The organism is Winslowiella toletana (genome assembly GCF_032164335.1).
GTDB lineage: Bacteria > Pseudomonadota > Gammaproteobacteria > Enterobacterales > Enterobacteriaceae > Erwinia > Erwinia toletana_A.
On sequence record NZ_CP134152.1, the window covers coordinates 1,095,761 to 1,209,133 of the forward strand.

Genomic DNA, 113,373 nt, shown 5'->3' on the forward strand with positions numbered 1-113,373 from the left:
ATTGCCGTCAGTGATGTGGAGCATACCAACGAGAGGCATCTCGATACGGTGATTGGTTATCGCGGCGGCAACTGGATTTACGAGTGGTCAAAGCAGGCGGCGATGTGGCAGCAAAAAGCGATTGAGGCCGAAGATGACGCCGAAGCAGGTGAGTGCTGGTTGCATGCTGCCAACCTGTACAGCATTGCCGCCTATCCACATATTAAAGGCGATGAGCTGGCCGAACAGGCGCAAATCATGGCTAACCGCGCTTATGAAGAGGCGACGCCGCGGCTGGCGGGCGAGCTGAAAGAGCTGGAATTTGCTATTCCTGGCGCCAGTGCGGTTACCGGATTTTTGCATATGCCGAAGCAGATCCCTGCCCCGTATCCGACGGTGATTATGTGTGGCGGCCTCGATACCTTACAAACTGATTATTATCGGTTTTTCCATGACTATCTTGCCCCGCGCGGCATCGCGATGCTGACGCTGGATATGCCGTCGGTTGGCTTTTCGGCAAAATGTAAGCTGACGCATGACACCAGTTTCCTGCATCAGCACGTGCTGCGTGGCCTGGAAAATGTTCCCTGGGTCGATCATACCCGGGTGGCGGTTTTTGGTTATCGCTTTGGTGCCAATGTGGCGGTACGGTTAGCCTATCTTGAATCGTCGCGACTGCGCGCGGTGGCTTGTCTTGGTCCGGTGGTGCACAGTCTGCTGACCGATGCGCAGCGTCAGGATGCGGTGCCGGATATGTACATGGATATGCTCGCCAGTCGTCTTGGTATGGGTAACGCCGGTGACTCTTCGTTGCGCACTGAACTGAGCCGCTACTCGTTAAAAACTCAGGGGCTGCTGGGGCATCGCACGCCGACGCCGATGCTGTCCGGCTATTGGGAAAACGATCCGTTTAGCCCGGTCGAGGACTCACGCTTGATTGTCAGTTCTTCCGCTGATGGAAAACTGCTGCCGATCACTTTCTCTCCGGTTATGAAGAACTTCGACGCGGCGCTGCAACAAATTTGTGACTGGCTGGCCAGGCATTTAGAGAAGTGAGTTGCTATTATTCAACAGTTTGCTAAAACTGTCGCTTCACCAATGGAGGTTTAAACCATGACGTTACCGAGTGGACACCCGAAAAGCCGACTAATGAAACGTTTTGCTGCTCTGGGTCCGTATATCCGCGAGAATAAATGCGATAACGATCGCTTTTTCTTCGACTGTCTGGCAGTTTGCGTCAATGTTAAACCCGCACCTGAAGAGCGTGAGTTCTGGGGCTGGTGGATGGAGTTAGAAGCGCAATCCGATCGCTTTACCTATGAATACCATTTTGGCCTGTTCGATAAAGAAGGTAACTGGAAGCCGACGGCAATCAAAGGTAAAGAGAACAATCAGAAACTGGAAGAGACGCTGCGCAACTTCCATGAACGTCTGAAAGAGCTCTTGGCGGGCATGGAGCTGGGATTAGTTCCGGCGGAGCATTTCAACGATCAGCCGGTAAAACTGACCGCCTGATTTCGCCATTTGACTGACGATTAAAGCTGAATAAATAAGAAAGGCCGTTCACAGCGTGAGCGGCCTTTTTTTTGCTGCGGATTAATCAGAACTGATAAGTCATACCGACAGCAACAATGTCGTCGGTGTTTTGCGCCAGCTTATTGTCTTTATCCATCAGGTTGATTTTGTAATCAACAAACAGCGACATATTTTTGTTGAGGTAGTAGGTCGCGCCAACGTCAGCAAACTTATAAATATCTGCATCACCGATACCATTTTCGATATCTTTCGCCTTGGTCTGCACATAAGCCAGCGACGGACGTAAACCAAAATCAAACTGATATTGCGCGACTAACTCGATATTCTGCAGTTTATTGGCATAGCCGCTGACGCGCACATCGCTGCCGGCAATCTGTGCAGTACCGCTAATCGGTGACATATTACGCGTTTCCGCCCAGGTCGCCGCAAGATAGACACCGTTATTGTCATACTTCAGGCCGGTGGCCCATGCTTCAGCTTTATCACCGGTGCCATAGGCCGCTGCTTTCTGCGCCTGGGTGCGGTTGGAGGAGGAGAGCGCGCCGTTCAGCGTCAGGCCATCCAGCAACTGATAGCCGAGTGATGCTGACATACCGTCGCCGTTAGAACTGGAGGCTGCGCGGCTGCTGCTCTCATTTTTGCCCTGATACTGTAGGGCGAATTTCAGCCCGTCGACCAGCCCAAAGAAGTTGTTATTGCGGTAAGTTGCCACGCCGTTAGTTCGGCTGAGCATATAGTTGTCGGCGCGGGTGTAACCGGTGGCGCCGAATTCTGGCATCATATCGGTAAAGGCTTCGACGTCGTAAATCAGGCCGTAGTTGCGACCGTAGTCAAAAGAGCCGTAGTCACCAAACTTCAGGCCGGCGAAACCAAGACGGGTTTTGGTTCCGGCAGTGCCCTCGCTTTCGGCATTGCTGGCCGGCATATGGTATTCCCACTGGCCGTAACCCGTCATCAGGTCGTTAATCTGCGTCTGGCCTTTAAAGCCGATACGCACGTATGACTTATCTCCGTCATTGCTCGCGGTATCGCTCATATAATGCATGGCTTTCACTTTGCCGTAGAAGTCGAGTTTATTGCCGTCTTTATTATAAACTTCCGCCGCCTGTGCTGTGGTCGTCAGGGCCAGTGCTGCTGTGAGAATTGCCAAAGCGCTGTTCTTCATTTAATCAACATCCCGAATAGGTAAAATAAATTTTTTGCCGCGTAGGCTCTTGTAAACGCAGGAACGTTTTACCTGTAAGCGGTGAAAGTTTTATGACGTTTTTGCTGGTTTCTTGTTAATGGCGAATTTATGGTCCAGGGCTTCAGCGCGCTAAATTGTGCTTTTCCACCGCTGGCTGTTGGCATCACGCGTTACACCTGTTAAAACGTTTCTTTGCACTCTTTTTATAGCAATGGCAGGAAATGATGAGCGGCAGCCAGACCCTGGTGGTAAAACTGGGTACCAGCGTCCTGACCGGCGGTTCACGCCGACTGAATCGGGCACATATTGTTGAGTTGGTTCGCCAATGCGCACAGCAGCATGCAGCGGGCCATCGTATTGTAATCGTTACGTCTGGCGCGATGGCCGCCGGGCGTGAACACCTCGGCTATCCTGAACTGCCGCCGACGATTGCCTCCAAGCAGTTACTGGCGGCGGTAGGGCAGAGCCGGTTGATTCAGCTGTGGGAACAGCTGTTCTCGATTTATGGCATTCATATCGGGCAGATGCTGCTGACGCGTGCCGACCTTGAAGATCGCGAGCGCTTTCTCAATGCGCGCGATACCCTGCGTGCGCTGCTGGATAACCATATCGTTCCGGTTATCAATGAAAACGATGCGGTCGCTACCGCTGAAATTAAAGTTGGCGATAACGACAATTTGTCGGCGCTGGCGGCAATGCTGGGCGGAGCCGATAAACTGCTGCTGTTAACTGACCAGCCAGGACTGTTCACCGCCGATCCGCGCAATAATCCACAGGCTGAACTGATTAGCGATGTGCACGGCATTGATGATGCGCTGCGCACCATCGCCGGTGACAGCGTATCCGGGCTGGGTACCGGAGGCATGGCGACAAAATTACAGGCCGCCGATGTGGCTTGTCGCGCCGGTATTGATGTGATTATTGCCGCTGGCAGCCGTCCGGGAGTGATTGGCGATGTGATTGCCGGCAAGCCGGTCGGTACCCGGTTCCACGCGCTGGAAACTCCGCTGGAAAACCGTAAACGCTGGATCTTTGGTGCGCCACCGGCCGGTGAAATCGTGATTGATGACGGTGCGCTGTCGGCGATGCTGGAGCGCGGCAGTTCGCTGCTGCCGAAAGGCATTCGCCAGGTCGACGGCAACTTTTCACGTGGTGAAGTGATCCGCATCCGTAACTTGCAGGGTCGCGATGTGGCCCACGGCGTCTCGCGCTATAACAGCGACGCGATGCGCATGATTGCCGGACATCACAGCCAGCAGATCAGTGAAATTCTCGGTTACGAATACGGTCCGGTTGCTGTGCACCGTGACGATATGATTGTCAGTTAAGGAGTTTTCGATGCTTGAAGCAATGGGTAAAGCCGCGAAAGCCGCCTCTTACCAACTTTCGGTATTATCCACCGTGCAGAAAAATCAGGTACTGCTGACTATCGCCGATAGCCTTGAGGCGCAGAGTGCTGAAATTCTGGCGGCGAATGAACTGGACCTCGCCGATGCGCGGCAGAATGGCATGAGCGAGGCGCTGCTGGATCGCCTGATGCTCAATGCGCCACGATTGAAAGGAATTGCTGATGATGTGCGTCAGGTATGCAATCTGGCCGATCCGGTCGGCGAACTGATCGATGGCGGCCAGCTGGACAGCGGCCTGCGCATTGAACGCCGTCGCGTGTCGCTGGGTGTGGTTGGGGTGATCTATGAAGCGCGTCCTAACGTTACTGTCGATGTGGCGTCACTGTGCCTGAAAACCGGTAACGCGGTGATTTTGCGCGGCGGTAAAGAGACTTATCGAACCAACGCCGCCACGGTGCGGGTAATCCAGCGCGCGCTGCAACAGCATGGCTTACCGGCGGGTGCGGTACAGGCAATTGAAAGCCCGGATCGCGAACTGGTTAATCAACTGCTGAAACTCGATCGCTATGTCGACATGTTAATCCCACGCGGCGGAGCCGGGCTGCATAAACTGTGTCGCGAACAGTCGACTATTCCGGTGATTACCGGCGGCATCGGCGTCTGCCATATCTTTGTCGATCAATCGATTGAGCGGGATGCGGCGATGAAAGTGATCGTTAACGCCAAGAAACAGCGCCCGAGCGCCTGTAACTCGGTGGAAACGCTGCTTATTGACCAGACGATTGCGGCTGATTTTCTGCCAGCACTCAGCCGCCGGATGGCGGAAGAGGGCATCAAACTGCACGCCGACGAAAAATCCATTGCCACTTTGCAGGCTGGCCCGGCAGAGGTGGTGGCGGTAAAAGATGCCGACTACAACGACGAGTGGCTGTCGCTGGATCTTAACGTCAAAGTTGTCGCAGATATGGATGAGGCTATTGCGCATATCCGTGAACATGGCACCCAGCACTCTGACGCGATTCTGACTCGCAGCATCCAGAACGCCGATCGCTTCGTAAAACAGGTCGATTCATCGGCGGTGTATGTGAATGCCAGCACCCGGTTCACCGACGGCGGCCAGTTTGGTTTAGGCGCGGAAGTGGCGGTCAGCACGCAGAAACTGCATGCGCGTGGCCCGATGGGGCTGGAAGCACTGACTACCTACAAATGGATTGCTTACGGCGACGATACGATTCGCGGATAATTTTCAGCGCTGGCAGGGAAAAACGAATGACGCTAAGCCAATGGTTACCTTTTGCTGCTATCGCCCTTGGCCTGGTGCTGACGCCCGGGCCAAATATGATTTATCTGCTGTCGCGCTCTATTTGTCAGGGGCGTAAGGCTGGGCTGGCGGTAAGAATGGTGATGGATGTAAGGAGATAGTGGATTAATACGGGTTTTAATCAATCATCCTGAGTCGCCTACGACTCACTAAAACCCGCTTTGTTTTACTTATCGACTACCAGGCAAGCTGCTTACCGGCATAATCGATAAAATGATGGCCGCCTTTACCGCGCCAGCTATCCAGCTGATCGGCTATGCCATTGACACTTTCACTGATGGTCAGAGTGGCTTCGGCTCCGCCCATATCCGTCTGTACCCATCCCGGATGCACGCACAGCAGCGTCTGACCTTGCTGTTCGGTACTCTTACTCAGCTCGCGTGACAGCATATTCAGCGCGCCTTTACTGGCGGAGTAGAGCGGATAAGTGGCGGACGGATTTTCATTCAGGCTGGCAAGCTGCGAAGACATCAGAGCCAGAATCCCGCTATCCGGCGCTAACAGCGGCAGCAGTTCTGCAGCGCAGCGCAGTGGAGAAAAGGTATTGGTGACAAACAGGGAAAAAAGCGCTTCATCACTGGTCTGGAGTAAGTTCTGATGATCCGGACCGAATACGCCAGCATTAATAAAAATGACCTCAAACTGGCTATCGCCCAGCGTCTGCTTAACGCTACTGAGCTGAGCTGCATCGTTGATATCCAGCGTCAGCCAGTTGATGGCGGCGTGACATTCAGGAATGCTGTTACGGGTTGTAGCGCTGACCTGCCAGCCGCGTTCAGCCAGCGTGTTCGCCAGGCCTAACCCGATACCACGTGAAGCGCCGATAATCAGAGCATGTTTTGTGTGTGCCATGCAGACTCCAGTTGATTAATGGGATGGGTAATCAGTAAGCATAGAGCTTATTTTACTCATGTGATAAACCGATTGAGCTGTAGGGCTGGCTGGTGGCATCAGGATTTTGCGGTGAGGTTAGTAAAAGTCAGCAGAGCAGGGCGAGAATCTTAATGGCATGAAGATATAAATTGAATCAGGCATTCACAATGCGAGTATCGTAGGTTATATCGTGATTAACGGACCCAACTAAGGGCCCGTTTTTTTTACAGTAAATTAATCACCCGAACAATTTACTCCACCGGATGATTTTTCCCTTCTTCAATAAACTCATCACCTATCTCTTCCGCGTTCTCGGCATTATCGCGGCCTGACAGTAGGTTCCAGCAGGCAATAAACAGCGCTGCAATGAGTGGGCCGATAACAAAGCCGTTAATGCCATATACTTCCATACCGCCAAGGGTGGCAATCAGAATCATATAGTCCGGCATTTTGGTATCTTTGCCGACCAGCAGCGGACGCAAGATATTATCCACCAGGCCGATAACCACCACGAAGAACAGTACGATAAATATACCCTGCCACAGCATATCGGTGGCGAAGAAGTAGATGGCTGCCGGTACCCAAATAATCGCTGAACCCACTGCCGGGATCAGTGACAGGAATGCCATCAGCGCGCCCCACAATACGCTGCCGTCAATGCCGGTAATCCAGAAGGCAATCCCGCCGAGCGCACCCTGTACCACCGCGACTATCACCGTTCCTTTAACCGTTGCCCGCGAGACGGCGGCAAACTTCATAAACAGATGATGCTTCACGTGGGTAGAAAGCGGCAGCGCCTCAAGAATCAGGCGTACCAGGTACGAACCGTCCTTCAGCAGGAAGAACAGCAGGTACAGCATAATGCCGAAGCCAATAGTAAAACTGAAAGTACTCTTACCAATCAGGAACACACTGCCGGCAAGATATTGTCCGCCTTTCAGCGCCACGTCGGAAAGTTTCTGCTGAATGTCAGCGGCATTATCAAGGTTATTCTCGGCAAGGAAGTTCCTGGCCCAGCCTGGCAGATGCTGCAACAGCTCGGCGAGCACCGCCGGAAATTGCGTATTATTACCCTGTAGTTTGTTGTAAACCGTATTAATTTCAAACGCCAGTGAAGAGGCAATGATTGCCAATGGCGTGAAAACAATCAGGCAAATTACCAGTAAGGTGACAAATGCCGCCAGTCCGTTTTTATCCCCCAGTTTCTGGCGGATTTTTGATTTTAATGGATGGAAAATCACTGCCAGGATGGCTGCCCATAAAATAGCGGAGTAATAAGGTGCAAGCACATCGAAGAAGGCGATGGTGACAATAAACAATATAAGGATAAAGAAACCTTTAGTTAATCCTTTGAATCTCATGGGTGTTCCTCGTAAAAAATCACCAACGAACTATAGAGCCTCTTTGTCACTTTGCAATGTGACAGTGAAAAAAGCGCTAATGAAGCTGAAGAGAGAATAAACCAATGTGAGGTGCAGATCGCCAGCCAACAGAAAGTTGTTGTTAGCCTCGATACCTCTGTTTCGGGTTATAGTTAGCCAATCTATTAGTTAAGGCTTTGAACTTATGACACAAGTCACCAGCGGTAACCTGGTTTTTCATCGACTTTTGGCACTGGTGCTGACCGGTATCATCGCCGGACTGGGCGCGATGCTGCTGGCATTATTACTTCATGCTATCCAGCATCTGGCTTTTGGCTACAGCATGGATGAGGTGGTGGGCACCGAGTCCTTTTTGCAAGGGGTAACGGATGCCAGTGCGCAACGGCGTTTTGCGGTAATTGTCGGGGCCGGATTGGTTGCCGGATGTGGCTGGTGGCTGCTGGCGCGCTTCGGAAAGCCGCGGGTTTCAATCAGCGCGGTGGTGAAGGATCCGGGTAAGACGATGCCTTTTTTCACCACGTTAATTCATGCGCTGCTGCAAATTATTACCGTAGCGCTCGGTTCTCCTTTAGGGCGGGAGGTTGCGCCGCGTGAAGTCGGTGCGCTGACCGCCGGAGTGGTAGCACGCCGTCTGGGATTATCGCTGGAAGATTCCCGCATTCTGCTGGCCTGTGGTGCCGGAGCCGGACTGGCGGCGGTCTATAATGTGCCGCTGGCCGGAGCGGTATTTACTCTCGAAGTATTACTGGTCTCGTTCCGCTGGGAAAGCGCGCTGGCCGCAATGCTTACCTCGGCGATTGCGGCCTGGGTAGCGACTTTTGGTCTGGGTAATGAATCGCAATATCACTTTGCTGCCGGTGAGGTTACTCACTCTCTGGTGTGGTGGGCGCTGATTGCCGGGCCAATTCTTGGCGCTGCGGCGTGGGTTTTTCGTAAGCTGACTACCGGTGTGCGGCGTCAGGTGAAAACCAACTGGCAAATGCCGGTTTACAGCCTGCTGGCCTTTACGCTGTTGGCTGGGCTAAGTTTGTTCTTTCCGCAACTGCCGGGTAATGGCAAAGGGCCGATGCAGTTGGCGCTAAATGGTAGCCTTGATCTCTGGCTGGCGGCGATTCTGCTGGTGCTGAAGCTGGTGGTTATTTTGGCGGTACTGCGCGCCGGGGCTGAGGGCGGATTACTGACGCCCGGGCTGACCGTTGGCGCCTTGCTCAGTATTTTGCTGTTTACCGCGTGGCAAACCGTGATGCCGGGCGGAGACGGCAGCAGCTACGCTCTGGTGGGCGGCGCTTCATTTCTTGCCGCATCAATGCAAATGCCGTTTACCGCAGTGGTGCTGATCATGGAGTTTACCCATATGGACCACGATTATTTTGTTCCGGTGATGTTATGCGTGTGCGGATCTTACTTTACCTGTAAGGCGCTGGAGATTAATGGAACCAACGGCTAAGAAAGATTTTTACCGATAACCAACCGATTTATCTTTTATCCCAACAATGCGTGCCGCTGTTTGGTTTTATATTTGAGCCGCGGCGCGCCTGGGGCGTTTCAGTGCAGGCCGTTACGCCAGAAAATCAGCTGAATAATGTTGCTGGTCATATCTGTACGGTTTCCAGCCGTTATCCGCTAATATCTTTCGATTACAGGAGCGGAAAACGTCCCGCTCCTGAAAGCTGGATACTCAGGAAATATCTTTTAGCCGTTGGGTAGAGCTGGCGATCATCGCCAGCGCCGCCTGCTCGGCAGCCTGAGGATTCTGATGGCGAATCGCGTCATACAGGATTTTATGTTCCTGAAGCGTTTTCGGCATATTTGCGGCATCACCCATCCAGGTTCGCTCAAACACCACGCGCTGTAGCGAGCGAATCGCCACATTTAGCTGCTGTAAAACCGGGTTGTGAGCAGCGTGCAGCACGGCATCGTGATAACGGATATCGGCCTCGTTAAACGCCTGACGATCCTGATTATTCGCCACCATATCATTCAGCGCAGTTTCAATCAGCGTCAGGTCACTGGAGGTTGCGCGTTCGGCGGCCCAGCGAGCAATCGCTGGCTCAACCAGGTTACGGACCTCGCTCATGGCGGCAATCAGCTGCGGATCGTATTGATTATCCAGCACCCATTGCAGCACTTCAGTATCAAGGAAATTCCACTGGCTACGCGGCGCAACAAAAGCACCACGATAGCGCTTAATCTCCACCAGCCGCTTTTCCGTCAGTGAGCGAAACACTTCACGAATGATATTGCGCGAGGTGGCAAACTCTTCACAGAGTTCAGCTTCGGTTGGCAGCGAGGTGCCCGGCACATATTTGCCGCTGACAATCTGGCTGCCGAGAGTGGTAATAATTCGGTCGGTTTTAGCGATGGCCATACGCTCTCCCTGGCAAAATATCTGACAGCGTACTTTACCGTGATTGCCAGATTTTTCCTCAACTTTGTACTACAAACTTAGTGGAGTTGGCGCTATAGCGAGGGATAAGCTGATTAATTTCGCCCCGGATGAGGCGAAATTAATCGGATTTAACGATTATTGATGACGACGACGCCAGAGTAACCACATCAGCAGAATTACTACCACTACTGCACCAGCAATCATGCCGCCTCGTGCCATTAACAGCAGCGGTGAGGTCGCACCGCCCTGGCGGAGTTCTGCAACCCGCTCAGCGCTTATCTGCACGTTGCGGTGAGCAATATCGCTCATCAGATAGTTGGTGACGTCAGCAATCTGGCTATCGTTAAGCTCATGCCGGAAGCCGATCATGCCCTGTCGGTGCTCAGGCCAGACGCCATCCAGTATCGCCATTGCCACGTTATCCGCGTTGGGTTTATCCAGCACCGGATTGCCTGCCAGCGCCGGTAAACCGTTCAGTCCGGTACCCGATAAGTTATGGCAGGAGGCGCAGTTGTTACGGTAAATACTTTCACCGCGACTCAGCTTCGACAATGCTTGTGGTGTGTCATCGCCGCGAACCGGTGTTAATCCCTCCGGTGAGGGCGCAGTGCCGTGCTGCTTATCATCAGGTAAAAGATAAGCGGCCATCGCATTAATATCTTCTGGCGTCATCCGCGAGAAGCTCTTGTCGATAGCCTCCAGCATCGGGCCGCCCGCCGTAGCACCATTGCTGGTGTGGCCGGTCATCAGGTATTCCGCCAGCATCTGACGGCTCCAGTTACCTATGCCATGTTGGCTGTCTGGCGTGATATTTGGCGCATACCAGGTACCGAGTGATGCGCCGGATAACGCCTGATCCTGCTTCTCCGCCATCAAAAAGTTACGCGGTGTGTGGCAGGTGCTGCAGTGCGCCAGACCGTTTACCAGATAAGCACCGCGGTTCCACTCTGCGGAATGTGCGCTGTCTGGCGTAAACGGTTTCTCATTCAGGAACAGCAAATTCCACGCCGCCATCGAGAAGCGCAGGTTAAACGGGAAGGGCAGCGCCGTGGCTTGCGGATGCGTATCGACTGCCTTTACGCCATGCATAAAATAGGCATAAAGCGCGGAGACATCTTCATCGGTCAGCGTGGCGTAAGCGGTGTAAGGCATTGCCGGGTACAGCTGACTGCCATCGCCGCGTACCCCTTTACGCAGCGCGTCGGCGAATTGCTGCTCGGTATAGTTGCCGATCCCGGCGCTAAGCGATGGCGTGATATTGGTGCTGTAAATGGTGCCCAGCGGGCTGACAATCGGATGCCCGCCGCTGAACGCCGCTTTGCCTTCGTCGCTGTGGCATGCGCCACAGTCACCGGCAATTGCCAGGTATTCCCCACGTTTAATTAATTCACTCTGATCTGCGCTGGCAACCGCGATACTGCTGTTCATCGCCAGCAACACGGCTGCCAACGGCAGCACTTTTCTCCACCGCTTACCCATGTTGAGTCTCCTCAAGCACTTTATCGGCGGTTCTTAACGCCAGTGCCATCGCCGTCAGTGTTACGTTACAGGTTCCCACCGTTGGCATTACGCCGGTGCCGACCATAAACAGGTTCTGATGATCGTGGGCGCGGCCCCACTGGTCGGTGACGCTGTTGGCTGGATCGAGGCCCATCGACAGCGTGCCGGTGATATGCTGACGGTTTGAGAACGCACCGCTTTTGCTGTGTTTGATATTGGTCGCGCCCAGTTTTGCCGCAATCTGGTCGTAACACTGGCGCGTGACTTCGGTGCCTTTCAACACGTAGTCATCCATACTCCAGTAAAGCGCGGGCGTTGGCAGACCAAGCGCATCTTTTTTGTCGCTAAGCGTGACGCGGTTATTGCGGTCCGGCAGCTGCTCAAGGGCATTCTTGATGCTCAGGCGGCGAGCGGCACGAAAGCGAATCTGCTCTTCAAGATTCTTACCGTAGTAGCCTTCGGCCAGCAGCTCTTTGGTGACGGCAGCCACCTGCGAGGCGTTAGAGATATCAATACGGAACGGTGCATGTTCTGAGCGGAAATCACCGTCGCGGAACTGCCCGATGGAACTTGGGCTGACCGGGCCACGGCCAGGCCAGATCGGTTCATCTACGTCGAAGGTAATGCCAATCGCCGGATGATCGCACAGGTTGCGGCCAACATTATCTCTGGCGTTGGCAATGCCGGTCGGGAATTTCTCGCTGGTGGATATCAGCAGTAATTTCGGCGTCTCAATGGCGTTTGCCGACAGAACAAATGTCTGGCCGGTGACGCGATGACTGACTTTTTCCCAGTCATAGTAATGGACGGCAGTAATCTTGCCCTGACTGTCATGTTCCAGTTTATACACCACCGCTTCGGTCACTATCTTCACTCCGGACGCTTCTGCCTGACTGGCGGCGATACCGCCATGGTATTGCGCGTCAATCGGACACAGCGGCATGCAGTTGTTATTGCCGCAGCAGGCCGGACGACCATCGTAGCTGTGGCTGTTGCGTCCGGTGCAGTCATCCAGCACTTTAAAATCCGGTGCCAGACGTTCGGTAACGCGCTGTTGCAGCCAGGAAGCAGGAACGCGCTCCATCGGAAACGGTTTGGCGCGTGGCGAACCGGTATCCATTGAGCCGCCAACACCGGCAATCACTTCGGCCTGATAGTAATAGTCTTCCAGGTCGTCATAGCTGATTGGCCAGTCTTTACCAATGCCGTAGACGCTGTGTTGACGAAAGTCGTTGGGCAGATAGCGCCAGAGCTGCGCCGCCCAGTGCCAGCTGGTACCGCCAAACATACGAATATACTGCGCCTGGAAAGCGTGTGGTCCGGTCTGTTCCAGATAATGGTTGGGTTCTGGCGTAAAGCGCGGTTGCGGTGCCAGTTCCGAGTACGGATAGGGTGACATAAAGTCGGACTTAAACGCCGACTCACGAAAGCGCTCAACCAGTTCAGCACGCCCGACTTTCGGGCCGGATTCCAGCAGCAATACCGATTTACCAGCTTTGGCCAGGCGGGTGGCTAGCAGGGAGCCACAAACACCGGCACCAATCACCACGACGTCGGCAGAATTATTTTTATCCATCAATGACATTACTCTAAATAATTGATTTTAAGGTTTTTGCTGCCAGCTACCGCAAGGCCCGTAAGAGAAGCTCGGCGGCACCAGTTTGTCGGCGACCAGCTGGTTAGCCAGGGTGTTGACGTAAGTGATATAAATTGCCTGCTTACCTTTACCCACCACACCGCTGTACCAGCCTGCGAGGATGGTCTTTGCCAGTTTCTCCTCGCTGGTATTGCTTTCCGGGAAGCTCAGCAGCGGCTGTTCCAGCAGCTCGGGTTGCTGCGCCAGCAGCTGTTTTAACTGCCCCAGTTCCTGAGAAATATTCGGCTGTATCAGTTGCAGCGCATTAAACAGTGCCAGGCCGACGGCTTCATTCAGTGAGGTCTGCATTGTCAGCTGACGGGATATTTGCAACAGATCGGCCAGCCCTTGCGTGTGACGTGTTGGCATTGCGGCATTCAGCTTCGGCAGCGGCAGGATTTGCCCCGCCACGCCGGTCAGTGCTACAACTCCGGCCAGCTTAAGAACGCGTCTGCGTGTGTATTGTTTCATCGTATTATTTTTCTCATAAAATCGCCGCCCGAAGGCGACGTCTCTGGTGGCGAACAGGATAATCCAGCAATCGCGTATCAGGCGGTTTTACGCTTGCGGCGATACCACAGCACAATCATCACGGCGACTATCACCAGCGCACCTGCGCCGACGCCAATCTGCGCCAGCATCACCAGCGGTGACGTCGGGCCTCCCTGACGAATGACCGCCACCTGTTGAGTCGTTACCGTCTGTGCAGCATCGCCATACATTCGAAGTATAAAGTTGGACAGCGCTGCTACCTGATTGTCGTTCAGATGATTAAGAGCATTCGGCTGATCGCCAAACGGTGGCATAAACACATCGCCTTCTGCTGTGTTGCGCTCGACCCCAAATAAAATAGTGGCGATCAGATTCGACGGGTTAGATTCGGCGGTTGCCGAGTTATGGAACAGGCTGGGATAAAAACCGTCGGCAGTCCCCTGGCCGTTGATGCCGTGGCAGGAGGCACAGTTACCCGAATAGAGTCGGGCGCCTTCGTCATCGACTGGCGCGCTAAACGGCTTGCCACGGAAAGTCGCCAGCGCGTTCCCCGGATGACCCTGTTCAAAGCGCGACTGACCGGTTGTTGCGGTCGGATTGCCCGGCACGCTCTGAATGTATTCAGCGATATCATTCAGATCCTGACGGGTAAGATGCTGGAAGCTGTGGGTGATAGCTTCTGCCATACTGCCCGCCGCCTGCGCTTTGCCTACCAGCCGGCCGGTGCGCAGGTAGGTGACCAGCTCTTCCCGCGACCACTGACCAATTCCACTTAGCGGATTGGCGGTGATATCGGGCGCATACCAGGGGCCGACCTGGGCACCGGTTAGCGCCTGATCCTGCTTCTCCTGCATTAAGAAGCCGCGTGGGGTATGGCAGGTACTACAGTGGGCTGCCCCTTCTGCCAGATAGCGACCGCGATTCCAGCTGGCCGACTGCGAAGTATCGGCAGTGTAACCGGCAGGTTTCAGAAACAGCGCGTTCCAGAACTTCATCGAAAAGCGGATATTCAGCGGGAACGGCAACTGAGTGGTCGCGGTAGCTTTATCCACCGCCTGCACGCCTGACATAAAGTAAGCGTACAGCGCGTGGATATCGTCATCGGTCAGCGTGGCATAAGCGGTGTAAGGCATTGCCGGATAGAGATTGGCACCGTCTGCACGGATCCCTTTACGCAGCGCAGCGGAGAATTGCTGCTCGCTGTAGTGACCAATACCGTCTGTGGCTGACGGCGTAATATTGGTAGCAATAATCTCGCCCACTGGCGAAGCAATCACTTTGCCACCGGCAAATGGCTGTGCGGATGAGGCGGTATGGCAGGCGGTGCAGTCGGCGGCCACCGCCAGATATTCGCCTTTTTTAATCAGCGTCAGATCGCTTTCAGCCGATGCAGCGCTGCTGAACAGCGTTATGCCCAGTAACATCAGCAGGGAATATTTCATGATGCTTTCTCCTGGAGCTGCTGGAGAATGGCATCGGATGCTTTAAAGGCGAGGGCAACCATCGTCAGGGTGCTGTTGCCACAAGCGGTACTTGGCATCGCGCCGCCGCCGGGCAGGAACAGGTTGGCATGGTCGTGGGCGCGACAGTCGGCGTCAACCACCGAATGAGCCGCATCGTTACCCATAATGGTGCCGCCCATAATGTGTTTACTCTGATTAAACTGGGTGGAGAACTTCACCTCTGTGGCCCCCATCGCCTCAGCAATTTTGCGTGCGATAGGCAGCGAATACTGCTCTGCGGAGCGGCGCACGTAATCGCCGACATCATAGTGAATCGCGGGCTTAGGCAGTCCCAACCAGTCCTTCTCGTCTGAGAGCGTCAGGCGGTTATTAGGATCCGGCAGAATTTCATGCGCCATAACAATATCGGCGGTGCAGGCGGTCATCCGGCGGATCTCTTCATCCAGTGCCTGACCGACCAGCCCTTTTTTCAGCGCGCCAAAGGTGACAAAACGGTTACGTGCGAAGTTGTTAAAACGGAAATAGGCACCGGCGTGCTGTGCACGGAAATCTCCCTGCGAGGTTTCCATAATTCCGCTATTAACCACCGGGCCAACACCGGCCCAGAACGGCTCCTGCAGCGTCACCGTCATGGTAATCTGCGGGTGATCCATCATATTACGGCCAACCTGATCGGAACTGTTTGCCAGGCCATTTGGATTGCGCTCATCGGCTGACATCAGCAGCAGTTTTGGCGTTTCCAGGCCGTTACAGGCGAGGATAAACAGCTTGCCGCCCACGCGATACGTCTGCTTGTGCTGGTCATAATAATGTACCGCGGCAACCTGATTACGGCTGTCAGTTTCGACGCGCCATACCACGGCGTTATCGATAATCACTGCCCCTTTAGACTCAAGGCGCGACAGTGCCGTGGCGGCATCATACTTGGCCCCGACCGGACATACCGGCACACAGTTATTATTGGCGCAGCAGGCCGGGCGCTCATCATAAGAAATGCCGCTGTTGCGCGCCTGAGCGCAGGGAATATTGTGATAACCGAGGGTTTTTACCACCTCGGTAAAACGGCTTTCGCCTGGACCAAACGGCAACGCTTTCATTGGATAGGGTTTGGAACGCAGTGGCGGCCACTGCAACGCGGGTTCATCCGGGCCGCAAATACCCAGCTTATATTCGGCGCGCACGTAGTAGGGTTCCAGCGTCTGATAATCAAACGGCCAGTCGCGGCCAACGCCATAGCGGGTGTGTAACTGCATATCATCTGGCGTCAGTCGCCAGCAGGTTCCGGCCCAGTGCCAGGTCGAGCCGCCCGCGTAGCGAACATAGCTTTGTGCATAGGAGTCGCTGCCGCTTAACTGCAGATAGCCTTTACCGGCACCTGCGGGTTCCGGGTGTGGTGCCCACTTGCGCGACGGGTAACATTCAATGGGGTTACCTTTTGCCGCCATGGGAAGATTACGATAGTTTTCAACGATCTCTGCGCGAGAAACCCGTGGACCGGCTTCCAGCATTAGTACGGAAATACCGGCATCAAGAAGCTGTTCGGCGATCACCACGCCAACGACGCCGGTTCCAACGATTACCACGGTGGATTCAGAAGGAGTTGCCATAAAAATCTGCTTTTATCAGGGGATCAGAAACGGGGCATATTTGCGACCGGTGTATTGGGACGACTCCAGTTATTCGGGCCACTCAGCCCATAAGATGGAATCGTGATCACATCCAGCGTGGTGTGATAACTCAGCGCCTGTTCAAAGGCGAAAGTTTTCGCGGAGCGCGTCGGCTCAAGACTCCCGGTATACCAGCCAAAGATAATCTTATGGGCCAGCTCGTTGAGCGGGCCTTGCGGTATCGCCGCAAAGAAATCTTCAACCCGTGTCGCCTGATGCTGATGAGCAATCGCCAGAATCTGCCGGATGGAATCAGCCAGAGTAGAATTCTCTTCGATCAGCAGGGCCAGCATCCGCTGACCCACGCCGTCATCCAGCTGGTGATTGACCAACAGGCGTGACAACTGCATAAAGGAGGTGAGTTGTTCTGATTGTGAGGGTAAAGCAAATGCAGGGAGTGCGGATGTTGTAATGCCGCTGGCGAGGATTATTGCACCTGCCATCAATACCTTACGACGCGAAAGTGATACTTCCGCGCCTGGAAAGGGATGTTTATTTTTCATTTCCTGGCCCTGATAGCCGACAATGCCCGGGCGAGACGCCCGAATTTTTTCCGCATGACGGAAAAATTAATTATTTTTTATGGTGGTTATTCTATCCCGAAAACTCCCCTCAAAAAATAGGGGTAACCGTTTGCTAACCTCTGTTTAGCAACTTTTGCACAATTACGCTTTAAATTGATCCTGCGCAATATTCGCCATCAGGCGTCCTGTCACTCTTATGACAAACAACAATTTCTCAATAAATTGATGAAACAGGGGACAGGAACATGACAGGTAAATTCGCTCTAGGTCTGATGATGCTGGTATGGATTGGTTACGTCGGCTGGATGGTAAATTACTATGCGGGTACTTTTACGCTGTTTACTCACTGACAGCGCAATAGTCGGTATGCCATCAGAGTGGGAGCCGAAAACGGCTCCCGCTGGATGTCTTGTTTCGCTGCCCGAGCGGATGTTAACGCAGCAGCGTGGCTTGCTTTGGATTAAACTGCCAGCCATCGATCAGATACTGCATCGGCAGCGTATCATCACGATCTTTAACCGGCAGGCTGTTATATAAACGGTTGGCCGCTTCCACTTTTTCCCAGTCAAGTTCAATACCGAAACCGGGTTTATCAGGCAGGCTGATTTTACCGTTACGGATTTGCAGCGGTTCTTTGGTTAAGTATTGCCCGTCCTGCCAAATCCAGTGGGTATCGAACGAAGTGATCTCGCCCGGTGCAGACGCGCCAAGGTGTGCCAGCATCGCCAGTGAAATATCGAAGTGGTTATTGGAGTGGCAGCCCATTGTCAGTCGCCATTCATGGCACAGCTGTCCGACAGTGGCCGCGCTGCGCATCGTCCAGAAATGCGGATCGGCTAACGGAATATCAATGGCGTTCAGCTGTAGCGCATGATTAAGCTGTCGCCAGTCATTGGCAATCATATTGGTCGCGACCGGTAATCCCGTGGCGCGTTTAAACTCGGCGAGAGTTTCACGCCCGGAATAGCCCTGCTCTGCGCCGCAGGGATCTTCGACATACGACAGTACATCGCCCATACCGCGACACAGCGTAATCGCCTGTTCAAGCGACCAGCTGGCGTTTGGATCGACGGTAACCCGCGCCTCAGGAAAGCGTTTTTTCAGCGCTACCGCGGTTTCGATTTCGGTTTCGCCGCGCTGTACGCCGCCTTTCAGCTTAAAGTCCTTAAAGCCATAAAGATCCTGCGCCGCTTCGGCCAGCCGCACCACATCATCGATGCCCATCGCCTGCTGGTGGCGCAGGTGATACCAGGGGTGTTGATCCTGTCGGCCGGGCTGATAGGGCATATCCGCCCGCTGGCGATCGGCGATATAAAACAGATAGCCCAGCACCGGAATCTCATCGCGCTGTTTGCCAGCACCCAGTAGCTCTGCCACCGGCTCATTAAGAAACTGGCCCATTAAATCCAGCAGCGCGGCTTCAACCGCTGCCACCGCATTGTAATGCCGCTCCAGATCCCAGGCGCGCGCCTGCGGAAACCGCAGCATATCCGGATGCTCACCGTTAAGATCGCGCTGGTGCATTTCGGCGACCAGCGCATTCAGCCGGGTAATTTTCTGTCCGATCAGGAAAGGCGCGGCATTTTGCAGAATTTTTTGTACCACCTGAGTGGCGGGAATTTCACCGACGCCGCTATGGCCGGCGCTGTCGGTGATCACCAGCAATACGCGTGAGAAAAAGCAGCTGTGCGCACCAGCGATGTTTAACAGCATGCTGTCGTAACCGGTGACCGGAATAACTTTGACGTCGGTGATGACGGGCGAATCAGACATTTGGTGACTTCTCCATCGCAACAGGTTTAGGGCGCGTTTTAACAAACAACAGCGTAATGGCGGCAAAGACCGAGAAGGCGCTCAGCCCCATCAGTCCACCCATGGTGCTGCCGGTTTTCAGTTCGAGATAACCAAATACCGTCGGGGCAAAAAAGCCGCCTAAATTTCCCAGCGAATTGATCAGGGCGATACCCGGAGCCACAATGCTGGACGGCAGGTTAGCCTGTGGAATAGGCCAGAACAGCACCGCGCTGGACTTGCTGCCGACGCAGACGATGCACAGTGCCAGCAGGCCGAAAATCGGGCTGCCCGTCGCGCAAAGAAAGGTGCCGATGGCCGTCACCACCAGCGCAATCGACAGCATCAGTTCGCGTCGATGATGAAAGCGGTCAGCCAGTCGGCCAAGAATATTGATGGCGATGATCGCACACAGCCAGGGTACCGAGGTCAGCAGCCCAACTTCAAACGGTGACAGCCCTCCGATACGCGCGATGATCTGTGGTTGCCAGAAAACCAGGGTATAGCCGGTCATACACATGGTAAAAAACAGGAAACAGAGATAGGCCATCTGCCCTTCGAACAGCAGCTTCCACTTTGAAACTTCGCGTGAGGTGCGATCGCGTGAGGTTGACTCTTCGGCCAGCGTGCTGTTCAGGGCAGTTTTTTCCTGCGGCGTCAGCCACTTTGCACTTTCCGGAGCGGAAACCAGCCAGCCAATCGCAAAAATACCCACTAATACCGAGATGGCACCTTCGATAAACAACACCCATTTCCAGCCGGCAATGCCGAGAAAATCATGCATCTCCAGCAGTCCACCGGTAATCGGCCCGGACAACAGGTAAGCGGCGGCTGAACTGCTCAGTATCAGGGCGGTGGCACGCCCGCGATACACATTAGGTACCCATTTACGGAAGTAAAACAGCAGGCCGGGAAAGAAACCGGCTTCGGCGATGCCGAGCAGAAAACGGGCGATATAGAATTGGGTTGGGGTCTGAATAAATCCGGTGGCAAACACCACCACGCCCCAGGTGATCATAATACGCGTCAGCCAGGTGCGTGCGCCCAGTTTATCCAGCAGGATATTACTGGGCACTTCAAACAGCGCGTAGCCAATAAAAAACAGCCCCGCGCCGAAACCGAATGCCGCGGTGCTGATCCCGACATCCAGTTCCAGCTGATGTTTGATAAAACCGATATTCGAACGATCGATCTGGTTAATTATCAGCATCAGCATTAACAGCGGAATAATGCGGGCAAAGAACTTGCGGTTCGCACTCCGTACCGCTGCATTGTCATGTCCTGTCATAACGGCCCCTTCAATTTCATCCAAATCAGATGATTTACCGGGATAATCATTAATGCTGGCGGCGGGAAAAGCCTGAGGCAGTTGCACAAAGACGCCGCTGGTTAATGGTCGCAATTAGCGTCCACTATCCCATTTGGTGAGTCAGAGGTCAGGTTGACAATGATGTGAATTTGCACAAAGCGGCACGAACGATTCTGTAAACTTTTGTCTGGAAGAGTGAAGTAGTTCACTAAATGTTCGACTTATCGTTTCCAGAAATCCGAATATCGCTTGTCGATTTGCTGGTTATGCTGAATTGATACTACGATAGCGGGAAGGTTTATCATCTCACCGGACTTAAGGCTACAGGGAGACGTAATGAAGAAAGTCCTCAGAACATTTTTACCGCTCTACACCACCACGTTATTAATGCTGTTAGGTTCCGGTTTACTGACAACCTACGTCTCTTTACGTCTGGCTCACGAGCAGGTGAGCGGGGCGTTGATCGGGGGAATTACGGCGGCCAACTATATTGGCCTGGTGATTGGCGGCAAGGTCGGGCATAACCTGATTGCCCGCGTCGGTCATATTCGTGCTTATGTATCCTGCGCCGGGGTGATTACCGCCTCGGTGCTCGGGCATGGCCTGACCGACTATCTGCCGCTGTGGATTTTCCTGCGAATGGTTATCGGCCTGTGCATGATGTGCCAGTACATGGTGCTGGAAAGCTGGCTGAACGATCAGGCAGAAGTGGGTCAGCGCGGGGTGATCTTTGGCCTGTATATGGTAGCGACCTATCTTGGTCTGTCCGCCGGTCAGTTTATTCTGGTGGTACAAAGCGGCTTTGGCCTGACCAGCCTGATGATCGTCGCGCTCTGTTTTGCGCTTTGCCTGGTGCCGATTGCGCTGACAACCCGTACCAATGCCCAGCCGATGTCACCCGCGCCAATGGAGCTGGGGTACTTTTTCAAAACTATTCCGCGAATTCTGGTCATGACGCTGGTTATCGGCATGGTAGTTGGTGGCTTTTACGGCATGGCGCCGGTGTATGTCAGCCAACTGGGATTCGGCACCCATCTCACCGGGATATTTATGGGCATCACCATTTTTGCCGGTTTAATTTCGCAATTCCCGCTGAGCTGGCTGTCAGATCGGGTCGATCGTAATCGCCTGCTGTTTATTACCGCGCTGCTGTTTGCGCTGGCAGCCAGCCCGCTGGCATTGCCGGTCTCTTTCCCGTTCGCGCTGACCGTCGGGCTGGCTTTTGCCGCCAGTATGATGCAGTTTTCGCTCTATCCGCTGGCGGTGGCGATAGCCAATGACCAGGTGGTTCCCGAGCGGCGCGTGTCGCTGACCGCCTGTCTGCTGATGGCATTTGGCGTCGGTGCCTGTATCGGGCCGCTGCTGACCGGTGCGCTGATGCAGCCGCTCGGCGGCAATATGCTCTATTCATTCTTCTGTCTTTGCGGCGTGGTGATCGCAGCCCTCAGCTGGCAGAAAGTCTCTTCGGTCACGCCTGCCGACGAAACGCAGTTTCCTCACGTGCTGGTGCCGGACAGTCTGGCCAGTTCGCCTCTGGCTGCCGCGCTGAACCCGACGATTGATGAAGAAGAGATTCAGTCAGCCATGGTGAATAGCGAAGAAGAGGATGAACGGGTGGACGATGCGGAAATCGAGCCGGAGAAGGAAGAGGAGCGCGTCTGAAGGTGATCGGCGCTTCAGACGCTGGGCGGCTGGAGGGTCAGAATGACACCAGCCGTTTGGTTACCTTAAACTGCAGCATGAGCAGCGTCAGCATTACCGACAGCAAAAAAGTCAGCAGGATAGTAAACAGTTTGGATGCCAGTGAGGTAATGCTGATCCACTGGATCAGCAGATTAAAAAACGAGTAGTGCAGAATATAGACGCCGGTCATCGTCTTGCTGAGGGTGGCAGAGATTCGATTCAGACTTTCCGAGATATTCAGCCCGTTAATAGCAATAATGATCAGCACCACCAGAATATAAACTTGTGAACCGGTGAGGATATAACCGTCACGTTCTACCCGGAACAGGGCAAAGAAAAAGTGTTTTTCGTAGAGCCAGGTAAAAACATAGACAAAGGGCACGGCGATCAGCGCGGCTTTCGCCACGCGTGGGCGGGTGTAAAAAGCGGCGATGGCCGGGTCAAACAGCAGTTGCCCGGTCAGGTAATACAGTAGCCATGTCCAGAGGCGAAACTCGGCGGGAATCGACAACCAGCGGTGTTCCGATGGAGACACCGCTTGCAGATCGTAACCGAGTGCGAACAGCAGCAGCAGACCGAGCAGCGACAAACACAGCACCCGCCGCTTTATCAGCCAGTCAATCAGCGGATGGAAGCAGTAGATGATCACCAGCGCCAGCGCAAACCACGGCTGAATCAGATAGCCCTTATAGAAGGGTTCAATAAAATAATAAATTGAGTACCAGAACAGAAAAATCACCACAATCCGGCGGATTTTTTTCAGCTGCCACTCTGGAGAATGCTGGCTACCGGCATCCAGGTAGCCCGCCACCACAAAAAACAGTGGCGTTGCAATGGTCGATATAAACGTCAGAAAGGCTAATGCCTGGTTGTAGTTATACGAATAGTTGTCATAAGTGTTGTAAAGGGTGAAAAAGGTCACCGCCGTCAGGCAACCTAAGGTTTTAATCAGGTTCAGTCCGCTGCTGTTCATTATTGCGTTTTTCCGGCCCGCAAATGAAAACACTGATAAATCACTGGCAGTGCCAGCAGCGTCAGCACGGTGGCGAACCCGAGACCAAACATAATCACCACCGCCATGCTCTGGAAGAACACATCGCGCAGCAGCGGTGCCAGCCCCAGTACGGTGGTGAAGGCGGTCAGCAGAATTGGGCGCAAACGAGAAGTCGCAGCATCAATTATGGCGTCGTGCTGACTTTTGCTCGCCAACTGCTGGTTAATTTCATCCACCAGTACGATACCGTTTCTGATCAGCATACCACTCAGACTGAGCAGTCCAATCAGCGCCATAAAGCCGAAGGGAATACCGGTCAGCAGGAAGCCGAATGTGACGCCAATCAGTGCCAGCGGCACGGTCAGCCAGATGGCTACCGCATTTTTCAGTGAGCTGAACATCAGTACGGTAATAATAAACATTAACAGGAAACCGATCGGCAGGGTGCTGAACAGCCCGGCCTGTGCTTCACGGGAGTTCTCCTCATCGCCGCCCCAGTCAATGCTGTAACCTGGCGGCAGCGGTAACGCTTCGATATGCGGGCGGATACGCGCCAGCACGTCACCGGAAGTTTCGTCGCTTAACGGATCGGGATCGGTCTGCACCGTCAGAATACGCATCCTGTCGCGCCGCATGATTAACGGATCTTCCCATTCGGTAGTGAATTCACTGACCACATTACTCAGCGGAATAAATTGATTCTGCGTCTGGCTCCACACCTGAATATTAGCGATATGGCTGGCATCCAGGCGCTCGGCATCAGGAGTGCGCAACAGCATTGGCATCAGGCGTGAGCCTTCACGATAAATACCCACCGGCGACCCGCTGAAATTCATGCGTAAGGCATTGTCGACTTCGCGTTTATCAACGCCCAGTTCACGTCCCAGGTAGGGTGAGAACTGCGGACGGATGATTTTACTGCGCTCCTGCCAGTCATTGCGTACGGTAAATACCCGGCCTTCACGCTGAATAATCTCGCCAACCTGGCTGGCGATACGGCGCAGTTCATCCGGCTCGCTGCCGCGAATACGAACTTCAATGGCGCTGTCGCCGGAAGGGCCGAACATAATGCGTTTAATCCGCTCGTTGACCTCCGGATAGTTGGCCTGGATATCCTGTTCGATTTCGCGTGACAGGCTGGCAATACGCTGCTCGTTATCAGTCCGCACCATAATCTGCGCATAGTTGGTGTACTGTCGTTGTCCGTTATAGGTCAGGGTAAAGCGCATCCCGCCCTGGCCAACGGTTGTGACGGTCGCGGCCACCCCTTGCTGTTTATTGATCCGCTGTTCAATTTCACTGGCGATTTTGCTGGTGTAGTGGATATCGGTGCCGTAGGGCATCCAGAGATCGACAAAGAAAATCGGCGTGTTTGACGACGGGAAGAAGTTCTGCCGCACCTGACCAAAACCGTACAGCGACAGCGCCAGTAGCGCCACCAGCGTGGTCAGGGTCAGCGTTTTGTGGCGTAACAGCGCGCTCAGCAGGCGGCGATAGCCGCGGAACAGTTTGCCGTCATAAGGTGAGCCAGACTGCGGCGCACTCTGTGGCGTCTGCTCTGCTTTGCGGAATGCCCATTTGATAAATACCGGGGTCAGCGTCAGAGCCGTCAGCCAGCTGAGCATCAGTGAAATCAGCAGCACCTGGAACAGTGATTTGCAGTATTCGCCGGTGGAGTCCTGCGACAGACCAATGGGCGCAAAGGCAAGGATGGCGATCACCGTGGCACCGAGCAATGGCAGCGCGGAACGTTTAATCACGTGGGTAATCGACTTCAGTAGCTTATTGCCGCGTTGCCGATCGACCAGCACCCCTTCGACCACCACAATGGCGTTATCTACCAGCATACTTAACGCAATAATTAACGCGCCTAACGACACCCGCTGTAGCTCGATTCCCGCCAGATACATAATCAGCAGCGTACCGAGCACGTTAATTGCCAGCGAGGCGGCGATAATTACACCGCTTTTTAACCCCATGAATATCAGCAGTGTGCCGATAACAATCGCCAGTGCCATCAGGAAGTTAAGAATAAAGCCGTCGACCGACTGCTTCACTTCCTGTGCCTGATCGTAGAATACTTTAAGTTCAATACCGGCTGGTTTTCCGCTCTCCATCCGGCTCAGTTGCTGATTAAGCGCTTCGCCGACATTGATCACATTGACGCCAGGCACATAGGAGATGCCGACCGCCAGTGCCGGGCGGCCGTTAGCGTGATAAATATTATCCGGGCTGTCGCTGATGCCGGAGCTGAGGGTGGCAATATCACGCAGATAGACGCTGCCGGTGCTGCCAGGCGTGCTAATCAGCAGATTACCGAGGTCGTCAAGGTTCTGGAATTCGCCGGTAGGATGCAGGCGAATCGATTCGCTGCCAACGGTAATGCTGCCCGCGTCGGAAACGATATTCTGGCGGCTTAAAATATCTGCCAGCCGCGCCGGAGTAATGCCAAACGCTGCCATTTTGGCATGCGAAATATCAACATGGATCTGCTGAGGGATTACTCCGCCAATCGCCACTTTGCCGACGCCAGGCACGAGGATTAGCTCACGGCGAAGCTGTTCGGCGTAATCGCGCAGTTCCTGATTGTTGTAATTGTCGCCATACAGCACAAAGAAATAGCCGTAGACGTCACCGAAGTCGTCATTAACAAAGGGTTGAGAGACGCCCGGCGGGAACTGCCGGGCGGCATCGCCGACCCGGCGGCGCAGCTCATCCCAGATTTGCGGCAGTTCTGATGCCTGGTAACGGGCGTCAATATTAACGGTAATCTGCGATAAGCCGACGCTGGAAATAGAGGTGATATTATCCAGATACGGCAGCCGTTGCAGCGCGTTCTCCAGCGGTAGCGTTACTTCCTCTTCTACCTGCTGTGCCGACGCGCCTGGATATTGAGTGACCACGACCGCCGTTTTAATGGTAAAGGCAGGGTCTTCCAGCCGGCTGATATTCAACAGGGCAATAATGCCGCCGACGCCGAGTAATAAAATGGCCAACCAGATGCGGATATTGTTCTGAATAAAGCGCTCAATTATTCCCATTACAGACCTCGTTCCCGCGTCCAGATACGCACGGGTTGCTGAGCGCTTAACTCAGCGACGCCTGCCACGACAATCTGTTCACCATCCTGTAAGCCTTCAGTGATTTCAATACCCTGCGAGGTCATCTGGCCCACGCTTACTTTGCGATCTTCCAGGTAAAGACCCTGTTCATTTTTCGCGATTACCCAGACGTGCGCCTGATTCAGCTGGCTGCTGTCCGGATTAAATACCGCCGCCGATGGCACGATAATGGTGGTGTCACGCGAAGCATTCGGTAAGTTACCTAGGCTGACGGTGACCGTACCGCTTAAGCCGCCAACCGTAGGCAGATCGTCCGGACGTGGCATCACCAGGGTGACCTGATAGGTTAAGCTGCCGGCATCGGTATTGGTGGTGTGTTCTTTATAACGTGCGGTAAATTCGCGACCCGGCAGGGAGTTAATGCGTACCCGCGGCTGATAATCGACGTTACTGGCGTCCAGCGCGGTAAACAGGCGTTCGGGGATAGTGAACACCACATCGAGCATCTCGGTACGGCTGATAGTGGCAATGGTCTGCCCGGCAGCCACCACCTGGTGATTACGCACATTAACCCGTGCAATAACGCCATCAAACGGTGCGGTCAGCGTCAGATAATTCAGCTCCTCTTTGGCACTGTCTAAGGCTGCACGGGCCGAGTCGCGATTTGCGCGTTGAACATCCATCTCTGAGCGCGAAACGGCACCGTTACCGGAAAGTGACTGAAAGCGCTGGAACTGGCGCTGGGCAAGATTAAACGCGCTCTGCCGATCGTTAACCCGCAGCGTGGCATCGACATTATTCAGCCGGGCAAGTACCTGACCGGCTTTAATCGACATTCCTTCACGGATCGGCAGCGCTTCCAGCTGACCGGCACGTTTAAAGGCGATGTCGGTATTGTCACCGGCTAAAATTCTGGCCGGAAATACTCTGTCATTCAGTAGGTTATCGGATTTTACTACGATGCTTTTTACCGGGCGCGGGGAGTGGTCACTTTCAGGCTCCTTACGATCGCATGCCGTCAACGCTAGCGACAGGGCAATAATAAAAAGTATTCTTTTCAAGAGGTATCCCCTTACTATTTCTAAGGCCTTAATTCACGCCAGAGAAAGTAATCAATAATGGCAGCAGCACGCCAGAGGTATCTGCTTTACCGGCAGTTATGCTGCTGAAAGTAGTACGGCATCTAAAATTCAGTGAGTTAAATAGTCATGCCCGGGTTTATGCCGTTTTTTCTCCACGATGCTGCCTGTCCGCTGTTGCGGCGGAGTATCATTAGCCTTGCATGCTGGAAACAATCAGATAAGTCATTAATCCTGTAATGGTGCAGCTGGCGACAGCCAGCAAAACATAGCTGCCAATTCTGAATGCGCTATAGGTTTTCATAGGCTTTCCATAATTAAGGTAATGAGGAAAACTACAGATTCCCTAGTTATAGCTGAACCGGTATTTTTCGAAAGAAAACTTATAAATAGATTTTAGAATAATATCGATTATGCTTAATTAGATATCATCTTAACAGCAGGCTATTTAACTTTTTTGACCTGGAACATACCTGATGGAGTTTTCTATTCCTCATCTTTTTTAAGGCTTTTTTGTCGTGATTTTCTGAACCACAGCGTCTGACTGGCTGACGTTATGGCAATTTGTTTATCCCATGCAGTGGAGCTGCTGGCTCATACCTGGCATGGGAGTATTGTGGGAAAACAGGAGTCAATAAGTTATGAGTGAGTTCAAACCGGTCAGCGGGGAGTCTTCTCCGTCGACACAACAGTGGTATCAGCGCAGTGTTGAAGAGAGTCTTGCCGCACTTAACAGCTCCCCCTCGGGATTAAAAGAAGCCGATGCGCAGACCCTGTTACTGGAACATGGTCCTAATGCCCTGCCGCAAAAGAAACCTAAATCCCTGTTTGTTAAGTTTATTTCTCATTTTAAAGATGTATTGATCTATGTGTTATTAGCCGCCGCCATTGTCACTGCGATCATGGGGCACTGGGTCGATACGCTGGTGATTCTGGGCGTTGCGGTGATCAATGCGCTGATCGGCTTTATTCAGGAAAATAATGCCGAGAAGTCATTAAAAAGTATCCAGAATATGCTCTCCAGCGAAGCGCTGGTGGTGCGCGGTGGTCAGCATATTACCATCAGTACCGAACATATTGTGCCCGGCGATATTGTAATGCTGCGGCCTGGCGATCGTATTCCGGCAGATCTGCGCTTGATCGACATCCACAATCTGCGGGTGGAAGAGGCGATCCTGACCGGCGAATCGACGGTGGTATCGAAAAAGCTCGCGGCGCTTGAGGGCGAGAAATCGATCGGCGATCGTAAAAACCTGGCATTTTCCGGCACCACCGTCAGCTCCGGTACCGCATCCGGAGTGGTTATTGCCACCGGCGGCGATACCGAGCTGGGGCATATCAACGAAATGCTCTCGTCGATTAACGAGAATAAAACTCCGCTGCTGGTTCAGATGGACAAGCTCGGCAAAGCCATTTTTGCCATCATTTTGCTGATGATGGTGGCGCTGCTGATTTTCGGCTGGATGCTGCGTGATATTCCGTTTGCTGAACTCTTACTTTCGGTGATCAGCCTGGCGGTGGCAGCGGTGCCTGAAGGTCTGCCCGCGATTATCTCGATTATTCTCTCGCTCGGCGTGCAGGCGATGGCGCGCAACCAGGCGATTATTCGTAAGCTGCCGACGGTAGAAACGCTGGGCGCAATGTCAGTGATCTGTTCGGATAAAACCGGCACGCTGACGATGAACGAAATGACGGTTAAAGCGGTGATCCTCGCGGACAAGGTGTGGCGAGTGGAGGGCAGCAGCTACGAGCCGCGCGGCGATTTTTACCCGGCCGGTGCCAGCGAAGCGGCCACGCCAAACACGTCTCCGGTGTTTACCCAGTTTCTGCGCACCGTGGATATCTGTAATGAAAGCCAGCTGCGTCAGGACGATCACGGGCATTGGGTGATTACCGGTGGACCAACCGAAGGAGCACTGAAAGTGCTGGCGGCGAAAGCCCAGCTTGATGACGCATCCTGCACCATCGGCAGTAAAATTCCGTTTGATTCGCTGTATAAATATATGGCGGTTGCCTGTCAGATTGATGGCGAAGCGCAAGTATTGCTGACCGGCGCGCCGGATGTGTTACTGCGCTTGTGCCAGTCGCAGCAGCAGGAAGATGGCGTGGTGCCGTTGGATCTGGCTTACTGGGAAAATGCTATCTCAACCTATGCCAGTGAAGGATTACGCATGGTGGCTGCCGCGCGTAAGCCTGTAGAGCAAAATCTGACATCGCTGGATCATCCGGACCTCCAGCAAGGTCTGGTGCTGCTGGGGATTGCCGGCATGATGGATCCACCGCGTCCTGAAGCGATTGCGGCGATTGAGCAGTGCCAGCAGGCGGGGATCCGGGTGAAAATGATCACCGGCGATCATCAGGAAACCGCAATGGCCATCGGCCAGATGCTGGGAATCGGCAACAGCGCCTCGTCAATTACCGGCTATCAGCTGGAGCATATGGACGATCGGGAGCTGCAAACGGTGGCGCAGGAGTATGATATTTTTGCCCGCACCAGTCCGGAACATAAGCTGCGGTTGGTCAAAGCGTTACAGGAGACCGGCGCGATTGTCGGTATGACCGGTGACGGCGTCAATGATGCGCCAGCGTTGAAACAGGCTAACGTCGGTATCGCGATGGGGATTAAGGGAACCGAAGTGACGAAAGAGTCCGCGGATATGATTCTCGCCGACGATAACTTCGCCACTATTGCCAGCGCGGTGAAAGAGGGGCGTCGGGTTTACGATAACCTGAAAAAAACCATCCTGTTTATTATGCCGACCAACCTCGCGCAGGGGTTGTTAATTATTATTGCCATTCTGATGGGGAATCTGCTGCCGCTGACGCCAGTACAGATTTTGTGGATGAACATGGCGACCTCGGCCACGCTGTCATTTGGTCTGGCGTTTGAACCGGCTGAAAGAAATGCCATGCGGCGACCACCGCGCAATGTGAAAAGCCATGTAATGGATGGTTATGCCATCTGGCGCGTGGTGTTTGTAGGCCTGTTGATCTCCATTAGCGCCTTTATCCTTGAGGCGTGGTTAGAGCCACGTGGCTACAGCACGGAGTTTATTCGTACCGTGCTGTTACAAATGCTGGTGACGGCGCAATGGGTATATATGATCAACTGCCGTGATTCAGAACACTTCTCGTTAAATGCTGGCCTGTTGAAAAACAAAGGTATTTGGCTGGTGACGCTGGTGCTTATCGCGCTGCAGGCGCTGATTATCTATGTGCCGCTGATGAACACGCTGTTTGGTACGCGTCCATTACCGTTCAGCTACTGGATTATCTCGCTGATGATTGGTGCCATGCTGTTTGTGGTCGTGGAGATTGAGAAAAAGCTGACGCGTAACTGGCGTAAGTAGTTCGCAATGATGATTTCCTCGCCAGTGGGCGTGCGGTTTGCGCGCCGCTGGCGAGGAGATACCGTTTTATCCCCTCAGACTAAAATCTCTTTGTCATCATCAGCTTCACGGCGGCAGCAAAAAAGCCACTTGCTTGATCATCATAATTAATAATACTGTTATTATATACAGTGTTAATTGAGATCAGCCGTTATGCAATTTTTAAACCCCGTAGATGTCCGCGCAATCATGCAGTTACCTCTGTTTATCGATCGGGTTCCCTGTGGCTTTCCCTCTCCGGCAGCAGATTATGTTGAGCAGCGCATCGATCTAAACGACCTGCTGGTGCAGCATCCGGCCGCCACCTATTTTATTAAAGTCAGTGGCGACTCGATGATTGAGGGCGGCATCAGCGACGGCGATATGCTGGTGGTAGACAGTTCGATGCGTGCTGAACATGGCAGCATTGTGGTCGCCGCGCTGGAAGGAGAGTTCACGGTTAAACAGTTGCAGTTGCGCCCCAGAGTTCAGCTGATGCCGATGAACGCCAGCTACTCGCCGATCGTTATTGGCAGTGAAGAGGCGCTGGAGATCTTCGGCGTGGTGACCTTTGTGATTAAAGCAACCAGCTAGCATCTTCGGACATCGGGCTATCTTTGATGCCAGCGCAGGGCATCAATCACGATGGCAAAAGCAGCAGGCAGGTGTTGCCTGCTGGGATAATAAAGATAATATCCCGGAAAGCATGGGCTCCAGTCTGCCAGTAGCTGGATTAACTCGCCTGACTCAATATATTTTACCACTACATCATAGGGCACATAGGCCAGGCCGCCGCCATCAATGGCCGCCTGAATCATCAGAAAGGTATTGTTAAATACGCTTTGCCCGCTGACCCTGACGTCGATTTTTTGGCCGTTTTGCTCAAACTCCCACGCGTATAACCCCCCATGCGTAGGTAGCCGCAGATTAATACAGTTATGCGACAGAAGATCTTCAGGTTTTACAATCGGCTGCTTGCCGGACAGGTAAGCGGGTGAGGCAATCACCGCCATCTGTACATCCGGTGTCAGGCACACCGCAATCATATCCTTGTCTACCTGATCGCCCATTCGCACACCAGCATCAAAACGCCCGGCCGCAATATCCGTCAGTTCATAGCCCATATTGAATTCAATGTTGATGTCAGGATATTCCCTCAGCACCGGTAACAGCCGCGGCCAGAGAATGGAGGTGATGGCGTGGTCATGGGCGGTAATACGTATCGTTCCAGCAGGTTTATCACGAAATGCACTCAGTGAAGCGAGCTCCGCTTCGATTTCACCAAGTCGCGGTGCCAGCACGTTTAACAGACGTTCGCCCGCTTCAGTCGGGGAAACACTCCGCGTGGTCCGGGTTAACAGCCTCACCCCCAGCCGCTCTTCAAGCCCCTGTAGCGTATGGCTCAGCGCTGAACGGGAGACTCCCAGCACTGCGGCCGCGCGGGTAAAACTGCGCTCATTGGCTACCATTACAAATGCCTGGAGGTCGTTCAGCTTTTCTCTTGTCATGATTGGTGAATTTTTTGCACAAGTGTATGTTGATTTGGCTATCTTATCATTTAATCGCGCTTCCCATACACTCTCTCCACTGGGCTGCACCAGATAACAGCCATCCGTTATGAGCACTTTACTGAGGCTTTGCTATGCAAAATTTATTGAACGATAAACAGCAGGCTGCCATCCCGATTGCGGTATTTACCGCCAGTGGAGAGACAGAAAAGCTGAAAACAGCGCTGAGTACTGGTCTGAATAGCGGAATGACCATCAGCGAGATAAAAGAAATCCTGGTTCAGCTGTATGCCTATGCGGGATTTCCACGCAGCCTGAATGCGCTGGGCACGCTGATGAGCGTTCTGGCGTTACGCCGCAAGGAAGGCCTTGAGGATGAGCCGGGCAGAGAGGCGACACCTGTTACCGATCGGCGCAGCAGCCTCGAGCGGGGAACTGAAAACCAGACAAAACTGGTCGGCCAGCCGGTGAAAGGGCCGCTGTTTGAATTTGCTCCGGTGATTGATGAATATCTTAAATCGCACCTGTTTGGCGATATTTTCCAGCGAGACGTGCTGGACTGGCAGACCCGAGAGCTGGCGACCATTTCAGCATTGGCGGCGATGACTGGCGTCAACAGCCAGCTTCAGAGCCACTATGGCATTAGCCTCAATACGGGATTAACCGCAGCGCAGTTACGGGCTTTTGTCGACGTGCTGCAACAAAAATGCGGAAACGCCATCGCAGCCAATGCCAGTGCAGTGCTGGATTCAGTGCTGGCTAATAACGAATAACACCAATACGCCGGAATAATCCGGCAGTGGAGACAAAATGAGCGAGAAATTTGACGGTAACGGTATTTTCCCTAAAGGGCCGAAAAATGAGGCTTACGCCGACTATTTCCAGGGGACCAGCTACCTCAGCATGTTGTCCACTGTGGGCGTAACCATCGGTAATGTGGTGTTTGAACCAGGCTGCCGGAATAACTGGCATATTCACCATAAGGGCGGCCAGATTCTGCTGGTTACGGGTGGACGCGGCTGGTATCAGGAATGGAATAAACCTGCTCAGCAGCTTGTTGCCGGAGATGTGGTCAATATTCCACCCGGTACAAAACACTGGCATGGTGCCGCTTCAGACAGTTGGTTTGCACATGTCGCGGTTGAAGTTCCGGCTGAGAATGCTTCCAATGAGTGGCTGGAGCCGGTTTCTGATGAGGAATATCGTCAGTTACCATAACCAGGCCGGTGAGCGTCGTCGCTCCTGTCACGCGCTGCGCTCTTTATCCTTTTTTATCAATAGATCGATAAATGAGCGCACCTTTATCGGGCGAAAGCGTGACGCGGGAAAAACCGCATAGATCTCGCCGACGGGCAGTGTCCACTGTGGCAGCACCGGAATTAAACGACCTGAATGCAGATCCTCTGAAATGGCAAAATCGGGTAACACTGAGATACCCGCACCTTCTCTCACGGCTTCACGCACCGCCAGTGTGGCATCAAGAGATATGCAGGGCTGCACTTCAACACGCTGTTGTTTCTCATTCAGCGTAAATTGCCATTCAGTGGGATCGCGCAGCGCGGTATTGGCGATAAACGGCAGCGCGGTGATCTCTTCCGGTTTCTTTAGCCGATCGACGTGTGATTGCATGCTGCTGGAAGCCACCAGCCGCTGTCGAAAAGTGCCAATTTTTCTTGCCTGCAATCGGGTATCCGCCAGCCAGCCCACGCGGATCGCCACTTCAATATTGTTGGCGACAATATCAAGCGTATTATCACTGAGCACCGCATCGACTTTGCAGTCAGGATAAAGCTGAGTAAAAGCTGCAATGGCAGGAACGACGACGCTGATACCGTAGTCAAAAGGGGCGGTCAGCTTTAGCGTGCCTGAAGGCTTTGCCACCGCAGCGGCGAGTTGTGCAAAGGCCTCTTCTGTTTCACGCAGAATAGACGCGCAGTGCTCATAGAAAATCTTCCCGGCATCGGTTATCTGAACTTTACGCGTCGTGCGGATCAGCAGTGTGGTACTGAGCTCCTGCTCCAGACGTGCAACCTGCTGGCTGACCACCGCTTTGGTGATCCCCAGACGTTCCGCCGCGGCGGTAAACGATCCGGTCTCAACCACCGAGACGAAGTAGGTAAGTCGTCTGATGCTGCCTGGTTCCATCACTGACGGCCCTCTATTGTATGCTTTTAAATGACAGTGTGTTTATCATAGCTCTGTTTAACATCCAATTGATATTTCCTATGATGAGTAACTTCACATGAGGAACAGTCAATGAACATTACCCTTCACTATTTATTCGATCCGCTATGTGGCTGGTGCTACGGGGCATCACCTGCGCTGAGCAAGCTGGCTGAGGCTCAGAATATTACGCTTGAGCTACTGCCAACCGGCCTGTTTTCAGGTGCCGGCGCCCGCCCAATGGGCGATGATTTCGCCGCCTACGCGTGGGAAAACGACCAGCGAATTGCTCACATGACCGGGCAACCTTTCTCCGCACTTTATCGTAAGAATGTTCTTCAGGATCGGCAGCAACAATTTGACAGTGGCCCGGCCACCGTTGCGTTAACCGCCGTCTCGCAGACACAAACGATAAGGCAGCTTGATGCACTGAAAGCCATACAGCACGCCCGTTACGTCGAAGGTCTTGACGTCACCTCATTGCCGGTGCTTGCAGATATATTACGTGCGCTGGGATTAGAGAGTGCGGCAGAAAACGTTCTGCATCCTGCGGAAAATTTACTGAAAGCAACCCACAATCGTACCGTGCGGGCCCAGCAGATGATGCAGGAATACGGTGCGCGTGGCGTTCCGACGTTTATTGCTGAATCGGGTTCAACGCGCCAGATAATTAACTCAGGTTTAGTGTATTCAAATCCACAGGAGTGGGTTCGCCAGTTACAGAATGCATAACCTGCTGTGAATAATATTCGCCGGTGCTGATGCGGGTTGCACTCTCTTTCGTTACCGTTCAACATCTTATCTTACGGGCTTAAAACCGCACTTCCCACGCCCGGCGAAATCCGATTATACTGTAATTATAACCAGTATAATCACAGGGGGAAGCGATGACCTTCTCACATCCAGTCAAGTCACTAATCGAACCCGGCACGGCTATTTTTCAGGGCAATATGGCTGCTGCATTAGTCGTATGTTGCGGGATGCAATAATGTTCGCGCTGGTAGACGTTAATAGCTTTTACGCCTCCTGTGAAACGGTGTTCCGGCCTGATTTGCGTGGCGTTCCGGTAGTGGTGCTGTCGAATAACGACGGCTGTGTGATTGCCCGCAGCGCTGAGGCGAAAGCGATCGGCATCAAAATGGGCGCGCCGTACTTCAAAATGAAGGAGGATATTCAGCGCCATAAAGTAAAAGTATTCAGTTCGAACTATGCACTGTATGCCGATATGAGTAATCGGGTGATGACCACGCTGGAAGAGATGGCACCCTCGGTGGAAATTTACTCGATTGATGAAGCATTTATGAACCTGAGCGGCGTCAGTAACTGCATGTCGCTGGAGCAGTTTGGTCGCGATGTACGCGCCCGGGTGATGAAAGAAACCCATCTGACCGTCGGGGTGGGGATCGCTCCAACAAAAACGCTGGCCAAGCTGGCGAATCATGCCGCCAAAAAATGGAAAAAGACCGGTGGGGTACTTGATCTGTCAGACCAGCAGCGACAGCGAAAACTGATGAGTATGGTGCCGGTTGAGGATGTCTGGGGAGTCGGGCGGCGCATCAGCAAAACGTTAAACCTGATGGGCATTGAAACCGCGCTGCATTTAGCAGAGTGCACACCCTCGTTTATTCGTAAAAATTTTAACGTGGTGCTGGAGCGTACCGTGCGCGAGCTGAATGGCGAGCCTTGTCTGGCGATCGAAGAGGTTATGCCGACCAAACAACAGATTGTCTGTTCCCGATCGTTTGGCAGCCGCATTACGGATTACCAGGAGATGCGTCAGGCGGTGTGTGCTTACGCGGAACGTGCGGCGGAGAAATTACGTGGCGAGAAGCAGTATTGCCGACAGATTGCGGTATTCCTGCGCACCAGTCCGCACGCGGCTAACGAGCAGTTTTACGGTAACCAGGCGGGCGGAACGCTGTTGACGCCGTCAAACGATACGCGCGATATCGTGCGGATTGCAATGGAGTCGCTGGATCGGATCTGGATTGATGGTCATCGCTATATGAAAGCGGGCGTGATGCTGGGGGACTTTTTCAGTCAGGGCATTGCCCAGCTGAATCTGTTTGATGAGTATCGGCCGCGGATGGGCAGTGAGGCGCTGATGGGCGTGATTGACGAGCTGAATCAGTCGGGCAAAGGCAAAGTCTGGTTTGCCGGCCAGGGGATTAATAAGTCGTGGGCGATGAAGCGCGAAATGCTCTCTCCGGCGTACACCACGCGCTTTGCAGATTTGCCGGTAGCGAAGTGATTTTCCGCGCAACAGTCGCGCCTCAGCTACCCGGCATTGCCGCACCGCTGGCAATAAACCAGACAAAAAACACCATAGCCGCAATAAAGATAATAGCCGGGGCAATCGCTCTTTTGTCCATAAATACTCTCTCCGATGATGGTTACGCGATTAAACAGCCACTTATGATAACGCCATCCGGAGAGAGATGATACGGGAAAGCCTGGCCTGACCATCACCCGATTAATTACCCCTGTTTTTTATCCTTAGCGGCTTCGCCAGCTCGCGCACTGCGATCGTCGGATGGCCTGCACAACAGCGATAGGGGCGCTCTGAACTCGGTGAGCTGGGCGGCAAGACAGACGGTTCTTAAATGGCGGTTGCAGATAAACCATATCTCATCACGGTCATTGGACAAGATATAGTACGCGTCGGAGCTTTCTGAAGGGTTAAAGCAACCTATCGCGCGATAGGCAAAGTCGCTACTGAAACCACTAAGCAAAGGGAGCGGGCGCGGGCCGTTTTCCAGCTGTTGAACTCTCAGATAAAGTCCCTGTTCAAGCCATAACATAAATCACTCCAATTCCATTGTGAACAAGCTGAGTATAGGCGCTACCCGATTTGTGCCGGAGGAGTCAGTGGAATATGCAGGCACAGTCACAGAGATAAATTAAAGCGCGGAGAGGATTGCCTGACGGTGGCAGAAGCAGAAATTTAAGCTAGCAAAATAGCTGTATATTTCTAAATCAGTTTTTTTGACAAAGATAAGCAAATAGCTCCGCTATCAACTCAAACTCTGTGTGGCTATTATAGCTCCATCGAAGGCGATAAGCCTTCTCCCGGTAAAAAAACTAAAGGAGCTACACCATGAAATCTATCAAAACTTTTGTTGCAGTAATTGCCCTCTCTACCATTTCTTTTGGCAGCTTTGCGCAAAGCGTCAGCGCCTACGGTAGCCACCTTGACAGTGCTGAAGCGCGCATTGCGGCAAAAGCAGAGCAAGCCGGTGCATCATCTTATAAAATCACCAGCGCACGCGTTGGCAACCAGGTCTATATGACTGCTGACCTGATTAAATAATCTCTTCCAGCCCGCCCAATCAGTTTTAAATGCCAGTCGCCTCAGGTGACTGGCATTTTGCGTTTTGAATGCATTGATCGACACCCATAGTCGCGGTGGTCAGAATAATGTTATGGTCATAATGACTTAAATAACAACAGGATGAATATTATGATCGTCAGAACATGGCACGGCTGCGTGCCGGTAAAATTTGCCGAAGGTTTTGCCGCACATTTACAGCTTACTGGTGTTCAGCATTCACAAAGCGTGGCGGGTAATCTTGGAGCATTTGTCCGTCGTGAAACGCAGGGGGCTTGGGAGCACTTCTTTCTCGCCACCTACTGGCTGGATATTGATGCAGTAAAAGCGTTTGCCGGTGAGGATTATCATATTGCGGTGACTTACGCCGACGATGAGCAATTTGAACTGTTGTCCGACCCCTATGTTTTTCAGCATCAGGTCAGTGAAATTACCGCCTTATAAAGCGGCTGGCAGAGTGGGTAAAGCACTCTGCCAGTGATTCAGGTCAGTGATTTCTGTTGCAGCTTTTCGAGAATTGCCAGCGGGGCATTCTGCGGATCTTTCATTCCGGCGATCGGCAGCAGGAATGTTTGTTCCAGCATAAACTGACCGCTCATTGCGGCATGAGGGGTCTGATCGGAAAAACAGATCCAGCTGCTGCCCGCAGGCAGTTCCAGCGCCACCTGTGGCCCTTGCTGCTGGTAAGATTGATCGGCTTTCATTGCATCATGCAGTTGCAGCATCAGATGATCATAATGACTGCGATAGCGTTTAGTGATGCCGAGCCGGTGTTGCAACCAGCTGCTGAGCGGTGAGTAGCGCTTCAGGCGTGGCATAAAACGCTTTGCCAGCTGCGGGAAAGGTTCACCGACGCGCCACTGGCGGCTTTCACCATTGGGATTGATATTGGTGAAGATGCGCAGGATACGTTCGCCATGGTTCGGGCGTGATGGAAAGGCATCAACGTGCAAACGGCTGTCATCTTTGCGCCACGAACTGGATTCACGCCACGCCGCAACCGGATGCAGGCGTAGGGTATTATTCGGGGTGTGCAGCGCGGTACGATATTCAGGCAGCAGCGCCCTGACCAGTTGCAGACTGTGCTGATGATGACGCTCCAGCAACGCTTTCACCTGCGGCATTTTATCTTCAGTCGCAAGCCCATTCACTTTACCGGTTTGAGGATTAAAGCTGATATTTTTACGTTTGATATCGACTAAATCTGGCGTCAGCAGCAATTGCTCTTCATCAGTAAGAGTAAATGCCAGACGAGGCAGAAACAGCACTTTTCCTTGCTCAAGAGTTTCTACCGCAGAGACATTATTTACCGGCTCATCCCACTGGGTATTAGGCAGTGAGTGAATCACGGACTGCGGAGATAAGAGGCTTCCGGACATGATAACGCCTTATTATTTTATAAAATTCACTAAATATTATATTGCGCTGAAGAATATTAAGTTAAACCTAAGTTAAACGAGCGTCCGGAGTCGGAAAATAGTTAGCCTGCTAATCCGACGTCCGGGATTAAGCGTGTTCCATTATTGCCGCATCAAACTGAGTTGGCGCGGGCGCGCCTCGCGGTTATTTCGCTGAGCATTTAAAAATGATAGTTAATACCGAGATCGATAACATAACTGGTCGATTTCTCTACCATCGGGCTGTCACGCACATTGCTGTCGAGGAAGTTTACCCGCGTAGAGATAAAGCCTTCCCACTGGGGGGTGAAACGGTAATCCAGCGCCAGCTGTAGCCATGGCGTCAGGCTGGCTGACGGGCGATAGCGGGCTAATCCGCTGCGTTGCGATTCATCCGCAGTTACACCATAGTAATAGCGGGTTTGACGTGCGTCCTCCCAGTCAATTCCTGCTGCAGGAATAAACGCCAGTTTTCCACTTTGCAGATAACCGGTCCATGAAGCAGTGGCAACGACGCCATTGCTCAGCCCCAGCGTATCCGCTGCCAGCTGCCCGGATAATGCGCCATACGGCGTGATGCGCTGATAACTGAGACCGGCCATCATGGTGGTACGACGGTTATTCAGCTGCTGCATTTGCCACCCTTTACCGTCGCTGCGGTCATAGCTCCGATCAAACCATAATGCTTTTATCTTTAGCTCATTAACGTCATCTTTCCACGCCAGAATTCCCGCTTCATCTCCGTCGATATAAAAATGATTACCGGTCCAGCTCAATAACGGAAAGGGAGTGTATTCAACGCGTTTGGCGCGATAAGGATTAATTTGCCATTGATTATCCAGCGCCAGTGCCAGATCGTCTGCGGATACTGGCGCAGTAAACAGCAGGATCAGGCAACACCATCCGGGTTTTTTATTCATCATAATCACCTGTCTCAGACCAGCATAAAAGAGGAGCAGATTACCGATGCTATTTCAGTGTAAATATCTTTTATCAGGAAAGGACGGGGAATAATGTGGTGGGGGTCGAGGATATCAGAGCAGGCCGCGTAACGGCCCGCAAAATTTTTATCACAGCTCGAGGCCAGGCGCTGACCATTTTTTCTTACAGCCCTCGGCGTGGGGGGTTTTACTGCAATCTGGTGCAAAAGGATTAAGCGTATCGCGGTTGCACCAGCCAAGCATCAGCACGATGACGATCACCACAATCCAGCGTTTTTTCATTATGATTTCCTTCGGGTCTGGCTAAACAGCATCTGACTCATGAATTCTTGCGCATAAGCGCGGAATTTGGTGTTCGGAGAATACCTCAATACCGTGGCGGGTTAACAGCTCGGTGGTCACTCCGCTACCGGCTATTTTGCGCTGAGTAAAATCACCGCTATAGATAAGGTCAGTGCCGCACGACGGGCTACCCTCGGTTAAGATGGCATACTGACAGCCATGCTGCTGCGCCATTTCCAGCGTCAGCCATGCCGCCAGAATGTAGCGTTCGGTGACATCATCCCCGCTTGCTTCTCTCACTCTGGCACCATGCGCAATAACGCCGTTTCCGCTGCGGGTCGGCTGAATCTCGGCCGCAGGGCGCGGCGTCTGAAATCCGGCAGCCAGCTCCGGGCAGAAAACCACCAGGCGATTCTGCTGACGCCAGCGCGCAAGATGTTCAGAAACCACGGTTTTTGCTGAGCCGTTGTAGCGTACCGGAAAGCCCGCTAAACATGCACTGAGGAGGATTTTTTTCATCGATGCCTTACCTGAACGCTAAGGTTTTGCATCATCGCATTCATTGTGCAGCAAGGCGAGAGAAGCGGAACTCAGTTAAGAACTATTCAATAAACTGAATCAGAGGCTGGCTTTACGGCAACATTTTCACCTGATATCAGTTCACCTGATACCAGTTGAAGCGCCGATTAGCCGGGGCGGTGTGTGGCAATCCTGGCTATCAGGATTGATTTATCCGCGAGGTATCACGTGTTTTGACCGCGCTTTTAGTTATCCGATAGGCCTTAGCCGGATCGCCAGCGACAAACTCAAAGGTCGGGGAGTAATAAAAGGGCAGCCAGCCGCCGTAGCCATGTTCCCATTCCCAGCGAACCGGGCAGGGCCACAAGATGCCTTCATAGAGTATGTAATAAATCCATCGACCATTAGGGCGACGTGGCTTCAACGTTTTCATCAGAGCAACTATTGCAGAAGATATAATAATAAAATAGGCTATATTTTGACCTGTACCGCAGGGGGTTTCAACCTGCAATGGCGTGTAGTGCGCTCAGCTTCAAGTTTATCGCTTTCAGTACCGGCATCGCCAGATAACAAATCGGTTGCCGGTCAGCAGTAAAAAAATAACTGTGAAGTTTTGCTAATGAGTTTTTATGCTAAACTACCGATGTTTTCCCCCAAGGAAGAGAATGAAAATGATCACTAAATATGGACTTGTGGCGCTCTCACTCACCCTGTTGATGCCCGTGGCGCAGGCGGACGATAAGACCCAACTTTTCGTGCAAATCAATCAACGCCTCGCCTATATGAAGGATGTGGCCGGATACAAAGCCGCTAACCATCAGCCGATAGAAGATTTACAGCAGGAAGCGCGCGTATCAGTGCTGACCCTCAGCAGTGCTGAAAAATTTGGCCTGCAGGCGGCGTCGGTAAAGCCGTTTGTTAAGGCACAGATGGATGCTGCCAAAGCGATCCAGTATCGCTATCGCGCTGACTGGTTGTCGAAGCCTGAAGTGAAATGGACGCCACTGTCATTGCCGGTAGTACGCGAAAAGATAGGTCAGCTCAGCACTGATTCTTTACAGCAGCTGGCTAAGGTGCTGAAAGCCGGTAACCCTATCAATGAAAACGATCGTGTAACTTTCAATATGCTGATTTCACAGCATAATATCACCGATAATGACAAAACGCTGATTTTTGATGCGTTAAAAAACGTGGCGCTGAAGTAACACAGAGTGAATGGCTGATGGGGGAAAGAGGTTAACGATGTACTTCTCCGCACAGTAGCACGGCAAAAGGACGACGCTGGTGAATACGATCCGCCATCTGTTGACACGCTTCCAGCGTCGGGTAGATGTGTTCTGAGACCGGTAGTGCGTCACAGGCATCATGGCCGCAGGCGCTGACTAACAGTACAAATCCAATTAACATCTTTCCTCCTTATCCGCTATCGTTGATGGCGAAGAACAGCCCGGCTTGACATCAGTATAGTAGAACGAAGCGGCAAGTGCGCAGAAGGCAGAATAAAGCTATTGAATTCAGTAGTCTGGAGTTTTTTTCGCCGGAGTGCCGGTTGAGTAACCGAAAGATTATGCCAGTAACAGCTACCGGCATAATCCCGGAAAGATAAAGAGAGTTAGCTTTGCGTAGTTAGCCGCAGTGAATCGCACTGACGACAAGCGGTAAATTAAAAATATTCACCGAATAATGCGCTGATAGCACATCAGTTATAACTTAATTAGTTTTAATAACCTGAGCTTCAGGTTTTTACCTTTTCGAGCGTGATTTGCGGCTCGCATTGTTGGTCTTGTTTTACAATGCGAAACTCCGCCTTACCTTGATGAACATAAATACAGGCACGACCCATGTCGCCGCCGTCCTGTTCCTGTGAAAGTGATACCGTTACCGTCTCTGCCTGAGTTAATGGTGATAGCAATAGCGCTAACGCCGGTAGAGCAAGCAGGTTGGTGGTATGCCGCACCTGTTGGCGTTTCATGTCAGACATCCTTTTAAGTACTTTTCAGGTCTCACCGGACGGTGAGAGACCTCTTAGGGGTTGATCATAATGAGTATGCTAATAATTGGTTTTATAATAACAAAATATTGCGAAAGGCTGCGCTTCGTCAACTGCATAAATGGCTGGTCGATCACGATTTTAATCCTGAAGCCTGCCCAGCAGTATCAATCCAGAAAAAATCAGAATAACCGCAGGTATTTTTGCCCAATGTTAAGTTGAGTTTAGGTGTTAAGACGAAATGCTGCCGCAGGAAATTTCGGTTTTTAAGAACATTTATCCCGTCTGCAACGAAATAATCGAGCGGTTTATGCGGAACAAAAGTGCTATGGTGAATCTCCACTAAACAGAAAGAGGGTGGATATCTCCAGTATTAGCCTGAGTTGCACCGACTGCGGAAGCTCGACGTTTTTGTTCACCGTCGCTGACAGCAGTAAAAATCATCCCCACGGGGCGGTATGTAGCCATTGCAGTAAACCCCTGACGTTCGCGTCGATATTGCAGAGAAGTCTGGAAAATCAAGATGTTTAACCCTTAAAGCCCGCCTTGCGCGGGCTTTGTCGTTCTGGTGCTTCAGCGAAATCCTCGTCATAACTTGACCTTACCGTTAGGGGAGGGTTTACCCTTATGGGGTCTGAGGTTATCTGGCTGATAAGGGAATCCAATGAACAACATAAAATCGTTATTGTTTATCGCACTGCTGGCACCGCTCAGCGCCAGTGCTGTCGAAACGGCGCATCAGGATCACGCAAAGGAGAGCGGCGCGCAGCAGAGTTATCAAAGCGGTATGACGAAGATGCACGACGAGATGATGCAGGGGATGAAATCTGACGATCCTGACATTGCTTTTGCTCAGGGTATGACCGCGCATCATCAGGGAGCGATTGAGATGGCAAAAACCGAGCTTAAATACGGTAAAGATCCGGCGATGCGCAAACTGGCGCAGGAAATTATCGATGCCCAGCAGCCAGAAATCGACCGCATGCAACAGTGGCTGAAACAGCAGAAAAAATAGCGTTGCTTCCATGCAGGTATTTCGTCAGTAATAAACCCATCGTCGAGCCGTTTAGCTAAACTACAACAGGTTAACCTGTTGAGGGAATCACTGATGAGCCAACTGGAAAGAAAAAACTATCCGCAATTAGGCCATGTCGTTGGACCTTACGTCCATGCCGTTAAATATCAGTCTGTACTGTACGTGTCAGGCCTGACGGCTTACGGCAGCGAGGCGCAGCATCACGGAATTGCGGCACAGGCGCAGGAGATATTTGATCAACTGAATATTATTGCCGCAGAGGAGAAAACCTCGATGGCGGGGCTGATCAAAGTCACTATTTTTGTGACTGAGTTAACTCACCTGACCGCGCTGCGCGAGGTGCTGTTTGCCCGCTATGGCGATCATCTGCCGGCCAGTTCGCTGGTTCAGGTCAGCCAGCTGTTTTCACCCGATTTAAAAATCGAAATTGAAGCCAGCATTGCGCTTAATGGATGATTTGCCTGGTTTTGCTGCGGACGCCAGCTTTCGTAAGTGAAAAGGGTAACGGGGCATGGCTAAACTTGCTAAAGTTGATGTTTTACACTTTGCCGGGAGTCGTATGTCGAACGAAATTGCACATCCATCCAGCAGCCCTAAACAGGCTGCGTTGCAGCTGGTTATTGAGCTGGTGCGCGCAGGAAAACTCAGCCCATTGCAGGGCGACGCCTCAAATATGATCTCAATCTACGAGCAGTTTAAAGATCACTTCGAAGCGGATAAGCATAAACATAACGCCGATTCAGCGATCTCCTGACAGTATGCGGTGCGGGGACGCCCGCCCGCAAACTGTCTGAAATACCCTAAACACACTATTCATGATGGCGTTTAGCGGGATTTATCGGGACTATTTACTGACCTGATCGTACCAGAGCATGCTGGTACCAATTCCTTGCTTCGCGCCCTGCACATTATCACGCAGCCCGACCAGCTTCTGTCCCTGTAACGTCACGACATACGGTGAATTCTGCTGGATCTCTTTCTGCAGTTCGCCATACAGCGCCTGGCGTTTCTGGACATCACTCTCTGCCGCGGCTGCACGGGTTTGCGCACTCAGTTTCGGAATCTCCCAGCCTGTACGCCATGCGAGCGTTTTCGGCCCGCCCGGCACGTTATAGGCAAAGGTACTGGCATTGGTATTTGGATCCACATAGTCGGCGCCCCAGTAGATAAAGATCGACTGGAAATTGCGGCTGCGCATCTTGCCCCACAGCTCGGATTCCGCGACCGGCTGAATCTGAATATCGATATCGGCTTTAGCAAAGCTGGCCTGCAGCGCCTGTGCCACATCGGTATACGGCGGCTGATTAACGATGGTCAGTGAAAAGCGCGTGCCGGGCTTAATGCCGCCTTGTTGCAAAATCTGTTTGGCTTTGGCGACATCCAGCTTAAACGGTTTATCGGTCAGTGCGCCGTCAAAGCCCTGCGGCAGAAACGCCTGATGCACCTGATATTGGCCTTTCAGCAGCTGATTCGACAGACTGTCGTAATCCACCAGCCAGCGTGCCGCCTGCCATAAGGCCGGATTGCCGAGGGCCGGCTGCTGCTTGTCCTGAGTATTGAAACCGAGATAGTAAATCAGACTGGAAGGAAAGTTCGCCACTTTGATGCCGGGCTTATTTTTGATTGCATCAAACTGATCGGCACCCAGTTCGTACGCCACATCAACATCACCCTGTTCCAGCAGCAAGCGGCGCGAGCCGGCATCAGCAACGCCTTTCAGGATAACGCGTTTTAGTTTCGCCGCTGGCTGAGCCTGCGGATTTTGTTCCAGCACCAGCGCCTGCTGTGGAACATAATTTTTAATGCTAAAGGCGGCGCTGCCGGCAGAATGGGTGCGCAGCCAGCCATTGCCATAATCGTTATTGCTGGCGTGCTGCTGTGCCAGTTTGCTGTCGACGATCGAGGCGACCGGCGCAGAAAGCAAGCGTAAAGCCAGATCGCTGCCGATAGGTGATACCCAGCGCAGCTCCAGTTTGTCATCACTGATGCGGGTAAACTGGGCATCAATATTCTCTGCCGTCCAGCCTAGTTCGCCGAGAATAAACGCCGGTGTCTTATTCAGCTTTACGGCGCGGGTAAATGAATAAATGACGTCATCGGCGGTAAATGCATTGCCGCTGGCGAATTTTACGCCGGGTTTCAGGGTAAACACCAGGCTGTGCTCACTGCTGCCGGGCTGCCAGGCGGTAGCCAGTTCCGGCACCAGCTTGCGTGGATCATCACGATCGGAAGCGACCAAACCCTGATAGACATCGATCAGGCTGCTGGTACTGACGGTTTCGAAACTTTCAGCCGGATCGAAGCTAATAATGCCATCAAGCGGAATCGCTACCACTAAGGTATCGGCCGGCGTTGCGGCATGGACGGCGGTAGAAAACGCTAAGGCACTGGCAATAGCAACAGATAACAGTTTACGCATTGGGCGATCCTGACAAGGAGAGATATCAGGACTATAAGCTGCAATAAAGCGGCGGGAAATACGGCTTTATACTATGGTTTTCTGAAATAATGATATAGAGAGATCAATGGCTTAGAACAGAAGGCGATAACGCCGCCCCTCAACAAATCAGATACAGGGGCGGCGGTAGGGTACTGCTAGCCGACGATGCGGCCGTTGGCCATATGGGCGGCACGATCGCACATATGATCAATCACATCAGGATCGTGGCTGACCAGTACCATAGTCAGATTATCCTGGCGTTTCAGGTCGTTAAGCAAATTAAGGATCTCTGCCTGTACCGACATATCCAGTGCTGAGGTTGGCTCGTCCAGCAGTAATACTTTCGGCTCCAGCAGCAGTGCGCGCACAATGGCAACGCGCTGACGCTGCCCACCAGAGAGCTGATGTGGATAGCGTTCGGCCATCGCCGGATCGAGGCCGACATGGCGAAAGCCCTGGCTGATACGGTCATCAATATCTTTTATCTTCAGCAGCTTGAGCGGCTCGGCCAGCGTACGGCGCAGGCGATGGCGCGGATGCAGAGAAGCATAGGGATCCTGAAATACCATCTGCACTTCGCGACGTAAATCACCAGTGAAGGCTTTACCCGCTTCGGCCTGATGCCCCGCCAGCCGCATGCTGCCGCTCCAGTGCGGATTCAGCCCGGCCATTACCCACAGCAGCGATGACTTACCGCAGCCGGAAGGACCCACCAGTCCAAAACATTCTCCGGTGTTAATCGACAGTGAAACATCATGCACCACGGTGCGCAGATCGTAGCCCTGACGGTGTGCCACGCTAAGCTGTTGCAAATCAATTATGCTCACGATGTGCCTCCAGTGCCGCGCGATCCAGTACCGGCAACGGTTGGCCGTGAGTCGCCTTGCCTGGACGGCATGACCACAGCGTACGAGTGTAAGGATGCGTGGCGTGCGGCAACTCTGCTGCTGGCAGGCTATCCAGCACTTCGCCCTTATACATCACCATCACCCGGTCACAGTGTTCGGCCACCTGTTGCAGATCGTGACTGATGAGCAGTAAACCCATATTACGTTGTTCAATCAGCCGACGAATCAGTGCCAGCACTTGATCGCGCATGGCGTGATCGAGCGCTGAAGTCGGTTCATCGGCAATCAGAAATTGTGGATCGGCAATCAGCGCGATGGCCAGCATGACGCGCTGTCCCATTCCACCTGAGAGCTGATGCGGATAGCGATCCATCAGCTGTTTCGGCTGCGGCAGGCCGACGGCATCAAGCATTTCACACACCTTTTCACGCCGTTCGGCGCGGCTGAAGTCGCGATGCAGTTTAAGCGGTTCCTCAACCTGCCAGCCAATCGTGCGGGAGGGATTCAGGGCATATTTAGGATCCTGCATCACCATCGCCAGTTTATTACCCCGCAGCTGGCTCCAGCGTCGCTCACTCAGCGTCAGCGCATTTTCACCGGCGACAGTTAAGGTTCGCGCCCCGATATGCAGTGAAGGGGAGAGCAAGCCCATCAGCGAGCGGGCGGTCAGGGATTTACCCGAACCGGATTCGCCGACCAGCGCTACGCGCTCGCGGCCAAGGGAAAATGACAGGTTGTTAACCAGCGTTGTGCCATTATCCAGTGAAATGTTGAGCCGGTCGGCCACAATCAGCGGAGAATTATCAGTTGGCATTGCGGGTATCCAGTCGGTCACGCAGGCCGTCGCCTGTCAGGTTAAAAGCCAGGCTGGCAAACAGAATCGCGCCACCCGGTGCGGCAGCGACCCACCACTGATCAAAAATGACTTTACTGCCTTCGGCCACCATCGAACCCCATTCCGCGGTCGGCGGCTGGACGCCCATGCCGAGAAAGCCAAGGCCAGCCGCTGCCAGAATGATTCCACCCAGGCTGAGGGCGGCACGTACCACCGCGCTTGGCATACACAGCGGCAGAATATGGCCAAACATCAGGCGTAAACCGGTAATTCCCTGCATGCGTGCCGCCGCCAGATAATCGCTGCGGCGCAGCGCCAGCGTTTCCGCCCGCGCCTGACGGGCAAACGGCGGCCAGCTGGTCAGTGCCAGTGCCAGCGCACCGTTCATCAGGCCAGGACCGAGCATCGCCACTAACGCCAGCGCAATCACCAGGTTAGGCAGTGATAAAAAGATGTCAGTAATGCGCATCAGCACGCGTTCAGTCCAGCCACCAAGATAGCCTGCGGCAATGCCCGTCAGCATGCCAACCGGAATCGTCAGCACCAGAATCAGTGACACCAGCAATAGCGTGGGACGGGTTCCGTAAATCACGCGCGATAACAAGTCGCGGCCAAAACCATCGGTTCCCAGCCAGTGGGTTGCCGACGGTGGCATCAGGCGCGCGGCCATCTGCTGAGCGTTAGGATCAAAAGGAGCCAGTAGCGGCGCAAACAGCGCGGCCAACAGCAGGATGGCAACCAGCGTGCCGCCGATCGCCAGCGTGGTAATCCGGCGGCGGCGATGGCGGCGCGGTGCCACTGTTTCAGCATCAGTTAAATTTTGCGTCATCGGGTTCTCGGATCGGTTAGCCAGGTCAACACATCAGCCAGGGTGTTCAGCACAATAAAGCAGCTGCCAATCAGCAGCGTTGAGCCAAGGATCGCCGGAGCATCGGAGGCGAACAGCGCGGTGGTCATATAGCGGCCAACGCCTGGCCAGGCAAAGACGGTTTCGGTCAGCACCGAGCCTTCCAGCAGTGAGGCATAAGAGAGTGCCAGCACGGTAATCAGCGTGCCGGAGACGTTAGGGAAGATATGCAACAGCAGAATGCGACCGCGCCCGGCACCTTTAGCCCGTGCCAGCGTCACATACTCTTTGCTGCTCTCTTCCAGCAGAGCCGCGCGCAGCAGGCGGGTAATGCCCGCCATCGCCAGCATGCCAAGTACCACCACCGGCAGCCAGAGATGAGCAATCGCATTGCGGAACATTTCCGGATCGCCAGAGAGCCAGCTGTCAATCAGCACAAAACCGGTGGTCGGCTCCAGCGTGTACACATAGATATCATCCAGCCGACCCGGACCCGCCGACCAGTGTAAAACCGCATAGAACAGCAGCAGGCCAAGTAAGCCAAGCCAGAAAATTGGTACCGAATAGCCGAGCAGCGAAATCATTCGGGCGAGGTTATCGATAATGCTGCCCGGCTTCCATGCCGCCAGCAGCGCCAGCGAGATGCCAAAAAAGGCGCCAAAAATCATCGCACAGGTCGCCAGCTCGACGGTGGCAGGGAAGGTGCGCAGCAGATCGCTGACAACCGGCTGATTGGTAATACGGGATATTCCCATATCACCGCGCGCCAGATGCTCAATATAGTGCCAGAATTGCATCAGTACCGGCTGGTCGAGACCCAAATCGTGGCGTACCTGGGCGTAAGTCGACTCGCTGGCGTGATCGCCGGCGATCTGTAACACCGGATCGACCGGCGACAGATGAGACAACATGAAAGTAAACGCCAGCAGGCCAAGCAGCGTGACCAGTAGCGAAATCAGGCCGGTAGCGAAACGACCGCCACCGCGCCAGAAACGCCGGGCGGACCCGGCTTCTGTGGAAGTGACTGACATTACTTGCTGACCTGGTTGTAGTAAACCATATCCGGGTTAATTCCCTGCACATAGCCTTTCAGGTTATCGCGTACTGCAATCAGATTACGCGCCTGTAGTCCTATTACATACGGTGAACTTTTCTGCACTTCGCGCTGCATATTCTGGTACAGCTCAATGCGTTTGGCGGGATCGCTTTCGGCAGTGGCGGCCAGCGTCTGCTTGCTTAGCTCAGGAATGTGCCAGTTTGAGCGCCACGCCAGCGTGGTGCTGCCATTTTCCGGATTATAAGCAAAGGCTGAAGCGTTAGTGTTGGGATCGAAATAGTCCGCGCCCCATGCATTGAGTGTGGCTTCATATTTATGGGCTTTAACGCTGGTGGAGACTTCAGTGCTCAGGCCAGGGATCAGCTCAATGTTAACGCCACCTTTGGCAAAGCTGGCCTGCAACGCCTGGGCAATATCCAGATACGGTGGCTGGTTACTGACGGCGAGCTTAAAGCGCACGTTAGTCAGGCCAGCTTTCTGCAGAATCGCCTTGGCTTTTTCCGGATCGTAGCTGTATGGGTTGTCGTTCAGCGCGCCGAGATAGCCTTCCGGCAGAAATGACTGATGCACTTTGAACTGGCCTTTCAGCAACTCGTCGGCAATGCCCTTATAGTCAAACAGATAGCGGGATGCTTCCCATAGCGCCGGGTTTTTCAGCGCCGGAGAGGCATCGATATTGAATTGCATGTAATAGAGTGAAGCGAACGGAATGGCCAGCGGCTTGACGCCCGCTTTACCTTTCAGCGCGGCAATCTGATCGGCACCCAGATTACGCGCGATATCCACATCACCCTGTTCCAGCAGCAGACGACGCGTAGCCGGTTCCGGAACGTTTTTAATCAGGATATTTTTCAGCTTCGGAGCACCCGCCGGCGAGGCTGGATTTGCCGTCAGCAGTACCACTTCATGTGGGATATATTTGCGAATCTGGTACGGGCCGCTACCGGCAGAATGGCCACCCAACCACTGGTTACCGAGATCGTTTTTCTGCTGATTGGCCATGACGGTTTTTTCATCAACCACCGATGCGACCGGCGCTGAGAGCAGGCTTAGTACAAAAGTCGGGCTGACATCCGCCGTCCAGCTAATTTGCACGTGCTGGTCATCAATTTTCTTCAGCTGTGCATCAACATTATCTTTAGTCCAGCCAAGCTGGGTCAGGATAAATGAAGGATCGAGATTCAGCTTCACTACGCGCGACAGCGAGAAGATCACATCTTCCGGACGTAGCGGGTTGCCAGTGGAAAATTTTGCGCCATCGCGCAGCGCAAAGGTCAGGCTGCGGTTGTCGCTGCCGGCCTGCCAGGAGGTAGCCAGCGTCGGTTTCAGGTCGACCGGATTCTGTGGATCTGACTGTACCAGGCGCTGATAAATATTAGTAAAGGCCTGCATTGAGGTCAGTTCAAAGCCCTGCGCCGGATCAAAACTGCTGGCGTCATCGATAGACTGGGCAATCACCAGCGTATCTGGCGGGGTCGCTGCATGAGCGGCAAATGAGGTGGCCAGCGCCACGGCGATCATTGACGGAACGATACTTTTCATGACGTTTCCTTACCTAAAATTTGTCGCGAGTGTAAATGACCGGAAGGCTGATCAAATAGTAGATTAAAGGCTATCGATATGTGTTTTTGTTCTAAGTAAATGAAATCGGTTATAGGCGTTAATCATTTCGCGCCACAACGGCGCGTTAAATCGCCAGTTGCTGCTATCAGCATAGGTGGTATTAATCAATTTTCTACCGCGAAAACAAAGGGATTACTTATGCCATCTATCGTTACGACTTATCACGCCTGCATTGCCGCGTACAGCGCGGGCAACAGCGCCACCAGATTATTCAGCATATGCAGAAATATCGGCAGGATCAGACTGCCGGATTTGAGCCGTGCATAGCACAGCAGCAGTGAGAACAGCATCAGCATGATCATGGTTTGCAGATGGACGTACTGCGTATGCAGCACGGCAAACAGAATCGAGGTCAGGATCATGCAGGCCAGCGGAGTTTTCGGTAACCAGAGTAATAATCCCTGTAACAGAAAGCCACGGAACAAAATTTCTTCAAATATTGGCGCGAGGATCACGGCGGAAAACAGCAAAATCAGCAGCATCGGGCGGCTTTGCTGCGACTGCTGTTCCAGCCAGGCTTCTGGCTGAAGTACCCAGCTCTGAATAAGCATCAGCGTAATCAACGCCGCGATAAACAGCAGCACAGAATTGCGGCGCAGTTTGCCAAACGGAATATCGTCGCGGCGGCTGCAATAAAAACGATAGAGTGGCCACAGTACGGCGGTTTCGAACAGGCAAATAACCGGTACCAGCAGCCCGTTGCTGCGCAGCTGACTGAAATTGGGAAGCAGGGTGATCAGCAGAGTAATCAAATACCAGACTACAAACATGCCGCCGTAAAACAGCGTCAGCGTAATTCGGTTACTGGTGGCGTTCATATTTTGCTCGGAAAGATGGGGTGCGTAATACTATCAATCAGTTAAAACGCTGTCGAGCGAGGGCAGGGAACAGAGCAGAGTGGGATAACTGATGGGCCAGGTGAATACCCGGCCCGAAGCGATTGATCGCCTAACGTACCCGGATGGCGATAACCGTCATCAACGCGGCAGCACAGATAAAAATAGCCAATTCCATCATTACCTCCTCAGATTTATCTTAGGTAATTATATCGCTCGCGAGGCTTAAATTTGCGCGATTAGTGCCGCTTTAAGCTGATGAAACGTGCAAGGCACGAAAGGTCAAAAATTGGTCTCATTCGGCAACGCGATCTGCTAATCTTGGTGGCGAACTGAGGTAAAAACACGTCGAAGAGGAGTGAATACGTGAAGTTTTATGCTAAATCACTGATGCTGGCAGCTATGTTTGCACTGACCGCTTGTAATACTACACCTAAAAATGACGCTGGCGTGCAGCCTGTCGATCCTGAAAACGATCGCTGCGGTGCTTCGCAGTATCAGAGCTATGTGGGTAAACCTCTTTCTTCTTTGGATCAGGTGAAATTCTCCGTGCCGGTGCGCGCGATCCCGTACAATTCTGCGGTCACCATGGACTTCAATCTGAATCGTCTGAACTTTATGGCTGACAGCAGCGGTAAAATCAGCAGCGTTTACTGCGGCTAATCCGTTGAAAAGGGGCGAAGATTTTTCGCCCCTTTCTCTACGGCGAGTTACGGTTTTTTCTCCGCCCACCATAAGCGCAGCTTCATTCCCCAACTGCTGGTCCAGCCGGTAGTACTGCTGACCACCTCACCTTTATTAATGATCACCAGCGTTGGCGTGACGCCCACCTGCCAGCGGGATGACAGCATTCCCTTTTCATCATTGACCACCGGCAAGCGGTAACCTTTCGCCTGCAAATAATCCGTGACGTTCTGTGCTTCACCGGATCGCAGCGCGACTGAGATCACATTGGCTCCCCCGTCGGACATTGCTGCCACCGCCGGAGTCGTGTAACGACAGATGCCGCACCAGCTGGCCCAGAAATAGACCAACAGCGGCCGTTGATCGCTGAGGGCCGCCAGAGTGACGGTTTCACCATCAATGGTTTGCAGCTGCTGATCGGCAAAGGTTAACGGTGCCTGAGGCGCGCGAAAGCTGTCGAGGGCGTAAACCACTCCGGCAATCAACAGCAGCATCAGCAGCGCTTCGCGCAGCAGGCGTTTCAGCTTTTTCATTATTGGCGAGCCAGCTGCTGCTTCACCCTATTTTCCAGCTGTTCCCAACTGACAGCACCGGATATTAAGCTATCGCCAATCAGCGTGGCAGGCGTACCCTGGATGCCAAGATGCTGCGCCAGCTGCAGGCTGCTGTTAACGGTTTCAAGACTCTGCTTGCTGGGCTCGCCCGGTTCAATGCCCAGTTTATTTTCGGCAGCAAGGATACTGGCATCATCGTGATAGCCTTTCTTCGCCATCAGACGCTGATGCAGCGCGAGGAATTGCTGTGGATTTTGTTGCCACACCGTCAACGCCGCACGCGCTGAGGTCAGTGAACTTTCCGAACGATACGGCAGTAATTTAATCACCACCGCGACGTCTGGATAGGTTTTCACCAGCTTCTCCAGCAGCGGATCGAATTGCTTACAGAACGGGCAGTTATAGTCGGTAAAAGAGACCAGCGTCAGCCTGGCATCTTTGGCACCGATACGCGGCGAGCCGGCATCCTGATACAGTGCCGTTTTATTCTGTTCAATAACCTGTGCCACTACCTCTTTTTGCTGTTGCTCTGCCTGCTTATCATAAGCATCTGCCGCCTGCGCAAGGATCTGCGGGTTCTCTACCAGCGTTTCACCGATTAATTGTTTAATACGCGCTTCCTGTTCCGCGGTGAAAGGTGCGGCGGCCCATAATGGCGTCGCGACTAACAGCAATAATATCATCAGCTTTTTCATTAATTTTCTCCTTTGGCGTCGTTCAGGGTTTGCATCAGGGTTTCACGATCCAGCAGCGGCGACAGCACCTTGCCCTGAGGTAATCCCGGTCCATAAATTTGGTTAAAAGGCACAGCGACACTGCCGCGGCGTTGTAAAAACGCGCTGATCGGCGCTGACGGATGGCTCCAGTCACCGCGCAGCGCAATCACATCTTCAGCTTGCACTGCTTGCTGCACGTCATCGCGCAGTAATACATGGTATTTATTGGCTTTACAGGTGATGCACCAGTCGGCGGTAACATCAATAAATACCCGCTTGTGCTCAGCCAGTGCCTGGGTAATTGCCTGTTCCGTTAGCGGCTGCCAGTTGACGTTATCCTGGAGCGGTTGAGGCCCTTTGCGCCAGCTGAACAGCAGCGCGACGGCGATCAACAGCACCATCATCGCGCTGATGGCGGTGGTTTTGCCGCCATGATGTTTTAACTGAAGCGCCAGCAGGATGACGGCGATCAGCGCGGCGATGATCAGCGTGTTGCTGCTACCGATATGGCTACTCAGCAGGCTAAGCAGCCAGGCGCTGGAGGCCAGCATTAGTAGCCCCAGCAGGACGCGTAGCTGATTCATCCAGCGTCCGGGGCGCGGCAAACTTAACGCCAGCCTCGGCCAGAGGGCAATCGCTATCCACGGCAGGCTCATGCCAACCCCCAGCGCAAGGAAAATTCCCCACAGCATCGGCAGTGGGGACACCAGCGCCACTGCGACGGCAGTACCAAGGAACGGTGCCGAGCACGGCGTCGCCAGCAGAGTGGCAAAAGCGCCTTGCCAGAAATGTCCGGCGAGGCCACGGTCGCCGCCATAAGTAGCTAAGCGGCTATTCAGCGACGAAGGCAGGCGCAGATATAGCCAGCCAAACAGGTTGATGCTAAACAGCAGTGTGATGAACAGCATCAGTGCAATAAACCACGGATTCTGAAACTGAATGCCCCAGCCCAGCGCGTGATTGCCGAGCCGCAATAGCGTCATCATCAGCGCCAGCGCCATAAACGAGAGCAGAATGCCGCTGGTGGACGCGAGGAATTGCAGCCGTACGCTGCGACGGTCGCGCCGCTCCGTCTGGATAATCGTGCCGAGTTTCATCGCCAGCACCGGCAGTACGCACGGCATCAGGTTCAGGATAAATCCCCCGGCCAGCGCCAACAGCATCAGTTGCCACCATGGCGGGCTGGCCGGATTCAGCGCCAGCGCTTCACCGATTTCCAGCGTCGTTTGTTGAGCCAGCCCCAGGTCGGCAATCACCAGTGACAGCTTGCGCTGGCGTAAGTCAGGGGCTTGTTCTCCCCATTGGTCGGTAACCGGTACGCGTACCTGTAACTGACTGCCTTTGATGGTGATGGCGGGCGCGCCAAGGCTGGCGTCCGCAAAGCCATCAAAGAACAGTTCCGGCTGCTGCCAGCCTGTTTCACGCTCAGCAATCAGCTGTAATTGTCCCTGACTGTAGCCCGCGTGTAGCCGATCGGTGACGCCATGCTCAATCGGAACCCGTCCCATCGCCTCGGCAAAATCGTGGCCAAACTGCGCGTCAGCCGCGGCGCTCAGATCAAGGCTGAAGGGGTAATCGGTGAGAATGCAGACGTTGCTACAGGTAGATAACGTCAAGGTGCCCGCCAGCAGGCGGCGGCTGTCGGCAGGCAGCACAATCGGAATGCTGACCCGATGGTGATAACCCTGGGTTGTCAGGCCAGAAACGGTAAAGCGTTGCGGCGTCGGCCAGAACCATTGCGCCTGAGCGGGATTGTCCTGCCAGCGAATTTCCGGCGCAATGCCGCCTTCACCGGGTGAGCGCCAGTAAGTTTTCCAGCCCTTCTGTAGCTCGACGTCGAGTAGCAACCGGATTTGCTCCGGCTGTGAAGTATCGGCGCGCAGGCGCACCTGTGCGTGGTCGTTTTGTGGATTTTGCAGCCAGCCGCTGTCTGCCGCCTGTAATGCAGGCAGCCACAACAGCAGCAGCAGGAGCAAACTCCTGATGGGTAATAACATGATTTTCTCCGTAAATGATTTTTTCAGTGCCGGGCAGAGCGGCAAATCATTCGCGGAAGACGCAGTTTCTCAGATGTATTCGCAGCACCGGCGAAGAGAATTCGCGTATCGGTGGGAAGCGCAGCGGCAGAGCACGGGTCAGCGCCAGCATCGACAGCAGGATGACGGCGGCAAACAGCGCGGTTTCAAAAATCAGCGGCGAGGCCATCAACAGCGATTTACTGCTGAGTTCACAGGAAGTTAGCGGAGCTTCGGCCTGTTCAGTACCGGGCGCAGTGCTGAGCGTGGCGCTTTCACTGAGTCTCATCTGCAGGGCGTGCAGGCTCGCAATGCGCTGAGTGATGCAGATCAGCACCACCAGACACGCCAGAGCGAGAAAGCTTGTTGCGATACGACGCCGTTTTTCCATTGCAGCCTCAGAACAGAAAGTGAGGTTATCTTAACGGCGTAAATCGGTTTGGCAATGGTAACGGATGTAAACATTTGTGTGACCTGACTGTCATATTGCTGCAACAGCGGCATGTCAGGCTGATTCTGTCACTAAACGATGCTCTCCTCGTTACTATTAAAATAGGCAATGCTCGCCTTTCAACTCTTCCCGCCCCGTGCGGGATTTTTTTATTACATCACGCCTCAGCGATTCCGGCGCAGTTGGTGCGGGAATTATCCTGGTAACCACACCTGTTTTCTGCTGTTTAGTTGCCATGGCGATCGTCTACGCTGTAACCGATAAAATTGGAGGAGTGATTATGCATTGTTCTAAGTGGTTAGTGTTGTTGGCGGTATTGGGCACCACGACGCCGGTGCTGGCGGCATCGACGGAATCCTGGCTTTCCGGCGACCACCGGATGAAACAGGCCTGCATCAAGGCCAGTGGCTTAAAAAATGCCAAACCGGTCAGTAAGGTGATGTTGTTCAGCGATCGCGTGGGGTATTCTGCGCTGGTGCTACAGGGCACTTACCCGCAAAAACATATGAAAAATAAGCGTGGTCGCGAACTCTGTCTTTATCAGCGTGCTACCCAGCGTGCCTCAGTGACAGAAGCTGACGATTTGCTGCCTTAATTTATTGATGATTAATATTGAAGTCTCGAATGGGCGGCGTTTTTACTGCCCATCCGTATGACAGGCGTTACCCTCGGGTCTTTCGCGACAGGCTGGCGCTGGTTACCGCCAGAATCGACAGTACAATCAGTGCCAGTGCCGGGGCGACCACCGCCCAGGGAGCACGTTCGATATAAGGCATCCCTTCTGCCAGCACAATTCCCCAGTCGGCCGCCGGTGGTTGTGGCCCAAGGCCGAGAAAGCCCAGGCCTGCCAGCGCCAGCGCGTTGCCCGGCAGCCTTAGCATTGCATGGCGTAACAGCGGCGCAATCATCGGCGGCAGCACATAGCGGCATGCCCGGCGCAGCGGGCCAACCCCCAGCACCGGTAACATACGCACATGCGGCTGGGCGTTAATTTCGGCTACCAGCGCGGCGGTATGCGCCGCCAGCGGTGCCCAGCTGACGATAATTACGGCGATTACCGCGCCAGCGGCGGTCGGGCCATTGATAGCAGCAATCACCATGCCGGCAATCACCGCAGGGGTGGCATTAGCCACCTCAATCGGTCCAACCATCACGCGTGGAAACAGCCCCACCAGAATTCCAGTCACCAGGCAGCAGAGTGTGACCAGTAGCGCCTGCAAGCAGGTATGTAATGCACCCTGCGCCACGCGCGCCAGAATATCGCGCCCCATGGCATCCGCTCCGAACGGCAGCGACCAGGAGGGAGGTTGCAGCCGCAGCCAGTCTGAGCTGAAAGCGTCGCGCGGCAATCCGGCGGCAATCAGCGCCAGCAACAGTAACAGGCAGCCTGCCGGAACCCACCAGGCGAAGGATTTACCAGAAGATTGTGGTGGGGGAGCAGGCAATGCGCCCGCTTTCAGTGCCGGGCCTAACAATAACCGCTGTAACAGATTTGCTGTCAGACCGGCAGCACTACCCAGCAGCAGCAGAATCAGCATGCCGGTTTGTAGTGCGGGCAAATCGCTGGCGGCCGCCGCGCCAAGCGTGGCGCGACCTAAGCCGGGAATGGCAAACACTTTTTCTACCGCAATCGCACCGCCAGTCAGGCCAATTAATACCATCGCCAGCTGCGGCAGCATCGCGGGCAGGGTGCGCTTGATCGCTGCCAGCGCCAGGCTACGAGCCGGAATACCGGCAGTTTGCCAGCTCAGTACCCACTTTTCCTGGAAACTGGCGCTCAGCGCATCAGAAAACAGCCGTCCCAGCAGACCACCAGCCGGAATACCCAGCGCCAGTGCCGGCAGAACTGCCGAGTGCCAGCCGCTCCAGCCAAACGGAGGAAACCAGCCGAGCCAGACGGAACCCACCAGCAATAATAGCGCCGCCAGCAGAAATTCCGGTAACGCGGTCAGCGCCGCCGCCACGGTACCGGAGGGACGGCGTGCTACCCCAGCCAGCCCGGCGCGCATTACCGGCAGGCAGATCAGCGCCAGCAGCAGCAATGCCACCAGTAGCGCACAGCCCATTAACGTCAGTGAGACCGCCGTGGCCTGCAACATACCCGGCAGCACCGGCATGCCGGATATCCACGAGTTACCGGCATCACCCTGCAGCAAATTCTGCAACCAGTGCCACAGCAGTGCATCTGGTCCCAGATGCAGTCCCAGCGAGTGGCGAATAGCTTCCAGTGCTTCCGGCGTCGCTTCCTGATCGCCGGAGCGGGCGCGCAGTAGTGCCAGAGCAGGATCGCCCCCCGCCAGCCACGGCAAAATGCCAACCAGAATCACCATCGCGCTCAGGGTAATCAGGCGCGAGAGCAGTGGCAGCAGGGCAGAAAGAGAGCGCATTATCGCTCCAGGTGGGTCTGGCTGGTGATCACACGGCGCTCGCGCGGATCGCGTTCGGCATCACGCACCGCCGGGCTTTCTCCCTGGATTACGCGTTCATGTAACATCGGTATCGCCGCATTGCTGGCAAGAATCAGATTTTCTGCGGCCATAATGGCCTTGCGGCGTAATTCACCTGCGGGGATCGCGGCGGCCTGTTGCAGTGCCTTATCGATTGCGGGCTGACACAGTTGAGCAATGTTAAATGAACCTTTGCAGGCAAAGTCGCTGTACATATAGGCCACCGGATCGCCTGAATCGAGCACCGTGGCGCGTGACAGAATAAAGGCGTCGAATTTACCCGCCAGCGCATCGGCTTCGATATGCGCATACTCGCGCACTACCTGCTTAACCTGGAAACCGGCAGCGGTTAATTGCTGCGCCAGATAGACCGCCACTTCCGGCAGCTCTGCGCGGTCGCTGAAAGTCGCCAGCGTGATCACCTGGCCATCAGGTTTAGCGGCGGCGACCGGATTCGCGACCGGCTGACGCAGTTGCGCTGCCCACGGCAGCGCTGGTCCTAATAGGCCTTCCGCGATATCCGCACGCTTTTCATAGACATTATCTACCAGCTGCTGACGATTAATCGCATCACGCACCGCTGCCCGCAACGCCGCATCACGGAAGACGCCGTGCTGACTGTTAAGGTATAGCGTATTGGTGCGTGGCATTGGCACTTCGTGGATTTGCTCAGGTTTCAGCAGGGCGGCCTGGGATACTGGTACCGCTTCCACAATATCCGCGCTGCCGGTACGCAGCGCCGCTGCGCGGGCCGCGCCATCCGGTACGAAGCTGACATCTATGCCGCTGGATCGCGCTTTCTCGCCCCAGTAATTATCAAAGCGATCTAAGCTGGCGCTGCTGGTGCCGGTGACCTTGCGCAGAATAAATGGTCCGCTGCCGCTGCCCAGCGGATTGACCACGCCATTGGCTCCATAGGCTTTAGCGGCAAGAATCGCCAGTTGCGGACTGGAGAGGCGTTGAGGAAGCAGCGGATCGGGATCGGCACTGGTGACCACCACCGCGCCATCGCCGTCGGCGACAATATCCAGCGTCACGCCATCAAGAATACGCGGCTTCGGTGCCGCGTGGGTAGCAACCGTCAGTGACCGGACTACGGCTTCTGAGGTCAGCAGACTGCCATCGTGAAAATGAACGTTATCGCGTAATTCAAAGCGCCAGCGCCGATCGTCGAGTTGTTGCCAGCGGGTGGCCAGCGCGGGTTTGGCTTCGCCCAGCGCATCAAGCGTGACCAGCGTTTCCGCCGTCTGCCAGCGCGACAGCTTAAAGGCGTCATCGCTGAGCGGCGTCAGGCCGGAACGCGGCGGTTGTAACATTGCCAGACGAATGCGTGACTCGTCCGGCTGGGCTTCCTGTTCGTTAAAGCAACCGCTAAGCAGTAAGCTGGTACTCAGCAGCCAAAAAATGCGAGCTTTCATTAACCAGATATCCTTTATTATTGTAAACAGACCAGAGGAGGTAAACGGGGAATGGCGTTCAGCAACTGCTGCGATGCCGGATGTTGTGGATTACTCAGTAACTGTTGCGTCGGCGCATCCTCAACGATTTCGCCGTTGTGCATCACCAGTACCCGATGACAAAGCGCAGCAACCGACGACAGATCGTGGGAAACCACCAGTAAGCCCATGTCATTTTGATCGGCAAGATCCGCCAGCAGCTGACCGATCTGCTGTCTTAATGGCAGGTCGAGCCCGCTGAGTGGTTCGTCAGCCAGCAGAAAGCGTGGCCGCAGCGCAATGGCGCGGGCTATCGCCACTCGCTGCGCCTGGCCGCCGGATAAGCTGGCACAGCGCTGGTTCAGCAGATGACGATCGAGCCTGACTTGCTGCAGCGCCTGCTCCAGCTGAGGGATATTGGGTTTGCTGTTGGTTAACTGGCGCAGCGGTTCGGCCAGTGCATCAGCCACGTTACGTCGCGGATCGAGCGTGGTCGCCGGATCCTGCGCGATATATTGCACCTGCTGGCGATAACCGCGTAAAGCGCGTACCGAGGCGGGACGAATTAACTGGCCCTGACACCACACCGTGCCTTCGCTGGCGGGCAGCAATGCCAGCATCAGTTTCAGCAGGGTAGATTTGCCACAGCCGGACGAGCCAATCAGCGCCACACGCTCGCCAGCGTGCAGTTGCAGCGAGATGTTTGAAACCAGGGCGTGGCGCAGCCCGGCAGGCTGATAGCTGAGCTGGCGTGTTTCAAGAAACGCGGCCGACGACATCAGGCAATCCCCTGGAGTGACGGTTGTTGGCGCACAAAGCTTTGTTCAGCATGGCGTGCTGCCGCCACTAATCGCTGGCTGGCCGGATGCCGTGGCTGCGTCAGTAACTGCTTTATGCTGCTGTTCTCGACAATATGGCCCTGTTCCATTACCAGAGCCTGGCGGCTGAGCTGTGCGGCCAGCACAATATCATGGGTGATAAACAGCAGTGCAGGAGCATCCGGCCGCTGTAGCAGGCGCTGAAATGCGGCAACGACCGTTTGCTGAGTGACGACATCAAGGGCGCTGGTGGGTTCATCGGCGACGATCAGCGGACTTTGACTGGCCAGCGCCAGCGCAATGCAGACGCGCTGGCGCTGGCCACCGGATAATTCTGCCGGGTAGCTACTCAACACTTTTATGCTGTCGTTAAAACCCATATCTTCCAGCAGTGCGGCAGCAGCCTGTTGAGCATCATGGCGAGACAGTGACTGACGTGCGCGCAACACCAATTGTAACTGTTTACCGATAGTGACCAGCGGATTGAGCGCGCTGGCTGAATCCTGAAAAATCATCGCGGCGCGGGTGCTGACAGAGCGCTGTGCTGGCGGACAGCCCAGCACCGATTGCCCGGCAATCTGCAAGCCACCGCCTAAACTGGCGGCGGCGGGCAGTGCGCCGACAATCGCACTGGCGGTCAGTGATTTGCCACAGCCCGACTCTCCCAACAGGCAGACGCACTCGCCCCGCCGCAGGGTGAAACTGACGCCATGCAGTTTTTGCTGTCGTGACAGCATTAAATCGAGATTAATCAGTTGCAGCACCGTGTCAGGTGCCTGAGATACAGAAGTCAGCATGGCATCGCGAAAAAAAGTGAGCTTGTTATGTGATAACATAACAAATTATAACGGGGTGATGCAAAGTGAGTTTCACTGTTTACCCGTTAATTAAAAAATCTTATTCCCGCTGCTCATCCATGATTTGCGCCAACACATTGCGGTAGCCCTGCAACATCGCCTCATCTACTTCACGCTCCAGCCGACCGATGACGCTGGCAATAATCGCCTTACTGGTCGCTGGCTTACCGGCCTGCATCAGCTCGGTCATTATAGCGGCCAGGAGTTCGGCTTCGCGCGGAGCATGCCATGCCGGACTGTTAAAATATTCGGTAATCTCACGGCCTGCGCCGTATGAAACAGCTCGCATGATAAACCTCCGAAACAGCGGCATCGGTCACCCATCGGTCACCCGATGAGAGGATAGAGAAAGCGTATGAGTGCGATCACGGGTCACCAGAACAGTTGACCCGCCACTTGCCTGAAGCTAAACAGGTGGGGATTTTTTAACCATAGCTGGCGGCGATAAAAATGTCAGCCGCCAGCTGAAATATTTTTTCACATTATACGTGCGGATTATGCGTGCGGATAAGTACTGATAACCTCCAGCACGCCATTAATAATAAATTGCACCCCCATGCAGACCAGCAGGAATCCCATCAGACGTGAAATGGCTTCAATGCCGCCTTTACCTACCACCCGCATAATTGCGCCGGAACTGCGCAGGCTGATCCATAAAATTACGCTGACGGTAAAGAAAGTGAGTACCGGTGCGACCATCACGACCCATGGCGAAAATTCGACGCCGTTACGGATGGTTGATGCGGTGCTGATAATCATCGCAATGGTACCAGGGCCGGCGGTGCTGGGCATTGCCAGCGGCACAAAGGCAATATTTACCGCTTTGCGTTCGCTCATTTCATCCTGTTTATGCTCCGCTTCAACCGACTGTCCGGCCGGTTTTTGCGGAAACAGCATGCGAAAACCGATAAAAGCAACAATCAGGCCACCCGCCATCCTTAAGCCGGGTATCGAGATGCCAAAGGTGTCCATTACGACGTTTCCGGCATAAAAAGCCACGGTCATAATGATAAAGACATAGATTGATGCGTCGCGCGATTGCTTGTTGCGCTCGTTAAAATTCATATCGCCCGCAAGGCCTAAAAACAGAGCGACGGTAGTTAACGGGTTCGCCAGCGGCAGAATCACTACCAACCCGAGGCCAACCGCTTTAAACAGTTCCAGCATGCTGTCATCCCTTAAAAAAGTGAGGTTCTGTCGCCTGAGTAAGACGCCTTATCCGCAGCATTATTATAACTACAAGGTTTAAAATCCAGCCTGAATCGGGATTTAACTCACTATTATGCTGTCCTGCTAAAATAAACCTTGCATCTCAATACGCCATATGAGTAAATGCATCGTCGGTTTGTTAAGCAGAGCCGAATATGCGAGCAGTTTTAGTAAAGCAGTCTTCAGTTCAAGCGTTATCTTAGATATCTCTTCTTCCTGACTCCTTCCTGAGTGCCTCATAAATTCTGTGGACAAACCATTTCGCCCTATGTGGCTTGTAATTGAATGAAGGATAGACAAATGTCTAACAAAATGACTGGTTTAGTAAAATGGTTCAACGCTGAGAAAGGTTTCGGTTTTATTTCTCCAACCGACGGCAGCAAAGACGTTTTCGTACACTTCTCTGCGATCCAGAACAACGGCTTTAAGACCCTCGAAGAAGGTCAGAAAGTTGAGTTCTCTATCGAGAATGGCCAGAAAGGCCCAGCAGCTGCTAACGTAACTGCTATCTAAGCGAATTCTCGCGACCTGAAATTGAGGCTTAGCGCCTTAAGCACTGGTCACGAAACGCTAAAAAAACCCGCCTTGTGCGGGTTTTTGCGTTTCTGGTGATTGAGCCTGCCTTAATGGTCACGCTCTGAGACGCCTGCTGACCTGCTGTTTGCAGCCTTATGACACTGTTTTGACAGGAAATTGTTAAGCGTAGTTACTCGAGGTTAATAGCGCCCTGATGCAGATTATTCCCCATTGTCGGGCATGGCTGCACCGCATAAACTCAGCCGAAATTGTCACATTAAGGTAAGGTTTATGAGTCGTATTATTAAGGCAGTCACCATGGTAATGCTGGTCAGCGCACTGAGCGGATGTCTGTTCCCGCCTCCAGGCGGCGGCGGTGGTTGGGGAGGCGGTGGTCATGGACATGGCGGTGGCCCGCGCGGTGGTTTTATGGAAGGCCCACGTTAAGTCAGAAATCCCCTTTTGCACCGAGAAGGGGACAATTTTATTTTGACCATTCAATCAAAAATAATGTTTAGCCAAATCTGACCATACTATTTTTTTTGGATATAATTCATTTGATTATTATTGTAACAGCAATCGAAACGTTTCTCTCTCTTCGTAGATTATTCCCAGTTGCTAAGCTGTAAAATTATAGATAAAACTGCTACCAATTTATTTATCTCAATGTTAACGTTCAGCTTTAAATCGCTGAGACATTAGCATGAAAAACCTTATTGCTGAATTATTGATAAAGCTCGCTGCAAAAGAAGAAGAATCTAAAGAGTTAACGGCACAGGTTGAAGCACTGGAAATTGTGGTGACGGCACTGCTGCGTAAAATGGAAGAGTCCCAGCGCCAGGAGCTCAACGAGGGAATCAAGGTCGCAATAGTCAAAGCGGCGGAAGATGCCGCAACCAGCCCTGAAGACGCCGCCCTGCTGGAGGGCTTTATTCAACGACTGTTAACCCATCCGCGTTATTAAGCCATATTAAAAGCCGGTGTAAACGTTTACCCTCCCGCTGGCATCTTAGTTATCGAATGCTGAACTGCTGGCCAGTGATAAATTTGTTATCAGATCGCTCGCTGAAATCCTGATTGCTGCCAGACTGATAATTAATGCTAAGGCATTTTCTCAGCAGTTATTTATTAACTAAAAGGATCGGGTATGAAAGTTCAGGTGCTGATGATAACCCTAACCTGCATTATGGCGTCAGGTTATGCTGGTGCAGTAGAAAAAACGCCACAGCAGCAAAAAATGACCTTGTGTAATCAGCAGGCCAGTAGTCAGGAGTTAAAAGGTGATGCCCGTAAACAGTTTATGAGCAAATGCCTGCGTAAAGACCATGAGATAAGTGGGATGACGCCGCAGCAAATGAGGATGAAAACCTGCAATGCACAGGCTGGTGAAAAGGCCCTGAAGGGCGATGAACGAAAAACCTTTATGAGCGGTTGCCTGAAGAAAAGCTAAAATATTAACGTGGGCCTGAAGGTCCACGCTATTTCAGTCTCTCAGGATACTTAGGCCTGAAACGTCACACCGGAATTGCCGGTCTGACTGACGAGGTGGCAATGACCTTACCCGTTGCAACTTTATTAAAAGTTGACGCGCGACGTTCGGGACTGCGTTTTGCCCGCCGCGTCTATCTGCCCCGTATCGTCGGGCTGGGATTTGGTTTTATTCTTGTCATGTGGTCGTTGGGCGACAACCCCTCCAACTGGTTGATAAGCTTGTTGTTTGTCAATGGCTTTATCTGGCCACATCTGGCTTACTGGTTAGCCATTCATGCGAAAGATCCGATGCGCAGTGAGCGGCGAAATCTGCTGCTGGACGCCGCATTCGGCGGTTTCTGGATTGCGTTAATGGGGCTGAATGCGCTGCCTTCCACCCTACTTGCCGCGATGATGGGCATGAACAATATTGCCGCCGGTGGCGCGAAATTCTTTTTTCGTGGTTTTATACTGCAACTGATGGTGATCGCCGTGACGCTGTTACTGGTGCAACCGACAATTAATTTTGCCACCTCGCCACAACAGATGTATATCTGTTTGCCGATGCTGTTTATTTACCCTGTATTTCTCGGCCAGGTGACTTATAGCATGGCAATAAAGCTGGCGCAGCACAAACGTAAGCTGATGGAAATGAGTATCCACGATGGAATGACCGGAGTTTTTAATCGTCGTTACTGGGAACATTTGCTGCACAATGAATATGACAACTGTCAGCGCTATCAACACATTGCCACGTTACTACTTATTGATCTCGACCATTTTAAAACTATTAACGATACCTGGGGACACGACCTGGGTGATGAAGCACTGATGCGGGTGACGGAAGAGTTGCGCCTAAGGCTTCGCACCAGCGATATTATCGGTCGCTTTGGTGGCGATGAATTTGCCGTGATTATGCCAGGCACCTCTTCGGCAAAGGCGATTCAGGCCATTAGTCGGGTGCGGGATAATTTGCACCTGGCAGGAAAGGGTCAGGCACCGGCAATGACAATCCATATCAGCGTTGGCGTAGCTGAATACAGCGAGCATATGAAAAACTATCATGACTGGATTAAGGCGGCGGACGTAGCGTTATACCGGGCAAAAAAGGCCGGGCGTAGCCGCACCGAAGTGGCGGATCGATAGCAATTATCGCCGGTATTTATTGATGCCTAACAATCCTGTTATATAGCCGTTCCGCCGTCCTGCGCGTCAGGATAAATTTTGCCGGTTAATATTTGCTTAAATATTTTAAAATACCGCTAAACAATCAGTTAGCCAGCATTTCCCCTTCGCTTTACTTCACGCGTTGCCATCTTCGCTTAGCCTGCCAGGCTTAATATTCACAATAACTATATGGGTATGCCACTGGCCGGTTTTGCCATTGCGCAACACCAATCAATGCAAGGGAGTCATGTCGTGGGTTATCAGAATGTAATGGTATTGCAGGATCTTCCAGAGATGAAGCCGGTTAAAGCCCCGGTAGGGGAAACCGATGTGTTATTGATCCGTCATGGTGATTCAGTCCATGCGTATCAGGCAACATGCCCTCATGCCGGAGCCCCGCTGGAACAAGGTGCAATCTGCGATGGCAAGCTGATTTGCCCGTGGCATAAGGCAGCGTTCAATCTTGATGACGGCAGCCTGGCAGAGCCGCTGGCGCTGAGTCATTTGCCGCAGTACCCACTGCGGATTGAAAATGGCATGGTGCAGGTTAAGCCTGAGCCGCTGCCGGCACGGCAACCCCAATCTGGCAGTCCTTCATCGGCGGTTTTTGTCATTGTGGGGAGTGGGGCGGCGGGCAGTGCGGCAGCGTGGACGCTACGCGATCAAGGTTTTGCTGGCAAACTGATACTGGTCGATCGCGAGCGAGAAGCGCCCTACGATCGCACTGCACTCAGTAAATTTGTTGCTGCCGGAGAGATGAAAATCAGTGAAGTGCCTGCGCCGGTCGATGACGCATTTTTGCAGCAGGTCGAGCGCTATTATGGTGATGTTGAGCGGCTCGACAGCCGTCAGCAAAATCTGCATTTTGCTGATGGTTCGACGCTGCATTTCGATAAATTACTGATTGCCAGCGGAGGCGTACCCCAGCGTCCCGAGATACCCGGTAAGGCACTGTTTGGTGTGCATCTGTTGCGCAGTATTGAGCAAGCCGACAGTTTGTTGCGGGAAGTGGATGAAAAGCAAAAGCTGGTAATTATCGGCAACAGTTTTATTGGTATGGAGCTGGCATCGGCGCTGCGAGCGCGTGGGATCGAAGTGCAGGTGATCGCCCGCGATGCGCTGCCGTTTAAAAAGCAGTTTGGCTCAAAGATTGCCGGCTTCTTCCGTCAACTGCATGAAGGGCAGGGTGTGCGCTTTATTGAGGGTGAGGTTGCCGCACTGCAGGGTGAACGGCAGGTTTGCGGCGTGGAACTGAAAAGTGGTGAAGTGGTGCCTGCGGATGTCGTGCTGCTGGCCACTGGTGTAGCGCCCGCCACCGGATTTATCCATGATATCGAATTGCTGGATGATGGCAGCCTGCCAACCAATCAACAGTTGCAGCTGAGTGAAAATATCTGGGCGGTAGGTGATATTGCCAGTTATCCGGTCGCGAAGGGCTATCAGCGCATCGAACACTATCGGGTGGCACAGCAGCAAGGTCGTTTGGCGGCAAAGAACATGCTGGGTGCGACACAGGTTTTTGACCGGGTGCCGTTTTTCTGGACCGCGCATTTTGGCACTCGCTATGAATATCTGGGACATGCCAGCGAATGGGATCAGTTCGAGCTGATCGGATCGTTAGACGATCAGAAGTTTATCGGTTTCTATGGTCAGCAAGGAAAGCTGGCAGCGGTGATATCCTGTGGAATGTACACTCTGACGGCTGAGCTGGTGATGCGTATGCAGCAACCGATGACGCTTCAGCAGGCCATTTCACTGGCTAAGCAACGGCAGTAAAGCTTACGGGTCGGGCAGGCCCGACCCGACAACTCAGGATTTTTTACTCAGCGCTTCAGATTTCGCCATACACTGGCTTATCGCTTCGATGACTGCTGAACGGAAGCCTTTCTCTTCCAGCACTTTCACCGCTTCAATGGTGGTGCCGCCTGGTGAACAGACCATATCTTTCAGTTCGGCTGGATGCTTGCCGGTTTCCAGAACCATCTGGGCTGAGCCTTTTACCGCCTGTGCAGCAAATTGATAAGCCTGGGCACGCGGCATGCCGCCGAGTACCGCGGCGTCGGCCATCGCTTCGATAAACATAAATACGTAGGCGGGTGCTGAACCGCTGACGCCAACCACCGAGTGGATCAGATATTCAGCGACAACCGCTGCTTTGCCAAAGCTGTTAAAAATGGCCACGACTTCTTCGGTTTCTTGCTGGGATACCAGCGCATTTGGCGTAACCGAAGTCATACCTTCGTTAACCAGCGCCGGTGTATTAGGCATTACCCGCACAATCTTGCGGTCATGACCAAGCGCCATCGCCAGCGCATCCAGCGTCACTCCGGCGGCAATTGACACCACCAGCGTATCTCTGTTCAGACTGCCGGCCAGGTCCTTCAGGACTTTCAGAATCACGTTTGGCTTTACGGCAGCAAATAAAATATCGGTCTGTTTAGCCACCTCTTCCGCACTCTCTGCGGGCGTGATGCCATACTGCTGCTGCATCGCCTGATTGGTTTCAGGTTTATGGTCGAAGACCCAGATGTTCTCCGGTTGAATCTGTCCACCGGCCACCAGACCGCCAATGATGGCTTTAGACATGTTGCCGCAGCCGATAAAACCTATCTTCTTCTCCAACATCTGCTCCTTAATGCGTTGTGTTTTTCGCCGCCAACTAGCTTACGACATTCTTCACCTTAATCCAGCTTCAGCGATCTTAAAACAATGCCAATCGTGAATGGCGGAGATAAAGCAAGACAACATCCTGTTCTCAGCCTGTGGTTTACAGTGGTTAAGCGTTTTGATCAGATAAAATTTGCCATTCTGGAAAAGAACGGCAAGATCTCCATAGTTCCCCAATCCTGACAGGAAATGTTATGCCAATCTGGGTGGATGCCGATGCGTGTCCAAAAGTGATTAAAGAAGTGTTGTACCGCGCTGCTGAGCGTGCGCAGATCGAGATTACCTTTGTTGCCAATCAGCCGTTAACGGTGCCGCCATCGCGTTTTATTCGCACGTTACGCGTGCCCGCCGGTTTTGATGTGGCGGATAATGAAATCGTCCGGCGCTCGGAGAAAGGCGATTTAGTGATTACCGCCGATATCCCGCTGGCGGCGGAGGTGATGGAAAAAGGTGCCGTGGCACTGAATCCGCGCGGCGAGCGTTACAGCAATGCCACGATACGTGAACGCCTGACGATGCGAGATTTTATGGACACGATGCGTTCCAGTGGCATTCAGACCGGTGGGCCGAGCGCATTAAGCCAAAAGGATCGACAGCAGTTCGCCAACGAACTGGATAAATGGTTGCTGAGAGGCTGACTCAGCCTGCAGATAAAAAATCATCAGGTTTGTCATCTGGCAGGCGTAAATCTGTGGTTACATCTGGCTCACAGAAAAAATTGTCGGTATGATGCGACGCAAAGTTGACCTGTTTTAAGCATTATCGATGGCACTCGTGGTATCGGTAATGCGCCTGAGGATTTGCGCTTTATGTCGTTACCCATCTATTTGATCGGCGCCCGCGGATGCGGAAAAACTACCGTTGGAATGGCACTTTCCCAGGCGCTGGGCTATGCGTTTAGTGATACCGATCACTTTCTACAGCAGAGCACGCAGCGTACGGTTGCCGATATCGTTGCTGCTGAAGGATGGGATGGATTTCGCCAGCGTGAAACACAATCGCTGATGGCTGTGACCGCGCCCTCCACGGTGATTGCTACCGGTGGCGGAATGGTTCTGGCCGAAGCAAATTGTGAGTTTATGCGCAATCACGGCACGGTGGTTTATCTGAATGCCGAAGCGGATGTGCTGGCTGCCCGGCTGGAGGCGTATCCTGAGCAGGAGCAGCGTCCAACCTTAACCGGGCGTCCAATTGCTGACGAGATGGTGGAAGTGCTGTCACAGCGCGACAGGCTCTATCATCAGGCGGCCCATCATGTGATCAATGCGATGCATACGCCTGAGCAAGTTGTCCTCCAGCTGTTGCAAACCTTGTCTCTGGCGCGCGCCAGCTAATCTGTTGTCCGGCAGGCGACGCCCTCGTCGTCTGCTCTCCGCTGTCGTCCTGAAAAATACCTGAAATTGTCTATACTTATCCTTCGGGCAGTAAAAATGTCTGCGACGGGAATCTTTCCCAGGATTTAGCGGATAGTATTCATCGACAATAAGAGGGAAGACTTTTATGGCGACAAGACCTCCATATCCACGTGAAGCGCGAATTGAAACGGTAGAGAAAGGTGCGCCCGGCAAAACCGTCACCTGGTATCAGCTGCGCGCCGATCACCCTCATGCCAATACCTTGATCAGCGAACATGAAACTGAACAGGAAGCGCTGGACGCCAGAGAACGCTACGAAGATAAAGATAAAGAATAGTTCCAGCGGCAAGGACGCCGACGCTTTTCCTCGCATTTCTCCCCCTGAATCCTGATGCAGTCTGAACCCCATTCGCAGTGATTTGCTGGCTTTTATATGAAAGTCTCATTGAGATCAGAGTCTCATTTAGATGGGCTATGCTCTAAATGAAAGGCGACATTGATGGCTTTATCGCATTGATTACTACTTTGCCGGATTAATTACTAAAGGTTGGGCAAAAGAGGTTGGACGTCAGTCTTACCGGTTTTATCATGGCCGATTATTTAAAAAAATCTGGCGCGATAAAGCAGTCAGAAGCATTTCACCCGGACAGCTTTTATGAAACAGACACTGGTCACGCTGACAATCAGCCATATGCCCCGCAGCGATTTCTTTCCACTGCTACTTGAGCACTTACCGGAGCAGCAGATTACCAGTGTCGCCCTGTTAGATGGCATGACGCTAAGCGATATAAACCAGCAGTTTATGCCGGAAGCTGATGAAAAAACGCTACTGGTCCACTTGCAGGATGGCAGCTCATTGACTTTATCGGCGGCTAAAGTTGAAGCCGGACTGCAAAAGTGTCTGCTGGCGCTGGAACAGCAGGGATATGACACAATTTTATTGTGCTGCCCGGGCAATATTTTCTCGCTTAATACCACCAGCGCGGTATTACTCGAGCCGGATCGCATTATTCCTCCGCTGGTTGAAGCCATCGTTGCCGGGTATCAGGTCGGGATAATGGTGCCGCTATTTGAGCAAATTGAAGAGCAGGCGGGAAAATGGAAAAATCTCAGCAATCCTCCCTGTTTTGCGGTCGCCAGCCCCTGGCAATCTGACGATGAACAACTGATCGATGCGGCGCTGTCACTGCTGGAGCAGGGGGCAGATGTGCTGCTGCTGGACAGTATGGGATACCACCAGCGCCATCGCGACTTCCTGCAAAAACTGCTCGGTATTCCGGTGCTGTTATCGAATACGCTGGTGGCAACGCTGGCGGCTGAACTGTTGATGTAGTCACGCCACTCACCACAGACGAATTTTGCGTGACAGAGGCTGAATCAACGTTCTACACTGTTTTTCCACCCATTTTTAGGTTTCGAGGAAGCAGTATGCTCACCATTAGCGAGTACTTTGACGGAAAAGTGAAATCGATTGCTTTTGACAGTGCCAGTACCGGACGCGCCAGCGTTGGCGTGATGGTCGAAGGTGAATACAATTTTGGCACCGGTCAGGCAGAAGAGATGACGGTGGTCAGTGGTTCACTGAAGGTACTGCTACCGGGTGAAACCGAGTGGAAACTGTATCAGGCGGGTGAGATTTTCAATGTTCCGGCGCACAGCGAGTTCCATCTGCAGGTCGCAGAACCGACCTCGTATCTGTGTCGTTACCTGTAAGATCTCAGGCCGGGAGATCCCCGGCCTTGCTGCCGCGCAGGCGGGTTGTTAACGCTGTGCTTCGCCGCCCAGTGCTTCAACCAGATTACTGACCAGTGCTGCCAGTTCGCTGGTCATCAGAATAAAGTCAGCATCAAAACGCAGAGCAAAATCTTCACGATCGATATCGTCGTTCTGCTCGCGCAGGGTGTCGGAAAACTTCAGGCGTTTCAGCGAGCCGTCATCAGACAATATCAGCTGGATGCGCTCCTGCCAGTCCAGTGCCAGTTTGGTCACCAGCTTGCCGGCTTCGATATGGTTGGCGATTTCGTCGCAAACCAGATCCTGCTTCTTACAACGGATCACGCCACCATCTTCCAGAATCGCTTTCAGCTCGGCTTCATCCATTAATGCAAAACCGGCTGGCAGATCGCCGGAACGCACCCACTCGGTCAGCGTCAGCTCAATCGGGCTTTCCAGCGTCAGCGGCACCACCGGCAGCGAACCGAGGCTTTTACGCAGCAGCGCCAGCGTATCTTCCGCTTTTTTGGCGCTGGCACAGTCAACCATAATCAAATTGTTGACCGTATCGATCCATAAGAAGGTCTGACTGAAACGACTGAAGGCGCGCGGCAGCAGGCTGTGCAACACTTCATCTTTCAGCGAGTCTTTCTCGGTTTTTTTCAGCTTACGCTGTTGTTCAGCTTCAAGCTTTTCAATCTTTGCTTCCAGCGCCTGTTTAATCACCGGCGATGGCAGAATTTTCTCTTCTTTGCGCGCGCAAATCAGGATTTGACCGTTATTCACGTGGGTCAGCGCGTCGCTGCGCGATCCCATCGGCGAAACCCAACCGGTTTTGGCCATATCCTGGCTGCCGCACGGGCTAAAAGAAAACGCATCGAGTTGTTTTTCCATATCGTCAACGGACAGCGGAATGTCACGATTCAGACGATAAACCATCAAATTTTTAAACCACAACATGGTGTTTTCCCTGGCTGGAGCGCGATCGAACGCGCATGTTTCAAAGTCAGCGGGCATGATAGCGAAACATCGCGGCGGTTTCATTGCCTTTCCTGCGCCACCCTTCTAATGTTAGGAGCATTGTGACGAATAATGAGGAATAACAGGTGCGTATAGGCATTGATTTAGGCGGCACTAAAATTGAAGTGATTGCGTTATCTGACCAGGGCGAAGAGCTGTTTCGCCATCGAGTGGCGACTCCGCGTGACGACTACCAACAAACGCTGAATGCGATTGCAACACTGGTAAAACTGGCGGAAGAGAAAACCGGCCAGCAGGGCAGCGTGGGAATCGGAATTCCCGGCACCTTATCGCCCTATACTGGCAAAGTGAAAAATGCCAACTCGACCTGGCTTAATGGGCAGCCGATGGATACCGATCTTGCCGCGCTGCTGCAACGCGAAGTGCGTATCGCCAACGACGCCAACTGTCTGGCGGTTTCAGAAGCGGTCGACGGCGCGGCGGCGGGTAAATCGACGGTATTTGCGGTGATTATCGGCACCGGCTGCGGCGCGGGCGTGGCGTTAAATGGTCAGGCGCACATCGGCGGTAATGGCAACGCAGGCGAATGGGGGCACAACCCACTGCCGTGGATGGATGAAGACGAATTACGCTATCGGCAGCAGGTTCCATGTTACTGCGGCAAGGCCGGCTGTATCGAGACCTTTATTTCCGGCACCGGTTTTGCCACCGATTACCATCGGTTAAGCGGGCAGAAACGTAGCGGAGCAGAGATTATTGAGCTGCTGGGGCAGCAGGATCCGCTGGCAGAGCTGGCGATGAATCGTTATGAGCTACGGCTGGCGAAATCTCTCGGGCAGGTTGTCAATATTCTCGATCCGGATGTCATTGTGCTGGGCGGTGGCATGAGTAATGTAGAGCGCCTGTATCAAACAGTGCCGCTGCTGCTGAAAAACTGGGTGTTCGGTGGCGAGTGTGAAACGCCGGTGCTCAGAGCGCAACATGGTGATTCCAGCGGCGTGCGTGGCGCGGCGTGGCTGTGGCCGCTGTAAGCATTCACTATCAGTCTGGCCGGAAACTCAGCACCACACCTCGGGTAAAATTAGTCGGCGGCGGTGGAAGATCTTTCGCCGTGCCGATAACTTGCCAGGCCTTCAGGCACAGCGGTTCATCACCCTGAGTGCGAATCACGTTATAGCGCTGATGAATGCTGCTGTACTCGATGGTCGCATCGCACTGCTGGCCAGAATAGCGGTCATAATCAAAGAAATTTGCCGTGACCTTTGCATATATCTGCCGGGTATACATGCACATCTCTTTACTCATAGTTTGCGTGCGCGAACAAGCCTGTTCTGCCCCTGTTGGCTGCTTGTCAGCCGGCATCTGACAGGCGCTCAGTAACAACTGACTAAGCGCCATCCCCATTAATACAGTCAATCGTGACATCTCTACCTCTGAACAGCGCGTGGTGCGGCAAAGGCGCCACACTAACGCTATCTGTAGCGCGACGAAAGGCCGATTAAACTGAAAATACGGGTTCCAGTTTACTGTAGCCGAGGCCGTTCACCTTGCGTACTTTAATCTGCACCGGGATACGCTCTTTCATCGCGTCGACGTGACTGATCACGCCGATGGTTTTGCCGCTGGCGTTCAGCGCATCGAGGGCATCCAGCGCGGTATCCAGTGTTTCAGCATCAAGCGTGCCAAAGCCTTCATCAAGGAACAGCGACTCAATACGGGTTTTATGGCTAACCAAATCGGACAGCGCCAGCGCCAGCGCCAGGCTGACCAGGAAACTTTCGCCGCCGGACAGGGTACGGGTATCGCGCTGGGCATCGGCCTGCCAGGTATCGATCACCTGCAACTCCAGGGCTTCCTGTGATTTCCGTTGCAGCAGATAGCGACCATGCAGGCGGGTTAGCTGATTATTCGCCAGCCACACCAGATGATCGAGCGTCAGTCCCTGAGCAAATTTACGGAATTTATCGCCGTCTCGTGAACCAATCATTTGATTGAGATAACCCCAGTCATCCGCCTGCTGCTCGCCGTCGGCAATTTGTTGCAGCAGGCTCTGTTGCTGCTGTCGACGCTGCTGGTCGCTATCCAGCTGCTGGCGTGCCTGGCCCTGCTGCTGGGCATTGTCTCGCACCTGCAAGCGTAAAATATCTATCTGTTCGCTGAGGGTTTCTGGTTGGTCATTCAGATTTTCCGGCTGCAGCGCCTGATGTTCGCTTAGCGCTTTGCTGGCCTGCTGATACAGCACCACCGCCTGCTGACGCTGACTTTCCAGCTGTTGCTGCTGCTGACGCAAGCGTTGTGCGCTGGCGTCATCAAGCAGTGCGGCGGTAAAGGCACTTTCATCGGCGAAAGCGCTGGCGGTCAGTGCGTTACTCAGCTGTTCCTGCGCCTGTTTCAGGCGGGATTGTAATGATGTCAGCTGATTATTTAGTGAGTTATGCTGTCCGGTCAGATTATTCAGCTGGTTCTGTGCTGTCAGCCACTGTTGCTGTCTCTCAGCACTGAGCGCTTCTGCCTGAACCATCTGCTGTTGCAGCTGCTGCCGGACGTCGCCGATCTGGCGATCGCCAAACAGCTGCTGGCGCTGTTGCTGGAGAGCCAGGGTGTGCTGATGCAGCGTATCGCGCTCGGTTGCGCTGCTGGTCAGGCGCTTTTGCAACTCAGCCAGCTCACTGGCGAGGCTTTGCTGGCGGCTTTCCAGCGCCGCCAGCTTAGGCTGCAGTTCAGTCAGTTGTTGTTCAGTTTGCTGCCACTGTTGCCACTGTTGCTGGCGTGCCTGTAACCAGCTGTCGGCACTGTCGGCGTCAGGTAAACTGAACTGATAAACGGCCAGTTCGGCGGTGAGTGCTTCGCGTAATTGCCGGGCCTGCTGACGATCGCTTTGCTGCTGTTTTTGCAGCTCATCCAGCTGTTGCTGCGCATGGTTCAGCTGCTGCTGCGCCAGTTGCTGTGACTGCTGATGTTTTTGCAGCGCCTGCCATTGCGCGCTACAGGCATCTTTAGTTTGCTGATGCAGGCGCGACGCCTGCTCATAGTGGATCAGCGTCTGTTGCAGGCTGGCTTCCTGCTGCTCCTGCTGTTGCAGCCAGTGGCTGACGGCTTCCGCTTCCGGCGTGACAAAGTCTGTTGCCAGCTGGCTGGCAAGTTGCTGCCACAGTTGCAGCAAACCGGCGATATCGCTGGCGATTTGCTGGCTTTCCTGCTGCTGTTTTTCCAGTTGTAGCTTGCTCAGCCGCACCTGCTCACCTTTGGCACTGCCTTGCTCTGCGAGTTGCTGCACCTCTTTTTCCAGTTGCTGCAGGCGCTGCTGATTTTCGGACAGTTCCAGTGACTGATACTCGGCAATGGCCGGGTGCTGACAGGAGCCGCATAGCGGACAGGGTTGCTCAGGCTGTAACGCCGCGCGATAGTGCGCTAAATCGGCGATTTGCTTTTCCAGTTCGCAGCGGGTTTTCAGATCGAGATAGTGCTGCTTTTTCTCTTTCCATGCGCCGCGCAGCGCTTGCAGCTGCTGCTCGTCCTGGAGTAATTGCGAATTCAGCTGCTGCAGTGCAGCGTGCTGACGTTGTTGCTGCTGACTCAGCTGCAGCCACTGCGATGACAGCAGCGCCAGCTGTTGCCGCTGCGGACGTTGCTGTTGCAGGGCCGCCAGCGCTGCCCGCAATGTCTGTTCGGGTTGCTGCTGTTGCAGCGTCGCCAGCGCTTGTTCGGCCTGATTCTGCTGCTGCTGTGTAATATCGTACTGTGCCTGTAGCGGGGCCAGCTGCGTTGCCTGCTGCTCAAGCGACTGATTTTGCAGTGCAATAGTCTGCAACTGTTGCTGTTCGCGCTGTTGCAGCGAAGTCAGTGCTTGCTCGCTTTTTTGTAACTGGCTGAATCGTTCCCGCCACAACAGCAGTGATTCACCCCAGTGAGCGACGTGCTCATGCTGCTCGCGCCACTGTTGATGCTGGTAGCGTTGCTGCTCCAGGTTGTTGATTTCCTGAGCATACTGCGCCTGATTTTGCAGTTTCTGCTGCTGTGAAAGTTGGTACTCACTTAGCGTTTTGTCCAGCTGTTCTGCCTGCTGTTGCAATGTTGCCAGCTGATGATCGAGCGGAATAACCTGCTCATTAATCAGCGTTTCCTGCTGCTGACGTTGTGCTGACAACTGTTTCAGCTGCGATTCTGCCTGCTGCTGCTGTTCGCTCAGGCTGTGCAGCGCGATGCTGGCTTGCTGCTGCTGTGTGCTCAGCGCGTGAAGCTGTTGCTCAGCATCGGTTACATCCTGTTGAGTCTGGTTACGCTGTTGCCACAGCGGACGCAGTTTTTCTGCCGGTTCTGCCTGCGCCAGCTGCTCCCGCTGCGGAAGTGCCTGCTGCCATGCGTGCTCCGCCTGCTGCTGAGTGCTCTCTGCCTGCTGACAACTTTGTTGCAGCTTATCGCGCTGGGTCAGCCATTGTTGCTCAAGCTGTCGCTTATTCAGTTGCTGGGTAAGTACTTGCTCCTGCGCAATCAACTGATCCAGCTGCTGTTGCAGAGTCTGACGCGTCTCTTCATCCAGTAACGCCATCCCGGATGCCTGCGCGCGCAAATTATCCAGCGCAAGGCGGGTGGCTTTATGACGTTCAAACACCTCCATTGAGATGCGGCCATAAATTTCGGTGCCGGTCAGCTCTTCCAGCAGCTCTGCGCGTTCATTGGCTTTGGCATTCAGAAAGGCGGCAAACTGACCCTGGGAAAGCATCATCGATTTGGTAAAACGGTTAAAATCGAGGCCGGTCAGACTTTCAGTCATTTTAAGCTTGTCGTTAACTTTATCGGCGACAATGGTGTTATCGCTACAGCGCGCCAGCTCGACTCTTGGCGCCTGCAAATTGCCATCCACCGCGCCACGCGCGCGATTCTGACTCCAGAATGCGCGCCAGGCTTCACCCTTAACTTCAAACTCCACTTCGGCAAGGCATTCGGCGGTATCGCGAGTGATCAGATCGTTTTGCGACTGGGTAATACCGCCGAGGCGCGAGGTCTGATGATACAGCGCCAGGCAAATAGCATCGAGCAGGGTGGTTTTACCGGCTCCGGTTGGCCCGGTAATCGCAAACAAGCCGTTACTGGCGAAGGGTTCAGCGGTGAAATCGATTTTCCATTCGCCCTTCAGCGAGTTGATGTTCTTAAAACGCAGCGTCAAAATTTTCACGGCTGCTCCTCATGGCGAATGGCATCTAAAGTGGTAACAAACAGCTGCTGCGCGCGCTGCTGACGCGGAGTATCATTATCTTCTTGCTGCTCCAGCCGCCGGGCAAACACCTCTTCAACGCTCAGTTCACTTAGGGTTTCGTTATTTTGACGTGCAATCACCTTGTCACGCTGTTCGCGGCTGCGGCGCAGTAACACCACTTCTACCGGCAGCGCGGCGGTCAGCTCCTGGATGCGGCGCTGAATATCATTGAGATAATCGGCGGTGACGATTTCGATATCCAGCCAGACATTGCTGTCAGTATCGGTGAATTGTGCCAGCTGCTGCTCAATTTCTGCCAGCGAGCCTTTAATCATGCACATCGGCTGAAATAACGGAACCTGCAGCGCTTCAACGCGGCGAAGCTGGTCGCCGGCAAACTCCACCAGAAATACGCTCTTCTCTTTACCCAGTTCATCAAAACTGAGTGGGACAGGCGAACCGCTGTAGCGAATATGTTCGCTGTTGGCGACGCGCTGCGCCCGATGAATATGGCCCAGTGCGATATAATCGGCGGGCGGAAAAGCCTGCGCCGGGAAGGCATCGAGCGTGCCGATATAGATATCACGCACCGAGTCACTGGTGGTGACGCCGACGGTCGTCAGATGGCCCGTAGCGATAATCGGTAATGCCAGCCCCAGCGCGGTGCGCTGTGTCAGTGCATGCTGATAGCAGCTCTGATAATGCTCGCTGATGGCTTCCAGCAGACTTTGCTGTTTTTCGCGTCCCGATTGCCCGGCCTGGCTGCGCAGAATATCGCGCGGGCGTAAAAATGGAATCGCACACAGTAGCGCAGCTGGGTTGCCCTGACGGTCATTCAGCTGTAACACTTGCTGCCCGATGTCATCGCTGGCGGCAGCAATCACCCGGGTATTCAGGCAGGCCAGCAGCTCGCGAGATTCATTGAGCGTTGCCACTGAATCATGGTTTCCGCCGAGCACTACCAGCTGGCAGCCGGTTTGCTGCAGTTGCACGACAAAACGGTTATACAGTTCACGCGCATAGCTCGGAGGCGAGCCGGTATCGAAGATATCACCGGCCACAATCACCGCATCGACCTGATGTTGTTCTACCACCTGTACCAGCCAGTTAAGAAACGCCTGATGCTCCGGCGCCCGGCTTTTGGTGTAGAAAAACTGACCGAGATGCCAGTCCGAGGTGTGGATAATGCGCATAAAACTTCCCGATTTATTTAGGGTACATAACGGTAACGTAAGTTGCCGATTATAAACAGAGAGCTTAACGGCGGGTGAGTAAATGCATAATCAGCCTAAAAAAAAGTATCACAAAGGCGATTTTGGTCCGTGCATTTTTCATAAATCTGTCATAAAACTGACGCATAATGGCGCCGCGAATCCCAGTGACTAAAGTCACATCAGCAGGAGCAATAATGGCTAAGCGCATTTTGGTAGTCGAAGATGAAGCCCCAATCCGTGAGATGTTGTGTTTCGTTCTTGAGCAAAATGACTATCAACCGATAGAAGCGGAAGATTATGACAGTGCGATCAATTTACTTATCGAACCCTGGCCCGATCTGATTCTGCTCGACTGGATGTTACCTGGCGGCAGCGGCATTCAATTTATTAAGCATCTGAAACGCGAAGCCATGACCCGGGATATTCCGGTGATGATGCTGACTGCGCGTGGTGAAGAGGAAGACCGGGTGCGCGGGCTGGAAGTCGGTGCCGATGACTACATCACCAAGCCGTTTTCACCGAAAGAGCTGGTGGCACGCATCAAAGCGGTGATGCGCCGTATATCACCGATGGCGGTTGAAGAGGTGATCGAAATGCAGGGACTCAGCCTCGATCCTTCGTCGCACCGGGTGATGTCAGAAAATACCCCGCTGGAAATGGGCCCGACCGAATATAAATTACTGCACTTTTTTATGACCCATCCGGAACGGGTATACAGCCGTGAACAGCTGCTGAATCACGTCTGGGGCACCAATGTTTATGTGGAAGATCGTACTGTTGATGTGCACATCCGCCGTTTGCGCAAGGCGCTGGAAGTTTCCGGCCACGATCGCATGGTGCAAACGGTGCGTGGAACGGGGTATCGTTTCTCCGCTCGTTTTTGATCGGAGTCTGAACCGTGCTGGAACGCCTCTCCTGGAAGAGATTATTACTGGAACTGCTGCTGGCCTGCGTGCCAGCACTGATACTCGGCCTGGTGGTGGGTTTTCTGCCGTGGTGGCTGCTGCTGTCGGTGCTTGGCGTGCTGGGCTGGCATTTCTATAATCTGCAGCGCCTGTCGCACTGGCTATGGATCGACCGTACGATGACGCCGCCCGCCGGGCAAGCCAGCTGGGAGCCACTGTTCTATGGTTTGTATCAGATGCAACTGCGTAACCGGCGGCGACGTCGCGAGCTGGGCAACCTGATTAAACGTTTTCGCAGCGGCGCAGAATCGTTGCCGGATGCGGTGGTGTTGACGACCGAAGAGGGCAATATTTTCTGGTGTAACGGCCTGGCACAACAGCATCTTGGGCTGCGCTGGCCGGAGGATAACGGACAAAATATTCTTAACCTGCTGCGCTATCCTGAGTTTTCCCACTATCTGCGCCAGCGCGATTTTTCCCGACCGCTAACTCTGGTACTGAATAATCATCGTCATTTAGAGTTTCGTATCATGCCTTACAGCGAAGGGCAGTGGCTGCTGGTGGCGCGTGATGTTACTCAGATGCATCAGCTGGAAGGGGCGCGGCGCAACTTTTTCGCCAATGTCAGTCACGAACTGCGCACGCCGTTAACCGTGTTGCAGGGTTATCTGGAAATGATGAACGATGCGGTGCTGGAAGGACCTGCACGCAGCAAGGCTCTGCATACCATGCAGGAGCAGACGCGGCGTATGGATAGCCTGGTTAAACAGCTGCTTACCCTGTCGCGGATTGAAGCGGCGCCGGCGATTGATTTGCAGGAGAAAGTGGACGTGCCGATGATGTTGCGCCTGCTGCAACGTGAGGCGGAAACGCTGAGCAATGGACGGCATGAAATTCATTTCCATACCGATCCACACCTGCGGGTGTTCGGTAATGATGAACAACTGCGCAGTGCGCTTTCTAACCTGGTCTATAACTCGGTTAACCATACGCCAGCAGGCACCCGGATTGATATCAGCTGGTTGCGTAATAAAACCGGCGCGCATTTTGCGGTGAAAGATAACGGACCGGGGATTGCGAAGGAACATATTCCACGGCTTACCGAACGCTTTTACCGCGTGGATAAAGCGCGTTCGCGCGCCACCGGCGGCAGCGGTCTTGGGCTGGCGATCGTAAAACATGCGCTGAGCCATCATAATTCGCGGCTGGATATTACCAGTGCTGCTGATGTTGAGACCTGTTTTGCCTTTACGCTGGCGCCGAGGTTGATTGTTCCGGCTGAATTACCGGAGAATGCAAAGCGTTAACCATTCACGGACGCAAAGCATGAAACGAGTGATTCTGGCAGCGGCGCTGGTGCTGTCAGCGGCAGTTCAGGCGAAAGAGGGGATGCTGGCGGGAAATCTTACCAGCGTCGGTTCGGATACCCTCGGTAACCTGATGGCGCTATGGGGTGAGAACTTTAACCGTCAGTTCCCTGGTGTGAACGTGCAGGTTCAGGCTGCCGGTTCGTCCACCGCGCCGATAGCTCTGGCTGCTGGCGCAGCGCAGCTTGGTGCCATGAGCCGCCCGATGCAGGCGGGAGAACGCCAGTTATTTGAGGCTAAATATGGTTATCCACCGCTGGCTGTACCGGTGGCGATGGATGCGCTGGTGGTGGTGGTGAATCAGGACAATCCGCTGAACTCAATCGATAGTCAGCAGCTTGATGCGCTATTTTCGGTCACGCGCTTATGTGGTGCTACCGCTGCGCCGCAATATTGGGGAGACTTAGCGCTGACCGCACCTGACTGGCAGCGGCGCACCCTGCAACGCTTTGGGCGCAATTCCGCTTCCGGCACCTGGGGGTTCTTCAAACAGCAGGCGCTGTGTAACGGTGATTTTCGCCAGGATGTCAGTGAGTATCCCGGTTCGGCGGCGGTGGTGCAGGCGGTGGCCAGCAGTCTGAATGGCATTGGCTATGCCAGTATTGGTTTTCATATCAGCGGCGTTAAAACGCTGGCGATTGGCCGTGATGGCCAGCCAGGCGTGATGCCAATCACCGAAAATATTCGTAACGGCAGTTATCCTTATCTTCGCCCACTCTATATCTATGTGAATAAAGCCCCAGGTAAACCGCTGGAGCCGTTAACCCGTGCCTTTTTGCAGCAGGCGATTTCGCCACAAGGGCAGGCGCTGGTGGAGCGTTCGGGCTATTTGCCGCTGTCTGAAGCGCAGCTGCGTCAGGCACGGGCGCTGATTAACTAAATTTTAAAATTATTAGCCGGTACGTGTTAACCCCAGGGGCGGCATCAGGCCGCTCACCTGCCAACATGAATTTAATTCATCACTAATGAAATTTCCTCTGTTGCACCTGAACAAGGCTCATGGCAATGTGGGTTCAGACATATAGATGTCCAGAAGTCTAAAAAATAACGAAGGGCAACTATTTTACCGGTAAATTATGCGCTGCGCGCATCAGTCAGGAGTTAAAAACCATGCAAAGAACCACCGCGCCATTTCGTGCCGATACCGTTGGCAGCTTTCTGCGTCCGCAGGCAATTAAACAGGCGCGTGAGCAGTTTACTGCGGGTGAAATCGATGCCAGCGCACTGCGTCGTATCGAAGATGAGGCGATCCGTCATGTGGTGACTCATCAACGTGCCTGCGGTTTACAGGTGGTGACTGACGGTGAGTTCCGTCGCGCATGGTGGCATTTTGACTTTTTCGACGGCCTGCAGGGTGTTGAGCGCTACGATGTCGATCAGGGCATCCAGTTTAACGGCGTGCAGACCAAAGCTCACAGCGTGCGCGTGGTCAGCAAGCTGGGCTTTGGCGACCACCCGATGCTGGAAGATTTTCGCTATCTGCAAAGCGTCAGTGGTGATGCCGTGGCCAAAATGACGATACCCAGCCCAAGCGTGCTGCACTTCCGCGGCGGACGTAAAGCGATCGACGCAACGGTTTATCCTGAGCTGGATGCGTACTTTGACGACCTGGCACAGACTTATCGTGATGCGATCAAAGCGTTCTATGATGCCGGCTGCCGCTATTTGCAGCTGGATGACACCGTCTGGGCCTATCTCTGCTCCGACGATCAGAAACAACAGATCCGCGAGCGCGGTGACGATCCTGAAGAGCTGGCGCGTATCTATGCCCGCGTGCTGAATAAAGCCATTGAGGGTAAGCCAGACGATCTGACCATTGGCCTGCATGTTTGCCGTGGTAACTTCCGCTCTACCTGGATCTCTGAAGGCGGCTACGAGCCAGTGGCTGAAATTCTGTTTGGCACGGTGAACATTGACGCTTTCTTCCTGGAGTACGATAACCAGCGCTCCGGTGGTTTTGAGCCGCTGCGCTTTATCCGGCCAGGCAACCAGCAGGTGGTGCTCGGTCTGATCACGACTAAAAATGGCGAGCTGGAAAATCCGGAAACGGTAAAACAGCGCCTGGCTGAAGCGGCGCAGTATGTCGACATCAATCAAATCTGCCTCAGCCCGCAGTGCGGATTTGCCTCAACGGAGGAAGGCAACAGTCTGACGGAAGAGCAGCAGTGGGCCAAGCTGCGTTTGCTGGTCGATATCGCTAAAAACGTCTGGTAACTGGCGTAAAGTTGTGCGGACAGGCGCGGCTTTCCGCGCCTTTTGTGCATCAGAATGCGCACAAACGAGCAATATAACCCCTGGTTGTACATAAAAAATACAAATCATCTAGTGTGCATTACTCATATGTTGAAGTGATGCACTGCTTTTAGAGAAATATCTGCTATATCATCCTGCTTTTCCGATCCCGTATTGCCTTTCTTCGCTATAAACGTTTTACTTAGCGCCGTTGTCGATTTATCCCCCTGTGAACAGAAGAAAATTAGCTCAAATCACCTGCGCGCCAGGCCATCAGTAAGCATAATGCTCTGTAGTTGTCTGAATTAATGAAAATTTTAACGTGCTGTGGGGTTCGCAACGCTTTAAACACAACTTTCACTGCAACATCAGGAACAGGCATCACGGCTTTTATGAAATATCGTTTAACTCCTAAAGATATCATCGCGCTGGGCTTTATGACCTTTGCCCTGTTTGTCGGCGCGGGCAATATTATCTTCCCGCCAATGGTGGGAATTCAGTCTGGCGAACACGTCTGGATGGCTTCACTGGGTTTTCTGATTACCGCAGTGGGTTTACCGGTGATTACGGTGATCGCGCTGGCACGCGTCGGTGGCGGTGTTGACGCCCTGAGCTCGCCGATTGGTAAAGCGGCGGGTCTGCTGCTGGCGACGGTCTGCTACCTGGCAGTCGGCCCGCTGTTCGCCACTCCGCGTACCGCAACGGTTTCCTTCGAAGTGGGTATTGCACCGCTGACCGGTGACGGCCCGCTGCCACTGTTTATCTACAGCGTGGTCTATTTCGCGCTGGTCATGGGTATTTCTCTTTATCCGGGCAAGCTGCTGGATACCGTAGGCAATATTCTGGCGCCGCTGAAAATTATTGCATTGGGTGTGCTCGGCGTTGCTGCAATGCTGTGGCCAGCAGGCGATTTCGCTCCGGCGACGGAAGCCTATCAGCATGCTGCGTTCTCCAACGGTTTCGTGCAGGGCTATCTGACCATGGATACGCTGGGCGCGATGGTGTTTGGCATCGTTATTGTTAATGCTGCGCGTTCACGTGGCGTCAGCGATGCGCGCCTGCTGACTCGTTACACCGTGATTGCTGGCCTGATTGCCGGTGTCGGTTTGACGCTGGTCTATCTCAGCCTGTTTAAACTGGGTTCGCACAGTGCCAGCATTGTCGATCAGAATGCCAACGGCGCGATGATTTTACATAACTATGTGCAGCATACCTTTGGCGGAATGGGCAGCTTCTTCCTTGCTGCGCTGATTTTCGTCGCCTGTATCGTTACAGCGGTTGGCCTGACCTGCGCCTGTGCGGAGTTCTTTCAGCAGTATCTGCCGCTCTCTTACCGCACGCTGGTATTTATTCTCGGTCTGTTCTCAATGCTGGTCTCAAACCTCGGTCTGAGCCACCTGATTCAGGTCTCGATTCCGGTGCTGACCGCTATCTATCCACCGTGTATTGTGCTGGTAGTGCTGAGCTTTACTCTGCGCTGGTGGAATAACAGCAGCCGGATTATTGCGCCAACGATGCTGATTAGCCTGCTCTTTGGTATCATTGACGCGATTAAGACCACCAGTTTCAACGATGTTCTGCCAGCCTGGAGTCAGCATTTACCGCTGGCCGATCAGGGTCTGTCCTGGCTGCCGCCATCACTGGCGATACTGGTGGTTGTCGCGATTATCGATCGCGTGATGGGGCGTCAGCACGTCACTGCGCACCAGTAAGAATTCAGGTTTATTTTTTAACCACGGGCTTGCCCGTGGTTTTTTCATTTCCACAGGTGATAAGTCGCTATGCAAGAAACGAACAAGCTCAAACGCGGACTGAGCACGCGCCATATCCGTTTTATGGCATTAGGATCGGCAATTGGTACCGGGCTGTTTTACGGCTCGGCTGATGCCATCAGAATGGCCGGACCAAGCGTGCTGCTGGCCTATATTATTGGCGGCGCGGTAGCCTATATTATTATGCGTGCGCTGGGTGAGATGTCGGTGAACAATCCGCAGTCCAGCTCGTTTTCGCGCTATGCTCAGGATTATCTCGGCCCGCTGGCAGGTTATATCACCGGCTGGACCTACTGTTTTGAAATCCTGATTGTTGCCATTGCCGATGTTACTGCCTTTGGCATCTATATGGGCGTCTGGTTCCCGGATGTGCCGCACTGGATCTGGGTACTGAGCGTGGTGCTGATTATCGGCGGCATCAACTTGCTCAGCGTGAAAGTGTTTGGCGAGGTGGAGTTCTGGTTCTCCTTCTTTAAAGTTGCCACCATTATCATCATGATCCTCGCTGGCTTCGGCATCATTATCTGGGGGATTGGCAACGGTGGTCAGCCAACCGGTATCCATAATCTGTGGACCAATGGCGGCTTCTTTGCTCACGGTATCGTCGGCATGCTGCTGTCGCTGCAGATGGTGATGTTTGCTTACGGCGGTATTGAAATTATCGGTATCACCGCCGGTGAAGCGAAAGATCCGGAAAAGTCGATTCCACGTGCGATTAACTCGGTGCCGCTGCGTATTCTGGTGTTCTATGTCGGCACGCTGTTTGTCATTATGTCGATTTACCCGTGGAACCAGGTGGGCACCTCGGGCAGTCCGTTTGTTCTGACTTTCCAGCACCTCGGTATTGCTGCTGCCGCTTCTATCCTTAATTTCGTCGTCATCACCGCCTCGCTGTCGGCGATTAACAGCGATGTGTTTGGCGTCGGTCGTATGCTGCACGGGATGGCCGAACAGGGCCATGCGCCGAAGATGTTTATGAAAGTCTCACGTCGCGGTATTCCGTGGGTCACGGTGATCGTGATGATGCTGGCGATGCTGGTGGCGGTCTACCTGAACTACCTGATGCCGGAAAAAGTGTTCCTGGTAATCGCCTCACTGGCGACGTTTGCCACGGTGTGGGTGTGGATTATGATCCTCAGTTCGCAAATTGCTTTCCGTCGTAAACTGAGCAGTGAAGAGGCGAAGGCGCTGAAGTTTGCCTTGCCGGGCGGCTCGGCTACCGCGATGGTTGGTATCGCATTTCTGGTGTTTATCATCGGCCTGATTGGCTACTTCCCGGATACCCGTATTTCGCTGTATGTCGGTATGGCGTGGATTGTATTGCTACTGGTCGGTTATGTGATTAAGCAGCGCGTCAGTCGCCGCTAAGCCATAACTGACGGAAAGGGCGGGTTCTCCCGCCCTTTTTATTAACCGCTTCGCTGGTTGATGACTGATACGTCATGCTGCGGGCATAAAAAAAGCCCGCCGAAGCGAGCTTTTTCTGCAACAGACCTGAATTACAGGTTGGTCGCGTTTTCAGACAGGTATTTCGCAACGCCTTCCGGAGATGCGCCCATGCCTTCTTTTCCTTTTTCCCACTGAGCCGGGCAAACTTCACCGTGCTCTTCGTGGAATTGCAGCGCGTCAACCATACGCAGCATTTCATCAACGTTACGGCCCAGTGGCAGATCGTTGACAACCTGATGACGAACAACGCCGTTCTGGTCGATCAGGAAAGAGCCGCGCAGTGCAACGCCTGCGTCCGGATGCTCGATACCGTAAGCTTTCTGGATTTCGCGTTTGATATCAGCAACCATTGCGTATTTCACTTCGCCGATGCCGCCTTTCTCAACCGGAGTTTTACGCCATGCGTTGTGCACGAACTCGGAATCGAAGGAGACACCAACAACTTCAACACCACGCTTCTGGAACTCTTCGTAACGCTTGTCAAAAGCAATCAGCTCAGACGGGCAGACGAAGGTGAAGTCCATTGGCCAAAAGAACACAACGGTGGCTTTACCAGCGGTGTGTTTTTTAAAGTTAAAGTTTTCAACGATTTCACCGTTGCCCAGTACAGCTGCTGCAGTAAAATCAGGGGCTTGACGAGTTACCAGGACCATATTCACTCCTGTAAAAGTGTGAGGTTAATAAAATTTAATGCCCGCAATTATAGAGGGTACGTTACCGCGGGAACCAATGCATAACGCCGATTAATTTGATAGGCGTTACCTATCAAATAGGGTGCATTATCAAGGTAGCCTCATACAATAACCCTTTCTGACAAAAGGGCAAGCAGCAAGTGGTTTCTGGCTGCTTCACAGCTGCTGCTGTGCGGCTTGTGCCATCATGCGCGGATAAAACTGCCAGAACAGTGTGTCAAATTGATGATAATGCGCGACAAAATCCTGATAAGAGTCGCTGAGGGCAGCCAGCCGGGGGCGGCGTGAGGCCATGCCATACAGCACCTTCTCTAAGTAAGCTGCATCGGCATAGTTTTCCATCCAGCGCTCGGTCCATAAATAGCGATTAAGGTTCTGAAAGCGCTCTGGCGTCGACGGTAATTCAGGCTGGATCACCGCGCGTGCCTGGTTGAGGAAAGTTGGCAAGGATATTTCCGGCGCAATCTGTTGCCAGTGGCGCGCGAGAAAATGGTCCCAGATAACATCCAGCGTAATGGGCGCAACGCGATACGTTTCCTCGCGGAAGTAACGGCGCGCGGCGCGGACTTCCGGCAGCGAATCCGTCATGACATCAATACGACGGTGCAACGAAATGCCTTCGGCTACCGGCTGAGGCCAGTCGTTATGCGGGTTGCCGCGGACGAAGTCGGCCATCAGATTGCCGAGCAGCGAACTGTTGGCCAGCGTGGCCAGATGAAGATGAGCAAGAAAGTTCATGCCGGCGAGTATAGCCATTTTACCGCTCAATGGCACGGGCGGCGCGTGCGCCTTCGCCCGGTTACACGATGGTTTATTATCCGTTTCAGCCAGTTGTTTAGAATTGAGCGCTTTTCGGCTAAACTATGCCGCCTGTTTCACACCTGAAGATTGATACCCATGCGCGTTGCCGATTTTTCTTTTGAGTTACCTGAATCTTTGATTGCCCATTACCCGCAGCCACAGCGCAGCGGATGTCGCCTGCTTTCCCTCGACGGGCCGAGCGGTGAACTGACGCATGGGGTATTCACCGATTTGCTGGATAAACTCGAGGCTGGCGATCTGCTGGTATTCAATAATACCCGGGTGATTCCGGCGCGCGTATTCGGACGTAAAGCCAGCGGCGGTAAAATCGAAGTGCTGGTCGAGCGTATGCTCGATGAAAAACGCGTGCTGGCGCATGTGCGCTCTTCTAAATCGCCGAAGCCCGGTGCAGAGTTATTGCTGGGTGAAGATGAAAGCGTGAAAGCGACGATGGTAGCGCGCCATGATGCGCTGTTTGAAATCGAGTTTCACGACGAACGCGCGGTACTCGATATTCTGAACGCCGTCGGCCATATGCCACTGCCGCCGTATATCGACCGTCCTGATGAAGATGCTGACCGTGAGCTGTATCAGACGGTCTACAGCCAGCGTCCGGGCGCGGTTGCCGCGCCGACTGCCGGTCTGCATTTTGACGAGCCGTTGCTGGCTGCGCTGCGTGAGAAAGGCATTGAGATGGCGTTCGTTACGCTGCATGTTGGTGCGGGCACTTTCCAGCCGGTGCGGGTAGAAACCATCGAAGACCATATTATGCATGCCGAATATGCTGAAGTGCCGCAGGATGTCGTCGATGCGGTACTGGCGTGCAAAGCGCGCGGTAAGCGGGTGGTAGCGGTCGGCACCACGTCGGTGCGTTCGCTGGAAAGCGCGGCCAAAGCCAGTCAGGATGCACTGATTGCGCCCTTCTTCGACGATACCAAAATCTTTATCTACCCGGGCTATCACTACCAGGTTGTCGATGCGCTGGTGACCAATTTCCACCTGCCGGAGTCGACGCTGATTATGCTGGTGTCGGCATTTGCAGGTTACCGCCACACCATGCAGGCTTATCAGCAGGCGGTGGCGGAGCAATATCGTTTCTTTAGTTACGGCGATGCGATGTTTATCAGCCGTAATCCGCAGGCCGAAGTCGAAGTGGTCGGCGAGTAATTTATTCCGCCGGGGTTAACCGGGCGGAACCTTTAATCGCGCAGCGCGCGGTTGTTAACATCATCAGACTGTTTCTCTGATGGTCTGGAGGCAATGTGAAGTTTGAACTTGATACTACCGATGGACGCGCCCGTCGCGGACGCCTGGTATTTGATCGTGGCGTGGTAGAAACCCCGGCGTTTATGCCGGTCGGCACCTACGGTACCGTTAAGGGGATGACCCCGGAAGAAGTGCACGAGACCGGCGCGCAGATTATTCTGGGCAACACTTTCCACCTCTGGCTGCGTCCTGGCCAGGAGATCATGAAGCTGCATGGCGACCTGCACGACTTTATGCAGTGGAAAGGCCCGATTCTTACCGACTCCGGCGGTTTTCAGGTATTCAGCCTCGGTGATATCCGTAAGATCACCGAAGCCGGCGTTCATTTCCGTAACCCGATCAATGGCGATCCTATCTTCCTCGATCCGGAAAAATCGATGGAGATTCAGTACGATCTCGGTTCCGATATCGTCATGATCTTTGACGAATGTACGCCTTATCCTGCTGACTGGGATTACGCCAAAAACTCGATGGAAATGTCACTGCGCTGGGCACAACGCAGCCGTGACCGTTTCGATTCGCTCGGCAATAAAAATGCGCTGTTTGGCATTATTCAGGGCGGTGTTTACGAAGATTTACGTGATGTCTCCGTCAAAGGGCTGGTAGAGATTGGCTTTGATGGGTACGCTGTGGGCGGCCTGGCGGTCGGTGAGCCGAAAGAAGATATGCACCGTATTCTGGAGCATGTCTGCCCGCAGATCCCGGAAGACAAGCCGCGCTATCTGATGGGCGTGGGTAAACCTGAGGACCTGGTGGAAGGGGTTCGTCGCGGCGTTGATATGTTCGACTGTGTGATGCCAACCCGTAACGCGCGTAACGGTCATCTGTTTGTGACCGATGGCGTGGTTAAAATCCGCAATGCGAAGTATAAAGATGACACCTCTCCGCTGGATGCCGAATGTGATTGCTACACCTGTCGCAGTTACAGCCGTGCTTACTTGCACCACCTTGATCGCTGTAATGAAATCCTGGGTGCGCGGCTGAACACTATTCATAACTTGCGCTATTACCAGCGTTTGATGGCGGGTTTACGCCAGGCCATCGAAGAGGGTAAATTAGAGTGCTTCGTTACCGAGTTCTATGAACGGAAGGGTAAGGCAGTTCCGCCTTTAACCGTCTGATAATTAAACAATGAGGGAAATTTAATGAGCTTTTTCATTTCTGACGCAGTGGCTGCAGCAGGCGCGCCGTCTCAGGGAAGTCCTTATTCTCTGGTAATCATGCTGGTAGTATTTGGTCTGATTTTCTACTTCATGATCCTGCGTCCGCAGCAGAAGCGTGCGAAAGAGCACAAGAAGCTGATGGACTCCATTGCCAAAGGTGATGAAGTGCTGACCACCGGTGGTCTGGTAGGTCGTGTGACTAAAGTCGCTGAAACCGGTTATGTAGCAATTGCGCTGAACGATACAACGGAAGTTGTGGTCAAACGTGATTTCGTGGCTGCCGTTCTGCCGAAAGGTACGATAAAGGCGCTGTAATTTAGTTTTTCCCTAAGGGAACTGCCGTGTTAAACCGTTATCCTCTGTGGAAGTACATCATGCTGATCGTCGTGATTCTCGTCGGTCTGCTGTACGCACTTCCCAACCTTTATGGTGAGGATCCGGCTGTTCAAATCACTGGCGCGCGCGGTGCCGCCGCCAGTGAGCAAACGCTGGGTCAGATCCAGGAAGCATTAAAACAAGACAATATTCAGAGCAAATCAATTGCGCTGGAAAACGGTGCCATTCTGGCGCGTTTCGCTAATACGGATGTGCAGCTGCGCGCCCGCGAAGCGATTATGAAGGTTCTTGGCGAGAATTACGTTGTCGCACTTAACCTCGCACCAGCAACGCCAGCCTGGCTGAGTCTGCTGGGGGCAGAGCCGATGAAACTCGGCCTTGACCTGCGTGGCGGTGTTCACTTCCTGATGGAAGTGGATATGGATACCGCACTGGGTAAACTGCAGGAACAGAATACCGACAGCCTGCGTAGCGACCTGCGTGACAAAAATATTCCTTACACTAACGTTCGTAAAATTGATAACTACGGTGTGGAAGTGCGTTTCCGTGACGCCAGCGCCCGTAATGATGCGGTGCAGTACTTAACTTCCCGCCATCGCGATCTGGTTATCAGCAACAGCGGCAGTAATGCACTGCGTGCTGTGATGAGTGACGAGCGTATGCGTGAAGCGCGTGAGTATGCGGTTCAGCAAAACATCAATATTTTACGTAATCGTGTTAACCAGCTTGGCGTGGCCGAGCCACTGGTGCAGCGTCAGGGCTCTGACCGCATCGTGGTAGAGCTGCCAGGGATTCAGGATACTGCGCGTGCGAAAGAGATTCTTGGCGCAACCGCAACTCTGGAATTCCGTCTGGTCAACACCAGCGTCGATCAGTCTGCGGCGGCTTCTGGCCGTGTGCCTGGTGACTCTGAAGTTAAAAACACCCGTGAAGGGCAGCCGGTTGTGCTGTACAAGCGTGTGATTTTGACCGGTGACCATATTACCGATTCCACTTCCAGTACCGATGAGTACAACCAGCCACAGGTGAATATTTCACTGGACAGCGCTGGCGGTAACATCATGTCCAACTTCACCAAGGACAATATTGGTAAACCAATGGCAACGCTGTTTGTTGAGTACAAAGACAGCGGTAAGAAAGATGCCACCGGTCGCGCCATCCTTGAGAAGCAGGAAGAGGTGATCAACGTTGCGAATATCCAGTCTCGTCTGGGTAACAGCTTCCGTATTACCGGTATCAATAACCCGAACGAAGCGCGTCAACTGTCGTTGCTGCTGCGTGCCGGTGCGCTGATCGCGCCAATTCAGATCGTTGAAGAGCGGACTATCGGCCCGACCATGGGTGCACAGAACATCACACAGGGTCTGGAAGCGTGCTTGTGGGGTCTGCTGGCATCTATCGTGTTTATGGTGGTTTACTACCGTAAGTTTGGTGTGATTGCTACCTCGGCGCTGATTGCTAACCTGGTGTTAATCATCGGGGTGATGTCGCTGCTGCCGGGTGCCACGCTCACCATGCCAGGTATCGCGGGTATTGTCTTGACGCTGGCGGTGGCGGTTGATGCCAACGTACTGATCAATGAACGTATCAAAGAAGAGCTGAAGAATGGTCGGTCGATTCAACAATCGATTCATGAAGGTTATAAAGGTGCGTTCTCCAGTATCGTCGATGCTAACGTAACCACCCTGATTACCGCCGTCATTCTGTACGCTGTGGGTACCGGTTCGATTAAAGGCTTTGCGATCACTACCGCCATCGGCGTGGTGACCTCAATGTTCACTGCAATTGTCGGTACACGTGCCATCGTCAACCTGTTGTACGGCGGCAAACGCATCAACAAGCTGTCTATTTGAGGAGTGCGTTGTGGCACAGGACTATAGCGTTGAACAACTAAACTACGGGCGTAAAGTTCATGACTTTATGCGCTGGGATAAACTGGCTTTCACCATTTCCGGGTTGCTGTTGGTCGCTGCGGTGATCATTATGGGCGTGCGCGGATTTAACTGGGGGCTTGATTTCACCGGCGGTACAGTCATTGAAATTACCCTCGAGAAGCCTGCCGATCTGGACTCCCTGCGTGGGGCGCTGGTGAATTCCGGTTTCGCCGAACCGCAGGTGCAGAACTTTGGCAGCAGCCGTGACGTTTTGGTGCGCATGTCGCCAAATGAAGGCAATGCGGGTCAGGAGTTAGGCAGCAAGGTGGTGACGATTATCAATCAGGCGACTGAGCAAAATGCGACGGTTAAGCGTATTGAGTTCGTCGGCCCTAGCGTGGGCAGCGATCTGGCGCAGGCGGGCAGCATGGCGCTGCTGGTAGCGCTGATTGCGATTCTGATTTACGTCGGTTTCCGCTTTGAGTGGCGACTGGCGCTGGGTGCGGTATTAGCACTGGCGCACGACGTGATCATCACCATGGGTATTCTCTCGCTGTTCCATGTCGAGATTGACCTGACCATTATTGCCTCACTGATGTCGGTTATCGGTTACTCGCTGAACGACAGTATCGTGGTATCGGACCGTATTCGTGAGAACTTCCGCAAAATCCGTCGCGGCACGCCTTACGATATCGTTAACGTCTCACTGACCCAGACGCTGAGCCGTACCATTATGACTTCCGCTACCACGTTAGTGGTGGTGCTGATGCTGTATATCTTCGGTGGCGCACTGCTGGAAGGCTTCTCGCTGACCATGCTGATTGGTGTTTCAATCGGTACCGTCTCTTCCATCTACGTCGCCTCTGCGCTGGCGTTGAAACTGGGCATGAAGCGTGAGCACATGATCCAGCAGAAAGTGGATAAAGAAGGTGCGGATCAACCGTCGATTCTGCCTTAACAGCGGAACCGCACGGTTAATAAAAAGCCACGCATTTGCGTGGCTTTTTTTATTGCGCTGGCGGCGGCGTAACCGGCGAGGTTGCCGCGGCGGGCATGACATCATGCACCCGCACGTAGCCAAGCTGTTCCGGCTGAATACCGCTTAAACGCAGTGGCACGGTAGCATCGGCTCTGGGTAGCAAAGTAGAGGGAACTTCAATCGTTTGCGACTGGCTGTCGACCGCCAGCGGTTTTCCGGTGGTCGGATCGAGTTCGCCCCATTCAACTTTAATCGTCATTGGTACCAGCCGTTGCTCGCTTGCCGCGCGGATATGTAACAGCGCGCGGGTGCCGTTGGCTTCCGCTTCGACATGACTTAATGACAGCCGCAGCTGCCCGGCATTACTTTGTAATACGACGGCGGTATTAGCTGACGGCAGTAGCCATGCGCCATTGGCTACACCATTGTTAAGCAAGCGCTGCTGCTCAAGCATCGACGCCTGATCGGTCAGCTGACGCAATTCCTGATTAAGTTTACCCACTTCATTGTGCAGTTGATTGACTGCGGGTGGCTTCGGTGCTGCGCAACCGGCCAGCATGATCACCATTGCCAGTAATGCGGGTTTGTACCGCTTATTCCTTTCCATCTCGCCTCCACGTCTCGCGATAGCTTGAAAACAGGACTGTTTCAGTTATCAGTTAAGCATAGCGGAATTTACGCCATTTCTTTTGCACTGCTGCGCGGAATGCGCAACTGAGGCAAAGTAGCCGGAAAGGCAAGGAAAGCCAAATGCGGTTATTTTGTTGAACGGCACTTCGCGCTACACTGTTGAACAATTTGCTGAATTATCAGGAAGCATCATGCATTGCCCATTCTGTTCTGCTGTGGATACCAAAGTGATTGACTCCCGTCTGGTGGGTGAGGGTACTTCGGTGCGCCGCCGTCGTCAGTGTCTGGTATGTCATGAGCGCTTTACCACTTTCGAAGTGGCAGAGCTGGTGATGCCGCGTGTGGTCAAGAGCAATGATATTCGCGAACCTTTTAACGAAGATAAACTGACCAGCGGCCTGATGAAGGCACTGGAAAAGCGCCCGGTTAATTCTGATGACGTGGAAAACGCCATAAGTCATATTAAAACCCAGCTGCGCGCTACCGGCGAGCGCGAAGTGCCGAGCAAGATGATTGGCAATCTGGTAATGGACGAGCTGAAAAAGCTGGATAAAGTGGCTTACATTCGTTTTGCCTCGGTTTATCGCAGCTTTGAAGATATCCGTGAATTTGGCGAAGAGATCGCCCGCTTACAGGATTAAGCCATGCGAGATGAATTTTACATGGCCCGTGCGCTGGAGCTGGCGCGCCGGGGCAGATTTACCACCACGCCGAACCCCAATGTTGGCTGTGTGATTGTTCGTGACGGCGAGATTGTCGGTGAGGGCTGGCATCAGCGCGCCGGGGAGCCGCACGCTGAAGTGCATGCGCTGCGCATGGCCGGTGATAAAGCCAAAGGCGCGACCGCTTACGTTACGCTCGAACCCTGTAGCCACTTTGGCCGCACGCCCCCCTGCTGTGATGCGCTGATTACTGCTGGCGTGCAGCGTGTGGTCGCCGCCATGCAGGACCCTAACCCTGAAGTGGCTGGGCGCGGGCTTTATCGTCTGAAGCAGGCGGGCATTGAGGTCAGTCATGGCCTGATGAGCCATGAAGCCGAAGCCCTTAATCGCGGCTTTCTTAAGCGTATGCGCACCGGTTTTCCGTGGGTACAGCTTAAACTGGGTGCCTCACTGGATGGTCGCACGGCGATGGCCAGCGGCGAAAGCCAGTGGATCACCTCACCGCAGGCGCGGCGTGATGTGCAGCGACTGCGGGCGCAGAGTTCGGCGATTCTCAGCAGCAGCGCCACGGTTCTGGCAGACGATCCGTCATTGACGGTGCGCTGGGAAGAGCTGGACAGCGCCAGCCACGCAGCTTATGCCGCAGAAGATTTACATCAGCCGCTGCGGGTGATTATTGACAGTCAGAACCGCGTGACGCCACAGCACCGCCTGATTAACCTGCCGGGTAACAGCCTGCTGGCGCGTTTGCAGCCGGATCGGCAAGCCTGGCCAGAGAGCGTGGAACAGCTGAAAGTTCCGGCGCTGAATCAGCGTATCGATTTGGTCTCTTTATTAATGCTGTTGGGCAAACGTCAGGTAAATACCCTGTGGGTTGAAGCCGGAGCCAGTCTGGCAGGTGCATTGTTGACCGCTGGTGTGGTCGACGAGGTGATAGTATACCTTGCGCCAAAATTATTGGGTGACCATGCGCGCGGCCTGTGTCATCTGCCTGGGCTAACGCAACTGGCTGATGCACCAGAATTTTCTTTTAGCGATGTCCGTCAGGTTGGGCCAGATTTGCGCCTGACGCTGAGTCCTCGCTAGCGGCCTGCGGAAAAGCGGAAGCAGACCGACGAAGAGTATGATAGAATCCGCCCCCCTGCGGGGCCAAACAGAACCCTGAAAGGACTAATATGAAGATTATCGAAGCAGCTGTTGCCACTCCCGACGCTCGCGTTGCAATTGTTATCGCGCGCTTTAACAACTTCATCAATGAAAGCCTGCTGAGCGGCGCAATTGACGCGCTGAAGCGTATCGGCCAGGTAAAAGATGAAAATATCACTGTCGTCTGGGTTCCAGGTGCTTATGAATTACCGATTACCGCGCGTGCGCTGGCGAAAGCCGGTAAACATGACACGGTAATCGCGCTCGGCACGGTAATCCGTGGCGGCACCGCGCACTTTGAATATGTTGCTGGTGAAGCCAGCTCTGGCCTGGCAAGTGTTGCGATGAACAGCGACATTCCGGTGGCTTTCGGTGTTCTGACTACCGAAAACATCGAGCAGGCCATTGAGCGCGCCGGCACCAAAGCGGGTAACAAAGGCGCAGAAGCTGCGCTGACTGCACTCGAAATGATTAATGTATTGAAAGCCATCAAAGCCTGATTTTTTGTAAGGGGAATTTTGTGAAACCTGCTGCACGTCGCCGCGCCCGTGAGTGCGCTGTCCAGGCGCTTTACTCCTGGCAGCTGTCTAAAAACGACATCGCTGATGTCGAATACCAGTTTCTGGCGGAACAAGACGTCAAAGACGTCGATATCAACTATTTCCGTGAGTTAGTGGGCGGCGTTGCAACCAACAGCGCATACCTCGACGGTCTGATGAAGCCTTACCTGTCGCGTCAGCTGGAAGAGCTGGGCCAGGTGGAAAAAGCCATCCTGCGTATTTCGCTGTTTGAACTGAGTAAGCGCTCCGATGTGCCTTACAAAGTGGCCATCAATGAAGGTATCGAGCTGGCGAAAATATTTGGTGCTGAAGACAGCCACAAATTCGTCAACGGCGTACTGGATAAAGCAGGCCCGGCAATTCGCCCTAATCGCAAATAATCAATTCAGGCCGGTTCTCCGGCCTTTTCTTTAAGTCTTAGCGGAACGCATTTATGGCATGTGGCGAATTCGAACTTATCGCACGTTATTTTAATCGTGTGACAAGCTCTCGTCGCGATGTGGAAAAAGGCATTGGCGACGACTGCGCGTTACTCAACGTAGCGGAAAAACAAACCCTCGCAATAAGCACTGACACGCTGGTTGAAGGCATTCACTTTTTACGTGATATCCATCCTGCTGATTTAGGTTATAAAGCGCTGGCGGTGAATCTGAGCGATCTGGCGGCAATGGGCGCCGATCCGGCGTGGTTAACGCTGGCGATCACCCTGCCGGAAGTTGATGAAAGCTGGCTGAAAGCCTTCAGCGACAGCCTGTTTGAGCTGCTGGATTACTACGATATGCAGCTGATTGGCGGGGATACCACCCGCGGCCCGCGCAGCCTGACCTTGGGTATTCATGGTCTGGTGCCGGTGGGTCGAGCGCTGAAACGTTCTGGTGCGCGTCCCGGTGACTGGATCTATGTAACCGGTACGCTGGGCGACAGTGCGGCGGGTCTGGCGCTGTTACAGCATCATATTCGCATCGCCGATCCTGCTGCCTGTGAAGCGCTGATCAAACGTCATTTGCGTCCGATGCCGCGTGTGCTGCAAGGTCAGGCGCTGCGCGATCTGGCCAGCTCGGCGATTGATATCTCTGACGGGCTGATGTCAGATCTGGGGCATATCCTGAAAGCCAGTGACTGCGGCGCACGGATCAATCTCGATGCGCTGCCGCTGTCGCCGGTACTGGTCGACAATATTGAGATGCAGCAGGCGCTGCGCTGGGCATTAACCGGTGGCGAAGATTACGAGTTGTGCTTTACCGTGCCGGAAATTAACCGCGGTGCGCTGGATGTGGCGCTGGGTCATCATGGCGTGCCCTATACCTGTATTGGTCAGATTGCACCGGTTTCGGAAGGGGTGAAGCTGATGGAGCAGGGCAAAGCCGTTGAGTTTGATTTGAAAGGATTCGACCATTTTGCCGCGCGCTAAAGCGGCGGCAATCTTTAAACCTTCAGGTCACCACCGGCCGTTATAATCATCGTATTGTGACTCCCTTACTCTGTGAGGGAGTGAGCACATTATTCAGAGATCAAACACTTTCCTCCCCTTGATGATATTTTCAATGATTTACCATAGTGACTATTGAGTAACGTTACTAGATCTGGTTATGATTCTGCCAGAAAGGAGACGCCTTTCTTTAATTCGATGGATAACCAGATAACAAGGACAGTAACATGCGTAAAGCAACGCTCATCTTATCTTTAGCAGCCTTATTGGCTGTCAACACCTCAGCCAAAGCCGAAAGTAACCATACGTTTTCTGCCGGTTACGCCTCAAACGATTTTCTCAATTCCAAAGGCTTTAACACCAAATATATCTATGACAACAGCGATTTACCCGTCGGCTGGGCTGGCTCATTCACCAGTACCTGGAACGAGCAGGATATGGGCTTTAGCAAAATGAAGTTCAATTATTATTCGCTGACCACGGGTCCGGCACTGCGCGTGGCTGATTTTGTCACGCTGTATGCGTTGGCCGGGGCAAGTAAAGGGCAACTGTCATACAGTCACAGTGACGCGAAAAGTGATACTTACGGCTTTACCTGGGGCCTGGGTGTTCAGGTTGATTTGATACAAAATCTGGTGCTGGATGCCGGTTACGAGCGTAGTAGCCTGGCACCGAGAAAGAGCTATGATAAAGACGATAAACGCACCCAGATGAATGTCTGGACAGTGGGTGTGGGTTACCGTTTCTGATCGTGATGGCTCGCACGGGCGGCGTCAGCGCCGCCCTGAAATTGAGTGGCATGCAGCTACTCAAACCCCACTAAATGGTGCGGATGATAAACCGTTTCCAGCTCGGCAATCTCTTCACTGCTGAGTTCCACATCCACGGCTTTAACTAAATCTTCCAGCTGTCCGGCGCGTGAAGCGCCGATAATTGGCGCGGTGACGGCCGGTTTACTCAGCATCCACGCCAGCGCGATTTGCGCCCGGCTGACGCCTCTAGCCTCTGCAATGACTGCAACGCGTTCAGCGATGGCCGCATCGTTCTCTTCACTCTGATTATACAGGGTATTGCCATACTCATCCGATACCGAACGCGCGGTAGTTTCACCCCACGGGCGGGTCAAACGGCCGCGCGCCAGTGGGCTCCAGGGCAATACGGCGATATTTTCTGCCTGGCAAAGTGGATGCATTTCGCGCTCTTCTTCGCGCTGAATCAGATTGTACTGATCCTGCATGGAAGCAAAACGCGTCCAGCCGTGCAGATCGGCGGTATACAGCGCTTTGGCAAACTGCCAGGCGTACATTGATGAAGCACCGATGTGGCGCGCTTTACCGGCTTTTACCACCTCATGCAGCGCTTCCAGCGTCTCTTCCAGCGGGGTGTGATAGTCCCAGCGGTGAATTTGCAGCAGATCGACATAATCCATACCGAGCCGCGACAGGCTGTCATCAATCGACTGCAGAATATTTTTTCGCGACAGACCGCCGGGCAGATTACTCATTGGAAAATAGACTTTAGTGGCGACAACGATCTCGTCACGACGAGCATAGTCACGCAGTGCGCGTCCAACAATCTCTTCGCTACTGCCATCAGAGTAGCTATTAGCGGTATCGAAGAAGTTGATACCGGCTTCCAGCGCCTGCTTGATTAGCGGCCTGCTGCTCTCTTCCGGTAATGTCCACGCGTGCTTGCCGCGTTCGGGCTCGCCATAGGTCATACAGCCCAGGCAGAGACGGGAAACCTGCAGATCGGTGCTGCCTAATTGGATGGTTTTCATAAGTGCTCCTGCTATTCAGCTTACGGGCTTTCCAGCCAGATGATTTTTATAAGCATAGCAGGTGAGACGCTCCCCGAACGGGGAGCGCATTGACAGGTTACTGTGCCAGCCAGCTGGCGATTTGTGCGCGAATACCCTCGGCATCCAGCTGGAAATCATGACGCACTTCATCCTGGGTGCCTTGCGGAATAAACCGATCCGGCAGACCAATATTCAGCACCGGCACCGGGCGACGTTTAGCCATCAGCAGCTCGTTAACGCCGCTGCCCGCACCGCCTTTGATTGCGCCTTCCTCCAGCGTAATCAGCGATTCGTGGCTGGCAGCCAGCTCAAGAATCAATGCCTCATCCAGCGGTTTAACAAAACGCATATCGACCAGAGTGGCATTCAGCGCTTCGGCGGCGGCCTGCGCTTCCGGCAGCAGCGTACCGAAGTTCAGAATCGCCAGCTTTTCACCGCTGCGTTTCTTCACGCCTTTACCCAGTGGCAGCCCGGCCAGAGGTTCCAGCGTTGCGCCGGTGCCGTTACCACGTGGATAACGCACTGCGCTCGGGCCATCATTGTAGTGGAAGCCGGTATACAGCATCTGACGACACTCATTTTCATCGCTCGGCGTCATAATCAGCATGTCGGGAATACAACGCAGGAAAGCGATATCGAACGCGCCCTGGTGGGTTTGCCCGTCGGCACCGACAATGCCGCCGCGATCAATGGCAAACAGTACCGGTAATTTCTGGATCGCCACATCGTGAATGAGCTGATCGTAAGCGCGTTGCAGGAAGGTAGAGTAGATCGCGACCACCGGCTTATAGCCACCAATCGCCAGCCCTGCAGCAAAGGTCACCGCATGCTGTTCCGCAATTGCCACATCAAAATATTGTCCAGGATAGTTGCGGGAAAACTCAACCATTCCCGAGCCTTCACGCATCGCTGGCGTCACCGCCATTAATTTAGCGTCGTCAGCGGCGGTTTCGTTCAGCCAGTTACCGAAAATCTTCGAGTAGCTTGGCAGTCCTTCCGCGCTTTTTGGCAGCAGGCCGCTGGCCGGATCGAATTTCGGAACCGCATGCCAGCTAATCGGATCTTTTTCAGCCGGTGCGTAGCCTTTGCCTTTTTTGGTCATAATATGCAGGAACTGCGGGCCTTTCAGGTCACGCATATTCTTCAGCGTATTCACCAGCGCCAGCACATCATGGCCGTCAACCGGACCGATATAGTTGAAGCCGAGCTCTTCAAACAGCGTACCCGGCACCACCATACCTTTCAGATGCTCTTCGGTGCGTTTCACCAGCTCTTTGATCGGTGGCAGACCGTCCAGCACTTTTTTGCCGCTCTCACGCAAGCGCGAGTAGGTTTTGCCGGAGAGGATCTGCGCCAGGCGATTGTTCAGTGCGCCAACGTTTTCTGAAATCGACATTTCGTTGTCGTTCAGCACCACCAGTAAATCGGCTTTGATATCGCCTGCATGGTTCATCGCTTCAAAAGCCATGCCGGCAGTGATGGCACCATCGCCAATCACGCAGGCGGTACGGCGGCCTTTACCTTCTTTGCCAGCTGCCACGGCCATGCCGAGACCTGCACTGATCGAGGTGGAAGAGTGGCCGACGCACAGCACGTCGAATTCGCTCTCTTCACGCCACGGGAAAGGGTGTAAACCGTTTTTCTGCCGGATGGTGCCGATACGATCGCGACGTCCGGTCAGGATTTTGTGCGGGTAAGCCTGATGGCCAACGTCCCACACCAGGTGATCGAACGGCGTGTTGTAGACATAGTGCAATGCCACCGTAAGCTCTACCACGCCAAGGCCGGAAGCAAAATGTCCGCTGGAGCGGCTTACGCTGTCGAGCAAATATTGCCGCAGCTCATCACACAGCTTCGGCAGGCTCTCTTTCGGTAACAAACGTAACTCTTGCACCGAACTTGCCAGAGCTAATGTCGGGTATTTTGCAATATCAAAACTCATCAGAGACTCATCGTGGCAGTTATTTATCGCGTTCAATTATGAAACTTGCTAACGCTTGTAATGACGTTGTATTAAATGATTGCGCAGCAAGCGTTTCCAGAGCGCTGAGCGACTCCTGATAGAGGTCCCAGGCCTTTGAGCGGGCATTTTCCAGCCCCATTAACGCCGGATAGGTACTTTTACCTAAATCCTGGTCGGCACCCTGACGTTTGCCCAGCACGGCGGTGTCCCCGACCACATCCAGAATATCGTCCTGAACCTGGAAGGCTAAGCCGACCGCATTGGCATAGCGATCGAGCGCAGGCATCGCCTGGCGTCCACGTTCACCTGCGGTTAATGCACCTAAGCGCACGGCGGAGCGGATCAACGCGCCAGTTTTATGGCGATGAATCTGCTCCAGTGCGGTTAAATCAATTTGCTTACCTTCGGCTGCCAGATCAAGCGCCTGACCGCCGCACATTCCAGCCACACCGCTGGCCTGCGCCAGTTCAGAGATCATCGCAATACGATCCACGGCGCTGACTCCCGGCATTGGTTGATCTGCGAGGATGGTAAACGCCAGTGTTTGCAGGGCATCGCCCGCCAGAATCGCCGTCTCTTCACCGAATTTAATATGACAGGTGGGTTGACCACGACGCAGGCTGTCGTTGTCCATTGCCGGTAGATCGTCGTGGATCAGGGAGTATGCATGAATACATTCCACCGCCGCCGCTGGGGCATCCAGGCTGGCCGGGTCGGCTTTTAACATCTCACCGGTCGCGTAAACCAGAAACGGACGTAATCTTTTGCCGCCCAATAATGCGCCATATTCCATGGCCTTCACCAGAGGAGAACTCTGAAAAGGCAGTGGCGCCAGCATGCGGCTCAGCGCGCCATTTACGCGCTGGTGATAGGCATCAAGTAAACTGGCGAAATCCATCATTCACTTTCCGGAGTGAAAGGAGAGAGTTCTGCATCTTTGTCGTCGCTCAGTAAAATCTGGACGCGCTGCTCGGCCTGCTGCAGTTTTTGCTGACCTGTACGCGCCAGTTGCACGCCGCGCTCAAATTCGTTCAGCGCCTCTTCCAGCGGCAGATCACCACTTTCCAGACGAGTGACAATCTGTTCAAGCTGCTGCAGTGAGGTCTCAAAACTGGCGGGCTGTTCGGCTTTTTTCGGCATAATACGTATCGGCTCAGTGGTTTTTCATCATCTTGCTGGCAGCTATGGTAGCCGACTGGAATTAATTAGCAAAATAATGATATGGGCGGCGGTTGCTGAAGCAGTCGCCAGTCAAAGGTGGTATACTTTCGCGCCTCGGATGCAAAGGGCTCAGGCTACTTTGCAATACATTGATTTTAACAGCTAAGTGCTGTGCTTTTCAGCCCTTAATTGCCTAACGAACCTGTGCCGCCATGAAGTTTATCATTAAATTGTTCCCCGAAATCACAATCAAGAGCCAATCTGTGCGCTTGCGCTTCATCAAAATACTGACGGGGAATATTCGTAACGTTCTCAAGCACCACGATGACTCGCTGGCGGTCGTTCGCCATTGGGATCATATTGAAGTTCGCTCTAAAAACGAAGAGCTGCGCAGCACCATTGTTGATCTGCTGACGCGAATTCCCGGTATTCATCACATTCTGGCCGTCGAAGACCGCGCTTATACCGATGTTCATGACATCTTCGAGCAGACGCTGGAGCTAAATCGTGAGCGTATTGAAGGCAAAACCTTCTGCGTGCGCGTAAAACGCCGTGGTAAGCACGAGTTTAGCTCACAGGACGTCGAACGCTATGTCGGTGGTGGACTGAATCAGCATGTCGCCAGCGCACAGGTGAAACTCAATCAGCCACAGGTGACGGTTAATCTGGAGATTGAAAACGATCGCCTGCTGCTGGTCACTGGCCGCTATGAAGGTATTGGTGGCTTCCCGATCGGTACTCAGGAAGATGTACTGTCACTGATCTCCGGTGGTTTTGACTCTGGCGTTTCCAGCTATATGCTGATGCGTCGTGGCTGCCGTGTGCACTACTGTTTCTTCAATCTTGGCGGTGCAGCGCATGAAATTGGCGTACGTCAGGTCGCACACTACCTGTGGAATCGCTTTGGCAGCTCGCACCGGGTACGGTTTGTGGCGATCAACTTTGAACCGGTAGTCGGTGAGATTCTGGAAAAAGTCGATGATGGCCAGATGGGCGTGGTGCTGAAGCGTATGATGGTACGTGCGGCTTCGCGCGTGGCTGAGCGTTACGGCGTACAGGCGCTGGTGACCGGTGAGGCACTGGGTCAGGTTTCCAGCCAGACGCTGACTAACCTGCGGCTGATCGATAATGCCAGCGATACCTTAATTCTGCGTCCGCTGATTTCGCACGACAAAGAGCATATCATCAATCTGGCGCGCCATATCGGCACCGAAGATTTCGCCCGTACCATGCCGGAATACTGTGGTGTTATTTCGAAAAGCCCGACGGTGAAAGCGGTGAAGGCGAAGATTGAAGCGGAAGAGCAGAACTTCGATTTTGCCATTCTCGACCAGGTGGTGCAGGAAGCGACCAATGTTGATATCCGCGAAATCGCTACCCAGACGCAGGAAGAGGTGGTGGAAGTTGAAACCGTTGCCTCATTTAGCGCAAATGATGTGGTGCTGGATATTCGCTCAATCGATGAGCAGGACGACAAACCGCTGGAGATTGAGGGGATGGAAGTGAAATCGCTGCCGTTCTACAAGCTCAGCAGCCAGTTTGGCGACCTCGATCAGAGTAAAACCTGGTTGCTGTACTGTGATCGTGGCGTGATGAGCCGTTTACAGGCGCTGTATCTGCACGAACAGGGCTTTAAAAACGTGAAGGTTTATCGCCCATAGTTCTGAACGGGCGGCGTTTATGTACGCCGCCCGTTGTTAATGGCTGCCTTATTCTACCCACTCGCGATAATCAAAAATCCCGGCGGCTAACACCAGCTGCGACGCTACTTCGTGTGCTTTCTCCTTGCCGACCAACAAATCAATCAGCTTCAGCGCAAAATCAATCGCCGTACCCGGCCCCTGGCTGGTCAGTAAGTTAACGCGCGGATCCCATACCACGCGGCGATCCATCCATTTTTCTGCTGGTATGGTCTCTTTCAGGCCCGGATAACCGGTCATATTACCGACCGGAAACAGATCATGGGGAACCAGCACCGTCCCGGCGGCGGCACAGATAGCGGCAACAATGCGGCCGGAAAGATGAAACTGACGCACGCTTTCCACCAGCAGCGGGCTGTCGCGGAAAGTTTCGGCGCCCTTCAGGCCACCGGGCAGCACGATGGCCGCAAAGTCATTATCCGCCACTTCTACCAGTGGCGCATCGGCCAGCAGGCGCACGCCGCGTGAGCAGACTATTTCGCGTTCACCATTACTCTCCACGCTGGCGGTGGTGACGTTCAGGCCGCCACGAACCAGTAAGTCGATGGTAGTGACCGCTTCAGTTTCCTCAGTTCCATGTGCCAGGCAAACCAGCACCGATGCGTTCGCGCTCATAATCTTGCTCCTTTCGCTTAATCAATTCATACAGACGACTGTTTTCCGGCGTAGCAATCCCCTGGGCGCGTGCGCGACGTAGCAGATAGCCGGTAATATATTCAATTTCCGTGCGGCGTTCGGCGCGGATATCTTGCAGCATCGACGAGGTATTCCCGGCGGTGCTTTCGATGACCGCGAGAACATAATCCAGCAGGCTGTCCGGCGAGGTGTGCTGGCCTTCGCGTTCCATAACGGTGGCAATTTCTTCGCACAGGCGCACGATCTGCTCGCGGTGTGCCAGCAGGTCGCCATTGCTACAGTTCCAGATCACCGTCAACGGGTTTATCACGCAGTTAACTGCCAGCTTCTGCCAGCTGGCCGACGCCATATGATTATGCCAGGCAACGTCAGGCAGCGCCTGATGCAGCACTTCCGCCAGATCGCTCAGCCCGGCACTTTCTGGCGTGCCGGGGCCGATATGGGTGACACCGTTGGCAACATGAATAATCACGGTGCCATCACGTTTAGCGGCATGGGTAGTAATACCTTGCAGAATCGGCTGTGGCAGATCTTTCAGCTCATCCAGCGTGCCCATGCCGTTATGCAGCAGTAAAATCGGGCAGTCAGCAGGTAACTGTGTTTGCAGGCTGCGCAAGGCTTCAGAAACCTGCCACGCCTTAAGCGTCACCAGTAATAATTCGGTTTGCGCCAAAAACTGCGGATCGTTGGCAATCCAGGTCTGATTAACCGTATTGCCTTCAAGGTCGATAATGTTCGCAGAACAGTAGGGCTGCGGAACTCTCAGCCATCCCTGAACGTCATTTCCCTGTTTATGGAGGGCAGATAACCAAATTTGCCCCAACGCACCGCAACCCAGAACGGTAATTTTCATTATTCCTCCCCGCGTACGGGTTTATACACTGCGCCTCACCCGGCACAGTTTTAATTATAGCTTTCTCTGCTGGCGGTTTTCTTTGAACCAGACAACCGAGTATTATGCATGTCACTTTAGAATCTGGAGAATAAATCATGCCATCTTTCGATATTGTTTCTGAAATCGACATGCAAGAAGTACGCAATGCGGTGGAAAATGCCAACCGCGAGCTGTCCACCCGCTTTGATTTTCGTAACGTTACCGCCAGCTTTGAGCTGAATGAGCAAAACGAATCGATAAAAGTGATCAGTGAATCAGATTTCCAGGTAAAACAGCTGGTGGATATCCTGCGCGAGAAGCTGCTGAAGCGTGGTATCGAGGGTGCCTCACTCGATGTGGCAGAGCAGATTGAACATAGCGGTAAAACCTGGAGCGTCGAAGCCAAAATGAAACAGGGCATCGAGACCGAAATGGCGAAGAAGATCGTTAAGCTGATCAAAGACAGCAAAATTAAAGTGCAGTCGCAGATTCAGGGCGATGAAGTGCGGGTTAACGGTAAGTCGCGTGATGATTTGCAGAGCGCGATGGCGTTAGTGCGCAATGGCGATTTGGGACAGCCGTTCCAGTTCAAAAACTTCCGCGACTGATAACAGAGGCGGCGAAATCGACTGCCGCCTTAACATAAAGTTTGCGTAGCGGCGGCGTTTACGCCGCCGAAAACGACTACGCCGAGGCTACCAGCGCCTCTAACTCAACGCGGTTGGTCATCTTGCTGTCAATTTTAACATACGCACTTTTCTCTTCCGGCACGATAAACACTGCCGCGACGCCAGGCTGTGCTTTCAGCCGCTGCTCAACTTTCTCGAAACTGCCCTGAGCATCATTGAGCGTAATGCGCAAACTGCTGACGTAAGGCGGTTCATGCATACTGAAGCTGACAAACAGCCACACCGCGGCCAGCACTGCACCCAGCAGGAAAACGCTCTGCGCATCAACATTGCCAAAAATCCAGCCGCCAAGGCTACCGCCAATCGCCACGCCAATAAACTGGCTGGTGGAGTAAACCCCCATCGCCGTCCCTTTGTAGCCCGGAGGTGACTCTTTACTGATCAGCGACGGCAAAATCGCCTCCATCAGATTGAAGGCGAGGAAGAACAGCTGCACGCCAAACACCAGGGTCCAGAAGTGGTTACCTGCGCCCCACAGCACAATCTCAGCTATCAGGATCAGCGCCACGCAGCCGACAAAAACGCGCTTCATACGGCGTTTCACTTCCGCATAGATGATAAACGGGATCACAGCGGCAAAGGCAATCAGCATGGTAGCCAGATAGACTTTCCAGTGCTGCTCAGGCGGAAAACCGGCCTGTTCAAATTGTCCAGGTAGCGCGACGAAACTCGACATCAACAGAATGTGCAGGCAAAGGATGCCAAAATTGAGCTTCAGCAGGCGTGGATTAGCCAGCACCTCACGAATACTGGCTTTGACCATGCCGGATTCACGATTCAACACATGGTGCGTCGAGGAGGGCACCACCAGCAGGGTGATCACGATGCCGAGTGTTGCGAGGATGGCAATCATCCAGAACAGCGCATGCAGGCCCAACGCATGAGTGACAATTGGGCCGACCACCATCGCAATGGCAAAAGTAACACCAAAACTGATGCCGATAAATGCCATCGCTTTGGTGCGATTCTGTTCGCGAGTTAAATCCGACAACAGCGCCATTACCGCAGCCGCAATCGCGCCGGAGCCTTGTAAAGCACGGCCAAGAATGACTCCCCAGATGGAGGTGGTGCAGGCGGCAATCACGCTACCCAGCACAAACACTAACAGCCCGCCAACGATCAGCGGTTTACGGCCAATACGGTCTGAAAGCAGGCCAAAGGGAATCTGGAAGATAGCTTGCGCCAGCCCGTAAATACCAATCGCCAGCCCAATCAGCGCTTCGCTGGCTCCCTGTAACGCCATGCCATAAGTGGTCAGTACCGGTAAGACCATAAACATTCCCAGCATACGCAGGGAAAAAACGGTCCCTAAACCCCAGGTCGCGCGTAGCTCGACTGGAGTCATTTTATTATCGTTCATTAAAACCTCAGTTAGAGTCTATTCCACCAGGTACTATTGGTCAGGCGAATAACCTGATGGAATAGCATCTTCATTCATTGGGTCATTTTAAGTATCAGGGCAGGGCAGGTAAAACATAAGTGTTTAAGCAGTGGTAACAAAAAGAAAGGGCGCGATAAACGCGCCCTTAGTGATGTGCTTTGTCGTTACCAGACGTAAGTCAGCAGATCTTTAGAGGCAGGAGCCATAAAGTCTACAGACATCATCACGCTCAGTGAGGTAATGGCGACGATGGAGAAGACAAACAGTTTACGAGCCCAAACGCGATCGTTTGAAGTGTTGTAACCTTTCAGTGCCATCCCCAGCCACCACACGCTCACCGCAGCTGCAACCACCAGATATTTGTAACCCGCGTAACCGCTGAGGGTCAGCATCAGCGTGGCTACCATAAACGCGATGATATACACCGTGATATGGTGTTTTGCCACCGAAATGCCTTTTACCACTGGCAGAACCGGGATATTCGCTGCCTGATAATCTTTAAAGCGGAAGATAGCAATCGCATAGGAATGCGGCATCTGCCACAGGCTAAAGATAGCCAGCAGGATCAATGCTCCGGCATCAAACTCGTTGGTCACCGCACAGTAGCCGATAACCGGCGGCGCTGCGCCGGAAAGACTACCGACTAACGTGCCGTATACTGATTTACGCTTCATATACAGACTGTATACGCCGACATAAACCACGAAGCCCATCACCGCCAGCCACATGGCCAGCGGATTAGCGCCAAGGTACAGCAACGCAAAGCCAGCAATACCCAGAACGGTTGCATAAACCAGGATTACTGTCGGCGAGATAAGTCCTTTGACCATCACTCGGTTTTTCGTTCTCTCCATTTTTTTGTCGATATCGCGGTCGATAAAGTTGTTGTAAACACAACCTGATGCGACCACCAGAGAGACACCGACTAAGGTGGTGAGAAACAGGGAATAATCGATGTTGCCCTTAGAGGCCAACAGGAATCCCCCGATGACAGAAATTAAATTTCCGAAAATAATTCCTGGTTTCGTTACTTGCAGGTATTGCTTAATCATCACAGGCGACTCTTTAGTGAACCATCATGTTGTAGTTGAGGTTCCACATGATCCATATCGAGCCAACAACAACGATCAGGATAATGATTGCTGCGAACACAATAGCAACCATATTCCAACCTTCATCCGAAGAGGTATTCAGGTGCAGGAAGTACGCCAGATGCACCAGCACCTGAACGACCGCACAAACCAGAACCACACCCAGGATAGTACCGTGAGAAGCACCGCCATCCATAACCATCCAGAATGGGATACCCGTCAGGATGATCGACAGAACAAAGCCGATCATATATGACTTCACGCTACCGTGAGATGCACCATGTTCGTTTGCAGAATGACTCATTACATGGCCCCCATCAGATAGACAACGGTGAATACGCAGATCCATACCACATCAAGGAAGTGCCAGAACATGCTCAGGCACATGATACGGGTGCGGTTGGTCGCGTTCAGGCCGCGACGGGAGATCTGATACATCAGTACCAGCATCCAGATCAGACCAGAGGTCACGTGCAGACCGTGCGTGCCGACTAAGGTAAAGAAGGCAGACAGGAAGCCGCTACGCTGTGGACCAAAGCCTTCAGCGATCAGATGATGGAATTCGTAGATCTCCATACCGATAAAGCCGACACCAAACAGGAAAGTCAGTGCCAGCCAGCCGTTAACCGCTGCTTTAGCACCTTTGTTCATGCTGATAACAGCAAAACCATAGGTAATAGAGCTAAATAACAGCAGTGCGGTTTCTACCAGTACAAACGGCAGTTCAAAAATATCTTTACCAGACGGGCCGCCAGCAGTGCTGTTGACCATTACTGCATAGGTCGCAAACAGGGTTGCGAAGATAATGCAGTCACTCATCAGGTAGATCCAGAAGCCAAAGACTTTATTGGCTCCTGCATCGTGATGCCCATGCTCCGCATGGGCGTCGTGGTGTTTATTCAGAGTTTCAGTTGACATTATTTCAGGCCTGCTTTGGTAATTTCGTCAAAGTGCTGATTCTCGATTTTCTCGACTTCTGCAACCGGTACGTAGTAGTCCACGTCTTCGTCAAAGCTCTTAATCACCCAAGTCAGGATCATACCGAGGAATGACAGACCAACTAACCACCAGATGTGCCAGATTGCAGCAAAACCAAAGATCAGGCTGAAGAAGCCAATTACGACACCCGCGCCGCTGTTTTTCGGCATGTGGATTTCTTCGTAATGAGCAGGCTGCTTGTATGCTTCACCTTTCTCTTTGATTTCCCAGAAAGCATCACGTTCGTGAATTTCTGGAATTACGGCAAAGTTATAGAACGGCGGTGGAGAAGAGGTTGCCCACTCCAGCGTACGGCCGCCCCACGGGTCGCCAGTCACATCACGGTTCAGCTCACGGTCACGGACAGAAACGTAGAACTGAATTGCCTGACAAATCACACCACATGCAATCAGTGCCGCACCGAAGGCTGCAACAACCAGCATCGAGTGGAACTGAGGATCGATATCCTGGCTCAGACGACGGGTCATACCCATAAAGCCAAGCACGTACAGCGGCATAAAGGCAGTGAAGAAGCCGATGATCCAGAACCAGAACGCGCGTTTACCCCAGGTTTCGTTCAGGGTGAAGCCGAATGCTTTCGGGAACCAGTAAGTCACACCAGCAAAACAACCGAACACCACACCACCGATAATCACGTTATGGAAGTGTGCAATCAGGAACAGACTGTTGTGCAGCACGAAGTCAGCACCTGGAACCGCCAGCAGAACACCGGTCATACCACCAACAGAGAAGGTGACCAGGAAGCCAACAGTCCACAGCATGGCAGAGTGCATCACGATGCGGCCCTGGTACATGGTGAACAGCCAGTTAAAGATTTTAACACCGGTCGGAATGGCGATAATCATCGTCATAATACCGAAGAAGGCGTTAACGTTCGCACCTGCACCCATGGTGAAGAAGTGGTGCAGCCACACGATAAAGGACAGGATGGTAATAACTACCGTTGCCCATACCAGTGAGGTGTAACCAAACAGACGTTTTTTAGAGAAGGTTGCAACCACTTCGGAGAACACACCGAAGACCGGCAGAACCAGGATGTACACTTCCGGATGACCCCAAACCCAAATCAGGTTGACGTACATCATCATGTTGCCGCCCATATCATTGGTAAAGAAATGGAAGCCCAGATAGCGATCAAGGGTCAGCAACGCCAGTGTTACGGTCAACACCGGGAAAGAAGCGATAATCAGAACGTTAGTACACAGAGATGCCCAGGTAAATACTGGCATCTTGAACATGGTCATGCCCGGTGCACGCATTTTCAGGATAGTAACGAAGAAGTTAATCCCGGTTAATGTCGTACCGATACCGGACAACTGCAGGCTCCATATCCAGTAGTCGACCCCGACCCCCGGACTGTACTCCGCGCCAGAGAGCGGTGGATAAGCCAGCCAGCCGGTCTGTGCGAATTCGCCCACACCCAGTGACAGGTTAACCAGCACCACACCGACAGCAGTAAACCAGAAGCTGAGGTTGTTCAGGAACGGGAAGGCCACGTCGCGTGCGCCAATCTGCAAAGGAACAGCGATGTTCATCAGACCGACAACAAACGGCATCGCCACGAAGAAGATCATAATCACGCCGTGGGCGGTGAAGATCTGATCGTAGTGATGGGGTGGCAAGAAGCCGGCTTCACCTGCGGAGGCCAGAACCTGCTGGCTACGCATCATTACCGCATCGGCAAAGCCGCGCAGCAACATGACGAAAGCCATAATGATATACATGATACCGAGGCGTTTGTGGTCGACGGAAGTCAGCCACTCGGTCCACAGGTATTTCCACTTACCGAAGTAAGTTAATGCACCAGCAAGTGCCAGACCACCAAGAATAATGGCGGCAACCGTAATCACGATAATTGGCTCGTGTAACGGTACTGCATCCAGTGTTAATTTTCCCAACATCGTGTTATTCCTCAGCTCCAGCGTGAGAGGCTTCGCTCATGTCCATGCCTTCGTGTTCAGACATGTCCATCTTCCCGTGGCTCATCTTGAATTTGCCAATGACTTGCTTGAACAATTCAGGATTAGCGGTAGAGAAGAACTCAACTGGATGATTCTCGCTAGGTGCAGCGATTTTTTCGAATTCATCCATCGTGGTTAAGGTATTTGGCGACTG

Annotated in this window: 115 protein-coding genes and 1 pseudogene (2 of these 116 only partly in view); 53 read left to right on the top strand and 63 right to left on the bottom strand. The window is 53.4% G+C overall.

What is annotated here, in order from left to right; genetic code table 11:
* Both frsA and crl read left to right on the top strand, forming a co-directional pair.
* Positions 1–1,035 carry the 3' portion of an esterase FrsA gene (frsA, locus tag RIN69_RS05020; RefSeq protein ID WP_313855980.1) on the top strand. It extends 213 nt beyond the left edge of the window, so 1,035 of the gene's 1,248 nt are visible here — the last part of the coding sequence; the start codon falls outside the window, past its left edge; the stop codon is at positions 1,033–1,035.
* Positions 1,036–1,092: 57 nt separating this feature from the next.
* Positions 1,093–1,494 carry a sigma factor-binding protein Crl gene (crl, locus tag RIN69_RS05025; RefSeq protein WP_313855981.1) on the top strand — a complete coding sequence of 134 codons (402 nt, stop codon included), beginning with the start codon at positions 1,093–1,095 and terminating at the stop codon, positions 1,492–1,494.
* An 85-nt stretch (positions 1,495–1,579) separates the two neighbouring features.
* On the opposite strand, the gene RIN69_RS05030 is transcribed toward crl, so the two are convergent.
* Entirely contained in the window at positions 1,580–2,680 is a 1,101-nt protein-coding gene (locus RIN69_RS05030; protein ID WP_313855982.1) for a porin, read from the bottom strand.
* Positions 2,681–2,925: 245 nt separating this feature from the next.
* Here RIN69_RS05030 and proB point away from each other — a divergent pair, with 245 nt between their 5' ends.
* The 3 genes and pseudogenes from proB to RIN69_RS05045 all read left to right on the top strand — a co-directional run.
* Entirely contained in the window at positions 2,926–4,029 is a 1,104-nt protein-coding gene (gene proB, locus RIN69_RS05035) for a glutamate 5-kinase (RefSeq protein WP_313857605.1), read from the top strand.
* Between the two features lie 10 nt (positions 4,030–4,039).
* Positions 4,040–5,293, top strand: coding sequence for a glutamate-5-semialdehyde dehydrogenase (gene proA / locus RIN69_RS05040; protein WP_313855983.1), 1,254 nt, complete (start codon positions 4,040–4,042; stop codon positions 5,291–5,293).
* A gap of 26 nt (positions 5,294–5,319) precedes the next feature.
* A pseudogene (locus RIN69_RS05045) lies at positions 5,320–5,439 on the top strand (LysE family translocator); the annotation flags it as partial.
* Positions 5,440–5,548: 109 nt separating this feature from the next.
* Here the strand turns inward: RIN69_RS05045 and RIN69_RS05050 are convergent.
* The gene (locus RIN69_RS05050; protein ID WP_313855985.1) at positions 5,549–6,223 is read right to left on the bottom strand and encodes an SDR family oxidoreductase; all 675 of its coding nucleotides are present in this window, start codon (positions 6,221–6,223) and stop codon (positions 5,549–5,551) included.
* Between the two features lie 272 nt (positions 6,224–6,495).
* On the bottom strand, positions 6,496–7,605 hold the full coding sequence (locus RIN69_RS05055) for an AI-2E family transporter (protein WP_313855986.1): 1,110 nt from the start codon (positions 7,603–7,605) through the stop codon (positions 6,496–6,498).
* 205 nt (positions 7,606–7,810) lie between these two features.
* Between RIN69_RS05055 and RIN69_RS05060 the strand changes: the two genes are divergently transcribed.
* Entirely contained in the window at positions 7,811–9,073 is a 1,263-nt protein-coding gene (locus RIN69_RS05060) for a chloride channel protein (RefSeq protein ID WP_313855988.1), read from the top strand.
* Positions 9,074–9,123: 50 nt separating this feature from the next.
* Positions 9,124–9,333 (top strand): hypothetical protein, encoded by a 210-nt coding sequence (locus RIN69_RS23005; protein WP_449361561.1) that lies wholly within the window; start codon positions 9,124–9,126, stop codon positions 9,331–9,333.
* Here the strand turns inward: RIN69_RS23005 and RIN69_RS05065 are convergent.
* The 9 genes from RIN69_RS05065 to RIN69_RS05105 form a co-directional block, all read right to left on the bottom strand.
* The gene (locus tag RIN69_RS05065) at positions 9,305–9,994 is read right to left on the bottom strand and encodes a FadR/GntR family transcriptional regulator (RefSeq protein WP_313855989.1); all 690 of its coding nucleotides are present in this window, start codon (positions 9,992–9,994) and stop codon (positions 9,305–9,307) included. The two genes, RIN69_RS23005 and RIN69_RS05065, sit on opposite strands and share 29 nt — an antisense overlap.
* A 156-nt stretch (positions 9,995–10,150) precedes the next feature.
* The gene (locus tag RIN69_RS05070) at positions 10,151–11,494 is read right to left on the bottom strand and encodes a cytochrome c (RefSeq protein WP_313855990.1); all 1,344 of its coding nucleotides are present in this window, start codon (positions 11,492–11,494) and stop codon (positions 10,151–10,153) included.
* Positions 11,487–13,091 (bottom strand): GMC family oxidoreductase, encoded by a 1,605-nt coding sequence (locus RIN69_RS05075; RefSeq protein WP_313855992.1) that lies wholly within the window; start codon positions 13,089–13,091, stop codon positions 11,487–11,489. Before RIN69_RS05075 ends, RIN69_RS05070 begins: the two co-directional genes overlap by 8 nt.
* Positions 13,092–13,118: 27 nt before the next feature.
* Positions 13,119–13,622, bottom strand: a complete 504-nt coding sequence (locus tag RIN69_RS05080; RefSeq protein ID WP_313855993.1) for a sugar dehydrogenase complex small subunit — start codon at positions 13,620–13,622, stop codon at positions 13,119–13,121.
* 77 nt (positions 13,623–13,699) lie between these two features.
* Complete coding sequence (locus RIN69_RS05085; protein WP_313855995.1) at positions 13,700–15,085, bottom strand: cytochrome c; 1,386 nt, start codon at positions 15,083–15,085, stop codon at positions 13,700–13,702.
* Entirely contained in the window at positions 15,082–16,713 is a 1,632-nt protein-coding gene (locus RIN69_RS05090) for a GMC family oxidoreductase (RefSeq protein ID WP_313855996.1), read from the bottom strand. The genes RIN69_RS05085 and RIN69_RS05090 overlap by 4 nt, the downstream gene beginning before the upstream one ends.
* A 23-nt stretch (positions 16,714–16,736) precedes the next feature.
* Entirely contained in the window at positions 16,737–17,276 is a 540-nt protein-coding gene (locus RIN69_RS05095; protein ID WP_313855997.1) for a sugar dehydrogenase complex small subunit, read from the bottom strand.
* Between the two features lie 453 nt (positions 17,277–17,729).
* Positions 17,730–19,070 (bottom strand): enolase C-terminal domain-like protein, encoded by a 1,341-nt coding sequence (locus RIN69_RS05100; RefSeq protein ID WP_313855998.1) that lies wholly within the window; start codon positions 19,068–19,070, stop codon positions 17,730–17,732.
* Positions 19,063–20,376, bottom strand: a complete 1,314-nt coding sequence (locus RIN69_RS05105; RefSeq protein WP_313855999.1) for an MFS transporter — start codon at positions 20,374–20,376, stop codon at positions 19,063–19,065. The genes RIN69_RS05100 and RIN69_RS05105 overlap by 8 nt, the downstream gene beginning before the upstream one ends.
* Before the next feature lie 357 nt (positions 20,377–20,733).
* Between RIN69_RS05105 and RIN69_RS05110 the strand changes: the two genes are divergently transcribed.
* Positions 20,734–22,059 carry an MFS transporter gene (locus RIN69_RS05110; protein WP_313856000.1) on the top strand — a complete coding sequence of 442 codons (1,326 nt, stop codon included), beginning with the start codon at positions 20,734–20,736 and terminating at the stop codon, positions 22,057–22,059.
* A gap of 37 nt (positions 22,060–22,096) precedes the next feature.
* Here RIN69_RS05110 and RIN69_RS05115 read toward each other — a convergent pair whose 3' ends face one another.
* Genes RIN69_RS05115 through RIN69_RS05125 form a run of 3 tightly spaced genes read right to left on the bottom strand, consistent with a single transcriptional unit; the run spans position 22,097 to position 27,197 of the window.
* Complete coding sequence (locus RIN69_RS05115) at positions 22,097–23,053, bottom strand: acyltransferase family protein (protein ID WP_313856003.1); 957 nt, start codon at positions 23,051–23,053, stop codon at positions 22,097–22,099.
* On the bottom strand, positions 23,053–26,115 hold the full coding sequence (locus tag RIN69_RS05120; RefSeq protein ID WP_313856004.1) for an efflux RND transporter permease subunit: 3,063 nt from the start codon (positions 26,113–26,115) through the stop codon (positions 23,053–23,055). Before RIN69_RS05120 ends, RIN69_RS05115 begins: the two co-directional genes overlap by 1 nt.
* A complete protein-coding gene (locus RIN69_RS05125; protein WP_313856006.1) occupies positions 26,115–27,197 on the bottom strand; it encodes an efflux RND transporter periplasmic adaptor subunit in 1,083 nt (360 codons plus the stop codon). The genes RIN69_RS05120 and RIN69_RS05125 overlap by 1 nt, the downstream gene beginning before the upstream one ends.
* Before the next feature lie 659 nt (positions 27,198–27,856).
* Between RIN69_RS05125 and RIN69_RS05130 the strand changes: the two genes are divergently transcribed.
* Together RIN69_RS05130 and RIN69_RS05135 are read left to right on the top strand one after the other, a co-directional pair.
* A complete protein-coding gene (locus RIN69_RS05130; RefSeq protein ID WP_313856007.1) occupies positions 27,857–30,565 on the top strand; it encodes a cation-transporting P-type ATPase in 2,709 nt (902 codons plus the stop codon).
* 192 nt (positions 30,566–30,757) lie between these two features.
* Positions 30,758–31,177 (top strand): translesion error-prone DNA polymerase V autoproteolytic subunit, encoded by a 420-nt coding sequence (locus RIN69_RS05135; protein ID WP_313856008.1) that lies wholly within the window; start codon positions 30,758–30,760, stop codon positions 31,175–31,177.
* 17 nt (positions 31,178–31,194) lie between these two features.
* Here RIN69_RS05135 and RIN69_RS05140 read toward each other — a convergent pair whose 3' ends face one another.
* On the bottom strand, positions 31,195–32,094 hold the full coding sequence (locus tag RIN69_RS05140; RefSeq protein WP_313857606.1) for a LysR family transcriptional regulator: 900 nt from the start codon (positions 32,092–32,094) through the stop codon (positions 31,195–31,197).
* A gap of 131 nt (positions 32,095–32,225) precedes the next feature.
* Here RIN69_RS05140 and RIN69_RS05145 point away from each other — a divergent pair, with 131 nt between their 5' ends.
* Positions 32,226–32,864, top strand: a complete 639-nt coding sequence (locus tag RIN69_RS05145) for a carboxymuconolactone decarboxylase family protein (protein WP_313856009.1) — start codon at positions 32,226–32,228, stop codon at positions 32,862–32,864.
* Between the two features lie 37 nt (positions 32,865–32,901).
* Entirely contained in the window at positions 32,902–33,309 is a 408-nt protein-coding gene (locus tag RIN69_RS05150) for a cupin domain-containing protein (RefSeq protein WP_313856010.1), read from the top strand.
* Between the two features lie 27 nt (positions 33,310–33,336).
* Here the strand turns inward: RIN69_RS05150 and RIN69_RS05155 are convergent, their stop codons facing one another.
* Entirely contained in the window at positions 33,337–34,236 is a 900-nt protein-coding gene (locus tag RIN69_RS05155) for a LysR family transcriptional regulator (protein WP_313857607.1), read from the bottom strand.
* Positions 34,237–34,347: 111 nt separating this feature from the next.
* Here RIN69_RS05155 and RIN69_RS05160 point away from each other — a divergent pair, with 111 nt between their 5' ends.
* Both RIN69_RS05160 and umuC read left to right on the top strand, forming a co-directional pair.
* Entirely contained in the window at positions 34,348–34,986 is a 639-nt protein-coding gene (locus RIN69_RS05160; protein ID WP_313856011.1) for a DsbA family protein, read from the top strand.
* Between the two features lie 256 nt (positions 34,987–35,242).
* Complete coding sequence (gene umuC / locus RIN69_RS05165) at positions 35,243–36,505, top strand: translesion error-prone DNA polymerase V subunit UmuC (RefSeq protein WP_313856012.1); 1,263 nt, start codon at positions 35,243–35,245, stop codon at positions 36,503–36,505.
* Positions 36,506–36,527: 22 nt separating this feature from the next.
* Here umuC and RIN69_RS05170 read toward each other — a convergent pair whose 3' ends face one another.
* Entirely contained in the window at positions 36,528–36,626 is a 99-nt protein-coding gene (locus RIN69_RS05170; RefSeq protein WP_313856013.1) for a YoaK family small membrane protein, read from the bottom strand.
* A 105-nt stretch (positions 36,627–36,731) separates the two neighbouring features.
* Positions 36,732–37,055: a hypothetical protein gene (locus RIN69_RS05175; RefSeq protein ID WP_313856014.1), complete on the bottom strand. Its 324-nt coding sequence runs from the start codon at positions 37,053–37,055 to the stop codon at positions 36,732–36,734.
* A gap of 296 nt (positions 37,056–37,351) precedes the next feature.
* Here RIN69_RS05175 and RIN69_RS05180 point away from each other — a divergent pair, with 296 nt between their 5' ends.
* Both RIN69_RS05180 and RIN69_RS05185 read left to right on the top strand, forming a co-directional pair.
* Positions 37,352–37,564, top strand: a complete 213-nt coding sequence (locus RIN69_RS05180) for a YdgH/BhsA/McbA family protein (protein ID WP_313856015.1) — start codon at positions 37,352–37,354, stop codon at positions 37,562–37,564.
* A 150-nt stretch (positions 37,565–37,714) separates the two neighbouring features.
* Positions 37,715–38,026 carry a hypothetical protein gene (locus tag RIN69_RS05185; protein WP_313856016.1) on the top strand — a complete coding sequence of 104 codons (312 nt, stop codon included), beginning with the start codon at positions 37,715–37,717 and terminating at the stop codon, positions 38,024–38,026.
* A 38-nt stretch (positions 38,027–38,064) separates the two neighbouring features.
* Here RIN69_RS05185 and RIN69_RS05190 read toward each other — a convergent pair whose 3' ends face one another.
* The 5 genes from RIN69_RS05190 to RIN69_RS05210 all read right to left on the bottom strand — a co-directional run bounded on the left by RIN69_RS05190 (position 38,065) and on the right by RIN69_RS05210 (position 41,154).
* Complete coding sequence (locus RIN69_RS05190; RefSeq protein WP_313856017.1) at positions 38,065–38,961, bottom strand: Kdo hydroxylase family protein; 897 nt, start codon at positions 38,959–38,961, stop codon at positions 38,065–38,067.
* Positions 38,962–39,161: 200 nt separating this feature from the next.
* On the bottom strand, positions 39,162–39,902 hold the full coding sequence (locus RIN69_RS05195; protein ID WP_313856018.1) for a MipA/OmpV family protein: 741 nt from the start codon (positions 39,900–39,902) through the stop codon (positions 39,162–39,164).
* Positions 39,903–40,049: 147 nt separating this feature from the next.
* Positions 40,050–40,202, bottom strand: coding sequence for a hypothetical protein (locus tag RIN69_RS05200; RefSeq protein ID WP_313856019.1), 153 nt, complete (start codon positions 40,200–40,202; stop codon positions 40,050–40,052).
* 21 nt (positions 40,203–40,223) lie between these two features.
* Positions 40,224–40,721: a DUF523 domain-containing protein gene (locus tag RIN69_RS05205; RefSeq protein WP_313856021.1), complete on the bottom strand. Its 498-nt coding sequence runs from the start codon at positions 40,719–40,721 to the stop codon at positions 40,224–40,226.
* A gap of 199 nt (positions 40,722–40,920) precedes the next feature.
* Entirely contained in the window at positions 40,921–41,154 is a 234-nt protein-coding gene (locus tag RIN69_RS05210; RefSeq protein ID WP_313856023.1) for a hypothetical protein, read from the bottom strand.
* 238 nt (positions 41,155–41,392) lie between these two features.
* Here RIN69_RS05210 and RIN69_RS05215 point away from each other — a divergent pair, with 238 nt between their 5' ends.
* On the top strand, positions 41,393–41,926 hold the full coding sequence (locus RIN69_RS05215) for a chorismate mutase (protein WP_390902530.1): 534 nt from the start codon (positions 41,393–41,395) through the stop codon (positions 41,924–41,926).
* 31 nt (positions 41,927–41,957) lie between these two features.
* Here the strand turns inward: RIN69_RS05215 and RIN69_RS05220 are convergent, their stop codons facing one another.
* Together RIN69_RS05220 and RIN69_RS05225 are read right to left on the bottom strand one after the other, a co-directional pair.
* Complete coding sequence (locus tag RIN69_RS05220) at positions 41,958–42,128, bottom strand: hypothetical protein (protein ID WP_313856026.1); 171 nt, start codon at positions 42,126–42,128, stop codon at positions 41,958–41,960.
* A gap of 328 nt (positions 42,129–42,456) precedes the next feature.
* Positions 42,457–42,693 (bottom strand): hypothetical protein, encoded by a 237-nt coding sequence (locus tag RIN69_RS05225; protein ID WP_313856028.1) that lies wholly within the window; start codon positions 42,691–42,693, stop codon positions 42,457–42,459.
* Between the two features lie 682 nt (positions 42,694–43,375).
* Here RIN69_RS05225 and copM point away from each other — a divergent pair.
* The 3 genes from copM (at position 43,376) to RIN69_RS05240 (ending at position 44,501) form a co-directional block, all read left to right on the top strand.
* The gene (gene copM / locus RIN69_RS05230) at positions 43,376–43,726 is read left to right on the top strand and encodes a CopM family metallochaperone (RefSeq protein WP_313856029.1); all 351 of its coding nucleotides are present in this window, start codon (positions 43,376–43,378) and stop codon (positions 43,724–43,726) included.
* A 93-nt stretch (positions 43,727–43,819) separates the two neighbouring features.
* Entirely contained in the window at positions 43,820–44,203 is a 384-nt protein-coding gene (locus RIN69_RS05235) for a RidA family protein (RefSeq protein ID WP_313856031.1), read from the top strand.
* A gap of 103 nt (positions 44,204–44,306) precedes the next feature.
* Positions 44,307–44,501 carry a hypothetical protein gene (locus RIN69_RS05240; RefSeq protein WP_313857609.1) on the top strand — a complete coding sequence of 65 codons (195 nt, stop codon included), beginning with the start codon at positions 44,307–44,309 and terminating at the stop codon, positions 44,499–44,501.
* A gap of 90 nt (positions 44,502–44,591) precedes the next feature.
* Here RIN69_RS05240 and RIN69_RS05245 read toward each other — a convergent pair whose 3' ends face one another.
* The 7 genes from RIN69_RS05245 to RIN69_RS05275 form a co-directional block, all read right to left on the bottom strand.
* Complete coding sequence (locus tag RIN69_RS05245; RefSeq protein ID WP_313856032.1) at positions 44,592–46,166, bottom strand: ABC transporter substrate-binding protein; 1,575 nt, start codon at positions 46,164–46,166, stop codon at positions 44,592–44,594.
* A 176-nt stretch (positions 46,167–46,342) separates the two neighbouring features.
* The gene (locus RIN69_RS05250) at positions 46,343–47,008 is read right to left on the bottom strand and encodes an ABC transporter ATP-binding protein (RefSeq protein WP_313857611.1); all 666 of its coding nucleotides are present in this window, start codon (positions 47,006–47,008) and stop codon (positions 46,343–46,345) included.
* On the bottom strand, positions 47,001–47,849 hold the full coding sequence (locus RIN69_RS05255; protein WP_313856033.1) for an ABC transporter ATP-binding protein: 849 nt from the start codon (positions 47,847–47,849) through the stop codon (positions 47,001–47,003). Before RIN69_RS05255 ends, RIN69_RS05250 begins: the two co-directional genes overlap by 8 nt.
* Complete coding sequence (locus RIN69_RS05260; RefSeq protein ID WP_313856034.1) at positions 47,839–48,699, bottom strand: ABC transporter permease; 861 nt, start codon at positions 48,697–48,699, stop codon at positions 47,839–47,841. Before RIN69_RS05260 ends, RIN69_RS05255 begins: the two co-directional genes overlap by 11 nt.
* On the bottom strand, positions 48,696–49,748 hold the full coding sequence (locus tag RIN69_RS05265) for an ABC transporter permease (protein WP_313856035.1): 1,053 nt from the start codon (positions 49,746–49,748) through the stop codon (positions 48,696–48,698). Before RIN69_RS05265 ends, RIN69_RS05260 begins: the two co-directional genes overlap by 4 nt.
* The gene (locus tag RIN69_RS05270; RefSeq protein ID WP_390902531.1) at positions 49,748–51,280 is read right to left on the bottom strand and encodes an ABC transporter substrate-binding protein; all 1,533 of its coding nucleotides are present in this window, start codon (positions 51,278–51,280) and stop codon (positions 49,748–49,750) included. The genes RIN69_RS05265 and RIN69_RS05270 overlap by 1 nt, the downstream gene beginning before the upstream one ends.
* A 278-nt stretch (positions 51,281–51,558) precedes the next feature.
* On the bottom strand, positions 51,559–52,215 hold the full coding sequence (locus tag RIN69_RS05275; RefSeq protein ID WP_313856038.1) for a CPBP family intramembrane glutamic endopeptidase: 657 nt from the start codon (positions 52,213–52,215) through the stop codon (positions 51,559–51,561).
* A gap of 384 nt (positions 52,216–52,599) precedes the next feature.
* Here RIN69_RS05275 and RIN69_RS05280 point away from each other — a divergent pair, with 384 nt between their 5' ends.
* Positions 52,600–52,896, top strand: coding sequence for an I78 family peptidase inhibitor (locus tag RIN69_RS05280; protein ID WP_313856040.1), 297 nt, complete (start codon positions 52,600–52,602; stop codon positions 52,894–52,896).
* Between the two features lie 47 nt (positions 52,897–52,943).
* On the opposite strand, the gene RIN69_RS05285 is transcribed toward RIN69_RS05280, so the two are convergent.
* Genes RIN69_RS05285 through RIN69_RS05300 form a run of 4 tightly spaced genes read right to left on the bottom strand, consistent with a single transcriptional unit; the run spans position 52,944 to position 56,593 of the window.
* Positions 52,944–53,450, bottom strand: coding sequence for a protein disulfide oxidoreductase (locus tag RIN69_RS05285; RefSeq protein ID WP_313856041.1), 507 nt, complete (start codon positions 53,448–53,450; stop codon positions 52,944–52,946).
* Positions 53,450–54,166 (bottom strand): DsbA family protein, encoded by a 717-nt coding sequence (locus tag RIN69_RS05290; RefSeq protein WP_313856042.1) that lies wholly within the window; start codon positions 54,164–54,166, stop codon positions 53,450–53,452. The genes RIN69_RS05285 and RIN69_RS05290 overlap by 1 nt, the downstream gene beginning before the upstream one ends.
* Positions 54,166–56,184: a protein-disulfide reductase DsbD family protein gene (locus RIN69_RS05295; RefSeq protein ID WP_313856043.1), complete on the bottom strand. Its 2,019-nt coding sequence runs from the start codon at positions 56,182–56,184 to the stop codon at positions 54,166–54,168. Before RIN69_RS05295 ends, RIN69_RS05290 begins: the two co-directional genes overlap by 1 nt.
* Positions 56,185–56,230: 46 nt before the next feature.
* Positions 56,231–56,593, bottom strand: coding sequence for a copper resistance protein (locus RIN69_RS05300; protein ID WP_313856044.1), 363 nt, complete (start codon positions 56,591–56,593; stop codon positions 56,231–56,233).
* Positions 56,594–56,933: 340 nt separating this feature from the next.
* Here RIN69_RS05300 and RIN69_RS05305 point away from each other — a divergent pair, with 340 nt between their 5' ends.
* Positions 56,934–57,248: a hypothetical protein gene (locus RIN69_RS05305; protein WP_313856045.1), complete on the top strand. Its 315-nt coding sequence runs from the start codon at positions 56,934–56,936 to the stop codon at positions 57,246–57,248.
* Positions 57,249–57,315: 67 nt separating this feature from the next.
* On the opposite strand, the gene RIN69_RS05310 is transcribed toward RIN69_RS05305, so the two are convergent.
* The 6 genes from RIN69_RS05310 to RIN69_RS05335 form a co-directional block, all read right to left on the bottom strand.
* Positions 57,316–59,040 (bottom strand): ABC transporter permease subunit, encoded by a 1,725-nt coding sequence (locus RIN69_RS05310; protein ID WP_313856047.1) that lies wholly within the window; start codon positions 59,038–59,040, stop codon positions 57,316–57,318.
* The gene (locus tag RIN69_RS05315; RefSeq protein WP_313856048.1) at positions 59,040–60,518 is read right to left on the bottom strand and encodes an ABC transporter substrate-binding protein; all 1,479 of its coding nucleotides are present in this window, start codon (positions 60,516–60,518) and stop codon (positions 59,040–59,042) included. Before RIN69_RS05315 ends, RIN69_RS05310 begins: the two co-directional genes overlap by 1 nt.
* A gap of 17 nt (positions 60,519–60,535) precedes the next feature.
* Positions 60,536–61,315 carry an ABC transporter ATP-binding protein gene (locus tag RIN69_RS05320; protein ID WP_313856049.1) on the bottom strand — a complete coding sequence of 260 codons (780 nt, stop codon included), beginning with the start codon at positions 61,313–61,315 and terminating at the stop codon, positions 60,536–60,538.
* Complete coding sequence (locus RIN69_RS05325) at positions 61,315–62,151, bottom strand: ABC transporter ATP-binding protein (protein ID WP_313856050.1); 837 nt, start codon at positions 62,149–62,151, stop codon at positions 61,315–61,317. The genes RIN69_RS05320 and RIN69_RS05325 overlap by 1 nt, the downstream gene beginning before the upstream one ends.
* Before the next feature lie 100 nt (positions 62,152–62,251).
* Entirely contained in the window at positions 62,252–62,500 is a 249-nt protein-coding gene (locus tag RIN69_RS05330; RefSeq protein ID WP_313856052.1) for a biofilm development regulator YmgB/AriR family protein, read from the bottom strand.
* 206 nt (positions 62,501–62,706) lie between these two features.
* On the bottom strand, positions 62,707–63,378 hold the full coding sequence (locus tag RIN69_RS05335) for a MarC family NAAT transporter (RefSeq protein ID WP_313856053.1): 672 nt from the start codon (positions 63,376–63,378) through the stop codon (positions 62,707–62,709).
* A 342-nt stretch (positions 63,379–63,720) separates the two neighbouring features.
* On the opposite strand from RIN69_RS05335, the gene cspE reads away from it, so the two are divergent.
* The 6 genes from cspE (at position 63,721) to RIN69_RS05365 (ending at position 68,349) form a co-directional block, all read left to right on the top strand.
* The gene (gene cspE, locus RIN69_RS05340) at positions 63,721–63,933 is read left to right on the top strand and encodes a transcription antiterminator/RNA stability regulator CspE (RefSeq protein ID WP_052899568.1); all 213 of its coding nucleotides are present in this window, start codon (positions 63,721–63,723) and stop codon (positions 63,931–63,933) included.
* A gap of 294 nt (positions 63,934–64,227) precedes the next feature.
* Entirely contained in the window at positions 64,228–64,383 is a 156-nt protein-coding gene (locus RIN69_RS05345; RefSeq protein WP_313856054.1) for a hypothetical protein, read from the top strand.
* A gap of 256 nt (positions 64,384–64,639) precedes the next feature.
* The gene (iraP, locus tag RIN69_RS05350; protein WP_313856056.1) at positions 64,640–64,900 is read left to right on the top strand and encodes an anti-adapter protein IraP; all 261 of its coding nucleotides are present in this window, start codon (positions 64,640–64,642) and stop codon (positions 64,898–64,900) included.
* Between the two features lie 183 nt (positions 64,901–65,083).
* On the top strand, positions 65,084–65,386 hold the full coding sequence (locus RIN69_RS05355) for a PsiF family protein (RefSeq protein WP_313856058.1): 303 nt from the start codon (positions 65,084–65,086) through the stop codon (positions 65,384–65,386).
* 101 nt (positions 65,387–65,487) lie between these two features.
* Positions 65,488–66,552 carry a diguanylate cyclase AdrA gene (adrA, locus tag RIN69_RS05360; RefSeq protein WP_313856059.1) on the top strand — a complete coding sequence of 355 codons (1,065 nt, stop codon included), beginning with the start codon at positions 65,488–65,490 and terminating at the stop codon, positions 66,550–66,552.
* Between the two features lie 273 nt (positions 66,553–66,825).
* Positions 66,826–68,349, top strand: coding sequence for an FAD-dependent oxidoreductase (locus RIN69_RS05365; protein WP_313856060.1), 1,524 nt, complete (start codon positions 66,826–66,828; stop codon positions 68,347–68,349).
* 33 nt (positions 68,350–68,382) lie between these two features.
* Here the strand turns inward: RIN69_RS05365 and proC are convergent, their stop codons facing one another.
* The gene (gene proC / locus RIN69_RS05370) at positions 68,383–69,198 is read right to left on the bottom strand and encodes a pyrroline-5-carboxylate reductase (protein WP_313856061.1); all 816 of its coding nucleotides are present in this window, start codon (positions 69,196–69,198) and stop codon (positions 68,383–68,385) included.
* 236 nt (positions 69,199–69,434) lie between these two features.
* Here proC and RIN69_RS05375 point away from each other — a divergent pair, with 236 nt between their 5' ends.
* From RIN69_RS05375 to ppnP, 5 genes are all read left to right on the top strand, one after another.
* Entirely contained in the window at positions 69,435–69,878 is a 444-nt protein-coding gene (locus RIN69_RS05375) for a YaiI/YqxD family protein (RefSeq protein WP_313856063.1), read from the top strand.
* Positions 69,879–70,049: 171 nt separating this feature from the next.
* On the top strand, positions 70,050–70,574 hold the full coding sequence (aroL, locus tag RIN69_RS05380) for a shikimate kinase AroL (RefSeq protein WP_313856064.1): 525 nt from the start codon (positions 70,050–70,052) through the stop codon (positions 70,572–70,574).
* A 166-nt stretch (positions 70,575–70,740) separates the two neighbouring features.
* Positions 70,741–70,932 (top strand): YaiA family protein, encoded by a 192-nt coding sequence (locus RIN69_RS05385; RefSeq protein WP_313856065.1) that lies wholly within the window; start codon positions 70,741–70,743, stop codon positions 70,930–70,932.
* A 318-nt stretch (positions 70,933–71,250) separates the two neighbouring features.
* Positions 71,251–71,928, top strand: coding sequence for an AroM family protein (locus tag RIN69_RS05390; protein ID WP_313856067.1), 678 nt, complete (start codon positions 71,251–71,253; stop codon positions 71,926–71,928).
* 95 nt (positions 71,929–72,023) lie between these two features.
* Complete coding sequence (ppnP, locus tag RIN69_RS05395; RefSeq protein WP_313856068.1) at positions 72,024–72,308, top strand: pyrimidine/purine nucleoside phosphorylase; 285 nt, start codon at positions 72,024–72,026, stop codon at positions 72,306–72,308.
* A gap of 48 nt (positions 72,309–72,356) precedes the next feature.
* Here the strand turns inward: ppnP and rdgC are convergent, their stop codons facing one another.
* A complete protein-coding gene (gene rdgC, locus RIN69_RS05400) occupies positions 72,357–73,268 on the bottom strand; it encodes a recombination-associated protein RdgC (protein WP_313856070.1) in 912 nt (303 codons plus the stop codon).
* 146 nt (positions 73,269–73,414) lie between these two features.
* Between rdgC and mak the strand changes: the two genes are divergently transcribed.
* Positions 73,415–74,320: a fructokinase gene (gene mak, locus RIN69_RS05405; protein WP_313856071.1), complete on the top strand. Its 906-nt coding sequence runs from the start codon at positions 73,415–73,417 to the stop codon at positions 74,318–74,320.
* 10 nt (positions 74,321–74,330) lie between these two features.
* Here the strand turns inward: mak and RIN69_RS05410 are convergent, their stop codons facing one another.
* The 3 genes from RIN69_RS05410 to sbcD all read right to left on the bottom strand — a co-directional run bounded on the left by RIN69_RS05410 (position 74,331) and on the right by sbcD (position 79,679).
* Positions 74,331–74,714 (bottom strand): cell envelope integrity protein TolA, encoded by a 384-nt coding sequence (locus RIN69_RS05410; RefSeq protein WP_313856073.1) that lies wholly within the window; start codon positions 74,712–74,714, stop codon positions 74,331–74,333.
* Between the two features lie 73 nt (positions 74,715–74,787).
* Positions 74,788–78,465: an SbcC/MukB-like Walker B domain-containing protein gene (locus RIN69_RS05415; protein WP_313856075.1), complete on the bottom strand. Its 3,678-nt coding sequence runs from the start codon at positions 78,463–78,465 to the stop codon at positions 74,788–74,790.
* Positions 78,462–79,679, bottom strand: a complete 1,218-nt coding sequence (gene sbcD / locus RIN69_RS05420) for an exonuclease subunit SbcD (protein WP_313856076.1) — start codon at positions 79,677–79,679, stop codon at positions 78,462–78,464. The genes RIN69_RS05415 and sbcD overlap by 4 nt, the downstream gene beginning before the upstream one ends.
* 215 nt (positions 79,680–79,894) lie before the next feature.
* Between sbcD and phoB the strand changes: the two genes are divergently transcribed.
* The 6 genes from phoB (at position 79,895) to proY (ending at position 87,344) form a co-directional block, all read left to right on the top strand.
* Positions 79,895–80,584 carry a phosphate response regulator transcription factor PhoB gene (gene phoB, locus RIN69_RS05425; protein ID WP_052899539.1) on the top strand — a complete coding sequence of 230 codons (690 nt, stop codon included), beginning with the start codon at positions 79,895–79,897 and terminating at the stop codon, positions 80,582–80,584.
* Positions 80,585–80,598: 14 nt separating this feature from the next.
* The gene (gene phoR / locus RIN69_RS05430) at positions 80,599–81,912 is read left to right on the top strand and encodes a phosphate regulon sensor histidine kinase PhoR (RefSeq protein WP_313856079.1); all 1,314 of its coding nucleotides are present in this window, start codon (positions 80,599–80,601) and stop codon (positions 81,910–81,912) included.
* 19 nt (positions 81,913–81,931) lie between these two features.
* The gene (locus RIN69_RS05435) at positions 81,932–82,852 is read left to right on the top strand and encodes a PstS family phosphate ABC transporter substrate-binding protein (RefSeq protein WP_313856081.1); all 921 of its coding nucleotides are present in this window, start codon (positions 81,932–81,934) and stop codon (positions 82,850–82,852) included.
* Positions 82,853–83,082: 230 nt separating this feature from the next.
* Positions 83,083–84,186: a cobalamin-independent methionine synthase II family protein gene (locus tag RIN69_RS05440; protein ID WP_313856082.1), complete on the top strand. Its 1,104-nt coding sequence runs from the start codon at positions 83,083–83,085 to the stop codon at positions 84,184–84,186.
* Between the two features lie 410 nt (positions 84,187–84,596).
* Positions 84,597–85,916, top strand: coding sequence for a branched-chain amino acid transporter carrier protein BrnQ (brnQ, locus tag RIN69_RS05445; RefSeq protein ID WP_313856083.1), 1,320 nt, complete (start codon positions 84,597–84,599; stop codon positions 85,914–85,916).
* Positions 85,917–85,985: 69 nt separating this feature from the next.
* On the top strand, positions 85,986–87,344 hold the full coding sequence (proY, locus tag RIN69_RS05450) for a proline-specific permease ProY (protein WP_313856084.1): 1,359 nt from the start codon (positions 85,986–85,988) through the stop codon (positions 87,342–87,344).
* Positions 87,345–87,475: 131 nt separating this feature from the next.
* Here proY and RIN69_RS05455 read toward each other — a convergent pair whose 3' ends face one another.
* Both RIN69_RS05455 and RIN69_RS05460 read right to left on the bottom strand, forming a co-directional pair.
* Entirely contained in the window at positions 87,476–88,078 is a 603-nt protein-coding gene (locus RIN69_RS05455; protein ID WP_313856085.1) for a peroxiredoxin C, read from the bottom strand.
* A gap of 195 nt (positions 88,079–88,273) precedes the next feature.
* Positions 88,274–88,855, bottom strand: a complete 582-nt coding sequence (locus tag RIN69_RS05460) for an ACP phosphodiesterase (protein ID WP_313857612.1) — start codon at positions 88,853–88,855, stop codon at positions 88,274–88,276.
* Between the two features lie 159 nt (positions 88,856–89,014).
* On the opposite strand from RIN69_RS05460, the gene queA reads away from it, so the two are divergent.
* The 5 genes from queA to secF all read left to right on the top strand — a co-directional run bounded on the left by queA (position 89,015) and on the right by secF (position 94,515).
* The gene (gene queA, locus RIN69_RS05465) at positions 89,015–90,085 is read left to right on the top strand and encodes a tRNA preQ1(34) S-adenosylmethionine ribosyltransferase-isomerase QueA (RefSeq protein WP_313856086.1); all 1,071 of its coding nucleotides are present in this window, start codon (positions 89,015–89,017) and stop codon (positions 90,083–90,085) included.
* Positions 90,086–90,180: 95 nt separating this feature from the next.
* Positions 90,181–91,305 (top strand): tRNA guanosine(34) transglycosylase Tgt, encoded by a 1,125-nt coding sequence (gene tgt, locus RIN69_RS05470; RefSeq protein ID WP_313856087.1) that lies wholly within the window; start codon positions 90,181–90,183, stop codon positions 91,303–91,305.
* Between the two features lie 24 nt (positions 91,306–91,329).
* Entirely contained in the window at positions 91,330–91,662 is a 333-nt protein-coding gene (gene yajC / locus RIN69_RS05475) for a preprotein translocase subunit YajC (RefSeq protein WP_313856088.1), read from the top strand.
* 26 nt (positions 91,663–91,688) lie between these two features.
* On the top strand, positions 91,689–93,536 hold the full coding sequence (secD, locus tag RIN69_RS05480; protein ID WP_313856089.1) for a protein translocase subunit SecD: 1,848 nt from the start codon (positions 91,689–91,691) through the stop codon (positions 93,534–93,536).
* A gap of 10 nt (positions 93,537–93,546) precedes the next feature.
* Complete coding sequence (secF, locus tag RIN69_RS05485; RefSeq protein WP_313856090.1) at positions 93,547–94,515, top strand: protein translocase subunit SecF; 969 nt, start codon at positions 93,547–93,549, stop codon at positions 94,513–94,515.
* A gap of 49 nt (positions 94,516–94,564) precedes the next feature.
* On the opposite strand, the gene RIN69_RS05490 is transcribed toward secF, so the two are convergent.
* Positions 94,565–95,143, bottom strand: coding sequence for a SadB/YajI family lipoprotein (locus tag RIN69_RS05490; RefSeq protein WP_313856091.1), 579 nt, complete (start codon positions 95,141–95,143; stop codon positions 94,565–94,567).
* 214 nt (positions 95,144–95,357) lie between these two features.
* Here RIN69_RS05490 and nrdR point away from each other — a divergent pair, with 214 nt between their 5' ends.
* The 6 genes from nrdR (at position 95,358) to RIN69_RS05520 (ending at position 99,712) form a co-directional block, all read left to right on the top strand.
* Positions 95,358–95,807 carry a transcriptional regulator NrdR gene (gene nrdR / locus RIN69_RS05495; RefSeq protein WP_026111667.1) on the top strand — a complete coding sequence of 150 codons (450 nt, stop codon included), beginning with the start codon at positions 95,358–95,360 and terminating at the stop codon, positions 95,805–95,807.
* Between the two features lie 3 nt (positions 95,808–95,810).
* Positions 95,811–96,914: a bifunctional diaminohydroxyphosphoribosylaminopyrimidine deaminase/5-amino-6-(5-phosphoribosylamino)uracil reductase RibD gene (gene ribD / locus RIN69_RS05500; protein WP_313856093.1), complete on the top strand. Its 1,104-nt coding sequence runs from the start codon at positions 95,811–95,813 to the stop codon at positions 96,912–96,914.
* Between the two features lie 89 nt (positions 96,915–97,003).
* A complete protein-coding gene (ribH, locus tag RIN69_RS05505) occupies positions 97,004–97,474 on the top strand; it encodes a 6,7-dimethyl-8-ribityllumazine synthase (RefSeq protein ID WP_052899253.1) in 471 nt (156 codons plus the stop codon).
* Positions 97,475–97,494: 20 nt separating this feature from the next.
* On the top strand, positions 97,495–97,914 hold the full coding sequence (nusB, locus tag RIN69_RS05510) for a transcription antitermination factor NusB (protein WP_313856094.1): 420 nt from the start codon (positions 97,495–97,497) through the stop codon (positions 97,912–97,914).
* Positions 97,915–97,967: 53 nt separating this feature from the next.
* Positions 97,968–98,945, top strand: a complete 978-nt coding sequence (gene thiL, locus RIN69_RS05515) for a thiamine-phosphate kinase (protein ID WP_313856097.1) — start codon at positions 97,968–97,970, stop codon at positions 98,943–98,945.
* 245 nt (positions 98,946–99,190) lie between these two features.
* Positions 99,191–99,712 carry an Ail/Lom family outer membrane beta-barrel protein gene (locus RIN69_RS05520; RefSeq protein WP_313856099.1) on the top strand — a complete coding sequence of 174 codons (522 nt, stop codon included), beginning with the start codon at positions 99,191–99,193 and terminating at the stop codon, positions 99,710–99,712.
* A 56-nt stretch (positions 99,713–99,768) separates the two neighbouring features.
* Here the strand turns inward: RIN69_RS05520 and RIN69_RS05525 are convergent, their stop codons facing one another.
* The 4 genes from RIN69_RS05525 to xseB all read right to left on the bottom strand — a co-directional run bounded on the left by RIN69_RS05525 (position 99,769) and on the right by xseB (position 103,867).
* Positions 99,769–100,743, bottom strand: coding sequence for an aldo/keto reductase (locus RIN69_RS05525; RefSeq protein WP_313856101.1), 975 nt, complete (start codon positions 100,741–100,743; stop codon positions 99,769–99,771).
* Between the two features lie 97 nt (positions 100,744–100,840).
* Positions 100,841–102,706 carry a 1-deoxy-D-xylulose-5-phosphate synthase gene (gene dxs / locus RIN69_RS05530; protein WP_313856103.1) on the bottom strand — a complete coding sequence of 622 codons (1,866 nt, stop codon included), beginning with the start codon at positions 102,704–102,706 and terminating at the stop codon, positions 100,841–100,843.
* Between the two features lie 19 nt (positions 102,707–102,725).
* The gene (gene ispA, locus RIN69_RS05535) at positions 102,726–103,625 is read right to left on the bottom strand and encodes a (2E,6E)-farnesyl diphosphate synthase (RefSeq protein ID WP_313857613.1); all 900 of its coding nucleotides are present in this window, start codon (positions 103,623–103,625) and stop codon (positions 102,726–102,728) included.
* Positions 103,625–103,867, bottom strand: a complete 243-nt coding sequence (gene xseB / locus RIN69_RS05540) for an exodeoxyribonuclease VII small subunit (protein WP_313856104.1) — start codon at positions 103,865–103,867, stop codon at positions 103,625–103,627. The genes ispA and xseB overlap by 1 nt, the downstream gene beginning before the upstream one ends.
* A gap of 233 nt (positions 103,868–104,100) precedes the next feature.
* Here xseB and thiI point away from each other — a divergent pair, with 233 nt between their 5' ends.
* Positions 104,101–105,549: a tRNA uracil 4-sulfurtransferase ThiI gene (gene thiI / locus RIN69_RS05545; RefSeq protein WP_313856105.1), complete on the top strand. Its 1,449-nt coding sequence runs from the start codon at positions 104,101–104,103 to the stop codon at positions 105,547–105,549.
* Positions 105,550–105,597: 48 nt separating this feature from the next.
* Here the strand turns inward: thiI and yajL are convergent, their stop codons facing one another.
* Positions 105,598–106,203, bottom strand: coding sequence for a protein deglycase YajL (yajL, locus tag RIN69_RS05550; RefSeq protein ID WP_313856107.1), 606 nt, complete (start codon positions 106,201–106,203; stop codon positions 105,598–105,600).
* Positions 106,157–107,077, bottom strand: coding sequence for a 2-dehydropantoate 2-reductase (gene panE / locus RIN69_RS05555; protein ID WP_313856109.1), 921 nt, complete (start codon positions 107,075–107,077; stop codon positions 106,157–106,159). The genes yajL and panE overlap by 47 nt, the downstream gene beginning before the upstream one ends.
* Positions 107,078–107,214: 137 nt before the next feature.
* On the opposite strand from panE, the gene RIN69_RS05560 reads away from it, so the two are divergent.
* The gene (locus RIN69_RS05560) at positions 107,215–107,706 is read left to right on the top strand and encodes a YajQ family cyclic di-GMP-binding protein (protein ID WP_313856111.1); all 492 of its coding nucleotides are present in this window, start codon (positions 107,215–107,217) and stop codon (positions 107,704–107,706) included.
* Positions 107,707–107,782: 76 nt separating this feature from the next.
* On the opposite strand, the gene RIN69_RS05565 is transcribed toward RIN69_RS05560, so the two are convergent.
* The 6 genes from RIN69_RS05565 to cyoA all read right to left on the bottom strand — a co-directional run.
* Positions 107,783–109,147, bottom strand: a complete 1,365-nt coding sequence (locus tag RIN69_RS05565) for an MFS transporter (RefSeq protein ID WP_313856113.1) — start codon at positions 109,145–109,147, stop codon at positions 107,783–107,785.
* A 185-nt stretch (positions 109,148–109,332) separates the two neighbouring features.
* Positions 109,333–110,220: a heme o synthase gene (gene cyoE, locus RIN69_RS05570; RefSeq protein ID WP_052899265.1), complete on the bottom strand. Its 888-nt coding sequence runs from the start codon at positions 110,218–110,220 to the stop codon at positions 109,333–109,335.
* A gap of 13 nt (positions 110,221–110,233) precedes the next feature.
* Positions 110,234–110,563, bottom strand: a complete 330-nt coding sequence (locus RIN69_RS05575; RefSeq protein ID WP_052899266.1) for a cytochrome o ubiquinol oxidase subunit IV — start codon at positions 110,561–110,563, stop codon at positions 110,234–110,236.
* A complete protein-coding gene (locus RIN69_RS05580; protein WP_313856114.1) occupies positions 110,563–111,177 on the bottom strand; it encodes a cytochrome o ubiquinol oxidase subunit III in 615 nt (204 codons plus the stop codon). The genes RIN69_RS05575 and RIN69_RS05580 overlap by 1 nt, the downstream gene beginning before the upstream one ends.
* Entirely contained in the window at positions 111,177–113,159 is a 1,983-nt protein-coding gene (cyoB, locus tag RIN69_RS05585) for a cytochrome o ubiquinol oxidase subunit I (protein WP_313856115.1), read from the bottom strand. The genes RIN69_RS05580 and cyoB overlap by 1 nt, the downstream gene beginning before the upstream one ends.
* A 4-nt stretch (positions 113,160–113,163) precedes the next feature.
* A protein-coding gene (cyoA, locus tag RIN69_RS05590; RefSeq protein WP_313856116.1) for a cytochrome o ubiquinol oxidase subunit II crosses the window boundary here: on the bottom strand, positions 113,164–113,373 show its 3' portion. 717 nt of this gene lie beyond the right edge of the window; 210 of the gene's 927 nt are visible here — the last part of the coding sequence; the start codon falls outside the window, past its right edge; the stop codon is at positions 113,164–113,166.

Excerpts from the sequence above, each read along its gene's own strand:
- crl (WP_313855981.1), top strand. The coding sequence starts at position 1,093 with ATGACGTTACCGAGTGGACACCCGAAAAGCCGACTAATGAAACGTTTT.
- RIN69_RS05030 (WP_313855982.1), bottom strand. The coding sequence starts at position 2,680 with ATGAAGAACAGCGCTTTGGCAATTCTCACAGCAGCACTGGCCCTGACG.
- proB (WP_313857605.1), top strand. The coding sequence starts at position 2,926 with ATGAGCGGCAGCCAGACCCTGGTGGTAAAACTGGGTACCAGCGTCCTG.
- proA (WP_313855983.1), top strand. The coding sequence starts at position 4,040 with ATGCTTGAAGCAATGGGTAAAGCCGCGAAAGCCGCCTCTTACCAACTT.
- RIN69_RS05050 (WP_313855985.1), bottom strand. The coding sequence starts at position 6,223 with ATGGCACACACAAAACATGCTCTGATTATCGGCGCTTCACGTGGTATC.
- RIN69_RS05055 (WP_313855986.1), bottom strand. The coding sequence starts at position 7,605 with ATGAGATTCAAAGGATTAACTAAAGGTTTCTTTATCCTTATATTGTTT.
- RIN69_RS05060 (WP_313855988.1), top strand. The coding sequence starts at position 7,811 with ATGACACAAGTCACCAGCGGTAACCTGGTTTTTCATCGACTTTTGGCA.
- RIN69_RS05065 (WP_313855989.1), bottom strand. The coding sequence starts at position 9,994 with ATGGCCATCGCTAAAACCGACCGAATTATTACCACTCTCGGCAGCCAG.
- RIN69_RS05070 (WP_313855990.1), bottom strand. The coding sequence starts at position 11,494 with ATGGGTAAGCGGTGGAGAAAAGTGCTGCCGTTGGCAGCCGTGTTGCTG.
- RIN69_RS05075 (WP_313855992.1), bottom strand. The coding sequence starts at position 13,091 with ATGGATAAAAATAATTCTGCCGACGTCGTGGTGATTGGTGCCGGTGTT.
- RIN69_RS05080 (WP_313855993.1), bottom strand. The coding sequence starts at position 13,622 with ATGAAACAATACACACGCAGACGCGTTCTTAAGCTGGCCGGAGTTGTA.
- RIN69_RS05085 (WP_313855995.1), bottom strand. The coding sequence starts at position 15,085 with ATGAAATATTCCCTGCTGATGTTACTGGGCATAACGCTGTTCAGCAGC.
- RIN69_RS05090 (WP_313855996.1), bottom strand. The coding sequence starts at position 16,713 with ATGGCAACTCCTTCTGAATCCACCGTGGTAATCGTTGGAACCGGCGTC.
- RIN69_RS05095 (WP_313855997.1), bottom strand. The coding sequence starts at position 17,276 with ATGAAAAATAAACATCCCTTTCCAGGCGCGGAAGTATCACTTTCGCGT.
- RIN69_RS05100 (WP_313855998.1), bottom strand. The coding sequence starts at position 19,070 with ATGTCTGATTCGCCCGTCATCACCGACGTCAAAGTTATTCCGGTCACC.
- RIN69_RS05105 (WP_313855999.1), bottom strand. The coding sequence starts at position 20,376 with ATGACAGGACATGACAATGCAGCGGTACGGAGTGCGAACCGCAAGTTC.
- RIN69_RS05110 (WP_313856000.1), top strand. The coding sequence starts at position 20,734 with ATGAAGAAAGTCCTCAGAACATTTTTACCGCTCTACACCACCACGTTA.
- RIN69_RS05115 (WP_313856003.1), bottom strand. The coding sequence starts at position 23,053 with ATGAACAGCAGCGGACTGAACCTGATTAAAACCTTAGGTTGCCTGACG.
- RIN69_RS05120 (WP_313856004.1), bottom strand. The coding sequence starts at position 26,115 with ATGGGAATAATTGAGCGCTTTATTCAGAACAATATCCGCATCTGGTTG.
- RIN69_RS05130 (WP_313856007.1), top strand. The coding sequence starts at position 27,857 with ATGAGTGAGTTCAAACCGGTCAGCGGGGAGTCTTCTCCGTCGACACAA.
- RIN69_RS05135 (WP_313856008.1), top strand. The coding sequence starts at position 30,758 with ATGCAATTTTTAAACCCCGTAGATGTCCGCGCAATCATGCAGTTACCT.
- RIN69_RS05145 (WP_313856009.1), top strand. The coding sequence starts at position 32,226 with ATGCAAAATTTATTGAACGATAAACAGCAGGCTGCCATCCCGATTGCG.
- RIN69_RS05150 (WP_313856010.1), top strand. The coding sequence starts at position 32,902 with ATGAGCGAGAAATTTGACGGTAACGGTATTTTCCCTAAAGGGCCGAAA.
- RIN69_RS05155 (WP_313857607.1), bottom strand. The coding sequence starts at position 34,236 with ATGGAACCAGGCAGCATCAGACGACTTACCTACTTCGTCTCGGTGGTT.
- RIN69_RS05160 (WP_313856011.1), top strand. The coding sequence starts at position 34,348 with ATGAACATTACCCTTCACTATTTATTCGATCCGCTATGTGGCTGGTGC.
- umuC (WP_313856012.1), top strand. The coding sequence starts at position 35,243 with ATGTTCGCGCTGGTAGACGTTAATAGCTTTTACGCCTCCTGTGAAACG.
- RIN69_RS05170 (WP_313856013.1), bottom strand. The coding sequence starts at position 36,626 with ATGGACAAAAGAGCGATTGCCCCGGCTATTATCTTTATTGCGGCTATG.
- RIN69_RS05175 (WP_313856014.1), bottom strand. The coding sequence starts at position 37,055 with ATGTTATGGCTTGAACAGGGACTTTATCTGAGAGTTCAACAGCTGGAA.
- RIN69_RS05180 (WP_313856015.1), top strand. The coding sequence starts at position 37,352 with ATGAAATCTATCAAAACTTTTGTTGCAGTAATTGCCCTCTCTACCATT.
- RIN69_RS05185 (WP_313856016.1), top strand. The coding sequence starts at position 37,715 with ATGATCGTCAGAACATGGCACGGCTGCGTGCCGGTAAAATTTGCCGAA.
- RIN69_RS05190 (WP_313856017.1), bottom strand. The coding sequence starts at position 38,961 with ATGTCCGGAAGCCTCTTATCTCCGCAGTCCGTGATTCACTCACTGCCT.
- RIN69_RS05195 (WP_313856018.1), bottom strand. The coding sequence starts at position 39,902 with ATGATGAATAAAAAACCCGGATGGTGTTGCCTGATCCTGCTGTTTACT.
- RIN69_RS05200 (WP_313856019.1), bottom strand. The coding sequence starts at position 40,202 with ATGAAAAAACGCTGGATTGTGGTGATCGTCATCGTGCTGATGCTTGGC.
- RIN69_RS05205 (WP_313856021.1), bottom strand. The coding sequence starts at position 40,721 with ATGAAAAAAATCCTCCTCAGTGCATGTTTAGCGGGCTTTCCGGTACGC.
- RIN69_RS05210 (WP_313856023.1), bottom strand. The coding sequence starts at position 41,154 with ATGAAAACGTTGAAGCCACGTCGCCCTAATGGTCGATGGATTTATTAC.
- RIN69_RS05215 (WP_390902530.1), top strand. The coding sequence starts at position 41,393 with ATGATCACTAAATATGGACTTGTGGCGCTCTCACTCACCCTGTTGATG.
- RIN69_RS05220 (WP_313856026.1), bottom strand. The coding sequence starts at position 42,128 with ATGTTAATTGGATTTGTACTGTTAGTCAGCGCCTGCGGCCATGATGCC.
- RIN69_RS05225 (WP_313856028.1), bottom strand. The coding sequence starts at position 42,693 with ATGAAACGCCAACAGGTGCGGCATACCACCAACCTGCTTGCTCTACCG.
- copM (WP_313856029.1), top strand. The coding sequence starts at position 43,376 with ATGAACAACATAAAATCGTTATTGTTTATCGCACTGCTGGCACCGCTC.
- RIN69_RS05235 (WP_313856031.1), top strand. The coding sequence starts at position 43,820 with ATGAGCCAACTGGAAAGAAAAAACTATCCGCAATTAGGCCATGTCGTT.
- RIN69_RS05240 (WP_313857609.1), top strand. The coding sequence starts at position 44,307 with ATGTCGAACGAAATTGCACATCCATCCAGCAGCCCTAAACAGGCTGCG.
- RIN69_RS05245 (WP_313856032.1), bottom strand. The coding sequence starts at position 46,166 with ATGCGTAAACTGTTATCTGTTGCTATTGCCAGTGCCTTAGCGTTTTCT.
- RIN69_RS05255 (WP_313856033.1), bottom strand. The coding sequence starts at position 47,849 with ATGCCAACTGATAATTCTCCGCTGATTGTGGCCGACCGGCTCAACATT.
- RIN69_RS05260 (WP_313856034.1), bottom strand. The coding sequence starts at position 48,699 with ATGACGCAAAATTTAACTGATGCTGAAACAGTGGCACCGCGCCGCCAT.
- RIN69_RS05265 (WP_313856035.1), bottom strand. The coding sequence starts at position 49,748 with ATGTCAGTCACTTCCACAGAAGCCGGGTCCGCCCGGCGTTTCTGGCGC.
- RIN69_RS05275 (WP_313856038.1), bottom strand. The coding sequence starts at position 52,215 with ATGAACGCCACCAGTAACCGAATTACGCTGACGCTGTTTTACGGCGGC.
- RIN69_RS05285 (WP_313856041.1), bottom strand. The coding sequence starts at position 53,450 with ATGAAAAAGCTGAAACGCCTGCTGCGCGAAGCGCTGCTGATGCTGCTG.
- RIN69_RS05290 (WP_313856042.1), bottom strand. The coding sequence starts at position 54,166 with ATGAAAAAGCTGATGATATTATTGCTGTTAGTCGCGACGCCATTATGG.
- RIN69_RS05295 (WP_313856043.1), bottom strand. The coding sequence starts at position 56,184 with ATGTTATTACCCATCAGGAGTTTGCTCCTGCTGCTGCTGTTGTGGCTG.
- RIN69_RS05300 (WP_313856044.1), bottom strand. The coding sequence starts at position 56,593 with ATGGAAAAACGGCGTCGTATCGCAACAAGCTTTCTCGCTCTGGCGTGT.
- RIN69_RS05305 (WP_313856045.1), top strand. The coding sequence starts at position 56,934 with ATGCATTGTTCTAAGTGGTTAGTGTTGTTGGCGGTATTGGGCACCACG.
- RIN69_RS05310 (WP_313856047.1), bottom strand. The coding sequence starts at position 59,040 with ATGCGCTCTCTTTCTGCCCTGCTGCCACTGCTCTCGCGCCTGATTACC.
- RIN69_RS05315 (WP_313856048.1), bottom strand. The coding sequence starts at position 60,518 with ATGAAAGCTCGCATTTTTTGGCTGCTGAGTACCAGCTTACTGCTTAGC.
- RIN69_RS05320 (WP_313856049.1), bottom strand. The coding sequence starts at position 61,315 with ATGTCGTCGGCCGCGTTTCTTGAAACACGCCAGCTCAGCTATCAGCCT.
- RIN69_RS05325 (WP_313856050.1), bottom strand. The coding sequence starts at position 62,151 with ATGCTGACTTCTGTATCTCAGGCACCTGACACGGTGCTGCAACTGATT.
- RIN69_RS05330 (WP_313856052.1), bottom strand. The coding sequence starts at position 62,500 with ATGCGAGCTGTTTCATACGGCGCAGGCCGTGAGATTACCGAATATTTT.
- RIN69_RS05335 (WP_313856053.1), bottom strand. The coding sequence starts at position 63,378 with ATGCTGGAACTGTTTAAAGCGGTTGGCCTCGGGTTGGTAGTGATTCTG.
- cspE (WP_052899568.1), top strand. The coding sequence starts at position 63,721 with ATGTCTAACAAAATGACTGGTTTAGTAAAATGGTTCAACGCTGAGAAA.
- RIN69_RS05345 (WP_313856054.1), top strand. The coding sequence starts at position 64,228 with ATGAGTCGTATTATTAAGGCAGTCACCATGGTAATGCTGGTCAGCGCA.
- iraP (WP_313856056.1), top strand. The coding sequence starts at position 64,640 with ATGAAAAACCTTATTGCTGAATTATTGATAAAGCTCGCTGCAAAAGAA.
- RIN69_RS05355 (WP_313856058.1), top strand. The coding sequence starts at position 65,084 with ATGAAAGTTCAGGTGCTGATGATAACCCTAACCTGCATTATGGCGTCA.
- adrA (WP_313856059.1), top strand. The coding sequence starts at position 65,488 with ATGACCTTACCCGTTGCAACTTTATTAAAAGTTGACGCGCGACGTTCG.
- proC (WP_313856061.1), bottom strand. The coding sequence starts at position 69,198 with ATGTTGGAGAAGAAGATAGGTTTTATCGGCTGCGGCAACATGTCTAAA.
- RIN69_RS05375 (WP_313856063.1), top strand. The coding sequence starts at position 69,435 with ATGCCAATCTGGGTGGATGCCGATGCGTGTCCAAAAGTGATTAAAGAA.
- aroL (WP_313856064.1), top strand. The coding sequence starts at position 70,050 with ATGTCGTTACCCATCTATTTGATCGGCGCCCGCGGATGCGGAAAAACT.
- RIN69_RS05385 (WP_313856065.1), top strand. The coding sequence starts at position 70,741 with ATGGCGACAAGACCTCCATATCCACGTGAAGCGCGAATTGAAACGGTA.
- RIN69_RS05390 (WP_313856067.1), top strand. The coding sequence starts at position 71,251 with ATGAAACAGACACTGGTCACGCTGACAATCAGCCATATGCCCCGCAGC.
- ppnP (WP_313856068.1), top strand. The coding sequence starts at position 72,024 with ATGCTCACCATTAGCGAGTACTTTGACGGAAAAGTGAAATCGATTGCT.
- rdgC (WP_313856070.1), bottom strand. The coding sequence starts at position 73,268 with ATGTTGTGGTTTAAAAATTTGATGGTTTATCGTCTGAATCGTGACATT.
- RIN69_RS05410 (WP_313856073.1), bottom strand. The coding sequence starts at position 74,714 with ATGTCACGATTGACTGTATTAATGGGGATGGCGCTTAGTCAGTTGTTA.
- sbcD (WP_313856076.1), bottom strand. The coding sequence starts at position 79,679 with ATGCGCATTATCCACACCTCGGACTGGCATCTCGGTCAGTTTTTCTAC.
- phoB (WP_052899539.1), top strand. The coding sequence starts at position 79,895 with ATGGCTAAGCGCATTTTGGTAGTCGAAGATGAAGCCCCAATCCGTGAG.
- RIN69_RS05435 (WP_313856081.1), top strand. The coding sequence starts at position 81,932 with ATGAAACGAGTGATTCTGGCAGCGGCGCTGGTGCTGTCAGCGGCAGTT.
- RIN69_RS05440 (WP_313856082.1), top strand. The coding sequence starts at position 83,083 with ATGCAAAGAACCACCGCGCCATTTCGTGCCGATACCGTTGGCAGCTTT.
- brnQ (WP_313856083.1), top strand. The coding sequence starts at position 84,597 with ATGAAATATCGTTTAACTCCTAAAGATATCATCGCGCTGGGCTTTATG.
- proY (WP_313856084.1), top strand. The coding sequence starts at position 85,986 with ATGCAAGAAACGAACAAGCTCAAACGCGGACTGAGCACGCGCCATATC.
- RIN69_RS05455 (WP_313856085.1), bottom strand. The coding sequence starts at position 88,078 with ATGGTCCTGGTAACTCGTCAAGCCCCTGATTTTACTGCAGCAGCTGTA.
- RIN69_RS05460 (WP_313857612.1), bottom strand. The coding sequence starts at position 88,855 with ATGAACTTTCTTGCTCATCTTCATCTGGCCACGCTGGCCAACAGTTCG.
- queA (WP_313856086.1), top strand. The coding sequence starts at position 89,015 with ATGCGCGTTGCCGATTTTTCTTTTGAGTTACCTGAATCTTTGATTGCC.
- yajC (WP_313856088.1), top strand. The coding sequence starts at position 91,330 with ATGAGCTTTTTCATTTCTGACGCAGTGGCTGCAGCAGGCGCGCCGTCT.
- RIN69_RS05490 (WP_313856091.1), bottom strand. The coding sequence starts at position 95,143 with ATGGAAAGGAATAAGCGGTACAAACCCGCATTACTGGCAATGGTGATC.
- nrdR (WP_026111667.1), top strand. The coding sequence starts at position 95,358 with ATGCATTGCCCATTCTGTTCTGCTGTGGATACCAAAGTGATTGACTCC.
- ribD (WP_313856093.1), top strand. The coding sequence starts at position 95,811 with ATGCGAGATGAATTTTACATGGCCCGTGCGCTGGAGCTGGCGCGCCGG.
- ribH (WP_052899253.1), top strand. The coding sequence starts at position 97,004 with ATGAAGATTATCGAAGCAGCTGTTGCCACTCCCGACGCTCGCGTTGCA.
- thiL (WP_313856097.1), top strand. The coding sequence starts at position 97,968 with ATGGCATGTGGCGAATTCGAACTTATCGCACGTTATTTTAATCGTGTG.
- RIN69_RS05520 (WP_313856099.1), top strand. The coding sequence starts at position 99,191 with ATGCGTAAAGCAACGCTCATCTTATCTTTAGCAGCCTTATTGGCTGTC.
- RIN69_RS05525 (WP_313856101.1), bottom strand. The coding sequence starts at position 100,743 with ATGAAAACCATCCAATTAGGCAGCACCGATCTGCAGGTTTCCCGTCTC.
- dxs (WP_313856103.1), bottom strand. The coding sequence starts at position 102,706 with ATGAGTTTTGATATTGCAAAATACCCGACATTAGCTCTGGCAAGTTCG.
- ispA (WP_313857613.1), bottom strand. The coding sequence starts at position 103,625 with ATGGATTTCGCCAGTTTACTTGATGCCTATCACCAGCGCGTAAATGGC.
- xseB (WP_313856104.1), bottom strand. The coding sequence starts at position 103,867 with ATGCCGAAAAAAGCCGAACAGCCCGCCAGTTTTGAGACCTCACTGCAG.
- thiI (WP_313856105.1), top strand. The coding sequence starts at position 104,101 with ATGAAGTTTATCATTAAATTGTTCCCCGAAATCACAATCAAGAGCCAA.
- yajL (WP_313856107.1), bottom strand. The coding sequence starts at position 106,203 with ATGAGCGCGAACGCATCGGTGCTGGTTTGCCTGGCACATGGAACTGAG.
- panE (WP_313856109.1), bottom strand. The coding sequence starts at position 107,077 with ATGAAAATTACCGTTCTGGGTTGCGGTGCGTTGGGGCAAATTTGGTTA.
- RIN69_RS05560 (WP_313856111.1), top strand. The coding sequence starts at position 107,215 with ATGCCATCTTTCGATATTGTTTCTGAAATCGACATGCAAGAAGTACGC.
- RIN69_RS05565 (WP_313856113.1), bottom strand. The coding sequence starts at position 109,147 with ATGAACGATAATAAAATGACTCCAGTCGAGCTACGCGCGACCTGGGGT.
- cyoE (WP_052899265.1), bottom strand. The coding sequence starts at position 110,220 with ATGATTAAGCAATACCTGCAAGTAACGAAACCAGGAATTATTTTCGGA.
- RIN69_RS05575 (WP_052899266.1), bottom strand. The coding sequence starts at position 110,563 with ATGAGTCATTCTGCAAACGAACATGGTGCATCTCACGGTAGCGTGAAG.
- RIN69_RS05580 (WP_313856114.1), bottom strand. The coding sequence starts at position 111,177 with ATGTCAACTGAAACTCTGAATAAACACCACGACGCCCATGCGGAGCAT.
- cyoB (WP_313856115.1), bottom strand. The coding sequence starts at position 113,159 with ATGTTGGGAAAATTAACACTGGATGCAGTACCGTTACACGAGCCAATT.